Genomic DNA, 115,343 nt, shown 5'->3' on the forward strand with positions numbered 1-115,343 from the left:
TAATATTGCTGCAGCCAGAGATCATGGGGAATTTTTATCCATTGAGGATTTCCAGCAGAAATCGAAAGCAAGTAAGACGGCAGTGGAGTTACTCACGCAAATGGGTTGCTTCCGCGGACTACCTGAAAGTAACCAACTATCTCTCTTTTAGCTATTTGAAGAGGGTAGATTTAATTTCCATCCCTCACTTTTCAGATTACCTGAGTAAAAGTCTAGTCAAGTGACTATACTTGTCACTAGTGACTGTCTATGTTATAATTTTAATGGTAATCATGTTGATAAAACCGTTGTTTAAAGAGTGGGGAAACCCACTCTTTACTCTTTGGTATATAGAAAATTCGCCGATTACCTTCGGCACTAACCTAATTTGGAGGTTATTGTATTTGAGCACAAAGATCAAAACTACCGTGGAAGAAATGATTAAGCCTTATCTGGAAGAGCACGCTTTTGAGCTCGTGGATGTAGAATACGTAAAGGAAGGCAATAACTATTTCCTGCGTATTTACGTGGATAAAGAAGGCGGCATCGATTTGGATGATTGTGGACAGATCAGTGAATTTGTAAGCACTGAGCTCGATAAGAATGATCCAATTCCTGACGCTTATTTTCTGGAAGTTTCATCTCCCGGTGCGGAACGCCCCCTGAAGAAATCTGCTGACGTCGTCAAAGCGGTAGGGAAAAACGTATATGTGACTACATATGAGCCGATTGACGGACTGAAGGAATTTGAAGGTGAGTTGTTATCTTTTGAAAATGAGGAAATGGTAATAGCTTCTGGTAAAAAGAAGAAGCATACCGTTCCTTATTCAAAAGTGGCGAGTGCACGATTGGCTATTGTTTTATAGTGTTTAACTACACTCTATTATGAATTAAATTCATTCCGCGTGTAACGGCAAGGTTCTCTTCCTAAGTGAAGAGAATTTCGTCGTTTTACGCTATGGATGAGATGTTTGAAAGGGGGATTTACATTCATGAGTATGGATTTTATTGAAGCAATGAATGAATTAGAAAGAGATAAGGGGATCAGCAAGGACGTTTTGTTTGAAGCGATTGAAGCTGCTCTCATTTCTAGCTACAAACGCAATTTTAATGCTGCACAAAATGTTCGTGTTGATATGAACCGTAATTCCGGTGTTATAAGAGTATATGCCCGGAAAATGGTGGTGGAAGAGGTCCTCGATCCGCGAACTGAAATTTCTTTGACTGCTGCACGTGAGATTAATCCGCACTTCCAGCTCGAAGATATTGCAGAGATTGAAGTAACGCCAAGAGACTTCGGTCGTATTGCTGCTCAAACAGCAAAACAAGTGGTTACCCAGCGTATTCGCGAAGCAGAACGCGGCCTGATTTATAACAAGTTTGTAGACAAAGAAGAAGACATTGTAACTGGAGTGGTTCAACGTCAAGATCTTCGCAACATTTATATCGACCTTGGCAAAGTGGAAGCTGTTCTGCCTCTTACAGAGCTTATGCCAAATGAAAAGTTTGTGCATGGTGAGCGTATTAAAGCGTATATCACGAAAGTGGAGAACACAACAAAGGGTCCTCAAATTATTCTTTCCCGTACGCATCCAGGATTGCTAAAACGCTTATTTGAACTAGAAGTTCCCGAGATTTTCGATGGTGTTGTTGAAATTCGCTCGGTAGCTCGTGAAGCGGGATTCCGTTCCAAAATTGCGGTGCATTCTCGCAACGAAGAAGTAGATCCCGTTGGTTCCTGTGTTGGACCAAGAGGAATACGCGTGCAGACCATTGTGGGTGAACTGCGCGGTGAGAAAATTGATATCGTGAAATATTCCGATGTTGTAGAGGAATACGTTGCCAATGCACTAAGTCCTTCCAAGGTACTCGAGGTACAGGTTTTCGAGAATGAGAAAATGGCTCGGGTTATCGTACCTGACTATCAACTTTCTCTTGCGATCGGTATCAAAGGGCAAAATGCGCGTCTTGCTGCGAAGCTGACAGGTTGGAAAATTGATATCAAGAGTGAAAGCCAGGCCGAACAGGAATACGGAAGAGAGAAAGATTCTTCTGAAGAAATGCATCAGGATTCCATCACCGTTGACTAACGGCGAATGATCGGGGGCCTACAAGATGAAACAACGTAAAGTGCCGCTGCGAAAGTGTGTAGCGTGTCAGGAAATGATGCCAAAGAAACAGCTAATCCGGGTTGTAAGAACTCCCGAAGAAGAAGTGCAGATCGACTTGTCAGGTAAAAAATCAGGCCGCGGAGCTTATCTATGCGGCAAAGAAGCTTGTTTTCGGTTAGCTCAGAAGAACCGTTCCTTGGATCGGGCACTTAAAGCTCAGGTAGTCCCTGGGATATATGAGCAACTAGCACAAGATTTTCTTAGTGCTGAGGATGAATTTCTAGAAGCACAGAAAAGAGTGGACAATGAATAAGGCACTATCTTATATCGGGCTTGCAATGCGAGCAGGCAAGCTTGTTTCTGGTGATGAGATCGTACTCAAAGCCATTCGGTCATCTGAAGCGAAATTGGTTATCGTTGCGGGTAATGCTTCGGAAAATACACGTAAAAAATTTCGCGATAAGTGCAAATCGTACAACGTTCCTCTCGTGATTGGTTTTGATCGAGACTCCCTAGGCAGTGCCATGGGTAAACCTGAACGCATTGTGCTGGCGGTGACGGATCCCGGATTTGTAAGTATGATCTCGAAACAAGCCTTGACAATGTCGGAGGTGGAGTATATTGAGTAAACAGGAAAGCAAAGACAAACTGCGAGTTTATGAATATGCAAAATCAATCAACATGAGTAGCAAGGAAATCATTACCATTCTTAAAAAATTAGAAATTCCCGTGAATAATCATATGAGCGTAATGGAGAACGGATCTGTCGCAAAAGTGGAGCAATTTTTCAATAGCATAAAATCAGATGCTGCTTCCAAACGCGAACAGAATTCGGCTCAGGCGGTTTCAACGTCAGCGGTTAAAGATGATAAGCTTAATCGCTCGAACCCGTCTCTTCAAGGAGGTGCCAATTCGAATTTGAAGAACGAAATCAAAACAAATCAAGAGTCAGGCAATGTACAGAATGCTTCAAGTGACTCTCAACCAAAAAAACAACAGGAAAAGCAGGTAGGTATGAATAATAGACCAAATCAAAACACTAACAACGGAACACAAAGACAAGGCGGGCAAGATTCTCGCAGAACTAATGGCAGCGTAGGTCAATCAAGCAGCGGACAAAGTAATCGTCCAAGCAATGCAGGAAGCAATAGACCAGCTGGCCAAGGCAGCAACGGTAGCAGACCAACTGGACAAGGTAACAGTTCAAGCAGTAATAGACCTTCTAGCCAAGGTAATAATACGAACAGACCTTCTGGCCAAAGCACGAATAGACCGCAACAAGGTAGCACTGCAGGTCGCCCAGCACAATCATCAGGTCAAGGCCGCACGAATAATACTGGCGGTAACACGCAAGGTTCTAACAACAACCGCGGTGGAAACAGTAATCAAAACCGTGGCAACAGCAGCAACCGTCCAGGCGCTGGCCGCCGTTTTGAAGACGGTAACGGCAGAGGTAACTATCGTGGGAACAACCGCGGCGGTAAGAACAACCGTGGACGCAACCAAAACCAACCTCCTCGTGAGAAAATCGACAATACACCGAAGAAAATTATCGTTCGCGGTAATATGACGGTGGGTGACGCAGCAAAACTGCTTCATAAGGATGCTTCTGAAGTTATCAAAAAACTCATCTCGATGGGTGTTATGGCAACCATCAACCAGGAACTTGATCTTGATACCATCTTGCTTCTCGCAGGCGAGTTTGGTGTTGAAGTTGAAGTGAAGATTCCGGTAGAAGATGATCGTTTTGAGACAATGGAAGAAAATGATGATCCAGCAGATCTTCAAGCTCGTCCTCCCGTTGTAACCATTATGGGTCACGTTGACCATGGTAAAACGACGCTTCTTGATACGATTCGTTCTACTAGCGTAACAAGCGGTGAAGCTGGCGGTATTACACAGCATATCGGTGCGTACCAAGTAGAAATCAACAACAAAAAAATCACATTCCTTGATACTCCAGGTCACGAAGCATTTACAGCAATGCGTGCTCGTGGTGCGGAAGTAACGGATATGACGATTATTGTCGTTGCAGCTGATGATGGTGTTATGCCTCAAACCGTTGAAGCAATTAACCATGCTAAAGCAGCGAATCTTCCAATTATCGTAGCAGTTAACAAAATCGATAAACCGGGCGTTGATCCGGATCGTGTGAAACAAGAACTTACGAACTATGAACTTGTTCCAGAAGAATGGGGCGGAGATACCATTTTCGTTAACGTTTCTGCGAAACAAAAAATGGGTATCGAAGAACTTCTTGAAATGATTCTGCTTGTAGCAGAAGTGAATGAATATAAAGCAAATCCTGCCAAACGTGCACGTGGTACAGTAATTGAAGCTGAACTCGATAAAGGCCGTGGACCTGTAATGCGTTTGCTGGTTCAAAATGGTACTTTGAAAGTCGGAGACGCTTTTGTTGCAGGTAACTGTTTCGGTCGTGTCCGTGCAATGGTTAATGACAAAGGCCGCAAGATTAAAGAAGCCGGTCCTTCTACACCAGTTGAAATCACTGGTTTGCAAGAAGTACCTCTTGCAGGCGATCCGTTCATGGTGTTTGAAGATGAGCGTAAAGCTCGTTCCATCGCAGACAAACGTGCGATAACACAACGTGAATCAGATCTAGGTACACAAACTCGAGTTACCCTTGATGATCTGTTCCAGCACATTAAGGATGGCGAGATGAAGGCTCTGAACGTAATTATCAAAGGTGACGTTCAAGGTACCGTTGAGGCGCTTAAAGGCTCCCTCGCTAAGATTGAAGTAGAAGGCGTGCGCGTGAAAATTATTCATAGCGGTGCAGGTGCGATTACCGAATCGGATATCATTCTCGCAGCAGCTTCTAATGCGATCGTCATTGGATTTAACGTTCGTCCTGAAGTTCAGGCGAAATCAACAGCAGATGCTGAAAAAGTCGATGTTCGACTCTACAATGTTATTTACAACGTAATTGAAGAGATTGAACAAGCGATGAAAGGTATGCTTGATCCTGAATTTAAAGAGAAAATTATTGGGCATGCTGAGATTAGAAATACGTTCAAAATCAGCAAAGTGGGAACCATCGCAGGTTGTATGGTAACTTCCGGTAAGATTACTCGTGCATCACAAACTCGTATCATCCGTGATGGCATTGTTATCTTCGAAGGTAAACTTGATACCTTGAAACGCTTTAAGGATGAAGTGAAAGAAGTTGCTCAAGGTTATGAGTGTGGTATCACTATTGAGAACTTCAATGACATTAGAGAAGGCGACGTAATCGAAGCGTTCGTTATGGAAACAGTGGAACGTAAATAGCGTCAACTGCAAGAGAGGTGACATGAGTGGCTAAAATTAGAACTGGACGTGTAAGCGAACAGATAAAGAAAGAGATTAGCATACTGATCCAAACCGAACTTAAAGATCCTAGAATCGGTTTTGTTACAGTGACGGGTGTCGATCTGACTAACGATCTGTCCCAAGCTAAAATATACCTCAGTGTATTCGGAGACGATGAACAGAAAAATAATTCTTTGAAAGCTCTCGATAAAGCAAACGGCTTTTTGCGAAGCGAATTGGGAAAAAGAATTAAGCTTCGTCATGTGCCTGAATTGATATTTAAAATTGATGAATCCATTGAGTACGGTAGTCGTATTGAGAAACTACTTACGGAGATTGATACCAAGGATTCCAAATGAGATGAATAGAGGAGACGGCAATGCAGACCTATGAACAGGCGCTTCAACAAGGGAAGGAATTTCTTTTGGAGCATGATGACTTCCTGATCGTGTCGCATGTACAGCCGGACGGAGACGCAGTCAGCTCCACCGTAATGGTGGGCTGGCTTCTCTCATGTCTGGGGAAGAAATTCACAATGATTAATGAAGGACCCATTCCGCCACGGATGCATTATATGTGGGGAACTTCTCAAATTTTAAACGGAACTGTGAGTGAACCACCGAAAACATATCAACATGTTATCTGTGTAGACTGTGCCGATTACGAACGGGTCGGGCGTGTGAAACATTGGTTCGCGGAAGAGAAACAGATTCTGAACATAGATCATCATCCAACAAATAATGGTTATGGCAAAGTGAATATTATTAAAGATGATGCGGCTGCTACGGCAGAAATTTTATACGATTTAATTGAAGTTATGGGCTTAACATGGGACAAAGATGTGGCTACAGCAGCCTATACGGGGATTCTTACAGATACCGGAGGGTTTCGTTATTCAAACACCAGTCCTAAAATAATGGAAATGGCTTCCGCTCTGTTAAAACACGGAGTTAATGGCCCTGAATTAGCTGAACTTTTACTGGAACAAATGACATTTCCTCAGCTGCAAGTACTTACTAAAGCGCTGGCTACTCTTCAATTAACGGAGGATAGAAAGATAGCTTGGGTCATAGTAACGCCTCAGGATATGGAAGACTGCGGTGCAGCAAATGATGATTTAGAAGGCATCGTTAACTACCCGCGTAATATTCAAGGGGTAGAAGTAGGTATTCTCTTCAAGGTCATCTCTGATGATGTTATAAAAGCTAGCTTCCGATCTAGTGGAAGAATCGATGTTGCGGCTCTTGCTAAAGATTTTGGAGGCGGCGGGCATATTCGCGCTGCCGGTGCTAGAGTGGAAGGTCCATGGATGGAAACAGTAAAACAAGTTGTAGAACGGGTGAAAAAAGAGCTATGAGTGGTTACGAAGGAGTACTTCCTGTACTGAAACCGGCAGGCTTTACCTCCCATGATGTAGTTGCTAAACTCAGAGGTATTCTGAAAATGAAAAGAATTGGGCATACAGGAACACTGGATCCTCAGGTTACAGGAGTCCTGCCTCTTTGCTTAGGAAAAGCTACAAGAGTTGTAGAGTACTTGCAAGAGCTTCCCAAAGAATATCATGCTACGCTTCGGCTTGGGATTGCGACAGATACGGAAGACATGACGGGTGAAGTAACAGCGCAAGTAGATGATGTTCAAGTGACGTATGAACAGGTAGAGGCAGCGCTGCAGCAGTTCAATGGGGTTATCTCTCAGGTTCCTCCTATGTATTCTGCTGTAAAAATTAACGGGAAAAGGCTTTATGAAATTGCCCGTGAAGGAAAGACAGTGGAACGCAAAAGCAGAGAAGTAACCATACATGAACTTGAACTTATACGAATGGAAGATGTGGACGGATTACCTGAAATTTCTTTTCGTGTACTGTGTTCCAAAGGGACTTATATTCGAACTTTATGTGTAGATATTGGAGAGGCGCTAGGATATCCCTCTACAATGGTGAAACTTGAAAGAACGATGTCTGCTGGTATTCCGGCAGGGCGCTGTTTGACGATCGAAGAGATACAGCAATGTGTTGAGAATGACACGTTGTCTAAATATCTAATCCCTACAGATCAATCGATTTGGAATTTCCCTTCCCACACGATTGAGTCGGAACAAGAGCGCTCTGTACTACAAGGTAAAAAAGTGTCTGCATCTTATGTCCAGCCTGCTTTGAAAGAGGAGGGATTGTTCCGCCTTTACTCTAAAGAAGAGCAATTTTTAGGGATTTATCAGTGGGATGCGGAATCAGACACAATTACCCCTAAAAAGGTTTTTTTACCGGAACCTAGTTGAAGTGTAATCAATAACAGATATGGCAACAGGATTATCATGGGAATTGCAGGTGAATTAGATTGAAAACAATAAATTTATCATTTCCTCTGACAGAAGAAGTGCGTAAAGAGATTGCTGTTCCCCAGGTACTTGCGATGGGGCAGTTTGATGGACTGCATTTAGGACATGTAAGTGTAATTGAATCCGCTGTAAAATTATCCAGAGAACAGGGAATACAAGCTGCTGTCTTGACTTTTCATCCTCATCCAAAAGAAGTAATGCGTAAAGGTGATTATCAGGGTTATCTGACGCCGCTTCGTGATAAAGAAGAAATCCTTGAAAAAATGGGTATAGATGTCCTATATGTTATCGAATTCAACGAGTCTTTTTCTAGTCTTCTGCCAGAACAGTTTGTAACTGAGTTTTTGATTCAATCCGAAGTAAAAGTAGCTGTGGTTGGTTTTGACTTTCGGTTTGGTCATAAAGGAGCCGGAGACGAAAACAAACTTCGTGAACTCGGAATGCCTCATATGAACGTGGTGACCATTCCTCCGCTTACGCTGGATGGTAAAAAAGTGAGCAGTACCTCGATTCGTTCTGTCTTACACGAAGGAGATGTAAAGGAAGCTCAGCGTATGCTGGGCAGACGTTATTCTCTAAGAGGGACTGTGATTGACGGTGAAAAACGAGGACGTACGATTGGATTTCCTACAGCAAATGTAGAGCCATCAGAAAGCTATGTTGTACCACGGAAAGGTGTATATGCCGTTTGGGTATTGCATCGTAATCAGAAGTTTCCTGGTGTCATGAACATTGGCGTTAAACCTACTTTCCATAAAGATCGGATTAAACCTTCTTTTGAAGTTCATTTGCTCGATTACAGCGGGGATTTATATGGACAGGAGCTTACTGTGGAGTTGGTGGAGTTTCTACGACCTGAACAACGGTTTCCGTCCATCGACGAACTCATTGCCCAGATTCAGAGAGACTCGGAGACGGCGAAGCAAATTTTAGAGAATCGATCTTAGAATACTTAAATATTGAAGTTTAGATTTACATGAAATAGGCAAGTATGATATACTAAGATACGTTGCTGGAAGGCAACCATAACCTTAGCTTTAGTTGAAGGCTCTCACCGGCCCCGACGAGGCTACAGGCGATTATAATGAAGGAGGTGAACAGGATGGCTTTGACTCAAGAACGTAAACAACAATTGATCGAAGAGCACAAAACTCATGAATCCGATACTGGATCTCCAGAGGTGCAAATTGCTATCCTTACGGAAAACATCAAGAGTTTGACGGATCACTTGCGTACGCACAAGAAAGATCACCATTCCCGTCGCGGGCTTTTGAAAATGGTAGGTCAACGTCGTAAGCTCTTGGCTTACTTGAAAAACAAAGATGTTAGACGTTATAGTGCTTTGATTGAGAAGCTTGGATTGCGCCGTTAATCTTCGTATATCCTAACAACGACAGCCTGGTTGTCCCCGTCTCTCTATTATAGAGGGACGGGCTCGCAGCCGGGTTGTTTTGTAGATTTAGGCTTCTTTTTTTTTGTGGACTGGAATAGTCCCATCTAAAATTTTGCGAATATGTCAATACTAGGTCATACTAGTAAATAAAAAACAATAAATGATGTAAAAAGAAGGAGGGGTTTCATGGAACAACGTGTTGAGATGCAACTTGGCGGCAGAACACTAATTCTAGAAACAGGACGTCTTGCTAAACAAGCAAACGCTGCTGTAACTGTACGCTATGGAGATACCGTTATTTTATGTACCGTAACAGCGTCAACTGAACCTAAAGATTTGGATTTTTTCCCGCTTACGGTTAACTATGAGGAAAGACTATATGCAGTAGGTAAAATTCCGGGTGGATTCATTAAAAGAGAAGGTAGACCGAGCGAGAAAGCAATTCTTGCCAGCCGCCTGACAGATCGACCGATTCGTCCTTTATTCCCAGAAGGTTTCCGTAATGATGTTCAGATCCAAAATATCGTAATGAGCGTAGATCAAGACTGCGAACCAGAAATTGCAGCAATGATCGGTACTTCTGCGGCACTAAGTATTTCAGATGTTCCTTTTAATGGACCTATCGGCGGAGTAGCCGTTGGCCGTGTGAATGGTGAATTTGTAATTAACCCGGATATTGCCGCTCAAGAAGCGAGTGATATCTATGTTGTGGTTGCAGGAACGAAAGATGCGATCATGATGGTAGAAGCAGAAGCGAATGAAGTACCAGAAGAAGTAATGCTCGAAGCGATTATGTTTGGTCATGAAGAGATTAGAAACATCGTTGCTGTAATCGAACAATTGGTACAAGTTGCTGGTAAAGAGAAAATGGCTGTCAAATTGCATGCAGTTAATGCGGACGTTAACGCTGAAGTTCGCGAGTATGCAGCAGCTCGTCTCGTTGAAGCAGTTCGTATTGAAGAAAAGCATGCAAGACAAGATGCGATTGATGTAATTAACGATGAAACGGTTGCTTTCTTTGGTGATAAATACATAGAAACTCCTGAATTGTTAAAAGACGTGAAGGAAGTTCTTCATGACATCGTTAAAGAAGAAGTTCGCAGATTGATCACGCATGATAAAGTGCGTCCAGATGGACGAGCATTGTCTGAAATTCGTCCGATCGATTGTGATACAAATCTCTTGCCGCGTACGCATGGATCTGGCTTGTTTACTCGTGGACAAACTCAGGCGCTCAGCGTATGTACACTAGGAGCACTAGGTGATGTTCAGATTCTAGATGGTATTGATCTGGAAGAAACCAAACGCTTCATGCACCATTACAACTTCCCGCCGTTCAGTGTCGGTGAAGCAAGACCGCTTCGTCCTCCAGGTCGTCGTGAAATCGGTCATGGTGCACTCGGCGAAAAAGCATTGTCTAAAGTAATTCCGTCTGAGACTGAATTCCCTTATACAATCCGTCTTGTTTCTGAAGTTATTGAATCAAACGGTTCCACATCTCAGGCTAGTATCTGTGCTTCTACACTTGCTATGATGGATGCTGGGGTACCAATTAAAGCACCTGTAGCTGGTGTGGCAATGGGTCTGATTAAAGATGGAGATCAGGTATCGATCCTGACTGATATTCAAGGTATGGAAGATCATCTTGGAGATATGGACTTTAAAGTAGCCGGTACTTCTGAAGGGGTTACAGCGATTCAAATGGATATTAAGATCGATGGTATTGATCGTAATATTCTTTCTGAAGCTCTGAGCCAAGCGAAAGAAGGACGTATGCATATTCTTGGTAAAATGATGGAAGCTATCCAAAAACCAAGAGAAACCTTATCTCAATATGCACCTAAAATTCTTACCATGCACATTAACCCGGATAAGATCCGTGATGTTATTGGAGCAGGCGGTAAAATCATTAACAAGATTATTGAAGAAACGGGCGTTAAGATTGATATCGAACAAGATGGCCGTGTGTTCATCTCTTCTGCCGATCAATCCATGAATGATAAAGCTCGTGAAATTATTGAAGGCATCGTTCGTGAAGTGGCTGTAGGTGAAATTTATGTAGGTAAAGTAAAACGTATTGAGAAGTTTGGCTGCTTTGTAGAAGTACTTCCTAATAAAGAAGGACTTGTTCATATCTCCCAGCTTTCTACAGAACGTGTAGCTAAAGTGGAAGACGTGGTCGCTATTGGAGATTCCATTACAGTAAAAGTAACGGAAATCGACCAACAAGGACGCATCAATCTTTCCCGCAAAGCAACTTTGACTGCAGAAACAAAAGCTTAATTCTAATATAGAACTTTCAAAAGAGACAGAAGTTTATTCTGGCTCTTTTTTTCATACATATTCAGCCTCTTGTACACATAAGATGGGACAAACGTGACCGGGGGGCTGAAGCAGTGAAAACAAACTCAAAAAAATGGGCTGCCGTGCTTGTTAGTGCGGCAGCCGTCGTTTTGATCGGACAAGTAACGGATGTAAGCAGTTTTATTACACATCAAAGAGTGGTTCATACAGAAGATGCTTTTGATATGTATGTTGATGCTGCGCCAGAAGATGAACTAAAAAAACAGATTACACACAAAGCAACAGAACTGAAAATAGAACCTATTGATGCGAAGCTAGATCGCGTCTGGAAAGCAATTCCGGGATATAATGGGTTAGAAGTAGATATAGAAGCAACTTATCAAAAAGCGATATCTTCTCCAAAGTCAGAGTCTATCTCCTATGTAATGAAAGAGATCCCGCCCAAAATCTCACTCGAGGACATCGGCCCACATCCGATTTACCGAGGCAACTCGGAGAAAAAGATGGCTTCTTTTATGATCAATGTGGCTTGGGGCAATGAATACCTTACTCCTATGCTCGATACACTCGATAAATATAAAGTAAAAGCGACTTTTTTTCTTGATGGCAGCTGGCTGAGTAAGAATAAAGAGCTTGCCCTGGAGATTAAAAAACGCGGACATGAACTGGAGAACCATGCGTATTCTCATCCTAATATGAGTAAGCTCAGCACAGAACGAGCCATTCTTGAGATTAGCAAGACAAAACAGCTGCTTAAGGAGTCACTTGGTGTAGACAATAAGTGGTTTGCTCCCCCTTCCGGTGACTATGATCAGGAAACAGTGAATCTCGCTGCTGAGCAAGGTCTAAAGACGGTGCTTTGGACGATTGATACGGTAGATTGGAAGAAACCTAGTTCTGAAAGTGTGGTAGCTAAAATCACTAAAGGTACGGAGGCAGGATCTCTTATTTTAATGCATCCAACGGCTGCTTCTGAAGGTGCTCTTGAAGGAATGATCCAAGGAATTACCCAAAAAGGAATCACGCTTGGGACGGTAAGTGAGACGTTGTCGCCCGCTAGACTTCAAACGAAAGTTGAGTAAGGCCATTTTTTTTGGTAGGATTATGATATTTGGTTGTGAACTTAAGTCAAAGCCATTTTAAGATATGATTCTTAAAAGTTAGTTATCAAATTTGGGGAGGCCAGCATGTGAAAAAAATGAAACTGAAAAATGGCCTTAGAGTGGTCATGGAAGAAATTCCAACAAGCCGATCGGTTTCCTTTGGGATATGGGTTAAGAATGGTTCACGTAATGAAGATGATCTGAATAACGGAGTATCTCATTTTATAGAGCATATGCTGTTTAAAGGCACCGATCGTTTTGACGCAAAAGCGATAGCAGAACAATTCGATGCCATTGGCGGTAATGTGAATGCCTTTACCTCAAAAGAATACACTTGTTATTATGCGAAAGTTCTTGATGAACATTTGCCGATTGCGGTAGATGTTTTGTCGGACATGTTCTTTCATTCTAAGTTTGACAGCGAGGAACTCGCGAAAGAGAAGAATGTAATTTTAGAGGAAATCTCGATGTATGAAGATACGCCGGATGATATGGTTCACGATTTAATTTCGCTCGCAGCTTACGGAGATCATCCACTAGCTTATCCGATTCTCGGTACAGAAGAGAAACTAAATGCAATGGATCAGACAACACTTCGTGATTTTATGAAGGAACGTTATACGATTGAAAATACGGTGATCAGTCTTGCTGGGAATATTGATGCTGAGCATATTATGGAACTGCTCGAACAATATTTTGGCTCTTTTGATCTTCATGGAGAAATCCAGGAAGTTTCTGAGCCTGTATTTAAAGGGGAACAATTGTTTCATAAAAAGAAAACAGAGCAAAATCACATATGTTTAGCTTTTCCAGGATGCTCTATTCACGACAACAAGCAGTATGCAATGGCACTCATTAATAATGCGATTGGCGGCGGAATGAGTTCGAGACTGTTCCAGGAAATAAGAGAAAAACGCGGTCTCGCTTATTCTGTCTATTCCTATCATAGCGCACATGCAGATAGCGGCTTGTTTACGATCTATGCAGGAACAGCCCCTAAACAGACAAAAGAGGTAATGGAGCTCACGATTGCACTTCTAAAAGATCTTGCTGTTAATGGTTTGTCTGAAGAGGAACTCCGTAAAGGAAAAGAACAGCTCAAAGGGAGCCTCATCTTGAGTCTTGAAGGTACAGGCAGCCGAATGAACCGTAATGGTAAAAATGAGCTGATGGTAGGGAAACACCAAACCCTTGACCAAATGATTGAAAAAATCGAAAATGTAACAATGGACGACATCAATGTTGTTTTAGACCGGATGTTCGCTGTACCTTATGCACTAGCTATGGTAGGCGCTTCGGATAAAGCAATTGCATCTATGAGGAGGAACGAGTTTGTCAGTATCCGTACAAATTAAAAGATTAGCTGGTAATGAAGATATTTCACTTCCAGCTCAAATGTCTGAACTCGCAGCAGGTTTTGACCTGTATGCCGCTGTGGAGGCTGATAAGACATTAAATCCAGGGGAACGTAGTTTGATTCCTACAGGATTTGCTATGGCTTTACCCGCTGGTTATGAAGCTCAAATTCGCCCAAGAAGCGGCTTAGCTTATAAACACGGAATTACCTGTCTTAATACGCCGGGAACCATTGATGCAGATTATCGCGGTGAAGTGAAGGTGCTGCTTGTGAATTTAGGACAAGAACCTTTCACAATCCGCCGGAATGAACGCATCGCACAAATGGTGATTCAAGTCGTACCTGAGGTTACCTTGACCGAAGTAGAAGAACTATCTGAAACGGTTCGGGGTACCGGCGGTTTTGGTCACACAGGGAAATAAAAGGAAAATTAACGATGAAGCTGCTCTTCCAAAATGGGAGGGCAGCTTTTTTATGCTTATCAATCACCAGGGCTATCTGTTAGGCATAGGATGATATCATACAGCTTTTGAAAGGAGTGACATCCTGATGTTGACCGGAGTTCGGATCGTCGTTTTAGGAGGAGATGCACGTCAGCTTGAGGTCATCCATCGCTGCGTAGAGCTTGATGCATCTGTAAGTATAGTAGGATTTGATACTTTGGAGCATGTTCCTGAAGGAGCTGTCAAAGAAACCTTGTCTGAGCAGCTTCTATCTTCAGCTGACGTTTTAATACTGCCGGTGGTGGGATGTGACGACAGCGGAAACATCCAAGCTAAATATGCTAATGGCGATACAACGTTAACTTTAACTGCAAAACTTGCAGCTGAACTACCAGAACACTGTACGATATTCACAGGTATGGCAAAACCTTATCTAAAAGAAATCTGCAAGCAAAATAAAGTTCGTCTTATTGAACTTCTTGATCGGGATGATGTAGCTATTCATAATTCGATTCCGACAGCAGAAGGCGCAATCATGCTGGCTATTCAGAAAACGGACTTTACGATTCATAACTCGGTCGCGTTCGTACTTGGACTCGGTCGTACTGGTTTTACAATGGCAAAAACACTTCAAGGTTTGGGTGCGGATGTGAGGGTGGCTGTAAGGCGCGAAGAGGACATTGCTAGAGCATCAGTGATGGGCTTAAAGCCCTTCCTGACAAGGGATTTAGAGAAGCATGCAGGGCAAGCTGACTTGATTTTTAATACGATACCGTCTATGATAATCACAGCACAAATCCTGTCCAAAATGAAGTCAAAATCGTTTATTATTGATCTTGCCTCAGCACCTGGTGGAACCGATTTTCGGTATGCAGAGAAGCGCGGTATTCAAGCGATGCTCGCCCCTGGGCTCCCTGGCATTGTTGCTCCCAAAACAGCGGGTGTTATTATTGCCAACTCCATTGTTAAGCTGCTTTTAGGTGAACAAAATGATCGGGGGAATAAGCAATGAATTGGCAGGGAAAAACGGTTGGTTATGCAATAACAGGATCTCATTGTACTTTTGAAGAAGTGATGCCGGTAGTGCAAAGGTTTAAGGATGAAGGGGCAGAAGTTGTACCTATCATATCTCAGACTGTACTCACTACAGATACTCGGTTTGGAACGTCTCAAAGTTGGCAGCAGCAGTTGAAAGATATAACGGGGAATGATATTATTTCTTCGATTGTAGAGGCTGAACCACTCGGACCATCGAAAAGGCTCGACGTACTGGTTATTGCACCTTGCACAGGTAACACGACCAGTAAACTAGCAAATGCAATGACGGATAGTCCCGTTCTAATGGCTGCAAAATCGCAAATGCGGAATCAACGACCTGTTGTTCTTGCGATTTCGACGAATGACGGGCTAGGACTAAACGCAGCGAATATTGCGAAGTTACTTGTAGCGAAGTATATCTATTTCGTTCCGTTCGGCCAGGATAATCCAGAGAATAAACCGAATTCACTTGTCGCTAAAATGCATCTGATTCCCGAAGCAGCTTATGCTGCTCTCGAAGGAAGACAAATGCAACCTATACTTATGTAAAGCGGCAAATGGCATGTAACTTTACGAATGAAAGGTATCGCAAGATGCCTTTTTTCGAGGTGAGTATACTAAGCAATTTTAGGTATATGATCCTTCATATTTTTTTATATTATATTTCTTCTTGAAAAATGAATGATGTAGAACGTAGAACAGATTACTAACAAGCACTGCAAAGTATGCAGTTAATCAAATCATCGCATCTGAACGCTTAAGCAACGCAGAAGGTTTACATTCCATTTGTTCTACATCCTTTATGCTTAGGTCTTCTTGATACACAAATGGAGGAATTCGTGCATGGGCATTTTAGTGCAAAAATTTGGGGGGACTTCTCTTTCAACCCCCGCTGCTAGAGAACGTGTTCTTCAGCATATGAAGCGTGAAATTAAAGCAGGGCATTCACTAGTTGTTGTTGTATCTGCAATGGGACGCAGAGGCGAACCTTATGCAACGGATACCCTTTTAGATTGGATTAGCAGTAACGGAGATGCTCTGCCTGCAAGAGAGAAGGATCTGCTGCTTTCTTGTGGCGAGTTTATCTCTGCAACCACATTAACCAGTTTGGCACATAGTGAAGGAATCACAGCAACCGTTTTAACAGGCGGGCAAGCCGGAATTATTACCGATCATCAATATGGCAATGCCAGAATCATTGAGGTGAAGCCGGATCGGATCTTGGAAGAACTGAAATCTCATCAAGTGGTTATTGTTGCCGGTTTCCAAGGCATTAATGATATAGGTGATATTACTACTTTAGGACGCGGAGGCAGCGACACGTCAGCAACAGCTCTTGGGGCAGCACTCGGAGCGGATATGGTTGATATCTATACCGATGTCGAGGGAGTACTTACGGCAGATCCAAGAATTGTAGAAGATGCGAAGCCTCTTTTATATGTCAGTTATGCAGAGATTAGTAATATGGCCCACCAAGGCGCAAAGGTGATACATCCGCGTGCGGTAGAGATCGCCATGCAGTCACATATTCCGGTGCGTGTTCGCTCTACTTTTGGGGATGGGGAAGGAACGCTTATTACTCACCCAGAAGGAGTTCGAGATATTCAATCTGGCGTTGTAGATCGTCATGTAACCGGTATTGCACATGTAAGTAACGTAACGCAAATCACGGTTGAAGCCGAAGAGAATGTAGGCAAACTACAGCTCCAGGTATTCAAAGCGATGGCAGAGAATGGAATTAGTGTTGATTTTATTAATGTTTCACCATCTGGCGCCGTATATACCGTATTTGATTATGATTCCGAAAAAGCGATCCGTGTCCTTCAAGAACTTGGATTGAAACCGAAAAGTTTATCCGGTTGTGCGAAGGTTTCGGTTATTGGCGGAGGGATTAACGGTGTCCCAGGAATCATGGCCCGTATTGTCGAATCGCTTGAAGAGGTGAATATTGATATTTTGCAGTCAGCCGACTCGAACACAACAATATGGGTATTGGTGAAAAAAGAAGATATGGTAGGCGCAGTTCGCGCTCTTCATACAAAATTTGAGCTCCACTTATAATCTAATTTGTAATAGTTCAAGGAGGATAAAAACGTGGAATTTGGAAGACTAATAACGGCCATGGTCACGCCTTTCAACGAACAAGGCGAGATTCATTGGGAAGAAACCTCCAGGCTCATTGATTATTTAATAGACGTACAAAAATCAGACGCACTGGTCGTATCAGGTACAACAGGAGAATCACCGACTCTTTCAGATCAAGAAAAGGCAGAGTTGTTTTCTTTTGCGGTCAAACATGCTGCTGGAAGAGCCAAGATTATTGCAGGTACAGGCAGCAACAATACACACCATTCCATTACACTCACGCAAGAGGCAGAAAAAGCTGGTGTGGACGGGATTCTCTTGGTGGTTCCTTATTACAATAAGCCAAATCAGGAAGGCATGTTTAGACACTTTGAAGCTATAGCAAAGTCTACTTCTTTACCTGTGATGCTGTATAATGTGCCGGGAAGAACAGGAGCGAGCCTTTCTGTAGAAACTACGCTTCGTCTTGCACAGATTGATAACATTGTTGCTACAAAGGAATGCGCATCTATTGAGCAAGTGACGCTGATTGCTGCGGGTGCTCCTGAAGGGTTTGCTGTCTATTCTGGTGATGATTCATCAACTTTGCCTGCCCTTTCTGTGGGAGCTTACGGCATCGTGAGTGTTGCGAGTCATATCATAGGTTCTTCCATGAAAGAAATGATCGAATCTTACTTGAACGGAGATGTACAAAAGGCAGCTTCCTTGCATCAGAAGTTATTCCCTGTATTTAAGGGGTTATTTGAAGCGCCGCATCCGCTGCCGAATCCTGTAGCTGTTAAATATGCATTAACACGTAAAGGCTATGAGGTGGGTTCCGTGCGTCTTCCGCTCGTTGCACCTACTGAACAAGAAACTAAGTTCATTTCAGAACTGATTGCTAAGATTGACTGACATATTTGATAAAAAATAGAGCATCCTCGAACTCTTCGTTAGAGCTTCGGGGATTTTCTTTATATTTAGAGTTTAATTTCTACGTTGTTTTGCGGAATAAAAACCTATAAGTATAAGTGGAATAAGGTTGTTTTCTGCATTTTATTTTGATTGTTTTTAGAGAAAACGGGAAAACTACACCTTACAAAGCATGCTCGACTTGTTTTTTCGCTTTTTAATCATGTATAATGATGTCAAGTGACTGGGTGCGGTATATTTTTGAAATATGTTTAATTAATGATAAGTGTGCAGGAACTTCGGCTGAGAAGCTGCAAGTTTCTTAAACAATAATAACAAATATTAACTATTATAAGGTACGACGTCCAACTACCATAGGAGGTTCAGATTCATTTGTCTAAGAAAAATAATAACGATAAATTGATGATTTTCGCTTTGGGCGGCGTCGGTGAAATCGGAAAAAACATGTATGTTGTTCAGTACGGTAATGACATTGTAGTCGTTGATGCGGGTCTTAAATTCCCAGAAGAGGATATGCTCGGCATTGATATTGTCATTCCTGATATTTCTTATCTTACCGAAAATCGTGACAAGGTAAGAGGGATCGTTCTGACGCATGGTCATGAAGATCACATCGGCGGTTTGCCTTACGTTCTAAAACACCTTAATGTTCCTGTATATGGAACAAAGCTTACGCTTGGCTTAGTGGAGAACAAATTAAAAGAAGCCAATTTACTTGGCGAAACAAAACGTATTCTGATTAACGAAGATTCCGTAATTGAGCTTGGTAACAGCCTCACGGTTTCATTCTTCGGAACGAATCACAGTATTCCAGACTCTGTCGGCGTATGTATTGAAACACCAGAAGGTGTAGTCGTGCATACCGGAGACTTCAAGTTTGATCACACACCAGTCAATGGTCAATTTGCAGATCTTCAGCGTATGGCTGAAATTGGAAGCAAAGGCGTTTTGGCTCTCTTGTCGGATAGTACGAATGCAGAGAAACCTGGTTTTACTCCTTCTGAGAGAAATGTCGGTATCGTTCTTGAAGATATTTTCCGTAAGGCTAGTCAACGTGTTGTTGTAGCTACTTTTGCTTCTAACGTACACCGTGTGCAACAAGTCATTAATGCAGCTGAAGTGACAGGTCGTAAAGTGGCAGTAATCGGTAGAAGTATGGTGAATGTTGTTAATATTGCTTCCGATCTAGGTTATCTGGACATTCCAGACGGAATGATCATTGAACCAGAAGAAGTAGGCAAAATGGCAGCTGACCGTGTGGTTATTCTATGCACAGGTTCCCAAGGTGAGCCAATGTCAGCACTTACACGTATGGCCCGCTCTACACATCGTAAAGTAGATATTTTACCAGGAGATACCGTTATCATTGCGGCAACCCCTGTTCCAGGGAATGAGAAATACGTAGGACGTACAATTGATGAATTATTCCGCCTGGGTGCTGAAGTTCACTACAGCGGAGCTAACTCCGGCGTTCACGTTTCTGGTCACGGAAGCCAAGAAGAACTTAAACTTATGCTTAACCTTATGAAGCCGAAATACTTTATTCCAATTCATGGTGAGTTCCGGATGCAACGTCGTCATGCTCTGCTTGCAGAAGCGGTTGGCGTAGAACGTGAAAACATCTTTATTACCGATATTGGTGAAGTTGTTGAGATTCAAGGTGGTTCTGCTCGTAAAGCCGGTAAAGTATCTTCCGGTAATGTACTGATTGACGGTCTTGGTGTCGGTGATGTAGGTAACATTGTACTACGCGATCGTAAACTTTTATCACAAGACGGCATTCTGGTTGTAGTTGTAACACTAAGCAAACAGGATGGAAAAATAGTTTCTGGCCCAGACATCATCTCCAGAGGGTTCGTGTATGTTCGTGAATCGGAAGGTCTGCTAGATGAAGCAAACCGAATTGTGACAAGTACCCTTCAGAAGTTAATGAGTGAGAATGTTAATGAATGGGCTTCACTCAAAACGAATGTAAAAGACTCTTTGGGTCGTTTCTTATATGAACAAACGCGTCGCAGACCAATGATTTTGCCAATCATCATGGAAGTGTAATACGTTTTTAACAAACAGATTAAAAAAGATTCATCAAAAGGCACACAGTCGCCTCTTCAACCAACAGGTAATATTGGACGGTTCCCTGTTGGAATGAAGAGGCTTTTTTGTCTAATTTTGAATAGAAACAGATCCTTCTCTGCCATAATAAACAAATATGGAAGTTTAACAATGGCAGAGAAGGGCGTGTTTATTAATGCAAGAATCAAATGATAAAACAAAAGAAACGAACAATGAAACTCCAATAACCCCTCAAGAAGAGATCAAAAATAATCCAGTCGTAAATACCATTCAAGAACTCGGAACAACGTCGGTTCCTGTTCCGTCTGGAGAATCAAATATTTTTTGTATGACGATTATCGGCCAGATCGAAGGCCATCTTATATTACCGCCACAAAATAAAACAACAAAATACGAGCATTTAATTCCGCAACTTGTAGCTGCAGAGCAAAATCCACGCATAGAGGGAATTCTCATCATTCTCAATACAGTGGGAGGAGATGTGGAGGCGGGGCTGGCTATTGCTGAAATGATAGCTTCGATGTCGAAACCTACCGTTACAGTGGTCATTGGGGGAGGACATAGTATAGGTGTTCCCATAGCAGTCAGCAGTAGCTACTCCATTATTGCGGAGAGTGCAACCATGACTATTCATCCCATCCGAATGAATGGACTATTCATTGGTGTACCTCAGACTTTTGAATATATGGAAAAAATGCAGGAAAGAGTCGTTCGTTTTGTAACTTCGCACTCTCGGATTACCGAAGAACAGTTTAAACAGCTAATGTTTAAGACAGGGGAACTTAACCGTGACATTGGAACCGCAGTTGCAGGAGCCGATGCAGTGGAGTATGGACTGATGGACGCGGTGGGCGGCATTGGAGACGCAATTAAAGAACTAAATCGCCGTATTCAAGAAGCGAAAGACACGTCTTTGCCGAAGGGACTGACACAATGACGATGTATACAGTAATGCCTACAGAGCAGCTTTGGGAAGGTATGTGGAAAGAACAGCTGCCGATGATGGAGATGAGTATAGCGGGGCGACTAATTCAAGTGATGCCGAAAGATGAAAAAACAGGAATTATCGTGAGAATGTTAAATGGAGGATTATACGACTATTTAGATCCTGCATACTCTCCTGGTAGAGAAATTCCGCTATATACAGGGAAAATAGAACAAGGATAATATTAAAACAATGCCGAAAAAGAACATATGTGCTGATGTATGTACTTATGGTATAATATTCTTCTGGAGGTGACCTTTTTTGGCCAGAAAGAAGAAAAAGAAAAGAAAATCAACCCTTGGTGGGGTTCTTAAATACGAGATATATGGAATCATTTTGATTACCTTGTCTGTTATTGCCCTCTCTGGTGAGGCCACAGTTGGACGCTCTTTATCCAAAATGTTTGGACTTTTACTGGGTAAGTTTTATTTTGTAATCCCGCTTATCGGGATTTTCTATGGTCTCATGGTAATGATTCATCGGAAGTGGCCGGCAGGCTGGAATCTAAGAAAGAGCGGCTTGGTGTTGCTTGTCCTTGCTTTGACCTTAATGAGTACGATCTCAGCTATGGAACAGAAGCTTGGTCCGATGAATCTGTTAAGTGCATCCGAAGTGATGAATCAGATACATATTGATTTGCAAACCGAACTGCTAAGAGCTGATGAAACGAGTAATGCTTCCATGCTTGGTAGAGATATCAGTGGAGGATACATCGGAGCAGTAGAATACGCTGTATTGTTATGGTTATTTGGCAATATGGGTGCGAACTTAATGATGATTGTTATGTTCTTTATCAGTTTTATGTTGATTACCGGTCTATCTTATGTAGACTTAATGCGAATATTTAAAACTCGTGTCCTTCGTTCAGGACGCGCTCTTGCTACGAAATGGAAATCTTCATCTAAGTCGGGGGCTACTCGCAAAACAGGCACAAAAAATAAGGCGAAACCCAAACCGAAAGTTATTCCATACCATGATGAAGAGGAAGAAGAGGATCAGTATACCGAGGATCTCCCTAGTCGCAAAGCACCTCTATTCTTTCAATTGTTTGGCAATGCGAAGTCAAAGCAGCATGCAGATGATGATTCTGATGTAGATCCGTATCAAGAGGGTGGACAAGAGGTAGTTTACGGAGCGGCCTCCACGGATACAAATCTCCCGTGGGCAGAAGGATATTCGGAGGACAGTAACTCTTTACCGAAAGATGCAGAAGTGAAACCGGGAGGTGCTGCAAGTTCAGCGCCAATTATTCGGGACTTCTTTGAGAATGTACGTAATGAAAATGCGGTGGAGGAAGATGATCTGGATGATGCTTATCCTTCAGAAGAGAACCTTGCTGTATCTTCAAACGCAGTGGAAGAGTCTGGTTCTGATTCAGACGCAGCCGAGTCACCAGGAGTCCTTTCTAAGGTGGATTCCGGAACAGCAGAAGAATTAGAAGAAGGCGCCATTCAGCAGCCGGCTCCACCGCCTAAACCATATAAGCTTCCACCGTTTAAATTGTTGTCTAGACCAAGCAACAGCGGTAAGGGTGGAGATCAGAATGACTACAAGCAAACTGCTCGTAAACTAGAGGCTACGCTGGAGAGCTTTGGTGTTCGTGCTAAAGTACTTGAAGTCGTTCGTGGTCCAGCGGTAACAAGGTATGAAATTCAGCCGGATATCGGTGTTAAGGTCAGCCGAGTCGTCGGTTTAACAGATGATATTGCACTTGCGCTTGCGGCGAAGGATATTCGTATGGAAGCTCCTATTCCAGGTAAATCCGCCATTGGTATTGAAGTGCCGAATGGAGAGGTATCTGTTGTTACTATGCGTGAAGTGATGGAAACAACCGTCTTCCAGGAAGCCGATTCCAAGCTTTCTATCGCATTTGGTCGTGATATCTCAGGGCAAACGATTGTCGGGAACTTGGCAAAAATGCCCCATTTACTTGTTGCCGGTGCTACAGGCTCAGGGAAGTCCGTGTGTATCAACGGAATTATCACGAGCATTCTCTATAAAGCGAAACCCGATGAAGTGAAGTTTCTGATGGTGGATCCCAAGATGGTAGAACTTAATATGTACAACGGGATCCCGCATCTGCTTGCCCCTGTGGTGACTGACCCGAAACGTGCTTCGCTTGCACTTAAGAAAATTGTTGTCGAGATGGAAAAACGGTATGAGCTGTTCTCTAAGTCAGGTACTCGGAACGTAGAAGGGTATAATAATCTGATGAAAGATAATCCAGCTGCCGTCCTTCCTTATATCGTTGTTATTGTCGATGAGCTTGCTGACCTTATGATGGTTGCGGCGAATGACGTGGAAGATGCCATCGCGAGACTTGCTCAGATGGCTCGTGCTGCCGGCATTCATTTAATCATTGCAACTCAAAGACCGTCCGTTGACGTTATTACAGGTGTAATTAAGGCGAACATACCATCTCGGATCGCTTTTGGTGTTTCTTCACAAGTCGACTCCCGTACGATACTCGATATGGGAGGAGCGGAGAAGCTTCTCGGTCGTGGGGACATGCTCTTTATGCCAGTTGGTTCTTCTAAGCCGGTGCGTGTACAAGGTGCGTTTTTGAGCGATCAGGAAGTAGAGAATATTGTGAGCTATGTTCGTGACCAGGCCGAGGCAGAATATGATGAATCGCTTGTACCCGAGATTGATGATACCCAGCAACAAACAGAAGAGATCCAAGATGAGCTGTATGACCAGGCTGTACAGATCATCATAGAAGCCAAGCAGGCATCCGTATCTCTCCTTCAGCGGCGAATGAGGGTAGGTTACACTCGCGCTGCAAGACTTATTGATTCTATGGAGGCTAGAGGTGTTATTGGTCCTTACGAGGGCAGTAAACCGAGAGAAGTTCTTATTTCCATGGAACAATTTCAAGCTAACAAAATCAGTTCATAATACGATTAAGGAGTCCCTTTCCATGCGAAAGGGACTCCTTTTTTATATTCATATTTACAATTTCCACTCTTTAACATGTTTTCTACTATGACGAAACGTGCATAGGAACAATAACTGCTAAACATAATAAATGTAGCCAACAAGAGAACATTAAAGAAAGGTAGATTCTAAACATGCGAAAAATCAATCTTTGGATCCTCGCCGGCGTGATCTTACTATCGGCTTCTTCATATCGTCTGATCCTGATGGCAAATGAAGAAAAGGCAGAACCGAGAATCGAACAGAACGCCGAAGCAGTCCCTACGTTTAGTCAAAACATTGTTACATCTGGTGCCTATGGACAGGATGTATATGAACTTCAAGGCCGGCTTAAGTATCTTGGTTACTACTACGGTAAAATTGACAGCCACTTTGGACCCAAGACTTTAGGTTCCGTCAAGTGGTTTCAATCGGAATTTGGTATCCAAGTGGATGGCGTAGTTGGTCCAAAAACAAAACTTAAACTGTACAACGCCACTAAAGACTGGCGTCCAACCGAGCCAGGACCAGGGCAAGCTACTGGAGGCAACTCTTCTTCGGGTACTACCTCGGGAGGTAACAATGGAAGCAGTGGAAATAACAATATGGGGAGTACCAATTCACTGGGACTTACGGAAAATGAAATTAAAATAATGGCTAATGCCGTTTACGGAGAAGCTCGCGGGGAACCTTTTGAAGGACAAGTGGCTGTAGCAGCTGTCATATTAAACCGTGTTGAATCACCGCAGTTTCCGAATACACCTTCTGGTGTCATTTTTCAGCCAGGTGCGTTTACTGCTGTAGCAGATGGACAAATTTATCTTGAACCGAACGAGCAAGCGCGAAAAGCGGTAATGCAAGCCATAGATGGATGGGATCCATCAGGCGGATGCTTGTACTACTTCAACCCGAAAACAGCTACTTCTAAATGGATATGGTCACGGCCTCAAGTGAAAACGATTGGTCAGCATATATTCTGCATGTAAGTTATAGAATGGAATTACTGCATTTCTGTAACAACAGCTTAATACTTAATAAAGAATGTACGGACAGCAATCGGCGGAATTCCTCCGGTTGCTTCTGTGCTTTTGAATGAGTTAGAATGAAATCATACTAGGAAAATTAATGAAAAAATTATGACGTCGTAAAGGGGTTTTGAAACTTGACTAATACAGGATTCGAACGCGGCAGCAATCAGCATATTCGCATTCATGTGCTGCCTACCAAACGCTTTAAGACGTTTGCCATATCTCTGTATGTGGGCGCGCCGCTTAAAGAAGATACGGTTACGAGTACAGCACTGATTCCATTCGTTCTGCGTAGAGGAACATCATCATATCCAGAGACAATCCAGTTTCGTGAGCAGTTAGAAGAGCTGTATGGAGCAGGATTCGGTTTTGACGTATACAAAAGAGGAGATCATCAAATTATCCAGTTTCGTATGGATACCATTAATGACTCCTTTGTTCAAAGCAGTGATAAACTGCTTGACCGATCCTTTGCTTTTCTTGGTGAAGTGGTTACAAGCCCTGCGAAGGAAAACGGTCATTTCCGCTCTTCCTATGTTCAACAAGAGCGAGATACCGTTCGCAAAAGACTAGAGTCTATTGTAAACGATAAAATTCGTTACGCAGGAGAGCGCTGTATTGAAGAAATGTGTAAAGGGGAACCCTACCGTCTTCATCCGTTAGGAGAACGTAAAGATCTTCCGGGAATTGAACCAGAAGGGCTTTATAGGTCCTATGAACAGTGGCTCCAGAACGCGGGAATGGACCTATACGTAGTAGGAGACACCACACTAGAAGAAGTTGAAAAGCTCGTAGAGAAGTATTTTCATCTGAATCGCAATACTTCATTCGAGTACAAAACGGAAGTGAGCAGTCGTCAGCACCGCGAAGTACAAACCGTTGTTGAGAAGCTGAATGTAAATCAGGGGAAACTGAATATGGGTCTTCGAACATCCATTACATATGGAGACGACCAGTATGCATCTGCCTTAATGTACAATGGTATTTTGGGCGGATATCCTCACTCCAAACTGTTTGTTAACGTGAGGGAGAAACATAGTCTTGCTTACTATGCTTCTTCGAGATATGACGGTCATAAAGGTATTGCAACGATTCAATCAGGAATCGAGATCCCCAATTACGAGCAGGCGGTCGAGATTATAACGAATCAATTATCCGATTTAAAAGAAGGTAAAATCTCTGACCTGGAGATGAACCAAACGAAGGCGATGATTCGTAATTTGCTTAAGGAAATCGGAGATTCTGCATTTGAGATGATCTCTTATGATTTCAACCGTCAGTTGTCAGGTAAAGAACGAACAACGATGGAATTGCTTACGCAAATCGAGTCCTTAACGAAAGAAGATGTTCAGAAGGCGGCGGAAACGTTCCAACTGGATACCATTTATTTCTTGAGAGATCAGAAGGGGGAATGACCGGTGGAGAGCATACGATATGAACATCTACAAGAAACTTTGTATTATGAAGTAATGGACAACGGTCTTTCTGTATACGTGCTACCTAAGCCCGGGTTTGAAAAAACCTATGCTACTTTTGCTACGAAGTTTGGTTCTGTAGACAACCATTTTCGAGTAGAGGGGAAAGAGGAGCAGCAAGTACCCGACGGGATTGCTCATTTTTTGGAACACAAGATGTTTGAAGAGCCTGAAGGCGATATATTTGCTAAGTTTGCATCTCATGGTGCTTCTGCTAATGCATTTACAAGTTTCGATCAGACCGTCTATTTATTTTCAGCTACCGAAAATATTAACGAAAACATCGAGACACTTGTGAATTTCGTGCAAAATCCTTATTTTACAGATCAAAATGTAGAAAAAGAAAAAGGGATTATCGGCCAGGAAATTAATATGTATCAGGATAATCCGGATTGGCGCGTTTATTTTGGATTAATCGAAGCGATGTTCCAGAAACATCCGGTGAGAATTGACATTGCCGGTACGATTGAATCCATCAGTACAATTACGAAAGAAACGCTTTATGATTGCTATAATGCATTTTATCATCCGAGCAATATGCTTCTCTTTGTAGTGGGTGGAGTTGACCCTGGGGAAGTCATGGAACTCATTCGTAACAATCAGGCCCAAAAGAATTATGAGAAGCAAGGAAAAATAGATCGTCTATTTGAAGAGGAACCTCTTGAAGTAGGTCAGAAACGCCGGGAAGTAAAACTTGCGGTTTCTTTACCCAAATGTTTATTTGGATTTAAGGAACTAAGTAAAGGTCTCAGCGGTGAGGAATTGGTGCGAGAGGATTTAACCACACGATTGATGCTTGATTTATTGTTTGGTTCAAGTACTGAACTGTACCAGAAACTTTATGACGAAGATTTGATATCAGATGGTTTTGGGCATGAGTATAACAGTTCAGCTCAGTATAGCTTTTCCGCTGTGGGCGGAGATACAAAAGATCCTGATCTTTTGTTAGCACGTGTACGTACAGAAGTGGAAGCGATGAAGCAAAAAGGTTTTGACCAAAATCACTTTGAGCGGACTCGCAAGAAAAAAATGGGTGGATATTTGCGTATGCTTAATTCCCCAGAGAGTATTGCACATGAATTTACTCGTTATCAATTCCGCGGCGGGGATTTATTCCGTGTACTGCCCATTTATGAATCCATTACACTCGAAGATGTAAATCGTCGTCTTAGAGAACATATTAATTGGGATCAGCTGGCAGTATCTTTGGTGGTGAGTCCTTAACATGGAGAGAGAAGCCGGATCCTTTATGAAGCCTATACTCGATACAACGGTTCTGGTTACAGGAGCAAGCAGGGGGATTGGAGCAGCCATAGCTAAGCGTTTTGCGTCTGTTGGAATGAATGTAGTTATTCATTATATGAGTTCTCATGAAGCAGCCAACGAAGTCGCAAGGCAGTGTATGGATTTTGGCGGTAGAATTATGACCGTCAGTGCGGATTTAACCAGCAAAGAACAAATCGAGCGTATGGCTCAAAAATTAAAAGATTATGACATGATTCCTGATGTTCTGGTAAATAATGCTGGGATTTCTCATTATGGTCTTCTGTCTGATGTCTCGGAAGAAGAATGGGACCATGTCATGGCGGTTAATCTGAAAGGTACTTTCCTGTGCACGCAAATGTTTATGCCGGGTATGGTCTCTCAGCGGTATGGCCGGATCATTAACGTCTCATCGATCTGGGGAATATCAGGGGCTTCTTGTGAGGCTCTTTATTCAGCGACTAAGGGAGGAATCAATGCCTTCACGAAAGCGCTGGCCAAAGAACTGGCTCCCTCTGGTGTGACGGTGAATGCAGTGGCCCCAGGTGCCGTGGATACAGATATGATGAGTTCCTTCGACGAAGAGGAAAAGAGAACGCTCGAACAAGAAATTCCTGCAGGGAGATTAGCTAAACCAGATGAAATTTCTTCATTGGTATATTTTTTAGCACTCCCTGAGTCTGGTTATATTAATGGACAGATTATATCGCCGAATGGCGGCTGGCTGACCTAGAACACAGTAAATTAATTCCTGTATAAGGAGTACGTACCTTGCTCATATTAACTACTGCTCACTTTAAATCTCATGAGTAATGCTAAGGAGGATTTAATGATGTCAACAGTAGTCAGTAATTTTGATGCATGGAAAAAATTTCTGGGTGATCGTGTAGCGCAGGCCGAAAAACTCGGTATTAGCGAAGATGTCATTAATAAACTTGCTTACGAAATCGGTGATTTTCTTGATGAAAAAGTCGATCCGGCAAACCCATCCAACCGTGCATTAAAAGAACTATGGGACGTGGGTAATGAGGAAGAGCGTCGTACAATTGCTAAGCTCATGGTCAAATTGGCTAAGAAAAACGCATAGTGGCGCACGGAAGAGCTCCCGAAAGGGAGCTTTTCTGTAATTGTTACATCCTTGGTTCTTGTAATTCATTTTTATTTTATATATCATTAGTAAGACCCATGTTTGATGGATTCAGATCCAAACATTTTCTGCTCGGGGAATGACTGATTATGTCGAATATTGAGGAATAAGCTTCAGAGGTGTTAATATGGAGTACAAACAATGGTATATGGAGTACAAAATACATAAGAACAGACCTGGACTCCTTGGTGATATTGCTTCCATGCTTGGAATGCTTGAAGTAAACATTTTGACTATTAATGGTGTTGAAGGAAAGACAAGAGGGATGCTGATCGAGTCAGATGATGATGAGAAGATCCAACTCTTAGGTCAAATGCTGAAAAAAGTGAATAACATTACGGTAACAGCTCTTCGTGCGCCAAGACTTGTGGATATACTCGCGGTCAGACATGGCCGATATATTGATCGGGATTCAGATGATCGTAAAACTTTTCGTTTTACAAGGGATGAACTTGGGTTACTTGTTGATTTTTTGGGTGAAGTATTTAAGAAGGAAGGAAATCAGGTTATTGGTTTGCGGGGAATGCCGCGTGTAGGAAAAACGGAATCCATTATTGCCGGAAGTGTATGTGCGATGAAACGATGGACGTTTGTATCGTCTACCCTATTGCGCCAAACCATACGCAGTCAAATGTCTGAGGACGAAATGAACCCAAATAATGTCTTTATTGTCGACGGGATTGTGAGTACAATTCGTTCTAACGAGAAACACTATAATTTGCTGCAAGAGATCATGAGCATGCCGAGTACGAAAGTAATTGAGCATCCTGACATTTTCGTGCAAGAATCTGAGTATGACTATAATGATTTCGATATTATCATTGAACTTCGAAGCACTCCAGACGAAGAGATTATATATGATACGTTTACTGCAAATTATACCGATGATCTGTAAAGGTACAGCGATAATTTAAAGAAATGTGTTTTTTATAAATGAAATACATCTTGGATAAGACAAAAAAAGAGGAGGAATTCGCATGTCTGAACTGGGTCAGCAGTTGAAAGAGGCCCGGCTGCAAAAAGGACTAAGCCTTGATGATGTTCAAGAAATGACAAAGATTAGAAAAAGGTATCTTGAAGCAATCGAATCCGGAGATTATAAAGTTCTCCCTGGCAGCTTTTATGTGCGGGCGTTTATTAAAACCTATGCGGAAACGGTAGGATTGAATCCTGATGAGCTGCTCGAAGGACATAAGAAGGATGTTCCAGATTCAGAACAAGAAGCTACAATGGAACCGGTTATTACGAAGCGTTCCAGCCGTCCGGCTTCGGAGCGTAATAACAAATGGTTGACTACTGTATTACCTTGGACTTTTTTGGCTCTCATTCTAGTTCTAATTTACGTTTATGCAAGTGATAAGGATAAGAATCAAGCTGAGATTCCAAGTAATCCTGATACGGAACAACAGGTAAACCCACCTGTAAATGAAACGCCAACACCATCCGAAGACGAAGGGGTTGCGGGCGAGGATACAGAGGAGCCAGGTACCGATGTAGGCGGTGGAGATCAGCAAGATCCAAGCGATGGAGAAGATACTCCGGCTGAAGAAGAGCCTGCCGAAGATCCAACTGAACAGCCAGTGACGATTACGCAGAGCGGTACAGCAGGTAATATTACGATCTTTGACGTTGCTGGCGGTAGTGAAGGTGAACCGGTGAAGGTTGTAATTAAAGCTTCAGGTCTTAGCTGGATGGAAGTATATGCAGGTGAGAACTCTAGTGGTGAGAAATTGTTCAGAGATAACACGGCAGAGGGACAAACCTACAGTTTTGATCTTGGTCCAGAAGGAATGTACATTAAATCTGGCTACGCTCCCGCTACGGAAATTACCGTTAATGGTGAAGTGGTTACCGATGGAAAGACGACGAATCGAATTCGTTTAGAGCGTGTGGAAGGATCAAGTTCTGATCAGAGCAATACGGCAGGCGAAGATGAATCTTCAGATTCTGGCGAGTAATTGCCTACTCTAACATGTACAGCGAAATGTCGCTGTACATGTTTTTTCGAGTAAGGTTATCTGACAAGATTTTGATAGAGATTCGATTTATGGACCCTATTCTAATATAATGTTACATAGGGCATCATGACTAATGAAAGGAAGTGGATCATATGAGTGAAAGTTCATTTGATATTGTATCCAAATTAGATTTGGCGGAACTAACGAACGCCGTAACCCAAGCAGAGAAAGAAATTGGGAGCCGTTACGATTTTAAAGGTAGTAAGAGCAGTCTTAAAATAGAGAAAGATGCGCTTATTATCGTTTCAGATGATGAATATAAACTGAATGCAGTCATTGACGTTTTACAATCAAAAATGGTTAAAAGAGGTCTCCCGCTAAAAAATCTTGACTATGGTAAAGTTGAGCCTGCTTCGATGGGTACCGTGCGTCAGCGTCTTGGTTTTAAACAAGGAATTGATCAAGATAATGCTAAAAAAATTAATGTTCTGATTCGTGACTCGAAGCTAAAAGTAAAAAGTCAAATCCAAGGCGATCAAATCAGGGTCTCTGGAAAAAGTCGGGATGATCTTCAAGCGATTATACAGTTGCTGCGCTCAAGTGATTTACCTCTTGATCTTCAGTTTACAAACATGAAATAAAACAAGATATGAAATCATGAGTAAATCTCTATATGTTTTCATGCTCGGATATATGTAAGGAGTAGAAATTCATAAATAGAGATGCTCAGGATTCATTACATATCTCATGAATGACAAATAGACATAGGGGGGATTTGCTATCACTGCAGATCTCCAAGTACGATCTAAAGGGGAGGGCGTCTTTCTTGAATTTACCCAACCGAATCACACTAGCAAGAATTTTCATGATTCCGGTCATGATGATCTTTTTGCTAGTTGATTTTGATTTTTATCCATCTCCAATCCAGTTTGGTGATTATTCTCTTCCTTATAACCAGCTCATTGCTGTGATTATTTTTATCGTAGCTGCGAGTACTGATGGAATTGACGGATACATTGCGCGAAAACACAATCTGGTTACCAATCTCGGTAAACTACTTGATCCGCTTGCAGATAAACTTTTAATTACAGCTGTGCTTGTTTCCTTAGTTGAAATGGGCAGTGTACCATCATGGATGGCTGTTGTTATCATCAGTCGTGAATTTGCGGTAACAGGATTACGTCAGGTAGCGCTGCTGGATGGTTCCGTTGTAGCTGCCAGCTCTTGGGGCAAGGTGAAGACGGTAACTCAAATTATCGCAATTTCCCTTTTATTATTGAATAATTTCCCATTTGCTTTTATATCCATCCCTATGGATGTTATTTTCATCTGGCTGGCAACCATCGTGACTCTGTACTCTGGAATCGACTATTTTGTTAAGAACAAACATCTTCTTCGCCAAAACTAAGCGTAAACCTAAGCGTAATTGTTTAATATAATTTTATAATTCAACGCAAAAGAGCAATAGGTAAATCCTATTGCTCTTTTGGGGACTAGAAACATAAGCTGGGAGACTGGAGGAGTTAACATGAAAGCAGAGATTATCGCAGTAGGTACAGAACTTTTACTCGGTCAAATCGTGAATACGAATGCTCAGTTCCTATCGAAGGAGCTTGCTGCTATTGGTGTTGATGTATATTTTCAGACGGTTGTCGGGGATAATGCCAGCCGGATGAGACAAGCGATAGAAACGGCGCGGAGCCGTGCAGATATTGTTGTTTTTTCAGGCGGAATCGGTCCGACTCAAGATGATATTACAAAGGATGTTTTAGCCGATCTCCTGGGACTAAATCTTCTGATGGATCAGCGTTCCCTGGATCAAATTGAAAAAATGTTCACTAGACGCGGTACAGTGATGACGGAAAATAATAAACGTCAAGCTACTATTATAGAAGGAGCAAGTCCGTTGCTTAACGAAACGGGACTAGCACTTGGGAATGCGATCAGTCATGAAGGAACCCATTATATTATTCTTCCTGGTCCTCCGAAAGAGCTTAAGCCCATGTTTACAAACCAGGTATTGCCTTGGTTGTATCAGCATGTTTTAGCTGGCGAAATGCCGATATATTCAAAAATGCTTAAGTTCGCCGGTATTGGTGAATCTATGCTTGAGGACAAGCTGAAAGATTTGATTACGAGTCAAACGGATCCTACGATTGCCCCTTATGCAAGTGAAGGAGAAGTTACCGTACGAATCTCAACGAAGGCTCCAAGTGAAAGAGAAGCCATGGTGAAGTTAAATGAGCTTGAGCTTCTTATTCAGCAGCGGTTACCTGAGCATATGTATGCAAGCCATGATATTCCGATAGAACATGTTATCGTTGAAATGATGGCAGATCGCGAACAGACGCTGGCAGCAGCTGAAAGCTGCACAGGGGGGCTGCTGATGGCCCTTCTAACTTCTATTCCAGGGAGCGGAACCATGCTTCGAGGCGGATTTGTATGCTACTCGAATGAAATGAAAGAGAAGCTTCTGAATGTACCGCATCATTATCTTGAAGGTGAAGATGCACCTGGGGCCGTGAGTCCTGAAGTAGCGAAAGTACTCGCAGAACAAGCTCAGATGATTGCAGATTCAGACTACGGACTATCCATTACGGGTGTAGCAGGTCCGGGATATTCAGAGCGAAAAGAAGTAGGTCTTGTATACATTGGTATAGCTGAACGAGACAAGGAGACAGAAGTTCATGAATTAAAACTGAGCGGTAATCGGGAGACGATTCGAATTCGTTCTGCTAAAACCATTTTATATCGTTTGTGGCGCCGACTGGTTGAGAACGAAAAACTGAACTAGATAAATAGTTACAAAGCAGATGAAGAAAAAAGTACTATAAGTGAATCAATTTCATAATACCTTTAGTTGTTTTTATCAAGATTGTATATAGATCGAAATGGTTTTATTTGTCTATATATAGTTACAAGTTCATCATTATTAATGAGTTATGAAATTGATTCAAGTTATATATGTTTGACGCTTTTGATTTGAACCAGTATACTACAAGTAATCGGAAGAACCGGGCGCAAATCAGATTTGCACAGGTTCTTCCTTTTTTTATGCTCAGAGGATCAGCGGGCCCCTGGTCTCTCGAAAAAAAACGAATGTATGTTCTCAAAAAATGCTTGGCAAACGAGACCAAAGAGAGTATCATAGAGTTATAAACATAGAAGGATGTGAGTTTATTGTCAGATCGTCGTGCAGCGTTAGATATGGCGCTACGTCAAATAGAGAAACAATTCGGTAAAGGTTCAATTATGAAACTGGGTGAATCAACTCACATGCAAGTAGAAATTGTACCCAGTGGATCGATTGCTTTAGATATTGCACTAGGAACCGGCGGATTTCCAAGAGGTCGGATTATTGAAATATATGGACCAGAATCATCAGGTAAAACAACTGTTGCACTCCATGCTATTGCTGAAGTTCAAAAGGCAGGCGGACAAGCTGCATTTATTGATGCAGAGCATGCGCTTGACCCGCAATATGCAAGCAAACTGGGTGTAAATATCGATGAATTACTTCTTTCTCAACCAGATACAGGGGAGCAAGGTCTTGAAATTGCTGAAGCTCTTGTAAGAAGTGGTGCTGTTGATATTGTGGTTATTGACTCTGTTGCTGCACTTGTGCCTAAGGCAGAGATTGAAGGAGATATGGGAGATTCTCACGTAGGTCTTCAAGCTCGTCTGATGTCTCAAGCGCTTCGTAAGCTGTCTGGTGCAATCAGTAAGTCCAAAACGATTGCAATCTTTATTAACCAGCTTCGTGAAAAAGTTGGGGTTATGTTCGGTAATCCAGAGACAACACCAGGTGGACGCGCACTGAAGTTCTATTCCACAGTTCGTCTTGATGTCCGCCGGATTGAAAGCATTAAAATGGGTAACGACGTTGTCGGAAACCGTACAAGAGTTAAAGTTGTCAAAAATAAAGTTGCTCCTCCGTTTAAACAAGCGGAAGTCGACATTATGTATGGTGAAGGGATTTCCAAGGAAGGAAGTCTTATTGATATCGGTACTGAACATGGGATTGTTGATAAGAGTGGCGCTTGGTACTCTTACAGCGGTGAACGTTTAGGTCAAGGCCGTGAAAATGCAAAACAGTTCTTGAAAGAAAATCCTGTGATCGCTCAAACGATTGAACAAAAGATTCGTGAAGCAAGCAATTTGACGACTGTGGTTGAAGCTCCTTCTGAAGCAGATAAAGCGAAAGAAGCGAAAGAAGAACAGGAATTGTTTGAGGTCGAATAAAAAGATTCGCTAAATGTGAGAACAAGGTACCTGTAAAGGACATGTTTTTCCTGGCAGAATAGATGTTACTATAACGTTACCCTTATACAACTGTATGAACTGTCAGGAACGCTTTATAGTGTAAGAGTAAGAAACCGCGGCTTATTTTGGCTGCGGTTTTTTTATATGTAATAGGTCCGAAACAAAGTAGATAATAGAACAAGGTATCAAGAAAGGCGTGGTAAAGTGAAAGAATACGATGAGTTCGATCGTAATGAAGAAGAACAAAAAGGGATTAGTCATTTTCCTGAACAAATGCTTGAAATTACTCGGGTAGAAAAGATGAAAGGACGCGATTCCAGGTATACCATCTATTTTGGGCAATATGAGTTATCCGTTCTTGAAGATGTAATGATTAAATATCGTATGACCAAAGGTAACACTTTTCATAAAAATGAGCTGGAAGAGATCGTAGTTGCGGATGAAAAACAGCGTGCTTATGTACAGGGACTGCGTTTTCTCGGACGCAAAGCAAGAACTCGTCATGAGATATCAAAAAAATTAAAAGAAAAAGAGTTTACACTACCTATCATAGAAGAAATATTAACAAGACTGGAGCAAGAGGGACTCATTGACGATTCGTTATATGCTAAAGAGTGGACTAGACAGCGTATTTCAAATCATCGCAAGGGAAAACTGTGGGTAGGTCAAGAGCTGCGTCAAAAAGGCATTGCCAAAGAAGACATTACGGAAGCGCTTGGCGAAATCAGTGTAGAAGAAGAGTGGAACAGCGCACTTATGGTTGGACGAAAAAAATGGAATCAGATCAAAGGTGATCTCACGGAAAAGAAACGAAAAACGTACCCCTTTCTTATGAGAAGAGGCTACTCAGGAGAAGTGACACGAAAGGTAATGGCACAGCTTGTACTCGAGAGTTCTGAGGAGGAACAGGAGTTTGAAGAGGATTTTAGGTAAAATGTGGTGTCCTGGATCCCGAAAATGTTCATTCTCTTGACAATATCTTAATACGAATACTAAAATGTAACTGAGCCTATGCAACAAAAAAAGTATTTTTTCCTTCCAAAAAAGTACATTTGATGCAGAGTCTTGTATAAAGGCAGTAGTGTAAGTCCGCCATGTCCTGCGGCGGTAGAGTGTACATGCCCTGGCGTGTACAAAAAAAGAAACAGTGAATTTCACTGTATGGATTTTTTTGTAAATGTGTAGTCTTGAAATGCAAACAAAAACATGAATATCCCAAGGAGAAATCCCTTGGAGGAATCAACGGGGAGGTGAACAGAATGAGTGCTATCGCCTGGTTAATTCTCGTTGTTGCCGCTTTAGTTTTTGGGATTATTGGGTTCCTTGCCGGATATTTTATTCGCAAATCTTTAGCTGAAGCTAAAATTTCCAGTGCTGAAGAAGCTGCAGTCCAAATCGTAGAAAATGCGAGAAAAGATGCAGAGGCATTGAAGAAAGAAACGGTACTTGAAGCAAAAGATGAAGTTCATCGTGTTCGTACCGAAGCTGAAAAAGACATTCGTGAACGTCGAAATGAAATTCAACGACAAGAAAGACGATTGTTGCAAAAGGAAGAATCGCTGGATAAAAAAATGGATTCCTTGGAACGCAAAGAAGAACAAGTGGCCAACAAAGAGAAGCGAATTGATGAGACACAGCAACAAATTGAAACAATCTACAAGAGTCAGGTAACGGAGCTTGAAAGAATCTCCAATCTGACGATGGAAGATGCTCGGAGCATCATTCTGTCCAATGTAGAGCAAGAAGTTCGTCATGAAACGGCTCAAATGATTAAAGATATCGAGCAACAAGCGAAAGAAGAGGCGGATAAGAAATCCCGCGAGATTATTACACTGGCTATCCAGCGTTGTGCAGCTGATCATGTTGCCGAGACTACCGTATCGGTCGTGACACTGCCTAACGAAGAGATGAAAGGACGTATTATCGGTCGTGAAGGCCGTAATATTCGTGCACTTGAAACCCTTACAGGGATTGATCTCATTATTGATGATACTCCGGAAGCAGTTATTCTCTCTGGCTTTGACCCAATTCGTCGCGAGATTGCAAGAACCGCCTTGGAAAAATTAGTGGCGGATGGACGAATCCATCCTGCACGGATTGAAGAGATGGTTGAAAAATCGCGTAAAGAAGTGGATGAACGTATTCGCGAATACGGTGAACAAGCTACCTTTGAGGTAGGAGTTCATGGTTTACATCCAGATTTAATCAAAATTCTCGGACGACTTAAATTCCGTACAAGCTATGGACAAAACGTGTTGAAGCATTCGATGGAAGTTGCTTACCTGACAGGGCTGATGGCTGGAGAACTTGGCGAAGATATCGTACTTGCCAAAAGAGCTGGCCTGCTGCATGACATTGGTAAAGCACTCGATCACGAAGTGGAAGGTTCACACGTGGAAATCGGCGTGGAATTAGCGAAAAAATATAAAGAGCATCCTGTTGTTATTAATAGTATTGCATCCCATCATGGTGATGAAGAAGCTACTTCTGTTATTGCAATGTTGGTTGGAGCAGCTGATGCATTATCTGCTGCAAGACCGGGTGCACGTCGTGAGACACTAGAGACTTACATTAAACGCTTGGAAAAACTAGAAGCAATCTCCGAATCATTTGATGGAGTTGAAAAATCGTACGCGATTCAAGCAGGTCGTGAAATTCGCGTTATGGTACAACCGGATAAGATCGATGATGCTGAAGCGTTCCGCTTAGCACGCGATATTTCGAAAATGATTGAGAACGAATTAGATTATCCAGGACATATTAAAGTAACGGTCCTCAGAGAAACACGTGCAGTGGAATACGCTAAATAAGAATGAAACGAAGAAAAGTGGCCGAGCTTCGGCCACTTTTCTCATTCATAGATGATTAATTTTTCCGTATATAGGTTAAAAGGAGGCAATACACATTAAAGTTTTATTTATTGGAGACATCGTTGGTAGCGTTGGTCGGAAAGCATTGAAGGAAAACCTTCCATTACTCAAAACAAAATATAATCCTCATATCATCATAGCGAATGGTGAGAACTCAGCATCGGGCCGAGGCATAACTCAGTCCATTGCCAGACAATTCTTCGACTGGGGTGTCCATGGAATTACGATGGGCAATCATACTTGGGACAATCGAGATATTTTTGAATTTATTGATGATGAACCTCGCTTGATTCGTCCAGCTAATTTTCCAGAAGACTCCACACCAGGTAAAGGCCATGCTGTAATCAAAGCTAATGGTAAAGAACTGGCTATTGTTAATTTACAAGGTCGTACCTTTTTACCGGCGCTAGATGATCCTTTCCGTAAAGCGGATGAACTGGTGGACGAGCTGAAGAAGAAACATAAATGTATTCTGGTAGATTTTCATGCGGAGGCAACATCCGAGAAAATTGCGATGGCATATTATTTGGATGGCAGAGCTTCGGTCGTTGTAGGTACACATACACATGTGCAAACTAATGATGAGCGAATATTAGAGGAAGGTACCGCTGCGATTACGGATGTTGGGATGGTAGGACCAAAAGATGGAATTTTGGGTATGGAACGGGAAGCTGTACTTCATAAATTTCTAACTAGTTTGCCAGTACGTTTTAATGTGGACGAAGGAAAATGGCATTTCCACGCGGTACTCATTGATATCGATGAGAACACGGGTAGAGCAACAAAGATTGAAAAAATCCGGTTAGTTGAAGATGAATGGAGAATGGAATAAAGGATTTTACAGATCTCTTTCAGTCAGGCCTCTGCACCTGATAAAAAGAAGGAATCTTTTCCATTCTCGCGAATAACATTTATTAGAGTCTGTTCATTCAGAAGATCAAGCTAAAACAACCGGGCGGACTATTGCATGAGCTAAAGAGGCCGAGAGATTCAGTTAAGTTACTGCATTTATCACATGTTGGACCATGTCGTGGAAACAATCCATCATCCTATTCCCAGGGGAGGTACTTACCATGGAAGTATTAAAAGTTTCAGCCAAGTCCAATCCGAATTCAGTCGCAGGTGCATTAGCAGGTGTTCTTAGAGAACGCGGAAATGCTGAATTGCAAGCGATTGGTGCAGGAGCTCTTAATCAAGCAGTAAAAGCAGTAGCCATTGCCCGGGGATTTGTGGCACCGAGCGGAGTTGATCTCATTTGTATCCCTGCCTTTACGGATATCGTAATCGACGGGGAAGACCGGACAGCAATTAAACTGATTGTAGAACCCAGATAAATAAGCAGTAGTCTTAGCCTGTTTGCACTTGGTAGTGCAAATGGGCTTTTTTGCGTAAGAATAAAGACATGATAAGTTTCATAGCAGTAATGCTAAGAAGGTGAAGGGGGTTACTCCTATGAAGTTACATATTCCTGCTATTGATATGCACTGCGATGTACTGTATAAAATGCAGTTTGAACCGAGTCTTGATTTCCTAAACGATTCTGAACTCGATGTTACGATGAGTAGGTTATTAGAGGGAAAGGTGGCGCTTCAAACATTTGCGATCTATCTATCCGAGCGACTGGGTACGCCGCGATTTGAACATGTCTATAGGCAGATAGAGATATATGAGAGGCTAATGGAACAAAAAAGCAGTGAGCTGGGTTTACGGCCTTTACGATGGAAACAAGATGCACAGGATCTCCGAAATCTTATTAACCAAGATGAATGGCAGAATAGGAATCAGATATGGAGTTTGTTATCGCTTGAAGGTGTGGATGGCCTCGAAGGCAATCTATCTTATCTTGATCTCATTTATGATAAGGGTGTGCGGTTTATTGGTGTCACATGGAATTATGCGAACTGGGCTGCAGATGGGATTTTGGAAGAAAGAAATGGAGGATTCACGAATAAGGGAAGAATGTTCATTAAGAAATGTAATGATATAGGACTGATCATAGATGTATCTCATTTATCAGAGGCTGGGTTTTGGGAACTCACCGATATGACGGAACGGCCAATTATCGCTTCCCATTCTAATGCAAGAACGATTTGTCCGAACCCTCGTAACCTTACAGATAATCAGATTCGTGCGATCATTGCGCTGAATGGACGAATCGGGATGACCTTTGTTCCTTGGTTTGTGAAAAAGGAAGAAAAAGTAACAAAAGCAGATCTCTTAAAACATATCGATCATGTTTGTTCTTTGGGAGGGGCAGACCATATCATGTTTGGATCGGACTTCGATGGTATCCATCAGTGGATAGAAGGTCTTGAACATCCTGGTAAGTATCCTGATCTTGTAGAACTATTGCTGAAACACTACTCCGAAACGTTAGTCAGACAGTTTATGTATGATAATGTGCTTTCATTTCTATGTGAAAATTTAATGGAGAAACCTTAATTTATAGACTAAAAAGAACGGAAAGTGAAGGATGCCTTTTCAATTCGGTCTTAATGTGGGTATAATATAGGACGGACCAAATATATAGACAGAGAATTAAGGAGTGTTATTTGAAATGACTAAAACAGTACCAGTAGGTGTGTCTGCACGTCACATCCATCTAACCCAAGAACATGTGGAAGCTTTGTTCGGAGCTGGATATCAATTGACTGAATTTAAACCGTTGTCCCAACCTGGACAATTTGCAGCGAACGAAACCGTTGCTGTTATTGGACCAAAAGGCCAATTTGATAAAGTGAGAATTTTGGGACCGGCACGTCCGGCAAGCCAATTGGAAATTTCTCGTACCGATTCTTTTGCAATTGGAGTAAAAGCGCCAGTTCGTGAATCCGGATCTATTGAAGGTACTCCTGGTGTTACTCTAAAAGGACCAGCAGGCGAAGTAACTTTGGAAGAAGGCGTGATTGTAGCTGCAAGACACATTCATTTCCATACTTCTGATGCAGAAAAATGGGGCATTAAAGATAAAGATATGCTAAAAGTTCGCCTTGGTGGAGAACGTGGTCTTGTTCTGGAAAATGTCATTGCACGAGTATCTGAATCCTTTGCTCTTGATATGCATATCGATACAGACGAAGCAAATGCAGCTGGTGCTAAAACCGGTGATGTAGCTGAAATTATTGGCTAAGCATCCGTCCTTATAAGTACGAATTAAGCAAGGGTTGTTCCGAGTGGATTTTTTAATCCAGAGGGGACAACCCTTTTTTTGTATTTTTTATGATGGGGAAGTACGGTAGATATGGATTGTGAATCATGATATAATTTGGTGTAATGCCTTTTTGAGTTGGATATTGATGATCGATAATGGATAGGAAATACGAAATAGATTTAGCGTAAGGAGTGACCGATCTACCATGACGAAAGATGCAAAGGATTACTCCAAGTATTTTGATTTTTCGGATGCAAAAGTTCTCTCTGAGGATGAGTTCGGTAAGAAGATCCGAATTCGTGGACGTGAAATCAATATTATATCGGAGCCTAATCAGAAACGCGAGAAACAACGGGGGAAAGAGAATATTGAGGTATTGTATGATAATGCAATTCCTGAGGAACTGAAAGCGATCGGTAAAGGTAAACATTATCTGGTATATACTTATGGATGCCAGATGAATGAACATGATTCAGAGACGATTAAAGGAATGCTGGAAGAGATGGGGTATCAGCCGACCGAAGATCGTAAGGAAGCGGATATTATTCTTTTAAACACTTGTGCCATCCGTGAAAATGCCGAAGACAAGGTATTCGGAGAATTAGGTCATCTGAAACATTTGAAGACCGAGAAACCGGATTTGTTACTTGGTGTATGTGGATGTATGTCACAAGAAGAAAATGTAGTAAACCGTATCCTGCAGAAGCATGGCTTTGTCGATATGATTTTTGGAACACATAATATTCATAGACTGCCTTATCTAATCAAAGAAGCATACTTTAGCAAGGAAATGGTCGTTGAAGTGTGGTCCAAAGAAGGCGATATTATTGAAAATATGCCTAAGAAACGCCAAGGTTTACGCGCATGGGTCAACATTATGTACGGATGCGACAAGTTCTGTACTTACTGCATTGTTCCATTCACGCGCGGTAAAGAGCGCAGCCGCCGGCCTGAAGATGTGATTGCGGAAGTCCGTGACCTAGCACGCCAAGGTTTTAAAGAGATTACCCTGCTAGGGCAAAACGTGAATGCGTATGGTAAAGACTTTACGGATATAAAGTATGGTTTCGGTGATCTCATGGACGAGATTCGCAAGATTGATATTCCAAGAGTGCGTTTCACTACTTCGCATCCGCGTGATTTTGACGATCATCTGATTGAAGTACTTGCCAAAGGCGGAAACCTGGTGGAACATATTCACCTTCCGGTGCAATCGGGAAGTACGGAAGTGCTGAAAAAAATGAGCCGTAAGTATACTCGTGAACGCTATCTGGAACTTGCACACAAAATTAAACAAACCATCCCTGGTGCTGTCCTGACTACGGACATCATTGTTGGTTTCCCTGGGGAGACAGATGAACAGTTTGAAGATACGCTGTCACTCGTTCGGGAAGTGGGATTTGACTTTGCATATACCTATATTTATTCACCTCGTGAAGGAACGCCGGCTGCCGTAATGGAAGACAACGTTCCGATGGAAGTGAAGAAAGAACGTCTTCAACGATTGAACAAAGCGGTTCAAGAATACAGCTTTGAAGCACACGAGCGAATGAAAGGACAAGTTGTCGAAGTTCTTGTAGAAGGAGAAAGCAAGAATAATGACGAAGTACTGTCTGGTCGAACTCGCGGAAACAAACTTGTTCATTTCGAAGGACCAAAAGAATTAATCGGTACTTTTGTACAAGTGAAAATTACAGATGCTAAATCGTGGTATATCAAGGGTGAATGGCTCCCTTTACCACAAGCGGCGAATAACTAATATACAACTAGAGATACATTGCATTATGAGCCAACCTAACAGAATGGAGCGATCATTATGGAAAGCGATCAACAGAAAGTCAATCAATATGGTATGCCTTCATTTCGAACGCGGGATCTCATTATACGCGATGATATTATGAATAAGGCCAAAGAGCTCGCTGATTTAATTGGTACGAGCGAAGAAGTTCAACATTTCAAACAAGCTGAGGCTAAAATTCAAGAACATGAGCGAATACAAGGACTCATCCAAAAGATGAAAAAGAAACAGAAAGAAATTGTAGCTTTTGAGTCATTTCAAAATAAAGAAATGGTTGCTAAGATTGAAGCTGAGATCGAGCAACTGCAGGATGAGATTGATGGTATTCCGCTAGTCACTGAATTTCAACAAAGCCAGAGTGATATAAACTATTTATTACAGCTTGTGATGTCAGTCATCCACGATACGGTCTCCGAGAAAGTAAACGTGGAGACAGGAACGGATGCACCTCCATCACGATGTGATTAATACAGTAGAGGGTGCGGAAAAGTTTCCGTGCTCTTTTTCTGTATAATTAATGTTAATGACAAGAGTAGAGCATAGAATACAGGGTATTCTAAAGCACGAACAGCATGAGGGGAGTTACACAATGAAGATAATCGAACAGATGGTTCAAGATGCTGATGACCGCTTTTGGGGACTATTAGGCTGCAAATTGATCCAAGCTACAGAAAACAAAGTTACGGTTTCTATGATTGCGGAGAAAAAACATACGAATTCTATGGGAATCATTCATGGAGGAGTCTTATCATCCCTAATGGATCAAACCATGGGTATGGTAGCGGTAGCGAGCAAACAAAGTGATAACTGTGTTACTACAAATCTAAACGTTCATTATTTAGCACCGATGCATGAAGGGGAACTTTTGGTAACCGCTGAAGTGATTCATGAAGCGGGAAGAAGTTTAACAACAAGAGCAGAAGTAAAAAACGCAGATGGCGTGTTGGGCTGCATGGCTACAGCTTCCTTCCGTTTAGTTATACCTAAAAATAAGTAGTAGGCAGGATTAGCTTACCTTCATATGGATATGGTTGACAAACAAGATAATGATGTCATAATGAAAATATCAAAATGAAATCATAGCGGTGATAATAGATGAACGAAGAAATCAACCATTTTGCAGAAGACAATGATCCGGATCGTATGCTTCCCAAAAAGAAGTATCGGACACCTGATGGTGTACCTGCTGATATTGTCATGTTTACATTAACGAAGCGTGAGCGTAAGACGGTTACCAAGACTCTTCCTATTAGAGAGCTGAAGGTGATGCTGATTAAACGTAAATCTTGGCCGTTTGCTGGAAAATGGGCACTGCCAGGCGGATTCTGTCAAGAGAATGAATCTATTTACGATGCAGCAAAACGTGAACTCATGGAAGAGACCGGTGTAGATGGCGGACATCTAGAGTATCTTGGGGTATATAGTCAACCAGGAAGAGATCCGCGCGGTTGGATTATCTCTCATGCATTTTTTGCTCTCGTGGAAGAGTGGATGCTTGAACATAGGCAAGCAACAGATGACGCCGAAGAAGTAGGGCTATTTACCATCGAAGAAGCACTGCAAAAGTTGGAACTTGGCTTCGATCATCGAACGATCATAGAAGATGCCTATAGAAGGATACAAGAGCAGATGCTGCAAACAACCATTGCAAGGCAATTTTTGCCTGGGCATTTTACGTTAAGTGAGTTATATCAGGTTATTCAGAGTGTTGTTCCTGATTTTGAGGAACCAAACTTCATTCGCAAAATTACTTCAACGAGAAGCCGCAAGGGAATTATTGAAGAAGTGAGAGATGAAGAGGGGAACCCGCTTAGCTCTAATCAGTATTCTCAGCGTCCTGCTCAGCTCTACCGGTTTACTGACTTGAGGCCAAGACTATCCATTTATACGTAAAGAATAGAGAATAGGAGTGAAAAGGATGAAAGCTTTGATCGTCATTGACTACACAAAAGATTTTGTGGATGGTAATTTACCCGTAGGGGAACCCGCAATCGCTATTGAGGAAAGGGTCGTGGACATTACAAAAGAGTTTATAAATCAGCAGGATTATGTTGTAATGGCCGTTGATTTGCATGATGAGAAAGATGACTTTCATCCTGAAACTTCGTTATTTCCACCCCATAATATTCGAAATACGGTGGGGAGAGAACTATACGGCAGACTCGGCACATTGTACGAGCACAATAAAGAATCCATTTATTTTATGGATAAAACACGATATAGTGCCTTTGCGGGCACGGATCTTGAGATGAAACTGCGTGAACGCGGAATTACCGAGGTTCATTTGATTGGCGTATGCACCGATATATGCGTACTCCATACTGCAGTTGATGCATACAACAAAGGTTTTTCCATCACAGTATATGAGGATGCAACTGCAAGCTTTAATGCAGAAGGTCATGTGTGGGCACTAGGACATTTTAAGAATAGTCTGGGTGCAACCGTGACGAAGCATACCGAGTAAATCATACCAATGAAATTGTTTGTGGCTTCACAAGAGGCCTGAGAGGATGAGACAGATGCAAACCACAAGCCTGGCATTACATACGGATAAATATCAAATTAATATGATGTATGCGCATTGGGTGAATGGAACTCACAAACGCAAAGCCGTATTTGAGGCTTATTTCCGCAAGTTGCCTTTTAAAAATGGTTACGCCGTTTTTGCAGGACTTGAACGGATCGTACATTATATTAGTAACCTCAAGTTCACAATGGAGGACATTACGTATTTATCCAGCCAGGAGGAAAATTATGATCCGGCATTTCTTGAAGAATTGCTGCAGTTTACTTTCCAAGGCACGATTTACGCAATGAAAGAAGGAGCACTCGTATTTCCGGATGAGCCGCTAGTCCGCGTCGAAGGAAATATTATGGAAGCCCAGCTTGTTGAGACTGCGATCTTAAACTTTATGAACTATCAAACACTGATCGCTACCAAAGCTTCTCGAATTAAACAAGTTGCCGGCAACAATACATTACTAGAGTTTGGGACAAGAAGAGCACAAGAAGCGGATGCGGCAATATGGGGAGCACGTGCTGCTTATGTAGCAGGTTTTGATGCGACGTCGAACATGCTTGCTGGAGAGCAGTTTGGTATTCCAACAGCAGGTACGCATGCACATTCTTGGGTACAAAGTTTTGAAAGTGAGCAGGAGGCATTTGATGCCTATGCAAAAGTAATGCCAGACCAGGTCACACTCCTCGTCGATACGTTTGATACCCTTGGAAGCGGTGTGCCTCATGCCATTGAGACAGCTAAGAAACTGGAAGCCCAAGGTAAGAAAATGAATGCGATTCGGCTCGATAGCGGTGACCTTGCTTACCTATCTATTCAGGCAAGAAAAATGCTTGATGAAGCCGGTTTTCCATATGTTAAAATTGTAGCTTCTAATGATCTGGACGAACACACCATCTTCAATCTAAAAGCTCAAGGGGCACAGATTGATACTTGGGGCGTGGGTACTCAGCTCATTACAGCAGCAGATCAGCCTTCACTTGGCGGCGTCTATAAGTTAGTAGAACGTGAAGTAGGAGAGGGCATGCAGCCGACAATCAAAATTTCTGCAAATCCCGAGAAGGTAACAACTCCCGGTAAAAAAGAAGTGTACCGGCTTGTAGACCCTAAAACGAACAAAGCCATCGCTGATTATATCTGCTATCCTGACGATGAACAGCCTAAGCAGAAAGAACCATTGCAATTATTTAATCCCGTACATCCTTACATGAAAAAGACGATTAAAAATTACGATGTGGTTACTATGCTTGAGCCTATATTTGTCGAAGGAAAGAAAGTGTACGAACTTCCTACGCTAGAACAAATTCGCGAGTATCATCGGGAGCAGATTAATATGTTCTGGCCAGAATACTTGCGTAAGTTAAATCCGGAAATCTACCGGGTAAACATTAGCCCAGCTGCATGGAATTTAAAACAAAAAATGATTTCGGACTATATTCATTCCTAAATGAATTCATAAGTGATTCAATTTCAATGAGTTGTGAAGTTGATTCATGTGAAGATAATTATTAAAAAGGTCGCCCTAAAGGCGGCCTTTTTCGATTATAGTACACTCATTGATTTTTACCCGGGAAATAATTGCTTCATTTCTCTAAAAATTATTTCTCGGGAAAGCGCACCAGTTGGCATTTCCCGCCAAAATACTACGGACTTAGTCATATAGAAGTAGAATGGGGTCCATGCGTTTCTCACCTTATATATAGGGTAATTTTAATAAATACAGTTGTTATATAACTCATGGAAAATAGTAGTAAGTTATGTAACAATGGTGCAGGTAAAGGATACAAGAATAGATAAAGAGGAGAGATGGAGAAATGGGCGAAGTAAACAAACAGACGTTTCAAGCATATATGGTTCGTAAGGATGACAATGGGTTTCGGGCAGGGCTGGAACCCATCACATTAGCTGACTTGCCTGACGCAGATGTTACGATTAAGGTAGAGTACTCCAGTGTCAATTATAAAGATGGACTGGCTAGCATAGAAGAAGGAAAAGTTGTTCGTGGATATCCTGTTATTCCGGGGATCGATCTCGCAGGGACCGTTACTCAGTCATCAGACGATAGATTCAAAAAAGGAGATAAGGTACTCGCCACAGGTTATGAACTGGGTGTAAAACACTTTGGCGGTTATAGTCCTTATGCGAAAGTACCTGGAGATTGGCTGGTACCTCTTCCTGAGGGTTTAACAACGAAAGAAGCGATGGCGATTGGCACAGCAGGATTTACGGCTGCGATGTCAGTAGAGAGTCTCCTGCGGACAGGTATAAACCAAAATTCCGGTCCAGTTCTTGTAGCTGGTGCGAGCGGGGGTGTTGGAAGTATGGCGATTTCCATTCTGTCAGCCCTTGGCTTTGAAGTAACCGCAAGTACAGGGAAGAAAGAACAGGAAGAGGAACTACTTCAGAAGCTCGGAGCAACGCAGGTAATAACGCGAGAAGAAGCTTATGAGAAGGGAAAAGGTCCTCTATCTGCCGAACGTTATGCAGGGGTAGTCGATCCTGTAGGAGGCAAAATGCTGCAGAGTGTGCTTGGATCTGTGAAATACGGGGGAGGCGTGGCTCTCTCTGGTATGACAGGCGGTTATCAGTTTGAATCCAGTGTCATTCCATTTATTTTACGCGGGGTACAGCTCATCGGTATTGATTCTGTATATTGTCCGGCTGAAAGACGTGCTCAGCTTTGGAAACATCTCGGTAAAGAGTGGAAACCCAAATCGGCGCTGCAACTGGGCGTAAATGAAATTTCGCTGGAAGAACTGCCAGCCACGTTAAGTCGCATTTTGGATGGTAAAGCGGTAGGACGTACCGTTGTGAAGTTGTCGTAGAATAAGAAGACTACCAAGGTACTTTTAAAAAGAGCTTTACGAATGAGCTAAGCTCGCTTCTACTTTCATTAAACAAACAAGGCAACGGATGCTAGCGACAGTTGCCTTGTTTTTGTATTTCAATTAGTTAATTGCTTTTATATTTCAATTAGTTAACTATTTTTATATATCTCTCGCATAACATGACGTAATTCTGGAGCAATAATTCGGGTAATAGCGAGCTTGACTGCACCCCTCGATCCTGGCATTGAAAATACAGCTTTCGAACCGATTGTACCCGCAACTGCTCTGCTTAGAATAGCAGCTGTGCCGATATCCTCAGTAAAACTAAGGTATCGGAATATTTCCCCGAATCCGGGAAGTTCCTTGTCGAGCAAAGAGTGTACTGCTTCGTACGTATTGTCACGTGGTGAAATTCCCGTTCCCCCAGTTAATAAAATAGCCTCGATATCATCTCTCATTACCGCTTGATGAATCACGGACTGTATAGTAGCCGTCTCATCAGGGATAATGATATAATCGACAACAGCGTAGCCGTTTGTAAGGAGAAGTTCCTGCATGAGCTGTCCGCCAGTATCTGTATCTAAGGTACGTGTATCCGATACCGTAATGACCATACAGTTTACACTAGGCGGTGCCTTCTGTTTGTGCTCTTCGACAGAATTCATAAAGATCAATCCTCCAAATTCAAGATATGAATCTACTTTAGACGATTACTTCACGAGACGCAAACGAAGTGGATATTTGTCAGATAGTAGTAAGACAGACGAAGCAGCTACTTAATGAATAACAGAATCATGTACTCTTTGAGTAAAATGAAATGCACCAGTTGGGAAGGAAGTAGGAATGAAGATGACACCCGAGCAAACTACGGACAATAAGACAATACCTGTATATATTTTATCTGGGTTTTTAGGAAGCGGAAAAACAACATTACTAGTGAAGCTGCTTGCGTATTGGAAAAGTAAAGGAATGACTCCTGCTGTTGTAATGAATGAGCTGGGGGAGGTTAACCTTGACGGTGAAATCATTGGAAAAGATGTAAGCATGGCTGAAATACTTGGAGGATGTATTTGTTGTTCTGTACGAGGTGACCTTGCTCCGCAGCTCGTGGAATTGGTACAGAGTTCATCTCCCGATGTGATTGTGATCGAAGCAACGGGAGCCGCAAATCCAGTGGAAATTTTAGATGGGATTGCGGATACGTCCTTATATGTGAAACTTCAGATCAGGGAATTAATCTCTGTTGTAGACAGTATTCACTTACTAGATACGTACAGGAAGCAGAAGGGAAAAACGTTCCGATTGATGCAAGAGCAAATTCGTGCTGCTTCTCAATTGCTGCTGAACAAAATTGATCTTGTGACGGAAGAGGAACGTCAGGAGCTGGTAGAATGTATACGCAGATGGAATCCGCATGCTGAGATTCATCTGACGAACTACTGTGCCACTCCGCCTACAGCGATCTTAAGAGAGAATGAACTTCCGGGCGTGTCTGCCGATCACCGTTCTGAATCCGCACAAGAGGAGAGTCATAACAGCTCAGAATCTAGTCACACTCATTCACATGATCATGTAATGGCCTATACTCATTATTTCTCAAAACCCATTAATAGTGTACAGTTCGAGTCATGGCTAAAGCAGTTGCCAAGAGATATCTACCGTGCAAAAGGAATTGTTACTTTTTCGGATACCAACAGCCGGTTTTTGTTCCAGTTCGCTTATCGTGAAACAGATTTCACGAAGCTCCGAAGCAGCGATCGTTTAGAAGATGTAGGTGTTTTTATCGGAGAACATTTCTCAAAAACAGAGATAGAGCAGTCATTACGGCAGCTAGAACATGATAATAGTCGGGATTCTTCGATTTAGTATTCTCGTAAAAGAAAAGCCCGCAGCGAAACTGACTTTGTCAGTCGGACTGCGGGCATGTTTTTCATTATAAAGTTCAGAGTTAATTAAACATCAAGTGGAACAACACAGCGACTGCAGATATACAAACAGTACAGATACCAAGGAAAATGAGTGTTGGTTTATAAATCTTTTTTGTTTCTTTACCCTTAATCCCAGCAGTCGATGTACCTAGAATAATATTGGCTGGGGCAACGACGTTACCTACCGCACCCCCTGCGGATTGAGAAGCAATAACTTGTTCCAGTTTTAACCCATCCATGGATTCCACGACAGAAGCATGCAGTGGTGAAAATAGAACATTTGCGGATGTACTGGAAGAAGTAATATATGCACCTGCTACACCAATCATGCTGGCAAGCGCAGCATATACGACAGGTGATGAGACAGCAGCAATCCCAAGAGCAAGCACATTCGTCTGACCTGAATGTTCCATCGTCTGCGCCACCGTAAGAAATGCAATAATAGCCATGGATGCACCTAATGCTTCGGATGCTGTCCCTTTTCCGATTACTTGTAAGGGGTTCTTTCCTTCGCTAGTCAAGGATTTATAATGGCCTTTTGTTTTGTACCAGAAGTAGCCAAAAATACTTGAAATGAATAAATAAAGTCCTGGGTGGGTGAATGGTGCGATAGGGGAGTAAGCGCTTTCCGACTCCGTTGTGTAATCAAACCCAGTCGACACTTCTGGAAATGCAAAACCAAATTCCACAGATTCGAGAAACTTTAATATAAAAGGAACTCCGAGCATGGCGATCGAGAGACCTGTCAGTACATAATAAGGCATGAATGCAGTATGAAGCGGCATCTTAACCTCTGAATCATCTTCATCTGGACTCTCGAAAATTGAACTGGCATTTTCAAGTTCTTCGTTCCGTTCTTTGTAACGTGTAAAGCGTGAGAATACAATGACTGCACCTAAAGATAATGTTGCGGGAACAAAGGCGCTGATTGTAGGATTCACCTGGAGCAAGGCTAATTGTCCTCCTCCTTGAATCAGGGATACAACGAAGACAAAGGGCCACACTGCGCGAATTCCCTTCCACTTGGCGAATAAATAACAAATCATAAATCCACCTAGCAGATTTGGTATCCATAGTAAAATCCCATGATAGAGTAATGATTCCGTTTGATTCTCGATGTCAACAACATTGAGTGTCGCCATCCATCCAACTGCCAGGGTACCGAACATTTTGCCCCAGGCATGTCCGATTAAAGCGATAACAATAGCCATATAGGGTTTGACTCCAAGCCCAATAAGTAGTGGAGTCACAATCGCAATAGGGGCGCCAAAGCCGGCAATTCCTTGCAATATGGAGGAAAATATCCATCCGAATGCCAGGACGAGGAACAGGTAGTTTTGACTATACTTTTCAATTCCTTTGCGAATCGCCTTGAAAGCACCAGCTTTATCTGCCACTTGATAAATGAGCAGTGCTGGCCATACGACGAGTAAAATAAAGAACGCATCCCATACTCCCTTGCCTATACCAACGAGAGCAGTATCCCACGGAACGTTAAAGAAAATAAAAGCAATACCTAACGACAGGGCTAGAGCGATACCACCGGATACGGCGCCAGACCAGCTAAACCACACCATCATAACAAGAAGTGCGATTAGCGGTAACAGTGATAACGTCCAGTACGATAATGTAATAGGAAGTTGATGATCCAACGATAGTCCTCCTTTTTTTAAGATAGACAAATCTTGTTACCAGCTTAGGGCAATGCCGTCGCCTCGGGGATCAGCCCCCGCTGAAAGACTGCCTTTGTTCTTATTGATTACAATACCTTGAGCGTGTCCCATTTCTTCAGCCCATTCCGGAGCTAGCTGCACATCGTGTCCTTTTGTCTTTAATACCTCGAAAACGGCTGACGTCGCACGCGACTCTAATTTGAAGGATTCGGTATTTTCTCCCCAGGTTCTCCCGTATAACCATCGTGGTGCTTCAATCGCTTGCTGAATGTCATATCCATAATCAATAACACGGGTAACAAGCGAAGCTTGGGTCTGAGGTTGTCCTTCTCCGCCCATTGATCCATACAACATAAAGAGATCTCCGTCCTTTAATGCCATAGCCGGAATAATCGTATGAAAAGTATGCTTTTCTGGTTCAAGAGAGTTAGGGTGGTCTTCATCGAGTGAAAAGAATGAACCTCTATTTTGGAGTAAAATACCTGTGCCTTCTGGAATAAACATCGACCCGAATTCATGGAATATGCTCTCAATTAGAGAGACCCCGTTACCTTCACTGTCCACTACAGCCATGTATACAGTATCTCTATTCATAACTAAGTCCCAGTGGTCTTCTTTATCCGCAGCTGTCTCTTTGCTTATCTGTTCACTCGTTTCCTTTACATGCTGCTTGCTTAGTAAATCTTCAAGCGGAATATCTATCGTTCGGGGGTCTGTTACATAACGATCTCGAAATGTAAAAGCCAGCTTTGCCACTTCTGCCATAAGGTGATAGTATTCCGGTGTCTGATCTCCGATCTCATTCATATCATATTCTTCAAGATAGTTGAGCATCATGAGTGCTGCCATACCTTGTGTATTTGGCTGTGTTTGATGTACTTCATAACCGCGGTACATTGTAGATATAGATTCTTCCCATTGTGCTTGGTGAGAAGAGAAATCATCCTTGCACAACATTCCCCGCGCCTTCTTCACGCCATCACATATCGCATCAGCCAGTTCCCCTTTGTAGAAGACACTTGCTCCTTGCTTCGACAGTAGTCGCAGCGAATGTCCAAGATCTGTTTGCTTTAAGATTTCGCCCGGCGCAAGGGGTTTGTCATCAGGTAAAAAAATACGTGCAGCTTCTTTATGCTCTGAAAGTTCATCTTGAAACCGCTCAATAAATCGGCTGAGCTTTAGTGAAACAGGAAATCCTTGCTCCGCATAATAAATTGCTGATTCAAACAGGGACTCCCAAGGGAGTTTACCATATTCATCATGCATTGTTTTCCAACTATTTACTGCACCGGGGACAGTGATCGCTGACAGTACACCGCGGCTTGGAATCTTTTTATGCCCTCTCTCGTTGTAAAACTCCCGAGTTGCCAGCTTCGATGCAGAACCGCTTCCATTAAGTGCTCGTATTTCCTTCTTCTTGTTGTCCCACAGTAAAGAGAACAGATCTCCACCAAGACCCGCCATATGCGGATAAACTACACAAAGTGTTAGATTCATTGCAATTGCCGCATCAACTGCATGTCCACCTCGTCGAAGGATATCATAGCCCGCGATGGTTGCTAAATAATGCGGGGATGTCACTGCTCCGCGAGTTCCCGTAGCAGGTGGTCTACCTGTTATCATCGAAGCATGAGAACCACCTTTTTCATAATGGAATGTCATTCAATCTCACCCTTTCTGTGAATAGTAGGTGTTTCAATACTGGGTCCTTTGACATAAACAGGGACTTTCGACATATTACCCCACATAAAGAGAGGTAATCATAAAATACATGGTCAATTTTGTGAATTCACTATGAAGAGGCAACAAAGAGGCTTAGTAAGTGCATAGTAAGATAAGTAAGGCTACAATCTCAGGAGATGCTCAGAGGCTTTAATTAAGTGGGAGTAGAAATTTACAGCATAAGAAGACATTATCTCATAAATGGTCGAATTTTCGCGGTTGCTATTGCATATTGATTAGCGTATCCGTTCTTCGGGTAATAGAAGAACAAATAGCGAATACACGGAGGTATATCATAATGACATTGACAAACTTAGAGATCGAAAAGCAAACCAAAATTGCAGCATGTATTGAAGCAATGAATGCGTGTAATAAATGCTATGTATCCAGCTTAAAAGAATATGATCTAGCTTCCCTATGTGAAAGCATGAAATATAATAAAGAAGCAGCCGAAATCTGCAGTTTTGCAGCAGCAGCCCTTAGCCGTGGAACGGTATTTGAACAAGAAATTTTGGCTCTTGTCGTAAAAGCTTGTGAACAATGTGCAAATGAAAGTGAGAAATTTGAACATACTCATTGCCAAAGTAGTGCAGAAGCTTGCCGCCGCTGTGCAGAGATCTGCTCAACAATGAGCATGGCTGTATGATGGGTTGTTTTCCTGTATATGAGCGAGGAAGAGAAGCAGCAGAAGAAGGAGTTTAATCCTTGTTCTGCTTTTTTTGTGAGATTCTATAGAATATCCCTATCTATTTACATTTAATACTATAAACTTGTCTCTAACATAAGCTTAAAGGTGCAGGAAACTCAGAAAGGAGTTCGCTATCGTGTGGAAAGGAAACTTTGTTGAAACGAGCAGGGGGCGATTTGAGTATTTTATATGTGGAGAAGGAGAACCATTAGCAATTACACATTTCTATATGGCTTTCGATGATCGCGGAAATTTGTTTGCGAGTCCATTTACTGAACGATATAAGGTGCATTTAATTAATGTAAGGGGAGCGGGGAATTCCGCCAAAGTTGAACACGATAGTCAATTAAGCTTGAAAGAAATGGTTAAAGATTTTGAAGCGATTAGAGAAGCGTTAGGATTTGAAAAATGGGCTTTCGCAGGTCATTCAACGGGAGGAATGCTTGCACTACAATATGCCATTGAAGCACCCCATTCGCTAATGAAAGTAATTGCTGGATGTACCGCTGCAAGTAACGAATATGCTAGCCATCCAAGAAGCATGTACTGTTCGAAAAACGAGAATTTTCAGCGGATTATTGAAATTATGGAGTTACTTAATAACCCAAATACTTTACAAGAAGAACGTAAAAAATTGAACTACGAATGGGCTTTAATGTCGTATCATTCCGAGGAAAAACTAAAGCAAGCATTAACACTTCCAAATAGTGGACGAACCATGGGGAGAAGTCTTGATTATTTTAGAAAAGTAGAAGTTAAAAACTTTGACCATCGTGAACAATTAAAAAAGGTACATATTCCGGTCTACGTGTTTGCAGGAAAATTTGATGCACAATGTCCGGTCGAATATGGTATTGAAATAGCAACATTAATACCTGATGCCAAATTTACGATTTTTAATAAATCAAATCATAATCCGTTCATAGAGGAAGAAGAAGCATTCAAAGATTTCGTGAAATTTAGCCAAAAATAATCCCTCGAAAAGGTTGCGCTTTGCAGAAACTAAATATATAATATTACAAAATTATACAATCGATGATCAAGAGAGTAATCCAGGACACCGTATTGTTAGCGAACCGGGTTGGTGGAAGCCGGTATGCAGGATCTGGTATGAAACGCACTTGGGAGATGGTATGCCGAAATCGAAGTAGGCGTATCCGGTCATGTGGACGTTACCCGCATATAAGGGGAATAGATACTCCTTATTCGTTATGTTTTTTGCAGAAGCGAATGGTTGATCTATTCACATAGAGTGGTACCGCGGGAATAATAGCTCTCGTCTCTGATAAACAGAGATGAGGGCTTTTTTTGATATCCAATTTTAAAGGAGTGTAGTAAGGATGTTAACAAAAAAGATAGCTGGGATTTTAGATTTACATGTTGATATGACTGCACAAGAGATAGAAGCTATGTTAGAACAGCCGCCCCATCCTGAAATGGGGGATGTTGCCTTTCCATGTTTTTTGCTGGCTAAATCTCTAAAAAAATCACCTGTTATTATAGCAGCTGAACTAGCAGCTTCTATTCAAGAAACCGGGATAACCGCAATGGCAGCGGGTCCGTATGTTAATTTCTTTTTTCAGCGGAGTACTGCTGCCGAGGCTATATTCGCTCAGTTAAGTCATCCGGACTTTGGGAAGCTTTCTATAGGAGAAGGGAAAAAAGTAGTCATTGATATGTCTTCTCCCAACATAGCTAAACCTTTTGGAGTAGGCCATCTTCGTTCAACAGTGATTGGTGCCGCTCTATATCGAATGTACGAAATCGCAGGATACAGCGTAGAAAATGTAAATCACCTTGGAGACTGGGGAACCCAATTTGGTAAACAAATCGCGGCTTATAAAAGATGGGGGGATGACGAGAAACTGGCCAAAGAGCCCATAAGAGAATCACTTAACCTATATGTGAAGTTTCACGATGAAGAAGAGCATGATCAGACGCTCAGCCAAGAAGCAAGAGAATGGTTTCGCAAATTAGAACAAGGTGATGAGGAAGCCACTAGGTTGTGGAATTATTTTGTCAAGATCAGTATGCAGGAATTTGAACGGATGTATAAGCGTCTTGGTGTAGACTTTGACCATGTTCTTGGCGAAAGCTTCTATATTGATAAAACGGCAGGAATTGTGACAAAGCTCCAGGAGTCGGGTCTTCTTATCGAAAGCGATGAAGCGCTCGTTGTCCCGCTGGAAGAGGAAGGATTGCCGCCATGTCTTATTATTAAGCAGGATGGTACGACGATTTACCCTACAAGAGATCTCGCAACCGCTTTTTATCGCCGTGAAGTAATGGGCGCAGATGAAATTCTTTATGTAGTCGGTGCGGAGCAAAAGCTTCATTTTCAGCAGGTCATCGCAGTTCTTCGCAAGTTGGGCGAGCCTTGGGCGGAAGACTTCATCCATGTTCCGTTTGGTTTAATGAAATTTGAAGGGCGCAAAATGTCCACGAGACGGGGGAAAGTCGTTTTTCTGGAGGAGGTTCTTGATGAAGCTGTTCAGCGGGCACGTGAAATTATCAATTCAAAAAACCCGAATCTGCCAAATGCAGAAGAGGTAGCGGAGCAAGTAGGTATAGGAGCGATTGTATTTGGAGATCTCAAAAATCATCGGTTAAATGAAGTTAATTTCTCACTCAAAGAGGCGCTTAGTTTTGAAGGAGAAACAGGCCCGTATGTGCAATATACGTATGCGAGGATTCAAAGCCTGCTTACAAAAGCACAGGGAATCGTTCCAGGGGGCAATACAAGGTCCTCTATATCGTTAGATAAAATATCAATAAGTGATGCTGCTTGGAATTTGTTAAAGCATCTCTCCAGATACCCGGAGTATCTTGAAAAAGCAGTCTGTTTAAAAGAACCTTCCATACTCGCGAGGTATGTTATTGATACGGCTCAATTATTCAATCGTTTATATCATCATGAACGTTTTCTGGACGGTGAACCGCAAGAGCTGGAGTATAAACTTTATCTAGCACAAGTGTCAGGTGAACGGATTCATCAGATCCTCACCTTGCTTGGAGTGAAAACACCGGAACGTATGTAAGTTATTATCGTTCAGGGAGGGAGGAGAGTTCATGTTCATTGAATTAGATCGAGTATCAAAGAGGTATGGAGAGAAAGTGGTGATCTCGGATGTTTCTCTGCAAATTAATCAGGGAGAGTGTCTTGTGCTGATCGGTGATAATGGGTCAGGCAAAACGACCCTCCTTCGATTACTTGCGGAGTTAATCTACCCAACGGAAGGAAAAGTGCTAAGGAAAATAACCGGAGGCACTAAAAAGACATTACTAAGAAGAACAGGATATGCGATTGATCGTTTACCCGTAACTAATTTTACAGCAGAAGATTATTTACTTGCCATGGGCTTAATACAAGGTCTCAGTAAGAAGGAAATTCTGTATCACACGGGCATGTGGTTTGAATTATTTGGACTTATGGAGGATAAAAATGAGCAGATTGCCTCTTATTCAAAGGGGATGAGACAGAAGGTAAATATCATGCAAAGCTTGTTAGGGGATCCAGAACTTTTGCTGCTCGATGAGCCTTTGTCTGGCTTAGATCGGAACTCTCAGCGGAATCTGATTCAATTACTATCAGAGTACAAGAAAACAAAGATGACCCTAGTATGTGCGAGTCATGAACATTTAATTGTAAGCGAACTTGCAGATCGCGTAGTAGAAATGCAAAGAGGAAAGTTGATACGATTGCTGCAACCAGAAGAAATAGTGACCATAGATACCACCCTAGTTCGAGTTACCAATCTTTCCGAAGCAGAAGCAAAAGTCCTTTCTACCGCTGAAGGCATCATTGAACTTAGTACACAGTCAAAAAAAGAAGCTGAACCCGAAATAACGATTATCATGCACTCTAGCCATAGCGATATTATACTAGCACATATCCTAGCAAAAGGCGGATCGATACAATCCGTGATCAGAGAAGAAAAATAAACGGTTTTGAAAGGAGGGATAAAGTTGATCTTATCTAATATAACGTATCTTCTACGTACCTATCTGAGATCAAATGCTTATTTTGTACCTTGTATTCTATACGTCTTCATTACGATGTTATTGTATTCCTATAAGCCAAATCCGATTACTGATAGTTACAGTATAACGGCAATATTTCTATTTTTCATATCTTGCTGGGTAGGAAGAAGTTTATATCATGCAGAAAGCCCGGATCAGCGGGCCGTTACACTTACCCATTCTCCACATAGGTGGAAATACTATTTATCCGAATGGTTATCTGCTATCGCAGTGACCTTCATTTTAGCAGCGATCGCAATCCTTTATCCGGTTATTACGATGATGTTTCAAGGCTATCCAAATGTGAATGAATGGGTTACAGCGATTAGCGGGCATTTCACGCTCGGGATTTTAGGATCGTCTTTAGCACTGCTAACCCAGCGAAGTATGATTCCTCAATTGAATTATGGATTAAATCTCCTTATTTTATGGTCCATTACAGGCATATTGCATACACAATTGATAGCAATCCTGCCTGATTCCGTCCAATTTATCAGCTGGGTTTTACCTCCGGTATTACCACTTATTCAACAAATGCTCACACCTGAATCGATTTGGCCTATGTTAGGTTTGGTGATTTATTCAATTGTATACGCTTTTATCTTAGGTTCATGTTATGTTTATCTATCTTCCAAAAAAAGAGATGTCATGTTATAACGCTTACATCTTTTTTTGTTCACATATGTAAACGCTGTCTTTACGAAATTATTATTTTTTAATAAAAAAACGTTATTTTGTGTTACGATTACTTACATTATCATTGATTTTTATCAAATATCGTTAATTACATATATAGTTTCCTCTCCAAGAAGGTTTTACAATAAAAGCAAGAGGAGGGGGAACAATGTCACAGATCTCTACGGACATTAGAGTGGCGGAGCGCAAAAAACCAAGAGGTCTAGCGGTTCGGTTATGGAAACAATGGGAACTCCAGCTTATGGTGATCCCGGCGTTGATTATTGTATTCATATTTAGCTATATTCCGATGTATGGTGTGCTGATGGCCTTTCAGGATTACAGTATTTTTGATGGGTTTTGGGCTAGCCCTTGGGTAGGATTTAAACATTTTGAAATGTTCTTTAATGCACCTGAATTCTGGACCATTATGAGAAATACGCTCGTCATAAGTGCGTTAAAGTTAATCATTGGTTTTCCTGCCCCCATTATCCTAGCGCTGATGTTGAATGAAGTTAAACAGATGGCGTTTAAACGAGTAATTCAGACGATAAGTTATTTACCGCATTTTCTGTCTTGGGTTATTGTTGCAGGATTCGCAATGTCGATTCTCTCAACGGATAATGGTAGCTTAAATATTTTGTTGCAGTCCCTGCATGTAATTGATGAACCTATCGGATTTCTTGGGACAGCTGATTATTTCTGGACAATTCTTGTAAGTACCAATGTATGGAAAGAAATTGGATTTAACTCGATTGTATACTTAGCGGCGATCGCAGGAATTAACCCAAGTCTATATGAAGCGGCGGAGATGGACGGTGCAAGCCGACTAAAACAAATTTCGTTTATTACGATACCTTCCATTATGCCCGTGATTATTATCTTCTTTATCCTTGCGATTGGTAACTTATTAAATGCAGGTTTCGAAGACATCTTGCTGCTTGGATCAAACCCGGTTCTCCGAGATGTTTCCGATGTTATTGACACCTATGTTTACCGAATTGGTATAGAGAATCAGCGTTTTTCTTACGCTACAGCTGCTGGACTTTTTAAAGCGGTGATCAGTGTAACTCTCCTTACGGTAGCTAACTATATCGCACGCAGATCGGGGAACAGCTTATGGTAGGATTAATCGCGCAACAAGGAGATATGTCACAAGGGGGGGCATCTAGATGAAACACCGAAGTTTGAATGATCGATTGATGATGTTTATCATCTACACTCTTCTTATTTTACTAGGGTTCTCTACATTCTATCCTTTCTGGAATGCGCTGGTGGTTTCTTTTAATGAAGGGATGGATACGGCTCTCGGAGGTATAACCTTTTGGCCCCGGGAGTGGACACTCGAGAACTACAGCATTGTATTCCAAGACAGCCGGATATTAAATGGATTTTACATATCGATCATGAGAACACTAATCGGCACTTTATTTTCCGTTCTATTTACAGCGATGCTTGCGTTTGCGATGTCCAAACAGGACCTAATCGGCAGGAAATATTATATGGTCTTCTTTATCGTAACGATGTACTTCAGCGGTGGTTTGATTCCTTCATTTTTAGTAACACGCAGTCTTGGACTGATGGATTCTTTCTGGGTGTTCATTATCCCGACGTTGATCAGTGTATGGAATATGATTATTTTCAGAACCTTCTTTCGTGGATTACCGGATGGGTTGCTTGAGTCAGCGCAAATTGATGGATGCGGTCATTTCAGAACTTTTTTCCGCATCGTCCTTCCACTTTCAGGTCCGGTCATCGCGACGTTGTCATTATTCACGGCAATCTTCCACTGGAATGAATGGTTCTTACCGAGTATTTATATTAACAATGAGAAGTTATTGCCTATTCAATCCATGCTTCAACAGATACTGAATTCCAACATCATGAGTGAACAGATGTCGCAGCTTGACTCTGCTGCACAAGCCCGTATGTCTCGTATGCGAAACGTGACCACAAAGTCGCTTTCTATGGCAACGATGATGGTTGCTACACTACCGATCATTGCCGTCTATCCTTTTGTACAAAAGTATTTTGTGAAGGGTGTACTGGTTGGATCGCTAAAAGAATAGGTGTTTAAAGTCATTTGACTTTGGACCATAGATGGTTGTACCAGACATATTAAGGGGAGGGTTTACAAAGATGTGGAAAAAAAGAAACAAGGGAACTAGTACCTTGCTAGTTGCACTGCTTGCATCAGCCATCGGGATTGCAGGTTGTTCGAGTGGTAATGGGGGAACAGCTGCTACACCGGAAGCAGAACCTACTCCGCCAAAAGAAAACGTAGAAGCAACTTCTTTTGAGCTGGGGAAAGAAGATCTGAATTTTACTTTCTACGGTCATTATGATTGGTACACCATGCCGCAGTGGGGCGGCGACGAAGCAAGTAAATGGATCAAAGACAATAAAAAAGTGAATGTATCTGCAATTAATTCCGGGGGAAATGCGGCTCAAAAGCTAAACACGATGATTGCTGCTTCTGAACTCCCTGATGTGATCTGGATGGACCGTAATGCGGATGTGGAGCGTCTGCGTGAAGCGGGAGCGCTTGTCCCATTTGATGATTATCTTGATAAATATCCCAACCTGAAAAAGTGGGCTGGTGAAGAAACGTTAAATATGCTTCGTTCTAGTGACGGCAAATTATATCAATTCCCGAATTGGTATACTTCGCAGCCAAATGGTAATGCGGGATACTTAGTTAACAAGAAGATGTACACGGAGCTTGGTGAGCCAGCACTTGAAACAACAGAAGACTTGTATAACTACCTTGTACAAGTTAAAGCAAAATATCCGAATGTTGTTCCATTTGAACCGGATCTTGCGGTAGACGGCCAAGGGCTAGATGTTCTTTACGGTTCCTTTGGCGAAGATCATCCTCCTGTATTTGTGAAGGAAAGAGGAGTACCAAAAGATAATCAGCTGACTTCTATTTTCCTTGATCCTGTATTTAGAGAATCAACGCAATATGCAAGCAAATTGTTCCGTGAAAAATTAATGGCACAAGATGCACTTACTCAAACAAAAGACCAAATCAAGGAAAAAGTATATACAGGGCGCGTTGCGGTAGCGGCAGGTGCAAGTCCGACAGAGTATGGTGCTGTGGGTGATATTGAGCTGAAGAAGAAAGATCCAAATGATGGTTACTTCATGATTTGGCCTGTGCACAAAGAAGGACTCGACAAAAACAAAATCTGGGCGGGTACGTATAACAGTCTTGGTTGGAACGTAAGTGTCATTACGAAAAGTGCTAAAGATCCAGAAAAAATCTTTGCTTTCCTTGACTGGTACACATCTCCTGAAGGTCAACGTGTCATTATGTGGGGACCGGAAGGGAAATACTGGGATGGAACAGATGAAGATGGGGCTCCGAAATTTACGGATGCTTATGTAACAGATATTGAAGGACGTAACAAAATGATGGATGCTACAGTTAACCTTCAGTGGAATGGGAATACCGTTTTTGTTGATAATGCAAAAATGAAGTTTGAACAATCCCTTCCAGCAGATCAGCAAAACTGGGAGACAAAATATCAATCCGAAGTTACTTGGAAAACACAGTTCGATGCGACAGAATATATCAACCTTACGGCGATGCCTGAGTCCGAAGAAGGAATTATTCAGCAGCAATTGAATGAAATTTTCACAGAAGCAAGAGCCAAAGCGCTTTATGCAAAAAGTGATGAGGAAGTATTATCTATCCTAGATAAAGCCCATGAAAAAGCAGTAGGTATCGGATATGATAAGTTACTTGCTTTTAAAACAAAAAAATGGCAAGAAAATATCGCTAAAATTGCTGGGAAATAATTCAATTTAATACTCGCTCATTTCATTTAGTGAAGTATAATAATGGTAAACGCGCACCGCTCTTTTTTAGAACGGTGCAATGCGTTTATCATTTATTCGTTGTGAATTCTCTACAGGGGGGAATGACACTATGTATCAGGTACTCATTGCAGACGACGAGATTTTAGATTTGGAAGGGATGTGTCAATTTATCCCTTGGGCAGAATTGGGGCTTGAAGTTAGTGGAGCCGTGAATAATGGATTCGAAGCCTTGCAAGTGATGGAAACAAAACATGTCGATATTTTAGTTACGGATGTACATATGCCTGGGATGACTGGAATGGAGCTGGCTCGTAAAGCTCTTCAATTGCGACCAGATTTAAAATTAATATTTGTAAGCGGATACCAAGACTTCGCTTATGTTAAGGAAGCCTTGTCCTTACAAGCCTATAGTTATGTGCTGAAGCCTATGGATGATCACGAATTGATTGCCGTTCTTCAAAAAATAACGAATGAATTGAATGAAAAACTTCTGCGTGAAGAAATGGACTTGGTATTTAGTCAGGCAGCGATCAAATCGATCGAGTATCACCTAATTGGAACACGCGTAGCTCATAAAAATGAACAATATGCAGACATATACCGTATTACATCGGATGCGAAAGCGCTTATTTTTGATAAACCACTGGATTGCTTGGTCTCCTGTCTGCTTGCTTGTGACCGAGTTATGGTACAGGAAGAACTTAAAGAGATGCTTGGAGTAGCTCGTGGCGAAAACATCAAATCTCAACTACATTTTATCGTGCTGTATTTACTTATACGTATCGATCATTATGTCAGTACTCAATTGAATTACCCCATAGGTTTTATTCCTCTTAGCGAACTTGAAGTAGAGAAGATCAAAAACCATCAAACCAAAAGTGAACTTATCTCTTGGTTGACAGATCATTTATTGAATCTATTCGACATGGAGAATCACCCGAGGTTCAAGCAAAAGAAACATGCCAAGGTGATCGGGCGGGTTATCCATTATATAGAAGAACATTTACATCTGAATGTGACTCTCCGCGAGGTCGCTGACGAGCTATGCTTTTCTCCTAATTACTTAGGAGCGATCTTCAAGGAAGAGACGGGGAAAAGTTATAATGAGTATATTATTGCCCTGCGTATGGAGAAAGCCCGGGACTTATTGCAAGATCCAAAAATTAAAGTGTATGAGGTAGCTGATCGCGTCGGATACCGATATATGCCGTATTTCAGCAGACAATTCAAAGAAAAATATGGTATGACTCCTATTGAATATCGTAGAAAAGCATAAGAAAGAATGAGGCTGGCTCCATGTATAAACGGATGAATCAGAGTGCGAAATTTTTACCTTTTGGCTGGAAATTATTTATTTCTTATCTCGTCTTCATTATCCTCCCGGTCGTGATCTTGGGATATACCGCTAACTCCATTCTGGTCGATTCCATGCGGACACAAACCATTACCAATCTACAGGGAACACTTGCTCAGATGAGGGATAATGTCAGCTATAAATTAAGGGATACCGAAAGAATATCAGATATGCTTTACTACGATGAGGCGCTTGCACTGAGTCTTAGGAGTTCAGAAGAAGGCTGGATCAGTTACGAGACAACATCAACGACTCTTCTTCCGAAATTTAGGCAAGCGGTTGAATCAACGAATCAAAAATTATGGTTGTCTATTTATCTGCGGGATCCGAACTTACCCGAAGTATATTATGATGCAGGACCCGTAGATTTACTAAAGGTGAAAGGTAAATATTTTGATGTATATCATATTAATCGGATTCAATTTGAGGATTGGTATCGAAGTTTCCCGCCTGAAAAGTATGGAAAGACAATGAAATGGTCTCAGGTGGATGATGACGAACAGTTTGAACGAATCTCTTTACTTCGGCGGTTGGTGAATACACTAGATCCTCTTGATTTGAAAGAAATTGGTTTTATTCGCGGCAGTATCTATCTATCTGAATTGTTTGAAAGTATGGATTATAATAAAATCGGTCCGGGAAGTATGATTGAAGTTGTCGATCAGAATGGCCAAAAAATGTACGCTTCCAGTGATCTGAATGCAGAAGATCATCCTGTCAAGCGTAATGAGAGTGCTTCAAGTGAATTGATTATCCATGAGGAGATACCCGAGCTTGACTGGACAATTACTGCCTATGTACCTCAAGGGATTTTGGAAAAAGGGGTACAGAGAGTTACACAGATTACACTCTTCATCTGCATCTTGTTTATAGTATTGATTAGTGCGGTAGCCAGCTATTTCTCTAGATATATCTCGAAAAGATTTAGTAAGCTGATCTCCGTACTTGTTATGTTTCAGCAGGGGGATTACCATAAACGGATTCATTATAAAGGAACAGATGAATTCACATTAATTGCAGATGCGCTTAATAAAATGGGGGAGCAAACGGAGCATTTAATTGAAGAAGTATATGAAACGAATCTGAAAAAGAAGCAGGCTGAACTCGAGTCGCTTCAAGCTCAGATCAATCCCCATTTTTTATATAACACGCTCTCTTCGATCAGCCGGCTAGCGAAGTTCGGAAGAGTTGAGCAGCAGCATGAAATGATTATGAATTTAGCTAAATTTTATCGTTTAACCTTAAATGACGGTCAGACCATTATTTCAATTTATAAAGAACTGGAACAGGTACAGGCTTATCTGGATATTCAGAAGGTAAAATACGGTGATCGTATGGAGGTGGATTTTGATATTGATCCTGATATATTGCGGTATGAGACAATCAAGCTGATTTTACAGCCTTTTATTGAGAATGCACTAGAGCATGCTTGGTGTGGAGATCGAATTTATATCCGGGTCACGGGTGAACAGCTCGAGGACAAGATCGTATTTCAGATCATTGATGATGGAGTTGGTATGAAGCCTCCGCATGCACAATCTTTGCTTGAAAAAGATAGAATTAAACAAAAAGGGTATGGAATATGTAATGTTCATGAACGGATTCAGTTGTCTTTTGGTGAAGAGTACGGGGTAACTATTTATAGTCAGCTGGGTATGGGAACAAATATCACCATCATCACTCCGGTGCAGAAAAAGAGCGGGATCTCACCAAAGAAATCAGATTTTGGTTGATTTTACCACAACATTCCTAGTAACATAGGCATAAGAAAGTATAAAGGAGAGACATCTTATGCATGAGCATCGGCTGCTGGATAGTGAACATTCGAAGGAATTGTTCTCTTATTACGGTTTGGCGGTATACTACTCACAAGCCCTAGAACAACAACTCGTCAATTTGCTGGTGCTAATGAAGCTGACGCAAGGAAAGATTAGCCCGGAAGAGGAACTTACGAACTTATATTATAAGAAATTAGGAAGTTCATTAGGTCAACTGGTTCATGAAATACAGCATAATTTTGATTTCTCAGAAGAGGAAAGTATCCTTTTAAATAATATATGGAAAAAACGAAATTATATCGTGCATGATTATTTTAAGGAACGAATATTAGAAACCTTCACTCCCGAAGGTCGCTCTCAGATGATTGATGAGCTTATTGAATTCAAAGACCAAGCGCAGAAGCTGGAGTATAAACTACTGCATTACACCCAAGTTCTGATTAATCAGCTTGAACTCGAAGAGGAGACGGATCAAGAGTTAACCGATGAGGAATGGGAAGACGACGATTTGGCTGATGGAGATGGAAATTCAAAATAATAGCAAAAACCCTCTTGCAAAATTGTGATTGCTCAGGAAGCAAACCGATTTTGCAAGAGGGTTTTTTATATGAGTTCGTGCATGGTTATGGTTTAATGCGGGGAAGATGTCTGCGCTAGAGCTGGATGATTCACTTGATCTGTAACAGTGGAATTAGCCAGTAGATTCCCTTGTTGCAGCTGATACATCTGATAGTATCGTCCGCCAAGAGCCATTAGCTCATCATGATTTCCTCGCTCCGCAATCTGCCCTTGGTGAAGAACTAATATCTGATCGCTACTGCGAATCGTAGAGAGACGATGGGCTATGATAAAAGTCGTTCTCCCCTTTTTCAAAACTTCCAGCGCACTTTGGATGATAGCTTCTGTTTCTGTATCGATATTTGCCGTCGCTTCATCCAGGATCAGGATGGCAGGATCATAAGCCAGTGCTCTTGCAAAAGAAATCAGTTGACGCTGCCCAGCGGATAAGGTACTTCCTTTCTCTACGACGGGTTCGTCAAAACCTTGCGGAAGATGAGAGAGTAACTGTTCAGCACCCACATCCCGAAGGGCTTTCTCAATAGTATCTCGAGAAATTTTATTATCATTTAAGCTGACATTAGAAGCAATGGTACCCGTAAAAAGATAAGGATCTTGTAGTACGATTCCCATATGTTCTCTAATCCATTGTTTAGGAATATCTTTGACATCCTGACCGTCAATCGTAATCGTGCCTTTTTGCGGATCATAAAAACGAAATAAAAGATTAATAATTGAACTTTTTCCTGATCCGGTATGACCAACTAGCGCAACCGTTTCACCTTGCTTCGCTTCAAATGATATGTTTTTGAGCACATAATCTCTGTTATAAGCGAAAGAAACGTCTTTAAATTCCACATTACCACGATATCTTGGCATAGATCCGTCCGTTACTTGTTCGCCGGTCTCATCCATGAGTTCAAAGACACGACCCGCAGACACCATCGAAGAATCCAGGTTAGCCAGCTGATTAACCATTCCTGTAACCGGCTGAAATAAACGGCTTAGTACGTCAACGAATGCGTAAAGTACACCAAGAGAGATGAGGCTTGATCCGTCTATTGAACCTGCACCAAAGTAGAGAAGAACAATGGCGAATGCGAGGTTACGAAGTACGTTTACCAGGTTATGAGTGGTGAATGCGTTTAGATTAAGCATTTTGTTCTGATGATTCATGTAATCTTCGTTTAACGCTTCGAACTCCTCATATGTTTTCTTCTGACGCCGGAATATACGAATAATGGACATCCCTTGAATAGATTCATTAATCATGGCATTAATTTCACTAAGCCTCGAACGAATAATTGTATTGTATTTGGTTGCAATTTTGCGATATAGGACCATCCACAGCACGAGTAGAGGGACAACAAACAAGGAAATGAGTCCTAGCTTTACATCTAAAATGAAGAGAGCAATATAAACCCCGATCATGGTGATGATTCCGGAGAAAAAATTAGAAAGCACAGCGACAAACAAATCTTTTACTGCTTCTGTATCATTCGTAATTCGAGAAACGACCTTCCCTGCTGGTAAATTATCAAAATAATGAACAGGAAGTCTTTGAATATGAGCGTATACATCCGTACGGAGCCTCTGAATGACTTTATTTGCTGAAGATTGCAGCCAGTACGTTTTTCCAAAATCCATAATGATTGCGATCACTAGAAACATAAAATAGAGTCCGACTAGCTTATAAATTCCTGGAAGCTCTGGCTTGTAGAAAGCGAACAGCTCATCTACAGATAAAGGAGTTGCTTGATAAGACGCGCTCTGTTCTCCACGTGTTACGGTGAGGACTCCATTATCATAAGAAGAATTCCCGCTTTCTATGGTGACGGGTTCATTTACGAGATAAAAAGAGCGTCCACTTTGCAAGATACGAATTTCTTCACCTTGTGTTTCTCCTTCATGAAATCGATCATTACGTTTATAATGCTTTCCGTGATAGGGAACAGCATCTTGACCTGGCTCTGACTCAAAGTAAGGTTGTTCGATAGAGAGAACGTGATTATCAATCATATTTTTTGCAATAAACGGAGCAGTGAGATCTGCTGCAACCCCGATCGATAACATAATAAGTGCAGCAATGAAGGTACCTTTCGATTTTAGTGCATAGGCAAATAGTCTCTTAGTTACGTTTTTTGTATAATTCATATGGAAGACACCTCCTTAAAGAGTGAGATTGGATTCGACTTGTTGACGTACGTATTGTTCTTTATACCAACCCTCTTGGTTTAGGAGTTGTTCGTGCGTACCTTGTTCTACGATTTTCCCTTGTTCAAGAACAATGATATGGTCCGCATGTTCTACGGCAGATAAACGATGGGTAGAGATAAGCGTCGTTTTGCCGGATCTCTGTTTTCGAATATTGGTTATGATTTTTGCTTCTGTACGTGCATCCACCGCTGATAAGGCATCATCGAGAATAAGAATGTCGGGATCTGAGATGAATGCCCTTGCGAGAGATACCCGCTGTTTTTGGCCTCCTGATAAAGCAATTCCTTTTTCACCAACGAGCGTTTCTAGACCATCGGAGAGCGTACCCAAATCTCCGTCAAACGCCGCGGTGCGAATCGCCTCCATGATCATTTCTTCATTAGCGTTAGGTTTACCAAACTGGATGTTTTCTCGCACTGTTTTCGAGAACAAAATCTGTTCTTGAGGGACATATCCGATCCAGCTGTGAAGTTGGTCTTTAGAAATGTCATTCATCTTGGTATCGTTAATTAGAAGATCTCCAGAACCAGAAGGATACTCATGAAGAAGTTGTTTCAGTAAAGTGGATTTCCCGCTTCCTGTTCTTCCAACCACACCAAGCGTCTGGCCTTGATGAATATCAAGGTTAATGTTGGTCAGATTGGGGACAGTAGAGGTTGGATAACGGAAGTTCAGGCCTTTCATTTGAATACGTTCAGGTGTATTTACATGTACCGGATTATTAGGATCTTGCACATCGGGGGCCACATGCAATGTTTCGTTAACACGGTCAAGGGAGGCATTACCTCGCTGCATGACATTGATCAGCTCCCCGATGGCAAACATCGGCCAGATCATCATTCCAAGATACATGTTAAAAGACACAAGTTCTCCAAGTGTAATTTCGTTTCGAAAAACAAGGTAGATTCCGAAGCCAAGACCGATAATATAACTGAGTCCAACGAATAGTCGTATGGTAGGTTCAAATAAAGCATCCATTTTAGCAACAGCTAAATTTTTCTGATATACATCATCCGTAATCTCATTAAATCGTTCTTCATCATGTCGTTCTTGTACATAGGCCCGAATAACACGTACACCTGCTACAGATTCAAGGACTTGGTCATTCATATTTCCAAAAGCATCTTGAGCAAGAGAGTAGCGCTCATGCACTTTTTTTCCATAGATCATCATGGCTATGGCTATAAAAGGAAGCGGCAGGGTAGCTGCGAGCGTGAGTTTCCAGCTGATCAGGAATCCCATTGCGAACAGTACTGTCGTCAAGTATGCCGTTGAGTCTGTTAAGGTGAGCATTCCAAATCCTGCGGTTTGAGCAACAGAGCGTAAATCGTTAGTAGCTCTTGCCATCAGATCGCCTGTGCGATTTCGTTCAAAAAATGGCGGGGTCATGCGAAGCAAGTGGCCCATGAACCTTGATCTAAGTAATTTTTCAACGAGGTTTGCTCCTCCAAATAGCTTGTGCATCCAAACATATGTAATAAAGTAGATGGCCAGAATAATACCAAGAATAAGTAAAATATACCGGGTGAGTGCGGGCCAGGTGATGGAACCGGTGACAATCTCATCGATAGCATGCCCGATCAGCCTTGGTGGAAGCAGTTCAGCGATGCCAACTAGAATTAGCAGCATCAAACCAACGATATATCGCTTTTGCTCCTGTTTAAAATACCAGCTTAAATTTTTCAGTACTGCGAACAAGGGAATCCCATCCTTTCTAAAATGAATTTCAATTTCGTTCAGCTGTTTTGTGATACGATTCAGGGTCCTAGCGCAATCTTACAAACCACAAAAAAGGCATACCGTTCGCTAAACGGTATGCCTTCCTATATTCAGGTTCATACGCAGCAAATGTCACATGCGTGAGCAGAAGTCGCTAATGATTGGATGTGAAAAACAGGTGTAAAGTCATTAGATACATTTATCACTGATCAGAATCAATTCCAATCGTATTGATGGGCTGCTCCGTATTCAGTTGTCTGGTTGTAAATAAATCATCCATAATTCTAAACATCGGAATCACCCTTTCTCAAATTGGTAATTAATTCTAGCTAAGGAATCGTCTGAAAAAAATATTACCACCTGACAAATTATATGTCAAACAATTTCAAATAAATTACATATGTTGGGTGTTTCAAAAATTGTTCTCTATTTTATACTTCATTCATGCGGCTTAAGTATGACTTGAAGGGAATCAATATGATAATATAAAAACAAACGATGAGGAGTTGACATAACGATGAGCATACACGTAACGGAAGCAGCGGCAGAATGGTACAAGAAAGAGCTTGGAATATCAGATGGCGAAGCCATTCGATTTTTTGCTCGGTACAGCTCTGGCGGAGGTCTTCATCCGGGCTTCTCACTCGGCATAGCTGTAGAACAACCAGAAGAACCGATTGAACGCACAGAGGTTTCAGGCATCACTTTCTTTATGGAAGAGCAAGACTACTGGTATTTGAAGGGTCACCGTTTGGATGTAACCTATGTGGAAGCAGAAGATGATATCTTGTACAGATACGAAACAGAATAAACAAGTTGAAGTCACTTAATTGCTTGTAGCTTATAGACAAGGAGGGAGGTCCTCGTGAATTCCAAAAAAGGAGATCTTGGGCAATTTGTAATGAAAAGATCCTTAATTGCAGTAAAAGCTGCAGTGGTCGTTTTGAACAAACAGGGTAAAATTTTGCTTCAACAGCGTGCTGACGATGGATTATGGTGCATACCTCTTGGCAACATGAAGCCTGGCGAGATATTAGAAGAGACTGCGCTACGTGAGTTATGGGAAGAAACAGGACTTAGAGCGGAGGGTATGAAGCTCGAATCACTGCTGTCTGGTCCTGAACTGAAGCGAACGTTTGCTACTGGAGACGAAGAGTATGATCTGATTGCAGTCTATTCTGCTCAAGGCCTGCTCTCTTCGGAACTAGATTACGGGGCAGTCAAAGAAGAAGGACCCTTGCGCTTTTTTGCAAAAGAGGAAACTCCAGAGCTTTGTCCAGTTACAAGTATGATGCTTTCTCGACTATAAGTACACAAAAATAGCCTCTCCTGTATCAGCAGGGGAGGCTGTTTTTATGCTGTATACCAATAAAAAAAGTCATGATTCCGTAAAGTCGTTATTTTCGACAGCATATTCAAAATCATCAATATCATAAATTTGAACAGGAACCTTTGCTTCAAGGATTCGTGAAATCCATTCGACTTGATCTGTCAGAAGCGGGGTCTTAAAACGCTGAGAGGTAAGAAGCAATTCTGTCTCGATTGGATCAAATAACTCACCTAACACTGCGGTATCGAGTGCGTTCACGATACGTATTGAAACCAGATCACTGAGCAGTATTGGTGAGCTTAGCGCCCAAGGGATCTGAAGGGCTCTCCGTATTTTTTTCTGATTGAGCGGTTCTTCAAAGTATTGAAGCATCTGACTTATTTTTTTCTTTACATGCTGATCCTCGTGTTTTGATTCCATAAGCGGATCGAGGCTCGTTTGTAATTCGTATAATTCCACCACCGTGGTATAAGGTAACAGATATTCAACAGGCGCTGATGGCGCCAGTAACTGACCATATATTGCGATCATCACGGCTTCCGTAACCAGTGTTCGTGGCATTGGGGTAATCCTCCTGCTGCTGCGATGTATTTTTCTTGTTTTTGTCAATTGTTATGAGTATACCATATATCACTTTAGCTATATAGCTTAACAACGGGGAGCATACAAAAGACCATCTCTTTGGATAAAAGAGATGGTCTAATAGTGCAGAATTAGGATTTACCAATCAGTAAGGATAAGATCCCCGCAGCAATGAGCGGACCAACAGGGACGCCTTTAAACAGAGCGACACCAAGAACGGTTCCGATAAGCAGTCCAGCCACGACGGTAGGTTGTCCACTCATCAGGCTGGCGCCGCGTCCACCAAGGTAGGCTACTAGCATACCAATAGCAATGGCAAGAAGTGACTTCCAGTTCAGAAAAGAAGAGCCTAGCGTATCCAGGCTGATCTTCCCACTGGCCAGAGGAGCCATGACGCCAATCGTAAGTATGATAATACCAATGGTCAGACCGTACTTCTCAAGCCACGGAAAAGCTTGCTGCATACCGGTTACCCGGATAAGCAGGAGAACAACCACGGCAATTGTAATGGGGGTATTACTGCTGATAATCCCGAGAGCTGCAAAGGCTAACAGCAAAAGGGAAGTGACATCCATTGTTTTCATCCTTCCTTAACCGCATCGGCAGCTTTGGATTTAATATGTTCCGCGATGAGCTTACCATGCCATCTTCCAGACTCGATAAATACTTCATTGGCATTCCGTCCCGAAGCAATAACGCCCGCTATGTAAATTCCAGGAACACTGCTCTCCATTGTTTCCGGGTTAAAGAGAGGCTTGTCCATATCTTCAGACATGGTAACCCCTATAGAGGTGAGTAACTTGCGATCTGGACGGAAGCCTGTCATGGCGAGTACAAAATCATTGGCAAGCTCGAAAGGAACGCCTTCATTTGGAGTAACCACCACGTGATTTTCATGAATTTCGGTGACTCGTGAAGAAAGATGCAGTTTTATTTTCCCTTTAGCTACCATCCCTTCAAAAATAGGACGCACCCATGGTTTGATATGCTCGGAGATACTGTTTCCACGGTAGACCATGTCAATATCTGCATCGACTCGGGCAAGTTCAAGAGCGGCATCAACGGCTGAATTGCTGCCCCCAATAATCGTAACTTTTGTGCGTGCATAAGGATGAGCTTCCCGGAAATAATGAGTTACTTTATCCATTTCTTCACCCGGAATACCGAGGTAATTAGGATGATCAAAATATCCAGTGGCAACAACCACATGTTGTGCCTCATAGATTGCGGTTTCATCTTTCCGATTCTTCGTTTTAACAAGAAAACCTCCCTCAGCAGAAGGTTCAATGGCATAAGCTTCTTCATACAAAGACATTTCTAAATCATAATGCGAAGCAACTTTACGGTAATAGGCAAGTGCTTCATAACGATAGGGTTTGTCATTAGGCGAACTGAAGGGTACATTCCCAATTTCAAGTAACTCTGCGGTACTGAAGAATTGCATATTTGTTGGATAGAGGTAGATTGACTGAACGACATTGTATTTTTCAATGATGTGTGCGGATAGGCCAAGCTTTTTACATTCAATAGCAGCAGAAAGACCGCAGGGGCCTCCTCCAATAATAATTACATCTTTTTTCATAAAGCAAATTTCCTCCTTTAATCATTATCTCTCCATACTTCATGGATAAACATAGGTATTATTATCCTATCGTATTCATCATTTGATTGCCAGTAAACAGGTGTCAGGAATATGAATTGACAATAAATTGGGATTATACTAACATCTAATTAGATAATTTTCTAAATAGCAAAGGAGGGATATTTAATGCAGCTCGATAAAATTGTGAATTACCACAAGGCACTGGCTGACCCGACAAGAATGCGTATGTTACTGCTCTTATCTCATGGGGAAATGAACGGGCAACAGCTTGCGAAGCGACTTAACTTGTCACAGCCTACCGTTACACATCACGCAGCGAAGTTAAGAGGAGCAGGCCTTATTAAAGAACGGCGAGATAAGAATACAGTATATTTCAGCTTATATCCTTACTTCATTCAGCAGCATGCCGAAGCATCCTTACACTTTATTTTTAAAGGAGAGATTGAAATGGAAGAAATGGATCAGAGCCAGAAGTTAAAGGATTCGGTAATGCGTAATTTTTTCAGTAAAGACGGTAAGCTTAGATCGATTCCTGCCCAGTATAAGAAAAAATTGATTGTGCTTCAGCATATGGTGGAGCAGCTTGATCAAGGAAAAAAATATGAAGAGAAAGAAATTAATGAATTCATTAAGACATATCATGAAGATTTTGCGACTTTGCGTCGGGAATTTATTATGCACCAGTTTATGTACCGGGAAGATGGGGTCTATGAAGTGAATCCGGTTGAAATGTGGACTCGGTGGGACCAAGTAAAATAAAATTTGACACGAAAACATATTTCAGGTAATATGTGGAAAAATGATGAAGGAGGCGATACCTATGAGTAACCATATGATGATTTTGTTAGTTGCTTGTACACATCGTCTCCCAAACGGACCACAGTTTACTAAAGAGTAGTACGTTGTATACGTAATACTTCATTTGTAAACTGCTTCAGCATCCGCAGGGGGAATATCCTGTGGATGCTTTTTTTATTGCTATATTACAATGATAGAGGGGAACGGCTATTTATGTTCTCTTTGTCATGGATTATAGAAATGAAAAGAATGCAGAACCGCAGGATGTTATTTCCTGCGGTTTTTTGTGTCTGTTTGGGGAGGTGGAAAATGACGTAAGAACGAAAAAAGTGAAAATGGAGGGTTATCTTTGAATAAGAACCGATTAGAACAGTGGGGCTGGGCAGAAGAGTGGAACAAGAAGTGGATAAAAACGATTGAATTGATGAGCGCGGAAGAAGAAGCAATTACCGCAACTTATGAACCGGCACGTATCATTGCGGATTATGGTCAGAAGTTTGGTGTTATTACAGCGGAAGGAAGCCGGTTTGCATCTCTTACCGGTAAATTTAGACAAAGGCAAGAGGCAGGTGGAATGAAACCCGGTGTCGGCGATTTTATTGTGATTACTTCTCATGGAGCACAAGATGATGTGAAGGTGCATGCGGTTTTGGAACGAAGCAGTATCATTGCTAGACAGGCTGCTGGAAATGAGACAAAAGAACAAATTATTGCTACGAATGTGAACACCTTATTCATCGTGTGTGCACTAAATAAAGACTACAATGTAAGACGGTTAGAAAGATACCTAATTCTAGCCTGGAACAGCGGGGCAAATCCCGTTATTGTGCTTAGTAAAAGTGATTTAAATGATGCTGTAGCATTTAGGCTTGCAGAGACAGAAGAAATTGCGCCCGGCGTCCCCGTGATTGCGGTATCTGCAAAACTTGGCATAGGTAAAGATCTTCTTGATCAATATGCCTGTCATGGACAGACGGTAGCGCTTATCGGATCATCTGGTTCTGGTAAATCTACGATTATTAATTGGCTTACAGGTCAGGAGGAACAAATCACACAAGAGGTGCGTGAAGATGACAGCAGAGGAAGACACACGACAACGCATCGCGAATTATTCCTATTACCGGATGGCGGAGTTATCATCGATACACCTGGTATGAGGGAATTGTCGATCTGGGATGATGGTGACGGGATAGCACGCACATTTGATGATATAGAACAATGGGCCAAACATTGCTATTTCGATGACTGTCAGCATGGGAGAGAAAAAGGCTGTGCTGTAAGAGAAGCAATAGAAACAGGAACGGTGGATGCAAGTCGGTTAACGAATTATCACAAAATGCAGCGTGAGATTGCTTATCAACAGCGGAAAGAAGCGGAAGCTGCTAAAAGGAATAGTAAATTCACAAAAAATGCTCCACGGCGTAAAAAAAGAGGTGAGTGGCGCACTGAAGTAGAAGAGGATTTAGGAGCCTCAAAATAAAGAGATGCATACGATAGGGCAGGAGGAGTTGCACATGCCAAATTATCGTATCATTGTGGACCAAAGTGATCATATGCTTTATCTGCTAGATAATGATGTTGTTGTGAAGGGGTATCCAGTAGCAATTGGAGCGATGGTTACACAAACGCCCGTAGGTGATTTTACAATTGTGAATAGACAAGCGAATCCTGGCGGCCCATTTGGGGCATATTGGCTTGGTTTATCGAAAGCACATTATGGTATTCATGGGACCAATAACCCCTCATCAATTGGTCATAATGTATCTCATGGATGCATCCGCATGTATAACGAAGATGTGCTTGATCTTGCTAGTAAGGTAACGGTGGGCACTAGAGTTACGATTCGTCCTTGATGTTTTCTTAATCAGTTGCTAACGCGTAAGTGGTTATTCTGTGCTCAGTGTTACTGTTGTGCGTGGGGAAACGGTCCTTCCGTGCTCATGCTCCACTTGTTTTGTCTGGACGTAGGTAGACTCGGAGAAGTAAGGGTCCAGCCAAAGCCAAAAGTCGCAATGATCTCGGAATGATCTTATTCCCTGGAGTCACGTTGTAGGGTAGGGTGAAACAGGGCAAAGCTTCCTCCTCACGGTAGGGGAGGGGTAATGGACATCGCTGTTTTCTGGGGTAAACAGCGAGTCATAGAAGAAAGAGGAGAGGCAGGCTAGTAAAATGCACCCTAATAAGATGACTTTTTTCAAAGTGTCTATCTTATAGGGTACATTTTATAGTAATAGCTGCCTTTTATTTGTTATGTGAATAAGAAGATAGTGGGTAAATGGCAATGGAGTTAAGGACAGATAACTTGTGCTCAGTGTTACTGTTGTGTTTGGGGAAACGGTCCTTCCGTGCTCATGCTCCGCTTGTTTTGTCTGGACGTAAGTAGACTCGAAGAAGTAAGGGTCCAGCCAAAGCCAAAAGTCGCTATGATCTCGGAATGATCTTATTCCCTGAAGTAACGTTGTAGAGTGAAGCAGCGCAAAGCTTCCTCTCCACGAGAGGGAGGGGTAAAGGACGTCGCTGTTTCCCTAGGGTAAACAGCGAGTCATAGGAGAAAGGGGAGGCAGGCTAGTAAATAGCTGCCTTTTATTTGTTATGTGAATAAGAAGATAGTGGGTAAATGGCAATGGAGCTAAGGACAGATAACCCGTGCTTAGCGTTACTGATAGTAGTGTTGGGAAACGGTCCTTCTGTGCTCATGCTCCGCTTGTTTTGTCTGGACGTAAGTAGATTCGAAGAAGTAAGGGGCCAGCCAAAGCCAAAAGTCGCTATGATCTCGGAATGCATACACAATTAAAGTACAAATACGGAAATCTACTTATGCATTTAGAACGCTTTTCGTTGGTAAATGACCGTTGTAATGCTCCATGAAACCGCGTAAAGGAGCACGATCACACTTGCCACTCCCATATACAAAGCTGGGGTAGATAAGCTGACGATAAAGTCGGTAATCATTGGTAATTGTTCAGCTAAAAACCTTACAAAAGGCGGCGCCGCGCCTGTTAAGACAATAAATGTAATGAGAACAACTGGTGTGATACTGCCTCTGAATATATAAAATAAAGGGAATGTTAGCGCCACAAAAGCTAAGAATAAGCTACTACCAATTGCAACATCAGTAATCGTAAAAGGCTTATCTAAGATAAATAAAGCTATACTTGTAACTCCAATGGATAAGCTCATATAAACAATCGCACCTAGATAGCGGGATGCAATAATTTGCTTACGTGTATACGGCAAAGAATTTAGCAAAATATTCGTCTCTGCTTTCTCATCGTAGGCATATGCGTTAAAGGGGATAAAGATACTTGCAACTAGAAAAATTAACGCTGGATCTGAGTTCATTACGATAAAAAATAAGATAAAAGGCATAAAAACGAATAACTGTCTTTTCTGTAGGATGGCATCACGTCTAATTAAATTAAACATAGCTTTTACTTCCTTTCATGTAATACATGATGTCTTCCAAAGATGCTCTTTCTATGACAACCGAATCCCCAAATATGTTTTTCACTGCTTTAATGTTATCCGTTAATGCCTCAAATCCAGTTGGGGCAGAATGCACATGGACAAAGGCTTTTTCCGTGTCTCGATCTAACAAATCCATGCCGCCTTTCACAAGCGCATAATTTTCAGCAATATCAATAATGGATTTATTAAATACCAATTCTCCGTTATGTATAAACGTAATATAATCTGCGATACGATCTAAATCTGTGGTAATATGCGTTGAAAAGAAAAGAGTACGACTACTATCTATCATTATTTCTTGTAAAAGATCCAGCAGTTCTCGTCTGAAAATAGGGTCTAAGCCTGCTGTTGGTTCGTCCATTATGATTAGCTCTGCATGATGGGACAGAGCAATCGCCAATGATGCCTTCATTTGCATCCCCTTGGAAAAAGTCTTTATCGCTTTATTAAGTGGTAAATTGAATTGCTCTACATATTGATAAAACAAGGTATCATCCCAGTTTTTATAAGCAGGACCAACAATGCGCTTGATATCTTTTAAGTTCAGCCCTTCAAAAAACACATTGCCATCGTATACAAATCCAATGCGCTCCTTGATGGCCTTCTCATGTGCCTTGTAGTCTAACCCAAAAATCTTAACTTCCCCATCATCTGGTTTTAATAAATTCATGATCATTTTGATCGTTGTCGACTTACCGGCACCATTTGCGCCGATAAAGCCCGTTACAAAGCCTTGTTTCACCTGCAAATTCATATTTTTAACGGAAAAACCTTTAAAATTTTTCGAGACATTTGTTAATTCAACGGTATTTTCCACACATTTCACTCCTCATATAAAATCTTCAATAATTGTTGTAATTCATCTAGAGATAGTCCAATTTCTTTACTATTCATGATGACTGCACTCAGCTGATCCTCGATCGCCGTAAGCTTGCGTTCTCGAATAACTTCTAAATTTTGTTCAGCGACAAAAGAACCTTTGCCGACAATGGAATATATAAAGCCTGCCTTTTCCAATTCCTCGTAGGCGCGTTTTGTTGTGATCACACTAATGTGTAAATCCTTTGCGAGTTGGCGCATCGAAGGTAACGCAGCCCCATCCTTTAAATCACCTGATAAAATAGACGATTTAATTTGATTCATGATTTGTTCATAAATCGGCTCTTTCGAACTATTAGCAAGAATTATTTGCATGTTAATCCCTCTTCTTTGTTTTTACAGAACTGCTTTTTCTAACTTTAGATAATCCATATACACTAATGAATATTACAAATAATAAAAATACGATTATATTCGTTGTTGGATCGTTAATTTTTGGTATCGCATCCTGAAACGCCTTTAAAAGAACGACTAATACGACAAAAATAACGCCTTTAATAGAGACATGTTTCATTATTCCTTTCCTCCTCAATGTTTGCTGGAAAGCGAAATATGTATCCGCCTTTCTAAATATTGTATATATACGGTAGTTGCATTATATTCAATTATATATCCTCATGCAACTCTTTTTATACATATATTCCCTTTTAAAAGTAGTGCAGAGAATTGTGGTTTTATATGTGTTGGGAGACGTTCCTTCCGTGCTCAGCGTTACTGTAGTAGTGTCGGGAAACGGTCCTTCCGTGCTCATGCTCCACTTGTTTTGTCTGGACGTAAGTAGACTCGAAGAAGTAACGGTCCAGCCAAAGCCAAAAGTCGCAATGATCTCGGAATGATCTTATTCCCTGGAGTCACGTTGTCGGGAAGCGTAGGAAAACGGGGATATCGTGCTCAGCGTAACTGTAGTGTGACGGGAAACGTTCCTTCCGTGCTCATGCTCCGCTTGTTTTGTCTGGACGTAAGTAGACTCGAAGAAGTAAGGGTCCAGCCAAAGCCAAAAGTCGCAATGATCTCGGAATGATCTTGTTCCCTAGAGTCACGTTGTAGGATGAAGCAGCGCAAAGCTTCCTCTCCACGTGAGGGAGGGGTTAAGGACGTCGCTGTTTCCCTGGGGTAAACAGCGAGTCGTAGAAGAAAGAGGGGAGGCAGGCTAGTAAATAGCTGCCTTTTATTTGTTATTGGCAATGAAGCTACTTTTAGAATCTAAAGTAATTGAATGCCCTGAGCAAAGGTCTTGGTTCACTTTCCCTTTTTTAATTGTCCTTTATTTGCTGGCTTGTATTCTAACTTTATAAGAGTGAAAATAGTAGAGTTTGAGAGGAGGGGGAAAAATAAAGAGGATTATGTGACGGTCCTGACTTCTTTTATGGATGGGATTAAACAAGAGGTGCAGCAAGAAGCAGGAATGACTGCCGAAAAAGGCATAGTCAATGGAAAAGAGATTCTTTACTTGAAGTACGAAGGAGACAACCCCCATCAAGTGATCAAATGGATCGATGAAACGTCAGGGGCTTATTATCATATACATGACACGAAGAAAAGTAAGCTCAGTAAGCAAGATTTCTTGAAAATCGCGGAGAAATTCGTACATTAATTCGTTTTGGTTACATAAATACCCATTAAGATCAGGAAGGAAAGAAGAAGATGAGAATCCGCTCAGCTATACAATCAGATGCTGTTCAAATTGCTGAAGTTCATGTGAACAGTTGGAGAACAACGTATAAAGGAATCGTTCCAGATTCGTATCTAGATAACTTATCTGTTGCAAAACGCACTTTACTATGGGAAAAGCAGCTAGATGGAGGAAACGAAGGGAGTAAAATATTTGTTGCTGAAAACGAGGCTGGTCAGATTGTAGGCTTTGTGAGTGGAGGACTCAATCGACTGGAAAGTATGCCTTTTGATAGTGAAATCTATGCTATCTATTTGCTCGAAGAATATCAAAGACAGGGCATCGGAGAACTACTCATGTCTTCAATCACAAGTTTTCTAACAGATCAAGGGTATAAATCCACCTATTTGTGGGCTCTAGAGGACAATCGCTATCGGTCTTTCTATGAAAAACTTGGAGGAGTCCTTACAGGCCGCGAAGAGATAGAGATCGGCAGTGTAAAACTCGGGGAAATTGCTTTTGGATGGGATCATCTGGATCGTTTAACAACACAGAAATAAAAATAAAGCAAAACGTAGAGTAATTGTTTCAACTATGTAAATATATGGGTAATTCTGATGTACTGGAACATCACGTATCTTGCAGTCACTTGGGATATACCAAATGAAGAAGGAGGCTGTCACGTATGTCCAACTCCATAGACCGTTTTATAATAAGGAAATTAAATAGCTGCGAAGAAGAACATACGAAAGAGCATCTTTTAGAGCTGTTTATGATTCGAATTGAGATGGCAGAACAAATGGAGGAGCTGATGAGTCGGCGTAAATCAGTATTTGCATATCATTATGTATGTTAATGAAAAGGTGCTGCCTGAGGACTTCTAATCGGAGAGGTCCTCTTTTCTTTGGGCAACTCTCTACAGAGAAAAGCACCACCCCTTAATAAAGGGATAGTGCGAGTGTGTCATTCTCACTGATGCTGTGCAAAATAGCCTCACTACCAATAATCTCGATACTAATCAGCGTATTTAAACATTTCTGTAATGCACGTTTACCGTGGTTAATCTTTGTTTCTAAAGCACTGCTAAGAAGTTTTAATGTCTTTTGAACAGGTTGTTTGTTTTCTGTGTTAAAGTAAACCGGGATTTTTTTGTCTTGAAAAAAGATTAATGTTCTCATTGAAATCACCTCAACTAGATTACTAGAGTTATTTCATATTGCTAATACTATATTCCGTTGCTTAAAATTACCTTAAAATAAGCTTATGTAAACATAAAGAACACCAATGTTTGCAAAGTGTTCACAATTTGGTTGTGAGCAACTAATGATTTCCATTGTAGAACATTTAAAAAACATGTCGATAAATGTTCTTTTTAAAAATAAAAATTGGAAATAAGTAAGTCAATAGTAATAGATTCCCGTGTTGAAACTAGGTATTTAGCTTTAAAAATGAAATCATAACATTGCAATTAAGTATCTTCTGTAAGAAAATATGATAGATTATAGGATGAGCTTAGTCGTAAATACAGGTGAAATATGATTTAGGACGATGGACATAGTCAAAAAGGGTGTGAATGGAATGATTCTCACAGTGGTACAAGGCAGACAGGGGACAGAGTGGCTTGACTTAGAAGTTCCGGATGAAAGCACCATTCAATATGTGAAATCAGTGCTGGCTGTTCGAATTTTTAATGAGCCTCCACAAGATCATGTTCAATATATAGTAGAAGCTAAATTTCCAGGTTCCCATTGGTTTGTGTTGCCGGATACGAAGCTGCTGTCTGAAACCGGGCTTCGAGAAGGAAGTTATGTTCGATTACAAAAAACGTTCTCTACAACAGATAAAGAGGCACCCGTTATTGGCAAACGTCTTTTATTTCAAACAGGATCTCATACATAGCCAAGAGGAGGAACTTTGATGAATATTATGTACCAGCGTTCCCCCCGTATGAAAGAAGTGCTCAAAAAAGAAACCGTGGAGATTTTACGTCCTCCGGTTGAACCGAATAAACCGACCTTTTCTCTCATTTCTATTATTATACCGATCGTAATGACCGCCGTTACGGTTAGTTTGTATTTCTATTTAAGTAAGTCAGGGAAACTCAGTAACAGCAGTTATATGACAATTCAGATGGTTATGATGTCGATGATGCTGATGACCTATACGATTCCATTTTTCGTATATTTAGGTAATAAGAAGGACTATAAGCGAAAGATTGAAGAGCGAGATCAGATGTATAGATCTGAACTTCAGAAACATCGGGATGAGCTTACACGGGAAGCCGAGCTTCAGGTACAGATAATGCATGAAATTCATGGTGACCCTGAAGTTTGCAGTCAAATCGTAAAGAACAAGCACAGTTCCCTATGGGAACGGTCTCCAGAAGATGATGATTTCTTACAAGTACGTGCAGGAACCGGAGAGGTTCCGTTTCGTATTTCTGTAGTACCGCCTAGACAAGACGGATATGAGAAAGAACCGCTGATTGAGGCAGCACATGAACTGGCAGAGGATTTTCGTATGGTAAAAGACGCATCCATTGTTCTTCCTATCTATGAATCAAAAGTGGTAGGAATTGTCGGCGATCGAGAAGATGTCTTGTCTATGCTTCGGGTAATTGTTACGCAGCTGACCACAAGACACTCTCCTGATGAAATGAAGCTTGCTGCTTTTTATGAAGACAAAGAGGCAGATGAATGGGAATGGATGCGCTGGTTTCCTCATTTTTGGGATGATGAACGTGATCAGAGGTATATGGCTGACAGGCACAGCGGAGTGCACCAGTTAGCCGACCATCTATATACGTTACTTCATCGCCGTAAAATGACTCGAAAAGAAAGAGGAAAGAAAAGTCCGGATCTTCCTTGCTACGTGGTGTTGTTGTCAGAAAGAGACATCATTGAAGAGGAACCTTTACTTCCCCTCATTCTAGAAGATGCTGAGGCGGTCACTACATGTACTATCATTCTTGCCTCACGTAAAGAATATCTGCCTATGCATTGTCAGCTTGTGGTTGAAGCAAGAAAAAAAGAAGGAAGTTATTCCAAAAAAACGGAGCAGGCAGACGTCATTCATGGATCATTTGTTCCTGATCGAATGACTAGAGAAGAAGCAGAGATTAGTGCAAGGCACTTAGCGCCGCTTCGATTAAAACGTTCATCGGCCTCTGATATTCCGCCGCTGCTTCCACTTTTTGATATGCTGGAAGTTTCGAGAGTCGAGCAGCTAAATGTGGAATCCAGATGGGCTGGAAATCGTCATCCGAATACTCTGCCTGTTCCTATGGGAGTGCGCGCAGGCGGAAAACGCGTATATATTAATTTACATGATAAAATAGAGAGACAAGGCCATGGTCCTCATGGACTTATCGCAGGAACAACAGGTTCAGGGAAGAGTGAGGTTATTCAATCGATTGTAGCTTCGCTTGCTTCTGAGTTCCATCCGCATGATCTGGCATTTATGCTAATTGACTATAAAGGCGGAGGAATGTCTAACACATTCAATAACTTGCCTCATGTGGTAGGTACAATTACGAATCTTGATCAATCATTAATGGAAAGAGCTAAAATTTCACTGCGAGCAGAGCTTGTTAGAAGACAAAAGCTTCTGAGTGGCGCAGGGAATTTACAACATATTGATGAGTATTATAAATGGCTTGACTCACACCATGCAGAGCCCCTGCCGCATCTCGTCATTATTATTGATGAATTTGCTCAGCTGAAGAGAGAACAGCCTGAATTTATGGATGAACTAATCAGTATTGCTGCGATCGGCAGAACCTTGGGCGTCCATCTAATCCTAGCTACTCAGAAACCAGCAGGTGTCGTCGATGATAAAATATGGAGTAACTCAAGGTTCCGCATTTGTCTGCGAGTACAAAGTGAAGGCGATAGCCGGGATATGATAAAAATACCGAATGCAGCCTGGATTACAAAGCCCGGACGCGGCTATTTTCAGGTCGGTAGTGATGAAGTATTTGAGGAAATGCAGTTTGCTTGGAGCGGAGCACCTTACACATCCAGTGAGGAAGACAGTGCTTCGTCCCTTCCGCTGATGGAAGTAAGGCTAAATGGCAAAAGGGAACCTTTGCTGACGGGAGAACGTGTAACGATGATGAAATCAGAGGGTTCTTCTAAACAGCTCCAGGTATTTATAGATTACATTGCAGAAATTGCTGAAAAGCAGGGAATTAAAAGGTTACAGGGGCCTTGGCTTCCCCCTTTGCCTGAACTGATCGAACTTCAAGAGATTACATCTCAAGGATCTATGACCTTGGATCAGGCACACGAAGGAATGTCATGGGAGCCGGTTGTAGGGTTACTGGATGATCTGCCAAATCAAAAACAGGTACCGCTGCGAATTTCACTTCATTCTGGACATTATGCAATTTACGGTATGCCGGGCCTCGGGAAAACAACATTTGTTCAAACTCTCCTGATGTCACTTGCCGAAGATAACGACAGTCCATGGCACGGATATGTCATTGACATGGGCCGCATGATGAGAGAGTTCAAAAACTTACCTCAGATCGGCGGTGTAATGACTGCAGAGGATGATGATCGGATTAAACGTTTATTCCGTTACTTGTCCAAAGTATTTATGCAAAGAAGAGAGATGATCGCAGATGCTGGTGTCAAAACCATCTCTGCTTTCCGTAGAGGAACGGGGCAAAGAATCCCGCAAGTTCTTGTTGTTATCGATGGATATTTATCTTTCCGCAACTCTTATCCTGATGAGAATGAACAACTTGAGATTCTGCTAAGAGAAGGAGCAAGCCTAGGTATTACATTTGTAATTACTGCGAATCGGATCACAGACATTTTTGAAAAAGTAAGAAGCAATATTTCGAATGCGATTTCTTTTGAAATGGCAGATCCAAGTGATTATTACTATGCAGTGGGAAGACCTTCACGGGTGCCGGTTGGTTATCCGCCAGGCAGAGCACTAGTTAAAGGACAAACCCCGCCGTTAGAATTTCAAGTAGCTCTTCCTGTTAGAGGAAGAGAGGAATCAGAGCGGGCAGAACAGCTTAAATTGCGTATTCAAAAAATCAATAATCAGTATTTGGGGCCGGAGGTTCCACAAATTGAACCGCTGCCTGAGGTAGTAACGCTCTCGGAGCTTCTTACTGAAGAAGATAGACTGCAAGAGGAAACGGCTATTTATAAAGTCCCTGTGGGACTTATGACAGACGATCTTTCCTTGTTTCATATCAGCCTTAGAGAAGGACCGCACTTTATGGTGGCAAGTCCCATGGAAGGCGGTAAATCCAGCTTTTTAATGACTTGGATGTTATCTCTTGCCTATCATCATTCGCCTGAACAGTTAAATATGTATACAATTGATACAAGGTATGGAGAGCACGGACTAGGTCAACTAAAGGATCTGCCGCATGTTTATAAACACGCGGCAAGGGAAGAGGAACTTGCTCCTCTCATTCAAGAGGTATATGAGAGAGTGATGAAACTATCTTCTGATACTTGTGGACCTGAGATCGTCTTGTTCATTGATGATGCGGATACTTTAGCAAAACAGATGAATGATTTTACAATGAAAGATCAGCTTGGTGTGATTGTAAGACAGGGAAGAGACAGAGGTGTACATGTCGTACTGGCAGGTGTGGCTTCTGACTTTCCGACCTTTGGAGCGGATTGGGTAACGGATGTGAAAGCATCGCAGAGTGGATTATTATTTGGTACGCTTGACCCTAATGATTTATCCTCCTTCCGTATACCTTATTCCGAATCGAGTGCGGCATCGAATGGTCTAAAAGTCCTTCCGCCGGGCCAAGGGTACTATGTCAAGCGAAGGTTTTCTAGGATTAAAGCTGCTCTGCCATGGAATAACACCAAAGAATGTGCTGAATGGATTAAAAAAATTCGTGACCGATGGCATGTTGTAGTTTGAAGGGAGGTGGCTCATAATGTTGACGGTTCATCATTCCAAACAGAAGGTCGTAACATTGGAACAAACAGAACTGTTTTTTCTGGCCGGAATCTTAGGGTCTGACCGATTGCTTGGCATTGAAGATCCTTTTCTTGGCTATTTAACAGATGATATTGCTAAGGAATGGAATAAAGCAAAAGAGGCATTGTTGCAAAAAGGTTACTTGATTCAAGATGAAGGATCCAGTGAGATCACGATGACACCGACCGTGTTCTCAAGAGTTGCCATTGCAGGATTATCCTCGAGAGCATTCCGTTTTCAATATGAAGATAAAGGTAGTAGTTATGAAGGGTACCTGCATTGCACAAATGAGCGCGTAGTGGAAGTGACCAGGGCACATGAAGAGCAGGTAACCTACCAATTATCCGATCTTGGTAACGTAGAACAGGCATGTGAAGCTGTTGTCGATAAAATAAAATGGAGTCAAGAGAAAATAAGTGAAAATATTCCTGCATTAATGTTTTCAAAGAAAAAGTTTTATGAGAATATAAAGCAATACCAGGAATTGGACTCTTTGAGTCAAGCTCTTGCAGAAGATTGTCATGACAGGCAAGGAGCTCACGCACTTGCTGAAACGATTATAGAAAAGCAGACAGAAGGGGAATTTCAGCTGCTTGTCTGGAACGGACAGGAGTGGGAATCTCAATCTGCTGCGTTTATATCCGGTACTTCCGTTAATTGGTTGTTACGCATGAGTACGATGGGAAAAGGGGATTGGCTCATTGCTTCTCCGGCAACGAAAGAGCAGTTTAAGGAAATGCTTTTCGATTGGCTGAATCAGCCTCTAGATCAAGAAGAAAGGTGATGCATTATGCGCATTCGTGTGGAACCGAATGTGCTTCGAACGCTTAGCAGTCAATTGAAGCTCGCGGCGGAGCAAATTCAGCAAACTATTGTTGTTTTGGAGAGAGCTCTCAGTACTATCGAGGGAGATACAGCTGTACATGAAGGCATCGTTTATGAATGGATGAGATCAAAGCAGCTGGCTTCATTTATCGAAACAGAACTTGAGAGATTTAGCTCCGAGTTGTCGCGGAAGGCAGAAGATTTTACTCGTGCAGACGAAGATTATCATACCGTTTTATCTTATATTGATTATTCTAACGTCTCACCAATGCGCATGCTGCAATCTCAACAGATTACTTCTTTAAGAAATAACGAGCTGACATCTTTTGCGGTATCTAATCCGAAATCAGCTTTAATGGCAATTCATCAATCGGGTAGTTCTGATGATGGAAATGGGATCGGCGTGCTCCTCCAAGCTTCTGAAACAAATCCAAGAGGTTGGATTTTTAAGGACCCAGCTATAGGAGAAAAGGTGGGTTAATCGAATCTACCAAACTTTTATTAGCTGCGATTAGCTTCCCATTTGTGTAAATATAGAATTAGAAGCCGAGCTAATAAGTAAGAAAAACCTTTACCAACTCTTTGTTTGCGGAAGTTTCATTCTTACTAAATTGGGTTTATTTACAATTAGGACCAATGACTTTAGACAGGTCTAAAGTCATTTTGGTACAATTTTTTCAGGAATTAACTAAATTTTGAAGAATAATAAGGAGGAATATCATTCTATGTCAGGTCGCATTCTCATTTCCCCGGAGCAAGTGGATCAAGTAGCGAATCAATTTAAACAAAGCGGTGAGCAAAGTCAACAGATCGTTTCTAGTTTGACTCAATCCATTAATGGTATGGAAGGTCAATGGGAAGGGATGACAAAACAACGCTTCTTCACTGAGTTCCAGGAAGCAAGCAAACAAATGCAAAGCTTTGTTCAAACCTTGAATAGCATCAGTACAGAACTTACCGCGATTGCTCAGAAATTCCGTTCCGTTGACCAATCTCGCTAATCAATTATCGCAAGATTCTAATTATACTTACATGAGTTATGAAATGGATTCATTATATTTGATAATAGCTTTATCAACCTGGAAACCGGGAGTTAACATAACTTCCGGTTTTCTTGCATCGACAACGAAAAGAGAGGGATGTTCATGTCTTTTCAACCCAATCCGGGGGATCAGCTCCATATTAATGGAGTTACTTACCAGGTGGGACAACATCCGGCTGCCCCTGGCATAGCATATGCACAGACGGGAAGGCAAGGTACCGTATATAAGTTGATTCCTGCCGGCGGTAACGAATATGAATCTAAAGCCTTAAAAGTGTTTTTCCCTAAGTTCCGTGTCCCCGCTATGGTCTATCAATCTGAACAGATGGAAAAGTATAGCGAAGTGTCAGGCTTGCAGGTCTGCAATCGTGACGTGCTCACTCCTGAAAGAAACGGAAAATTAATTAGTGAGCATGGGGATCTACTATACTCAGTGCTTATGCCATGGATCGGCGGGATTACCTGGTTCGATATCATATGTGACAAAAAACGTTTGACTCCAAGTGAAAGTCTGACACTTGCGGCCTCTTTTGCCGGGATCGGATCTGCTATGGAGCAAAGAGGGATTGCACACTGTGATCTATCAGCCCCCAATGTACTTATTCCGTTTTTTTCCGAAGATGAACAGCCTGAAGGCTCTGCAGCTGTGGAACTCGTTGATGTGGAACAGATTTATAGTCCAAAAATGGACAGACCCGATGCTTTATTAGCAGGTTCAGCTGGATATGCTGCCCATCGTATCGTAAACAGCGGTTTATGGAGCAGTTATGCAGATCGTTTTGCTGGAGCCGTAATTCTTGCTGAAATGCTTGGTTACTGTGATAAAGATATCGTGGATCTAACATATGGTGAAAGTTATTTTGATCAGCGCGAACTTCAAACGGGCTGTGAGAGATACATGAAACTTATGCACTTTTTAGAAACAAGATATGGTCACAAAATTTCGGAATTATTCAGCAGAGCATGGAATAGTCAAGATTTAAGCAGCTGTCCTACTTTTGGAGAATGGTTAATTGCCCTTTCCAATGTTGAACTTCAGCCCGAAGAAGAGAAGGGAGAAGTTTATGCGGATACAGTTGATGAAGGATTAACAGGAAATACAGACTACACAGACTACACTAAACCTTTGGAAGCTGAACCAGCCATTCATACGATAGATCAGCAAGAGTTGACTATTCCGCCTAAGCTTTCAGCAGAATCTAGTGCTCAGAATGAGAAACTGACTAGTAAAGTTTGGACATCCGAAGAAATACAATATGAGATTCAAAAAGCAAGAGACTTAGAGAAAAGCGGAGAGGTTATACCTGCTATAGATGCTTATCGTTCTGCTCTTTCCAAAACAGAATCTGGCAGCGCGTTATCCGTTGAGATTCGTGCTGCGATCCAGCAGCTTGAAGCCGATCATCTCAAAAAAGATGAAGGCGATACTATAAAAGTTTCTCCATTCTGGCTGCGCAATAAAAAGTTAACGATTGCGGCAGCAATTGTCGTGATAGTCTCAGCGATCGCTATTCCAGGGGTGCACACCCTCGCGGAACGTGCAGAGACAAAACATGCCCTTGCTTTGCAAGAGGCTGAGCAGATAAAGAAACAAGAGGAAGCCCAGCAGGCTGCCGAAGCTGCCAAGCTTGCGGAAGAGAAGAAGAAACAAGAGGCTGCGGCACTTGCTCAAAAGAAAGCAGATGAAGAAGCTGCTAAAAAAGCAGCACAGGAGAAAGCGGCATTACAAGCGAAGTACGATAAGCAAGCAAAATATGAAGCTTATCTTGCTAAGGTAGAAGCCAAGAAAGAAGCTGCAAAAAAGGCGGAATTACAAGCAAAATACGATAAACAAGTTAAGTATGAAAAATATTTGGCAGATAAACAAGCGCTTCAACAGAAACAAGCGGAAGAACAAAAACAAAAGGAAGCGGCTGCAAAATTAGCAGCTCAAAAGGCAGCAGAGAAAAAAGCGGCTGAAAAAAAAGCTGCTCAGAAAAAAGCAGAAGAAGCAGCAGCCTTGAAGAAAAAGCGTGCCCAAAATGTAGTGCAGCTCATCGCTTCTTATAATCTGGCTTACAATGCTCAGAAAGGCAAAAAAATCGAAAATGCGAGAACGTATGCCAGAGATTTTATGGAGCGCTATGAGAAAGATGCCAGTTACTATAACGGAGTCGGAAAAATATCTCAACGGGTAAAACATATCAAGAAATTTATCAGTAATCGAAGTTATCGTTTACCCAATATTTGATCCATCCTCATTTTATTATTTCTAAATTATTTAGAGGTGAAGGAACAAAAATGAATTATACAATACAAGCCTCACAGCGTACGCCCGCACTAATCATTTATTTAATTGATATTAGTGCTTCCATGAATATGATGATGGATAATCGTAGACGGATGGACATTGTGTATGATGCTTTATCACTCGCCATACGCCAAATGGTTTTTCGCTCTACGAAAGGGAATAGACTGACTCCAAGATATCGAATTGCCATCCTGGCTTACAGTGATGATGTATATGATTTACTTGGCGGCGTGAAAGGAATTGACGAGATTGCAGCCATTGGCTCACTCCCAGACCTGACGCCGATGCGGTTTTCAGATTCAGCCAAAGCTTTTCTACAAGCGGAGAAAATATTGCAAAGCGAGCTGCCTCATATGCAAGATTGTCCTGCACCGCTTATCTGCCATATGACAGATGGGGTTGCAACAGGGGATGATCCTGAGCCTATTGCAAAACGAATTATGGATATGAGTGTGCCAGATGGAAATGTTTTAATTGAAAATATATTTATTTCCGATCATCTTCTAGATGTGCCTGTTACAGAGCCAAGAAGATGGGGCGGTATTCTAAGAGATACCGAGTTGAAGGATGAACATGGGGAGAAGTTGCGCAACATGTCATCCGTTCTTCCGGAAAGTTATCGGGAAATGTTGATGGAAGCGGACTACTTATTATCCCCTGGTTCGTTAATGATGCTGCCTGGCTCATGCGCAGAACTGGTCTCGATTGGATTCCAAATGTCTGCAGCTACACCGGTAAGGTAAGGAGGAGAACGGTTTGAAGTCTTTGCGAACGTCGGTACCAGACCGTGGGAAGCCGCTCTTCTCTGAGGAATCTTTCCATTATGTAAGTTCACAACATACGAACCAGCCGTTATCCACGTATAAAGGACGATGGTTCTGTCGTTATGGTTACGGTTTGTCCTTTGAGTCAGCATCTTATGGTGATAAAGGACAGGATTTTGCAGCGGTTCATATTCAGGGAGATGTATGCACTTTTGTACTCTGTGATGGGGTGTCCATGAGTTATCATGGAGATTTTGCTGCCAGGTATCTTGGAGAAGCGTTATGCGCATGGATGAACGAAACCAAAGACTGGTCTTCTTCCTTGTTGTATCAATTTCTGATGAGTCTTACCATTCCCGCTTCGAGGGAGCTTAGCAACTACGCAGGAAGTCAGAATGCAAATATTCCTATGATGCTGCAGGAAGTGCTTGAAACGAAGAAAAAATTAGGAAGTCAGTCCATGTATATCTGCGGAAAAATAAAGCTGGGCTCCGGTAAAAAAGGAAGCCGTTTGCAGCTTGCTTGGCAAGGTGACTCTAGAATTCGGCTTTTTCGCAGCGGGAAAGAGATGGATCTTTCTTTTGACAAAACGAGAAGGACATCAGAGCGGTGGTCAACAGTAGAAGGACCCATCGGAGGAAGTCCTCACGTGTATGAAGAGACATTTCCACTTGGCGAAGATTTCGTACTTCGTTTATACACAGATGGTATGGGAGAACTTGATCCGATTGGAATTCATTTACCCGATGAGGAAATTCAAGTGTTGATGGATGCTCCGCATACAGGTGGACTTGAAGATGACGCTGCTTTTATCGAATTGAACTGGAAATCATAACTATTTGTTAAAAATTCACTCCTTTGGGTAGGCTGTCTAAGAGAATTTCTATATATCTCTGGATCAGAGACTTCAAAGGAGTGATTTTATATGTCATCATCTTCGGAAAATGGATTACGTTTTTCAGGGAAAACAGCGATTGTTACGGGGGCAGGCTCTGGTATCGGCAAAGCAGCGGCGTTAAAGCTAGCGAAAGAAGGGGCTAACATTGCTTTATTTGATCTGATCGATGAACGTACGGAAGAAACGAAAAAATCGATTGAACAGATGAAGTTGGGTCAAGTGGTCTCTTATGATGTAGATATATCTGATCCAAATCGTGTGGAGAAATCAGTAAATGATACGATCGATACGTTTGGTGGAATTGATATTGTGTTTGCGAATGCCGGTATTAATGGTGTTGTCGCTCCTATTGAAGACATTGATATTCAGGATTGGCATAACACCATCAACACAAACTTAGGAGGCACATTTTTTACGGTGAAATATGTACTGCCTCATATGAAAAAAAGAAATGGCGGAAGTATTATCATTACCAGCTCCATTAATGGGAATTACACATTTTCGAATATAGGAATGTCAGCGTATAGTACCTCAAAGGCAGGTCAAGTTGCTTTTGCCAAAATGGCTGCGCTTGAACTCGCCAAATTTAAAATTCGGGTGAATGTGATATGCCCGGGTGCGATTACGACGCATATTGATCAGAGTACAGACACATCGGAAGAGCTTAATGAAGTTTCGATCAAGATGGAATTTCCTGATGGAAGACAGCCGCTCTCTCATGGACCGGGAACACCCGATCAAGTTGCGGAACTGGTGGCTTTTTTAGCTTCCGATGCTGCGCAGCATATTACAGGGGCACAAATTGTAATTGATGGAGCGGAGTCTCTTCTCAGCTAATGCAGCATATCGCGTAGAATGGGATATGTTATTTGTCCAAAAATCATATAGCTCAACCGTTTCCCTTGCGGGAGGCGGTTTTTTTCGCTATTTTATATACATTACACTAAGCTACACGTTTGTTTATTGCTGGAACAGCGAGGGATTTATCAGAATCCTGCTTTAGCTATGTATGAGTCTAAGATTCGTGCAAAGCTGGAAGATTAACAATCATGGAGACATGGAGAAAAGAGATTTAAAATGCGAAAAACGATATGGAATCAAGATCACAACCTTCCGATTCATCAAGTCATTCCCGACATCAAAAGCACGCTTATGCAAAAAACTTCGGCTGTTCTTGTTGCTGAACCCGGGGCTGGGAAAACAACCGTCGTTCCTCTAGCTTTATTAGAAGAAGAATGGATGATTCACAAAAAGATAATCATGCTTGAACCTCGAAGACTGGCTGCTAGGAATGCCGCAATGAGAATGGCAAAAAGTATAGGTGAACCTGTTGGGAAAACAGTAGGCTATCGGGTTCGGATGGACAGTAAGGTAAGCAGTGATACTCGAATCGAAGTGGTAACCGAAGGAATCTTAACGCGAATGCTGCAACATGATCAGGCACTCGAAGAGGTGGGGCTTCTTATTTTTGATGAGTTCCATGAACGCAATTTACATGGTGACTTGGCTTTGGCACTCGCACTGGAGTGTCAATCTGTACTCAGGGAAGATTTACGGATCCTAGTCATGTCCGCGACGCTTGAAGCTGAACCTGTAACTTCTCTGCTCGGTGATGCTGCGCTGATTACTTGTAAGGGAAGAACCTTTCCAGTAGAAACGAAGTATATGCCAAAGCTTCATAATATGGATATGGAGGCGCATATGGCACAGGTTATTCCCCTTGCCTTACGTCAGCAAGAAGGGCATGTCCTGGCTTTTCTACCTGGGGCAAAAGAAATTCACCGCGTGATGAGAATGCTAGAAGGACAGAATTTAGATCCAAATATAAAGGTGTATCCGCTTTATGGTGCTTTATCGCAGCAAGAACAGGACCGTGCAATCTTAACTCCAGGTACAGGAGAGCGAAAAGTGATTCTTGCTACCACTATCGCGGAATCCAGTTTAACCATTGAAGGGATTGGAGCGGTAGTAGACAGCGGCTTAAGAAAAGATTCTGTCTTTTCTTCACGTTCCGGTATGAGCCGATTAGTGACGATTCCGATCTCCAAAGCTTCCGCGGACCAGCGAAAGGGCCGGGCAGGAAGAACAGCAGAGGGGATATGCTACCGCTTATGGAGTGCATCAGAGCAGGATGCCAAACCAGAAAAGAACCGACCCGAGATTCTCACTGCGGATCTTGCTCCTGTAGCGCTTGAACTTGCGGTGTGGGGCGTGCAGAACCCGGACGATTTACGCTGGCTTGATGTGCCGCCTGCGGGCGCTTATGAGGCAGCAACTGCGCTGCTGCAGCAGCTGGGCTGCCTGGATGACCGCGGCCATGCAACGAGCCGCGGCAAACAAATAGCGGGGATGGGGACACATCCCCGCATTGGACACATGCTGCTGCAAGCTGCGAAGCTAGGACTGGCCAGGGATGCCAGTCTGCTGGGCGCGCTATTGCAGCAAGGATCATCCCGCCTGCTGGTCCCGAGGGCGGGATGGGATCTTCGTCCGCAGCTAGAACATCTGCGGACAACCTCTGCTGCCGGCTTTGCCTCGGCAGCCTCCCAAGATGAGGCCTCGCTGCGCAGCCTCATCCAAGAGAGCCGCCAGCTGTACAGAGAGGTAGAGACACTCCAGACAGAAGGCGAGTCTCTACCTCCGCAGGAAAGCTGCGGCTTACTGCTTGCCTTTGCCTATCCGGAACGGATCGGGCAAAGAAGAGAAGATGGCCGCTATTTCCTTGCAAGCGGCCGGGGTGTGCGGGCCTCTTCTGCGATGAGCGGTCTCACTGCTCCTTATATCGTTGTTGCAGAAGCTGATGACCAAGGAGCGGATGGACTTATTCGAACATGCGCTCCGCTTGCGCTTGCAGATATCTACACTTATTTAAAAGAACTCATTTCAACCCAAGAAAAAGTGTTCTGGGATAAAAACACACGCAGTGTGCGATCCTTGAAATGGCAGAAACGTGGAGAGATTATCCTGAAAGAAATGGCTTATCCGAGTCCGCCTGAAGAAGATATTTTACAAGCATTATTAACAGGAATAAGAGAAGAAGGATTGTCTGTCTTTTCTATGAATAAAACCACTCATCAGTTAGTGGAACGGATGCAATTTTTGCATAGCGTAAATCCTGCTTGGCCGGATCTTTCGGGTTCCGCTCTGCTTGAATACCTACTTAATCATATCCCGCCTTACTTGGCAGGGGTGCGCTCCGCAGCTGGATTACAGCAGATATCCATTACATCCGTACTCTTAGACAGCTTATCCTGGGAAGAACGACAGACACTTGAGAAGGAAGCTCCTACCCATTACACCGTACCCAGCGGCTCTAAGATTCCTATCAGATATGATGGACAAGGGGCTCCATATATTGCTGTCAGACTGCAGGAAATGTTTGGACTTACAGAAAGCCCGCGACTGGGAGAAGGGCGTGTTCCCCTAACGCTTCATTTACTATCCCCTGCGCAAAGACCTGTACAAGTTACTTCGGATCTGAACAGTTTTTGGCGAGAAGGTTATTACGAGGTGAAGAAGGATCTGAAAGGGCGTTATCCTAAACATTACTGGCCGGAAGATCCACTACAGGCAGTAGCGACAAACCGTGTTAAACCGAAAGGAAAATAGCCTGGGTAACCCCACAAGAAGCACTTTATATTTGGCGTTTATTGTTTCGACCTTGTAAAGAAGGGTAATTAACAAGCACAGATTACTTTTTGATGAGGAGGAAATGATAATGGCTAACAAAACTAAAAAAGTTGTAGGGGTATTTCAGACCGAACAAGAAGCTGCACGGGCAATTGAACAGTTACAAGACCGAGGATATCACAACAGTGAAATTTCGGTGATTACACGAAGTAAAGACGATATGAGAGCAATCGAATCGGAGACGGGTACGAAAGCTCCGGAAGGCGTGGCAGCGGGTGCAGCTACGGGCGGTGTGCTTGGTGGTCTAGCTGGATTGTTTGCAGGAATTGGTGCCCTCGCGATTCCAGGAATTGGGCCGATTTTGGCAGCAGGGCCGATAGCAGCTACTCTAACCGGTGCAGCAGTGGGTGCTGGTGCAGGCGGGTTAGTTGGCGGATTAGTGGGTCTTGGTATTCCAGAAGATGAAGCTGAGGAATATGAAAGAAATGTAGACGAAGGGCATATCCTCGTACTCGTAGATCAAAAAGGTACAGATCGTGAAATCCACGGGATTTTCCGAGATAATCGGTCGCTAAATGCAGATCGTTACCGTGATTATGAGGAAGAAAATAATCTTCCAGGTCCTGATCGTGTTGCAAGAGACCGGGTGGAAGAGGAAGCAATCAAAACCAATATGGATCGCACCATTCGATAACAAATAAGTAATCTCATCATAAAGCAGTAATATGAACCTCTCAAGCCTTCTGGCTAGGGAGGTTTTATCTGTTATATCGTCAATGCTAGATTTCGTGTATGATTGATTCTTAACAACGAAATAAAATAATAAATGTATGAATTCATGGAGGATATGTGTCAAGTAAACCAAGAATAACAGCGATCGAAACGTTACGGGGAATGTCTTTCCTCGCCGTAGTTCTACAGCACTCTATCGCTCATTATGCATATGTACCTGGAGTTACCTATACAGATGGTGTAATGATGTCTGTGCTTCTTATGTTATCAAAATTTGCAGTGCCTGCTTTTCTCTTTATTACGGGCATGGTGCTCTTCTACAATTATGAAGACCGATTTACAAGCGGTACTTTTATAAAACGAAGAATCACCGATATCTTTCTTCCCTATTTGATATGGTCCCTGATTTATATTCTTTTCTATGCGTGGCAGACAGCCGGACTGGCTGGTTTTAGTTCATTGGATCTGGGGGGAATCCTCACGAAGCTGCTGACGGGAAAAAGCAGTTATCACTTGTGGTATATCATTATGATTATGCAGCTCTATTTACTGTTTCCGATCATCCGCCAAGGTGTATTGCTGCTAAGAAATAAATATAGGGAAACGGTCTTACTTACCTTTTTGCTGATGATGGGTGTTATTTATTTTATTCTCATGTTTTATCGTGGAAAGATTGGAGTCATAGCCGAAGTTGCTGATATCCCATTCATCACTCCGTGGCTCACGATATATGCAGATCGAAATGTCTTGTATTTTTTCTTTTACTTTTTGCTTGGCGCTGCTGCGGGATTATATCCGAAATGGTGGCAGTCTATTGTATGGAAATCGAGAATGATAATGGTTCCTCTCTTTATGTTGTTCACGGCTTACTATGTCTACGATCTTTCTCGTCAATTTCTTACCCCGGATGGACTGCATATTCAATTTAATCGAGTCTCTTTATTGAGACCGGACATGGCATTATATCTTGTGATCTCCTTATTTGTTGTTTATTTCATAGCGATGAGACTGCCTGAAGGAAAATGTTCTCGCCTATTTGCTACTATAGGAAATTTGTCATTTGGTGCTTACCTTATGCATGCGCTGATGCTAATCGGTACATATAAGATAGAAGCCGTCCTATATCCAAACTGGAATGTACCGTGGAAAATGCTATTTACCTGGTTGATCGCTTCTTTATTATCCCTTGGTGCAACACGGTTAATCGCTTATTTAAAGATTGGAAAGTGGGCTGTGGGCATTCATATCCCAACAAGGAAAAATAACAGATGATGAAAAATTCATAATAGTTATGAAAAGATCCTGAGTGCTCGCGTATATACGAGTACCCAGGATTTTTTAGTATATTGACGTGACGATATCTAGATGATGAGAAGCAAATTCCCGAAAGGTCATTGGATTTTTGTTGTCATACTGTCCAGTAGCATGAATTTCTCCCCATTTGAGAACCAGACTGTATAAGAAATGGATAGAAAGACGGGATGAGATATCATTAGGAGAACTAGGAAGACCCGCGTTTTGAAGATAAGAAGAGAGAAAGAAACCAGCTCTTTTTTGCTGCCCTTTCCATAGCAGTTGATTGGTGAACTTAACGACGTCTGCGAGTGGATCACCAAAATAAGCGGTCGTAAAATCAATAATACCACTCACTTCCCATTCGCCGGCATTTTGCTGAATCAAGATATTTTCTGACTTGTAATCTCCCATAACAAACGAATACATCTCTATATCACAGAAGGAGGGCTCTGCTGCACTTATTTTTTCGTGAACCCAGTCCATATCTGCATCTTCAATAGGGGAGTATTTTTTGGCGTCTTCGAGCCAGTATAAGATTTGCTCCTTAGAAAAGGAGTAGAGACCCTGATGGAAGGGGCGTAGATCTTCGGTTTCTGGATCATATTCACCAGCTTCTTTTGTTCTCCAGGTGTGAAGTTCAAGAAGCGCAGCAGCAAGCTTAGATAGGATCACTTGATCTTCTTCTTCAGACAGAGCAAGTTTATCCAGATCATGATAATGAACCCCAGGCAGAAGAGGCATGATTACATACGAATAGCCGAAAAGGTCCTCCGCTGAGTCGATAATGTAAGGCACTGGAACGGGAGCTTTGGTATGTATTTTAAGCTGCTGAATCATAAACTGTTCTTCTTTCCATTGTCCTGGGTAAAGAGGATTTCCCTTAAATACATAATCTCCTGTTGAGGTATGAATAAATAGAGTTTGCTTCATCACTCCGTGCTCTGTCGGCTTGTAGGAGTGTAAAGTACCGAGTGCCCAGCGAGATAACATCTCTTGAATGGTATGCTGCTGAACGTTCGTAATTCGCGGAGCAGAAAAATAAATGCGGGTCGTCAGAATAACCACTCCTTTTATTTGATTTCCTTATTTTACAATAAATGATATAGAAATAGAGAGATTAAAAAAGAAATTTAAATATACTTACTATAAAAATACAAATAATTCAATATTTTCAATATATGAAAAATTCACAAAAGAAGTTCAAAACAGCTCCCCAGCTACTCTTCATATAAAACTTCATAAAATTGCCTCATATTCACTATGTTATATTTCCTGTCACAAAATGCATGTACGGAAAAATAGAAGGATGTCAAGACATAAAAAGAGGTTTATAATGGAACAAAGATGGTTATTTGATTGTAATGAGAGGAGGACATCAGTTGGCTTTTATGATATCCCAGCGTGCATTTATTAAACTTTATTTAATTACCATGGTCGAGCAGCACAGAGGTTACGGCTATGAAATGCTGGAAGCCATGAAGGATGAATTCAAAGGGTTTGGTTATGTTCCCCCTCAGAGTGAAGTTTATCGAGCCTTACATGAATTGGTTCAGGAAGGTGTGTTTTATCGAACCAAGCGATTAAAGGGAAACGACCCTCGCGTCGATTTCCAAGAGATCGTATTATATCACTTTACGGATGATGGAGAAGAAAAAGCCTCTTTATATAAAAAGCAGGTAAAGGTCGATTTGGACAGGTGTCTTGGGATGCTTAATAAAGCAGAGCGAGATAACTTTTAGGACTCGCGGGAAAGCGGTTCATCTGTAACAGAAAGGGAGAATAGCGATGAGTGAGCTGATCAGATGGGGAATTTTAAGTACGGCGAAGATTGGCATAAATGCAGTGATACCTGCTTTACAGCAATCGGAACGGGGTCAGGTCGTAGCTATTGCCAGCCGGGATGAGAGCCGGGCAGCAGAAATTGCGGCAGAATTAAATATTCCAAAAGCATATGGAAGCTATGATGCACTGCTTGCAGATGAAGAGATTGATGCTGTGTATATTCCAGTGCCGAATCATCTGCATATGGAGTGGACGATTCGAGCAGCGCAAGCGGGTAAACACGTATTATGTGAGAAGCCTGCAGCACTGAACGAAGAACAGGTTACTCAAATGATTGATGCGTGTAAGACAGCAAATGTCGTTTTTGCAGAAGCTTTCATGTATCGATATCATCCTAAACACCAACGCGTGAAAGAGATCATCGAGAGTGGAGAAATTGGAGAGGTTCGCGCCATTCATGCCAATTTCACCTATAATAATTGTGATGATAAAGAAAATGTTCGTTTTAAAAACGACATGGGCGGGGGTTCTCTTTACGATGTTGGCGTCTATCCTATTTCAGCAGCGCGTATGTTCCTTGAGGAAGAACCAGAGGCAGTTACCGTACACGCTTTATTCTCCCCAGAACATGATGATGTTGATATGATGGCATCGGGACTTGTTGAATTTCCGAACAAAGTCGCACTGACGTTTGATTGTGGGATGTGGGCTTGTGCGAGAGCAGAATTTGAAATACTCGGGACAAAAGGAAGAATTGAACTTCCAAAAGTATTCGGCTGGGAGAACAGCGATATTCCTCCGCAGATTATTATTCATACCGATCATGTCACTCGGGAAGAACGAGTTTCTGTGTCGAATTCTTTTGTACTTCAAGCAGAGGCCTTTGCAGATGCTGTTCTTGACGGCAAACCGCTCCCTTTTGGACCGGAAGATGCAGTTCATAATATAAGGGTCATTGAAGCCTGCCTAGCGTCTGCTCGTAAAAGGGAACGAGTCACCTTGCCAGCAATGGTCCCTGTTTTTTAACACTCTTCTGTTCTAGTATTGTTCCATAAAATGATAGATATCTATAGAAAACGCCTCCGATAGGATGTATATCCATAAGGGGCGTTTTTGGTAGTTTTGACCCGTGCATCCGTACACTCTATAATAGTCATCAATCCTTATTAAAGGTGGGATCATTCATGGATGTAAAAGTTTTGTCTACTACGGAAGAGATTAAGATCTATTCGGATCCTTATCGTTTGAGGATTTTACATGTATTTCGCCGGTTTGGTAAGCCGGCTACGGTGAAGGAAATTGCTGATGAACTTGGAGAACTTCCTGCTAAAGTACATTATCATGTTAAGAAATTAGAGAAAATTGGTCTGTTAACTTTGGTAAATACAAAAGAAATTAACGGGATTATTGCAAAATATTATGCCGTTTTTTCTGGAGAAATAGAGATCGGACAGAAACATACAGAAAATGCAGAAATACAAGAAGTAGTTAAGGGAGAAAATGTTCAGCACCTGAATGAGTTATTTGACCGTCATAAAATCAACTATGTAGAGCGGACATCCGAGGATGCTTCCTCTGTACAGTTGTTTAATCGTACGCTGTATATGACAGAGGAAGAAGCAAAAGTCTTACAGCAAGAAATAATTCGATTATGTGAACCTTATTTCAGTAAACGGAAAGAAAAAGAGAAAGAGAAGGCGAGCTATGATCTCTTTGCTAGTTTTGTCCGTAATCCTCATTAATAACAGTGAAGAAGAACCTTTCCAGAGATGGAAAGGTTCTTCTCACATGGTGGTCAAGGATTACATATCATCATAATTTGTAACGTCTCTTTTTGTTGAAGTAGCCGGTGAATCGGAGTTACCGAAGTCTTCTACTGTTTCCCATGCATTCGCATTATCAAATTTACCGGCATTACGCTGGCTGATTTCTCCTGCACCCCGTGGAGGAGGGGTCATGACTTGTTCCTCTACAGGCCGTGTATCGTTAAGATCTCCTTCCTGCACTTTGGCCGCATCCTCTACACAAAGTGTTGTATACGGTAGTGCTTCAAGTCTTTCAAAGGGGATGGGTTTACCGCATATTTCACATTTGCCGTATGAGCCTGCTTCTATTTGATCAAGAGCATGATTAATTTGATCGAGTTCATTGCTTTGGTGCTCATCTACAGCTAGATCACGTGCGCGTTCAAAGGTTTCTGTACCTAAGTCGGCAGGATGATTATCAACAGCAGATAATTCTCCTATAGATTCCCTAAGAGAGTCGGGTTCGTCCTCAGAGCTCTCTCGGTTAATATCAAAATGATTCTGAATGGATTCTTTCTCTTCAAGAAGTCGTTCTTGTAATGTTTTTAATTCTGTTTTTGTAAGTGCTGCTGTCATGATTAACGTCTCCCTTCAAGATTTCGATTGTGTCATCTAATTACCCTGTTTTACGGAATTACAACCAAGTCTATGAATGTCGGCTATTTCACCTATGATATTTGGATAAGAAGTAAATTTATGGCGCATAAAGCCAGGTTTTATACGGAATCGTTTTCTTAATCGCGTAAATTATGATATAAAATAGAAGGAACCTTTGTCTGAAGAGGGAAGGGGTTTCCTTAGGAAAGATGTAATGGGGGTCGTTATGATGGATGAACATATGAAGCGTCGTTTAGATAAGCAAAAACAATTATTTAAACAGCTCGGCATTCAACTGGATGCTCTATCAATCCATGAAAAGCAATTTAATTATAAACTCAGAGGTTATGATCCAGATGAGGTGGATGAATTTTTGGACCTTGTTATTAAGGATTATGAACGTTTCTATGCCCATATTTCGGATTTGATGGATAAATGGCAAGAGCAGCAGTATACGATTCGAAGTATGAAAAATGCTCCAAAACCGGAAGCAGATCCAAATCTGATTGATCGTAAACAACTCGAAGAAGTAGTGAAGCAGCTCGAATACAGCATTCGTCAATTAAAAGGAAAAATGCCTCGGCCGGAAGCGAGAGATCCATATCTTGACTAAGTAAGTCATAGTAACCATTCATTTTTAATGAAGGAGACACGAATATGATCAAAATAACTGTTCTATCCGATACACATATGCCAAGAATGTCCAAGGCACTGCCAGCTCCGCTGCTTCATGATATTCAAGATTCTGACCTTATCTTTCATGCGGGTGACTGGAGTGACATGTCAGTCTATGAAGAACTCTCATCTATGGGTAAGGTACATGGGGTGACAGGGAATACGGACCTTATTATGTTAAGGGGCATTCTACCTGAGCAAACGATTGTAGAAGCAGGAGGAAAGCGTTTTGGGCTCGTACATGGACATCTTGGAAAAGGGAATACCGAAGCGAATGCGCTAGCTGCATTCAGTGGAGAAGAGGTAGATTGTATTATTTTTGGACATTCTCATATCCCTTTATTAAAACAGCATGGTAACTGTATATTGTTTAATCCAGGTTCACCGACAGACAAACGAAGACAACAGCAATATTCACATGGCGTGATCACGATCGATGGCGACATTCATGCAGAACATGTTTTTTATGATCATAAGTCTTAAAACGTACTTTTTTATAAAATTTTCTAAATAACGCAAACCCCCTATTCGCAGGACTAGAGGGGTTTGCGTTATTTTATTTGCATGAGAGTGTTCACCTTCCTCTATTCGTTATCTGAGGTTCTTCTGTTGGGGAGGTAACGTATCTGCGCCATTAAAGTGATGCTACGATAGTACATGAATACGCTTTTATTTGAGAGGAGGGCTCAAAATGAAGTTATCCGTATTTACCGTAGCAACCCCGGATATGATGCCAAAGGAACTGGTAAAGGCTGCATCTGTTGCCGGAATCGAAGGCATTGAATGGAGATACAAAGGAATTCCAGATGAGGTACGGGCGGAAACACCTTCCTTTTGGGGAAGAAATCTCGCGTCGATTGATCCAGCTGGAACGAACGATAACATTCTGGATATACGAAACTTAACAGCGCAAGCAGGACTGACCTCTATTGCACTCGTACCTTATTTATCGGTATCAGATCTTTCTTCTACTGAGCAGGCATTTGAAGCGGCACGTGTTTTAGGAGCTTCTATGATGAGAGTAGGTGTTCCTTCTTATAACAGAACGGAAAACTATCATGAATTGTATAAACGGGCGGATGCTTACTTGTCCGAAGTTCAGGAAATGTCCCGAACCTATGGTGTAAAGGCCCTTGTCGAAACACACCATGGAACCATTGCCCCGAGTGCTTCGCTCGCTTATCGTCTGGTGTCCCGTTTTGATCCCGATCATGTGGGTGTTTTATATGATCCGGGAAACATGGTACATGAAGGATTTGAGAATTACAGAATGGGTCTCGAGATGCTTGGTCCTTATCTTGCACATGTCCATGTCAAAAATGCGGTTTGGAATAAGAAAGAAGGAATAAGTGGCACTACTGATTCCGTGGAGTTGGAGTATGAGTGTAACTGGTCGCCATTACTTGGTGGAATAGTGCCGTGGAGTCAGGTGCTCCGAGACTTGGTATCTGTAGATTACAAAGGGTATTTAGGGATCGAGGATTTTAGTCAAAGTCTTTCTTCAGAGGAAATGCTAAAAAATTTCAGTCATCAAATGAAAGCGCTTCTTGGCGAGATACGGGCGGAGGTATAGTTATGGAATTCGTAAGGGTTGGCGTTATAGGGATCGGTAATATGGGCTCTTCACATGCATTGACGCTGGTGAAAGGTCAGATAGAAGGAGCCGTTCTAAGTGCTGTATGTGATGCCAGAGATTCAGCCAGGGTATGGGCGGAACAAACACTGCCAGAAGGTATCAAATTCTATAATGAACCTTCCGAGATGCTGCAATCGGGTATGATCGATGCTGTTATCGTGGCAACACCACATTATCACCATGCGGAGCAGGCAATCGCAGCATTCGATAGCAAGATTCATGTACTTATTGAGAAACCAGCGGGTGTATATACCAAGCAAGTGCGTGAGATGAATGAAGCAGCAGCAAGAAGCGGAAAAGTATTTTCCATCATGTATAATCAGCGTACGAATCCGCTGTATATCAAACTGAAAGAATTGATCTCATCTGGTGAACTGGGAGAGATTAGACGAACGAACTGGATCATTACGAACTGGTACCGCTCGCAGTGTTATTACAATTCAGGAGGCTGGCGTGCTACCTGGGCTGGTGAAGGCGGCGGGGTGCTGATTAACCAAGATCCTCATCAACTGGATTTATGGCAGTGGGCAACCGGTATGATGCCGAAGCGAATTCGTGCATTTTGTTCTTTTGGTAAATACCGTGATATAGAAGTGGAAGATGACGTAACGGCTTATGTAGAGTACGAAAACGGAGCTACCGGTGTATTTGTTACGACCACTGGAGATGCTCCGGGTACGAATCGTTTTGAGATCACAGGCGACCGCGGGAAGATTGTAATCGAAGATGGAGAGATGACATTCTGGCAGCTTAGTGAACCGGAGAGCGAATTTAACAAACGAAACACGGATGCTTTTGGCAAACCTGAATATATAAAAAAGAAAATCCCTACTCCGGGGATCGAGACAGGACATCCTGGTATTATTCAGAATTTTATCGATGCTATTCTAGAACAGAAACCGCTGATCGCTCCAGGAGAAGAAGGGATTAATGGGCTTACCTTATCGAATGCAATGTATTTGTCTACTTGGACTGATGATTGGGTGGAACTTCCTATCGATGAAGAGTTATTTTATGAGCAGCTGCAAGACCGAATCCGCAATTCTAAGGTTAGCAAATCCGAAGGATACGAACAGACACAACCCGTTGATCTGAAAGGTACCTTCTAATTTGATGAAGTGATCTACCTAAAAACCATTTAGCTGATACACGAGTAAATGTCCAAAGAAGAATAGGAGGATTCTCATGAGTGCAAGGGATGGAATGATATACTCCCCTCGGAGTGCAGCGCAGAAGGCGGTATGTGGTCCTGGAGAATTTATATTTGCCGCAGCAGCTTTGGATCATGGACATATTTACGGTATGTGCGGGAGTTTAATTACGGCGGGGGCAGAACTTAGATGGGTGTACGACAAAGACCCTGAGAAAATAAAATCATTCATTCAGCGGTATCCCGGAGTCAAAGCTGCTAGATCGCTGGAAGAAATATTGCAAGATTCCGATGTGAAGATGGTGGCGGCAGCGGCCATCCCTTCAGAACGGAGCGATCTTGGGCTTGCTGTAATGGATGCAGGGAAAGATTATTTCACCGACAAAACACCGTTTACCACACTGGATCAGCTGGAAGCTGCTCGTAGAAAGACAAAAGAAACAGGCCAAAAATATATGGTCTACTATAGTGAACGTCTTCATGTAGAAAGCGCGGTATATGCAGGGCAGCTTATTGACCAGGGCGCGATTGGACGCGTTATTCAGGTCATGGGGACAGGACCTCACAGGCTCAATGCAGCTAGTCGTCCAGATTGGTTTTTTCGTAAATCGCAATATGGAGGCATTCTTTGTGACATTGGCAGCCATCAGGTGGAGCAGTTTCTTAGTTTTTCCTCCTGTCAGGACGCAAAAGTGATGTACAGCCGGGCTGTTAATCTACATCATCCTGCATATCCGGAGCTTGAAGACTTTGGAGAAGCTTCACTCGTTGGCAATAACGGAGCTTCCGGTTATTTTCGAGTGGACTGGTTCACGCCAGATGGTCTGTCTACCTGGGGAGATGGGAGAACGACAATTCTCGGTACAGACGGATATATTGAACTAAGAAAGTATACGGATATTGCGAGGGAACAAGAAGGCGATCAAGTATATCTTGTGAATCACGAGGGAGAATATCGCTTCGGAGTAAAAGGAAAGGTAGGGTATCCTTTCTTTGGTCAATTGATACTCGATTGCTTACATCGGACGGAGAACGCGATGACACAAGATCATGCTTTTAAAGCAGCTGAATTATGTCTGATTGCTCAGCAGCAAGCAGAGCAGCTTACCTTGGCTAAATAATTGTAAGATCGCAGGACAATGACTATAACAGCGGCAGACCGCATCATGTTACAATGGAGCCTAAGAATAGGGTAACGATTAAAGGAGTGACCTTACGATTGGCTTACACATTGCAGATGAAGGAGCCGCTTAATTTTAATTACCTAAATTGTGAACCCTTACATATCGAGGCGGGAGATGGATTTCATTCGCACCCTTACTATGAAATTTATTATTTTCACACGGGTAAATGCAACTATATTATTGGGGATCGAATTCATGTACTTGAACCAGGGGATTTGATTCTTATGCATGGAATGACGTTGCATCAGGCACACCCCGAAACTGTTGTACCGTATGTCCGTACTACGCTTCATTTTTATCCTTCCGTAATTGAAGAATATGCACAGCCCGAGAAAGCAAAAAGGCTCCTTGAACCTTTTGAAAGACTAAACAACGAAGTGATTCATCTCTCTAAAGCACAGCAAATGGAAGTGGAGTTGATCTTCACTCAGATGAATGAGTTATTTCTGAACCACGAGGGGCAAGATTGGACCTATGATCGTTTTGTATTTAAGTTATGCGATTTTCTTGTGATGACTGCACATTTCTCTGAAACGGCGATGAAGCATCGAAGGATTTTATCAGATAAAGAGGAACATCTGCAGCGGATCATTACCTATCTCGAAGTACATTATATGGAAGAAATGAATCTTTCCGATATTTCGAGTGCACTTCATTTATCTAAACCTTATATGGCTGCCCTGTTTAAAGATTTAACCGGTACAACGATCATCAAGTATTTATATCAAAGACGGATTAACCAAGCCAAACTGTTATTTCGCCTTCAGCCTGATCTCAGTGTAACGGAAGTCAGTCGCAAAGCAGGTTTCAAACAGATCTCTCACTTTAGCCGTACATTTAAGCAAGCGGCGGGCTGCACACCTGAAGCTTATCGAACCAGCCAGGTATCCCGTTTACGTTAACTAATTCCTTTATTCTAACTCACGATCTTTTATACGATGATGACAGTCACGATTTGCCTTTCTTTCACGATAAGGAGTAAAGTGTTACTTGAAAGTGAATAAAGGATGTGAATAAAATCGTGAATGAAATGAACAATGAAATCAAGAATAAAATGATGAATGAAAAAGGAATCGAAACATTCATTGTAAGTTCTAGTCAAGCTGATACGGAATCGAAAATAAAACTATCCGCCTTGCTGGAACGATTGCAGGATGGTGCTGACCGGCATTTACAGCAGCTTGGGATTACGATTTCTGAAATGCTGCGTGACGGTTTTGGATGGATGCTGATGACTATGGATCTGACAATTACACAGCACCCTGTACTTGAGGAAAAGATGGAACTGACCACGTGGTCTAAGGGTTACCGGGGAGTTGTCTGGTTAAGAGATTACGAATTAATAGGAGCTTCAGGAGCGGCAGGATATGCTCGTTCGGCCTGGACGCTTGTGGATATTAACAAACGAAAAATTATGCGTCCAACTGCTTTTCCATATGAGATTCCGATCGTAGAAGGAGAGGTTTCAGAGGGACCTCCCGATAAGGTAGCTGTTCCACAAGAGTTGGAAATGAAAAAAGCTTATGAATTCATTGCTACATATAGTCTTATGGACAGTAATGGCCATGTAAATAATGCCAAGTATGCAGATCTCTGTTACGATGCTTTAGAAGCAGATGAAGTTCGGAATCTGCGTATGAATCGATTTCGGATTACCTATCACCGAGAAGTGAAACTTGGTGAACAGGGGATAATCGAACGTTCCGATCTCATAGGTAAATCCATCTGGTTCAAAGGTATAAACGAAGAAGGAAAGATCATTTTTGAAGCAGAAATCCAGTTTGAAGTTTAAATATGAGAACACTGCGGAGTTACATTCTGTAGTGTTTTTTTATCTTGAAATAACCCTCATGTTTGAAATTTACTAGTTTATGGTAATGAATAACAAGTATAACGGAAAGGGAGGGATTCGTAATGAGTCAAGTTCCAGATCGTAATCAACCAGACAAGAACATAGATCCTGAACATAAAAAACAGAGTAACCACAACACAATGGACCACCCAGAACAGTATAAAACGGAGAAAGAAAGTCTATTTGATCGCTTTGAGGATGAACTAAATGTTGATCCTATTCCCATGGAAGATCTTAATTTAGAACAGCAGGAAGAAAAAGATAAGGAAGCGACAAAAAGCAATTCTTCGACAGAAGAAAAGTACCGTGCTGATTACCGAAAGTAAAGTCCATCTTAAATCGTTTTAAAAGTAGGTTTGTAGAGATCATGCAGAACATGGTCTCTTTTTTGTTGTTCGTACACCTACGTTTAAAATAAACCAAAATGTTTAAGGATAATGGAGATGATCTTTTGGATAAATAGATAGAACGAGAAAGAAGGTAGGGATAGGATGATACAAGATTGCATTATTGTAGGTGGAGGAATTGCTGGACTTCAAGCGGCTATACAGCTAGGGCGTTACGCGGAGCATAAGGTGCTCGTTATTGATTACGGAGAAGGCAGATCAAGTTTATGCCGAAGCTATCATAATATATTAGGTTTTCCGGACGGAATATCAGGAGAAGAACTTCGGAAGAGAGGAAGACATCAAGCGGAATCCTATGGAATAGAGTTCATTCATGATCGTGTCGTTAAGGCACACAAAGAAGAGGGGGGTTTCACATTAACAGGAGAAAACGGCACAGAATATAAAGCGAAAACACTACTGCTTGCAACCGGATTAACGGATCGTCATCCTGAACTTCCAGGTCTGAAAAATACGCTTGGCATGTCCGTCTATGTGTGCCCAGATTGCGATGGATATGAGATTAAGAATAAAAAAACAATCATAATGGGTTCGGGAACAGCGGGTGCGGGTATGGCTCGTATTCTCTCCAGCAAAACTCCCGATTTGACATACATTAATCATGAGCAGGCGGATATCCCAAGTGAAATTCTTCAAAAACTAAAAGATAAAAAGATTGAGTATATAGAAGAGCCGATTGAAAAAATAGAAGAACAAGAAGATGGGATGATTTCCACTGTTATTTTAATAAATGGGAGAAGAATAGAAGCGGAACGCGGATTTATTGCTTTTAGAAATAACAAAGTTCATTCTGAGCTTGCTGAGCAACTTGGAGCAGAAGTAGCTGACAATAAACATGTAGCAGCTGATGGAAGATCCCGTATGTCCACAGTGGAGAATTTATGGATTGCTGGAGATCTTGGCATTCATTCAGAACAAGCCGCAGTTGCCATGGGTGACGGAGTCTTGTGTGGAATCTGGATCAACAAAACCCTCCATCATATGAAAAAATAAAACGATCCCCCTCAAATAGGAACATCACGTCCTATAGAGGGGTATTTTTTTGATGTTTTTTAATGATGTACCATCAAAAACAGCGTCAGATGTAGTTAGTCATCATTTTGATACATACATATAAAGTAACGTCTATTTAGGAAGTGATCATATGCCGTTTATTGGCGGGATTATTTTAGTCATCATTTTAGCTTTTGTAGTGTGGATGCTGTTAACTCCAGTCTTTACTAAAGTTGGAGAGAAAGTGACGAAGAAATATAAACAATTTACGAAAGAGGAGAGTGCGAATGAAGAATCTAAAGACGTTTAAAATTGGCGGAATCGTGATCGGAGCTGTAATCATTATTGCTTTAATAGTGGTTAGTTTATTTGTAACACGTATCCCAAACGGTTATGTTGGCGTCGTTTATTCACCAAATGGGGGAGTAAAGGATAATACGCTAAGCCAAGGTTGGAAACTGGTAGGGGCATTCGACAAGGTTACTAAATATCCAATTCGTATTCAAACGGTAGAATACAAGGATATTCAGATTGCAACTTCCGATGGTAAAAGTATCACCATTGATTTTGCTTACAACTATCAAGTAGAACCAGATAAGGTATCATCCATTTTTAATAAATTTGGCCCGATTAGTATCGAAGAAATTGAAGACACCTATTTGAAAACAAGATTTCGTGATGCCGCACGTAAAGGAATTTCTAAGTTTACTGTAATTGATGTATACGGAGAGAAATCATCGGATGCAGCAATCGATGTACAACAACGTTTCTCTGATGACGTGGCAGGACTTGGTTTCATTGTTTCCAATGTAACGGTTGGGGTGCCGCAGCCAGATGCCAAAACACAAGAAGCTATTGATAAACGAGTAGAAGCTTCTCAAGAACTTGAACGTAAGACTACGGAGCTTGAGATTGCTAAGAAAGAAGCAGATAGAAAAAGAGTGGAAGCACAGGGTAATGCTGATAAATTGTTAATTGAAGCAGAAGGCCAAGCCAAGGCAAATGAAGTGCTGCTGCAATCATTAACGGATGAATTAGTACAATATGAAACCGTGAAGAAATGGGATGGCGTATTACCGTATGTAAGTGGATCTAACACACCCGTGATCCAGCTGCCTACTCAGAAGGCGGAAACAAGTAAATAGCAATAGGGGGAGGAAACTCCCCTAATACTTTATGCAATACCCTAAGTTCATCACGCAAGATGTATTCCATTTCATTGTGGTTTTCAGAGAACAAGCTGCAGTTGCCATGGGTGACAGAGTCTAATGTGGAATCTGGATCAACAAAACCCTTCGTAAAATAAAAAAATAAAGGAAGTTGTGATTTTCCATAGCTTTTTCTGTTTCAAGGATGGAGACAAGGTTAATAAAAAGTAAGACAAGTTATGGAAAAAAGTAGAATGTGAAATTGGAGTGATATCTGATGTCAGAACAAACACATATGATTAATAAAGATAAAGAAATGAAGCTTGACCAGGTAGAGAACGTGATAGAGCGAATGGATGCCGAGCAGAAAGAAGATATTTTGGAAAGCTTTGATGCGTTCAAACAATATCTTAATAAACGCGTCTCACTCGGTGAATCTCTTGGTCTAAATGAAGAACAGTTGTCAAAAGTAGCCCAAAAAGTAGCGGATATTTTAGCAGCGAAGGAAGAACCGCGTAATCGGGAAGAAAAATTGCTTCAGGAACTTTGGAATGTTGCCGATCCAGAGGAGAAAGATACGCTGGCAAGCATACTTGTGCGGTTTGTTAAAAATTAATCTGGATCATTTGTAGGCGGGTCCCTTAGGGGACCCAAAAAACATTAAAATGAAAATTTATTATATTTTTAATAACAACTTTGAAACTCTTTCATCATTTACAACGTTTATAATATATCTAGAGCTGAAAAGTGCACAGAAATGAAAATTCACCCTGTTTTTGATGGATGTACAGTTTATTCGACTCTAGGAACTAGTCAGATGATTTTCATTAGGGGAATCATGCTGAACATGAGGAGAGATGCAAGATGAAAAAAACAATACTGGCAATAAGTTTATTAAGCGTGATTTTTATGGGTTCCTTTACATATGGAAATTTGAATTATGAGGCATCGACGGTCTTAGCAAAACCAAAGAATCCCGAGATTCAGACGGAAAATAAAGATATAACGGATACGACCAAAGAAACCATTTATATAACAAATATCAATAACATAGAAGGACAACTTGAAATTCAGGCAGATGATATCGAGTGGTTCGAAGGTAAGGCTGCGGATGAGGCTCTTGTCAAAAACGAACCGAATGCTGGCATCGACTATGCGCCAGATGGTTATTACATCGTTAATGACGAACCTTCGACTTACGAGCTAAAAGTTGCTCCTGATGCGGAAGTATTGGTGCAAATTTACGACCGTACAGGTCAACCAGAAGATATTGATATCAACTGGAACGAAAAAATCAGTCTTGAAAAATTCATCGCTCTCTACAATCAGAAAGATAACTTAGATATGAGCCAATTCCCTTATCATGTTACCGTTCAAGATGGAGAAGTGATTCAAATCGTTCAGCAGTATATTCCTTAAGTTATAACGTAAGGTTTATTATAAAAGAATAACGAAAAGCCCCTTCCTACTAGGTAAGGGGCTTTTCGTTACAGACTGCAGGCAAACTAGTCAGCTGAATGGGTAGCATTACTTTTCAAAAACACTACTAGCACTCAGCCTTTAAATCCTGATCTTGAGGCACCGGATAATCATTGGGGATATTAATGGTGTAAACAGTTTTACACACATTAAATGAGGTTTATAGGAGGGAATTATGAAGAATTTTATAAGTTTAACATTTAGCGTATTTTTGTGCCTTGCTTTGATAGCATGTTCAGGTGAGAATAATAATGCTCAAACTCCAGATGCACCAACAACTTCAGAAACATCAGAAACTACTAGCCAAGTAGATTATGGTCTAATGGACCTAGCTAATATTTATGAAGATTTAGGTGGAATAGTAGAAGATTCAGCACTGATCGTTGAAGTAGAAATTCCCGGTACAACAGAGGAAATAACTTACGGTGGTGCCGATTTTGTATTATCTGATGCAACAGTAGTTGATGTGATTTCAGGAGATACATCATATAGCAATGAAGAGATCGAGTTGTTTGAAGTGAAATCTTTTGATATTAATCGAACCTTAGAAGATGGGAATCGTTTTATATTGTTTCTAGAAAAATATGAAGGACCAGTCTATGAGGAGGAAGCTTTTGTAATTATAGGAGCTTATCAAGGGAAGTTTAATATTGATGAAAACAATAATGTCGAATATAAAGCATCTGAATATAATGGAATCACTATTTTTCAATCCGAAATAACTCCAGTCTCTGTTGAACAATTCAAGCAAGAAATAAAAGATATAGTTAAGGAGCAACAAAAAAATTGAAGTTTTTAAAACGAAATTGATGAATTAATAGCCGTCTTTTAACGGCGAAAAGCCCCTTCCTACTAGGTAAGGGGCTTTTCGTCATTAAGGAGACGGATAAACATTGTTATGGAAGATAATTATGGTGTCTCTGTCTCTGTAGTAGTATTTACTGCGCCGTTCTGTGCGGGTCCTCCGAATTCTTCATGAACTTGTATAGATATTGCATTCTGAGTTCCCTCTTCAAGAGTAATATTCACAATGTCGTCAGCTTCTAGTTCGGTTGAAGGCATAGTAGTAGAGTCTGTAATCGTAATTTCCATTGTTTCATCCGTAAAAAGATTGTCCATACTTGGCGGTGCAGCTCCATCCGCTGGCATTGCAGGGACTGTTCCTTCAGGAGCTTCTCCTTGTTTTGGTGGAGTGGTTCCTGTTCCCGAGCCAGCAGCAGGCACTTCACCTTGCGGAGCCTCACCTTGCGGAGCCTCACCTTGCGGAGCCTCACCTTGCGGAGCCTCACCTTGCGGAGCCTCACCTTGCGGAGCCTCGCCTTGTGGAGCCTCGCCTTGTGGAGCTTCACCTGCTGGAGGTTTCCCTCCATTCCCTTCTCCAGGCTGGGTAGAAGAAGTATAGATGGTTAGTGTACTGCCTTCGATCGATTTAACTTTACCCAGTAACAGGGTGCCCTGTGTTTCTGAGCCGTTTGCATTTGCAGAAGTGGAAGTATCCGTTTCTGTTACTGCGGATGGATTCGACTGTGCATCGTCTGTAGTTGATCCGCAGCCTGATAACAAGGTGAGAAGTAACGCACTCACTAGGCTCAAAGACGCAAGGGTTGAGCTTTTTTTTCGTTTCATAATCGAATTCTCCTTCAATGTATGTGGTTTTTAAGATTTCATTAGTCTATTTTACGGTGTTCATATGAACTGAACATGTACGGAAATGCAAACTCAGCTGAAAAATCCATGAATCAATAATGAAGTTATAGAGGACGTAGAACGATTACCTACTGCATATAATGCCTAGTGAGATCGCGAGATAAAAGAGGTGTAAATATGTATGATTGTATTATTATCGGGGGAGGACCCGCAGGACTGAGTGCAGCGTTAGTCCTTGGACGATCCATGCGGGAAGTCCTCCTATTTGATCATGGAAAACCAAGACATGCACCTGCCCGTCATTCTCATGGTTTTATAACCAGGGATGGAGTTACACCATCTGAGTTCAGAAGACTAGCTCATATGGATCTAAGTGCGTACCCTACCATACAAAAGAAAGAGGAAGAAGTAGTAGATGTCCGCCATCATCATCGCGGAGGATTTGAAGTGCTGTCTTCCACTGGAACG

115 protein-coding genes and 1 other annotated feature (2 of these 116 running past the window's edge) are annotated in these 115,343 nt (G+C 41.9%); of the genes, 99 read left to right on the top strand and 16 right to left on the bottom strand.

What is annotated here, in order from left to right; all coding sequences use genetic code 11:
- The 47 genes from KJS58_RS11155 to KJS58_RS11385 form a co-directional block, all read left to right on the top strand.
- A protein-coding gene (locus tag KJS58_RS11155) for a PolC-type DNA polymerase III (protein ID WP_283771266.1) crosses the window boundary here: on the top strand, positions 1-151 show its end. 4,166 nt of this gene lie to the left of the window's left edge; 151 of the gene's 4,317 nt are visible here — the last part of the coding sequence; the start codon falls outside the window, past its left edge; the stop codon is at positions 149-151.
- Positions 152-383: 232 nt separating this feature from the next.
- On the top strand, positions 384-845 hold the full coding sequence (rimP, locus tag KJS58_RS11160; RefSeq protein ID WP_213532587.1) for a ribosome maturation factor RimP: 462 nt from the start codon (positions 384-386) through the stop codon (positions 843-845).
- A gap of 126 nt (positions 846-971) precedes the next feature.
- Positions 972-2,069, top strand: coding sequence for a transcription termination factor NusA (nusA, locus tag KJS58_RS11165; RefSeq protein ID WP_213532588.1), 1,098 nt, complete (start codon positions 972-974; stop codon positions 2,067-2,069).
- Between the two features lie 25 nt (positions 2,070-2,094).
- Positions 2,095-2,403, top strand: coding sequence for an RNase P modulator RnpM (gene rnpM, locus KJS58_RS11170; RefSeq protein WP_213532589.1), 309 nt, complete (start codon positions 2,095-2,097; stop codon positions 2,401-2,403).
- On the top strand, positions 2,396-2,719 hold the full coding sequence (locus KJS58_RS11175; RefSeq protein ID WP_191798454.1) for a L7Ae/L30e/S12e/Gadd45 family ribosomal protein: 324 nt from the start codon (positions 2,396-2,398) through the stop codon (positions 2,717-2,719). The genes rnpM and KJS58_RS11175 overlap by 8 nt, the downstream gene beginning before the upstream one ends.
- Positions 2,712-5,381, top strand: coding sequence for a translation initiation factor IF-2 (gene infB, locus KJS58_RS11180; RefSeq protein WP_213532590.1), 2,670 nt, complete (start codon positions 2,712-2,714; stop codon positions 5,379-5,381). Before KJS58_RS11175 ends, infB begins: the two co-directional genes overlap by 8 nt.
- Before the next feature lie 26 nt (positions 5,382-5,407).
- The gene (gene rbfA, locus KJS58_RS11185; protein ID WP_213532591.1) at positions 5,408-5,761 is read left to right on the top strand and encodes a 30S ribosome-binding factor RbfA; all 354 of its coding nucleotides are present in this window, start codon (positions 5,408-5,410) and stop codon (positions 5,759-5,761) included.
- Between the two features lie 20 nt (positions 5,762-5,781).
- On the top strand, positions 5,782-6,759 hold the full coding sequence (locus KJS58_RS11190; RefSeq protein ID WP_213532592.1) for a DHH family phosphoesterase: 978 nt from the start codon (positions 5,782-5,784) through the stop codon (positions 6,757-6,759).
- A complete protein-coding gene (truB, locus tag KJS58_RS11195) occupies positions 6,756-7,679 on the top strand; it encodes a tRNA pseudouridine(55) synthase TruB (RefSeq protein ID WP_213532593.1) in 924 nt (307 codons plus the stop codon). The genes KJS58_RS11190 and truB overlap by 4 nt, the downstream gene beginning before the upstream one ends.
- A 59-nt stretch (positions 7,680-7,738) precedes the next feature.
- Positions 7,739-8,686, top strand: coding sequence for a bifunctional riboflavin kinase/FAD synthetase (locus tag KJS58_RS11200; protein ID WP_213532594.1), 948 nt, complete (start codon positions 7,739-7,741; stop codon positions 8,684-8,686).
- 155 nt (positions 8,687-8,841) lie between these two features.
- Positions 8,842-9,111, top strand: a complete 270-nt coding sequence (gene rpsO / locus KJS58_RS11205; RefSeq protein ID WP_213532595.1) for a 30S ribosomal protein S15 — start codon at positions 8,842-8,844, stop codon at positions 9,109-9,111.
- 207 nt (positions 9,112-9,318) lie between these two features.
- Positions 9,319-11,415, top strand: coding sequence for a polyribonucleotide nucleotidyltransferase (gene pnp, locus KJS58_RS11210; protein ID WP_213532596.1), 2,097 nt, complete (start codon positions 9,319-9,321; stop codon positions 11,413-11,415).
- Positions 11,416-11,528: 113 nt separating this feature from the next.
- Positions 11,529-12,518: a polysaccharide deacetylase family protein gene (locus KJS58_RS11215; protein WP_213532597.1), complete on the top strand. Its 990-nt coding sequence runs from the start codon at positions 11,529-11,531 to the stop codon at positions 12,516-12,518.
- Positions 12,519-12,634: 116 nt separating this feature from the next.
- Positions 12,635-13,894 carry a M16 family metallopeptidase gene (locus KJS58_RS11220; protein WP_374705806.1) on the top strand — a complete coding sequence of 420 codons (1,260 nt, stop codon included), beginning with the start codon at positions 12,635-12,637 and terminating at the stop codon, positions 13,892-13,894.
- Complete coding sequence (dut, locus tag KJS58_RS11225) at positions 13,872-14,318, top strand: dUTP diphosphatase (protein WP_213532599.1); 447 nt, start codon at positions 13,872-13,874, stop codon at positions 14,316-14,318. The genes KJS58_RS11220 and dut overlap by 23 nt, the downstream gene beginning before the upstream one ends.
- A gap of 127 nt (positions 14,319-14,445) precedes the next feature.
- Positions 14,446-15,351, top strand: coding sequence for a dipicolinate synthase subunit DpsA (gene dpsA, locus KJS58_RS11230; protein WP_213532600.1), 906 nt, complete (start codon positions 14,446-14,448; stop codon positions 15,349-15,351).
- Entirely contained in the window at positions 15,348-15,926 is a 579-nt protein-coding gene (locus KJS58_RS11235; RefSeq protein ID WP_213532601.1) for a dipicolinate synthase subunit B, read from the top strand. The genes dpsA and KJS58_RS11235 overlap by 4 nt, the downstream gene beginning before the upstream one ends.
- Positions 15,927-16,220: 294 nt before the next feature.
- Positions 16,221-17,438, top strand: a complete 1,218-nt coding sequence (dapG, locus tag KJS58_RS11240) for an aspartate kinase (RefSeq protein WP_213532602.1) — start codon at positions 16,221-16,223, stop codon at positions 17,436-17,438.
- A 33-nt stretch (positions 17,439-17,471) separates the two neighbouring features.
- Entirely contained in the window at positions 17,472-18,356 is an 885-nt protein-coding gene (gene dapA / locus KJS58_RS11245) for a 4-hydroxy-tetrahydrodipicolinate synthase (RefSeq protein ID WP_213532603.1), read from the top strand.
- Positions 18,357-18,746: 390 nt separating this feature from the next.
- Positions 18,747-20,426 (top strand): ribonuclease J, encoded by a 1,680-nt coding sequence (locus tag KJS58_RS11250; RefSeq protein WP_213532604.1) that lies wholly within the window; start codon positions 18,747-18,749, stop codon positions 20,424-20,426.
- 196 nt (positions 20,427-20,622) lie between these two features.
- Positions 20,623-21,384 carry a ClpP family protease gene (locus KJS58_RS11255; RefSeq protein WP_213532605.1) on the top strand — a complete coding sequence of 254 codons (762 nt, stop codon included), beginning with the start codon at positions 20,623-20,625 and terminating at the stop codon, positions 21,382-21,384.
- Positions 21,381-21,614: a YlzJ-like family protein gene (locus tag KJS58_RS11260; protein ID WP_213532606.1), complete on the top strand. Its 234-nt coding sequence runs from the start codon at positions 21,381-21,383 to the stop codon at positions 21,612-21,614. The genes KJS58_RS11255 and KJS58_RS11260 overlap by 4 nt, the downstream gene beginning before the upstream one ends.
- Before the next feature lie 79 nt (positions 21,615-21,693).
- The gene (locus tag KJS58_RS11265) at positions 21,694-24,330 is read left to right on the top strand and encodes an FtsK/SpoIIIE family DNA translocase (protein ID WP_249717192.1); all 2,637 of its coding nucleotides are present in this window, start codon (positions 21,694-21,696) and stop codon (positions 24,328-24,330) included.
- Between the two features lie 173 nt (positions 24,331-24,503).
- Entirely contained in the window at positions 24,504-25,334 is an 831-nt protein-coding gene (gene sleB / locus KJS58_RS11270) for a spore cortex-lytic enzyme (RefSeq protein WP_213532607.1), read from the top strand.
- A gap of 176 nt (positions 25,335-25,510) precedes the next feature.
- A complete protein-coding gene (yfmF, locus tag KJS58_RS11275) occupies positions 25,511-26,791 on the top strand; it encodes an EF-P 5-aminopentanol modification-associated protein YfmF (RefSeq protein ID WP_213532608.1) in 1,281 nt (426 codons plus the stop codon).
- 3 nt (positions 26,792-26,794) lie between these two features.
- The gene (yfmH, locus tag KJS58_RS11280; protein ID WP_213532609.1) at positions 26,795-28,075 is read left to right on the top strand and encodes an EF-P 5-aminopentanol modification-associated protein YfmH; all 1,281 of its coding nucleotides are present in this window, start codon (positions 26,795-26,797) and stop codon (positions 28,073-28,075) included.
- A gap of 1 nt (position 28,076) precedes the next feature.
- Positions 28,077-28,847 (top strand): elongation factor P 5-aminopentanone reductase, encoded by a 771-nt coding sequence (gene ymfI, locus KJS58_RS11285; protein WP_213532610.1) that lies wholly within the window; start codon positions 28,077-28,079, stop codon positions 28,845-28,847.
- A 99-nt stretch (positions 28,848-28,946) separates the two neighbouring features.
- Positions 28,947-29,201 carry a DUF3243 domain-containing protein gene (locus KJS58_RS11290; protein WP_213532611.1) on the top strand — a complete coding sequence of 85 codons (255 nt, stop codon included), beginning with the start codon at positions 28,947-28,949 and terminating at the stop codon, positions 29,199-29,201.
- A gap of 187 nt (positions 29,202-29,388) precedes the next feature.
- Positions 29,389-30,156 carry a DUF3388 domain-containing protein gene (locus KJS58_RS11295; RefSeq protein WP_213532612.1) on the top strand — a complete coding sequence of 256 codons (768 nt, stop codon included), beginning with the start codon at positions 29,389-29,391 and terminating at the stop codon, positions 30,154-30,156.
- Positions 30,157-30,238: 82 nt separating this feature from the next.
- Positions 30,239-31,219 carry a helix-turn-helix domain-containing protein gene (locus KJS58_RS11300; protein WP_213532613.1) on the top strand — a complete coding sequence of 327 codons (981 nt, stop codon included), beginning with the start codon at positions 30,239-30,241 and terminating at the stop codon, positions 31,217-31,219.
- A gap of 152 nt (positions 31,220-31,371) precedes the next feature.
- Positions 31,372-31,860 carry a YajQ family cyclic di-GMP-binding protein gene (locus KJS58_RS11305; protein WP_213532614.1) on the top strand — a complete coding sequence of 163 codons (489 nt, stop codon included), beginning with the start codon at positions 31,372-31,374 and terminating at the stop codon, positions 31,858-31,860.
- A gap of 185 nt (positions 31,861-32,045) precedes the next feature.
- The gene (gene pgsA / locus KJS58_RS11310) at positions 32,046-32,627 is read left to right on the top strand and encodes a CDP-diacylglycerol--glycerol-3-phosphate 3-phosphatidyltransferase (protein WP_213532615.1); all 582 of its coding nucleotides are present in this window, start codon (positions 32,046-32,048) and stop codon (positions 32,625-32,627) included.
- 120 nt (positions 32,628-32,747) lie between these two features.
- A complete protein-coding gene (locus KJS58_RS11315; RefSeq protein ID WP_213532616.1) occupies positions 32,748-34,013 on the top strand; it encodes a competence/damage-inducible protein A in 1,266 nt (421 codons plus the stop codon).
- 386 nt (positions 34,014-34,399) lie between these two features.
- On the top strand, positions 34,400-35,461 hold the full coding sequence (recA, locus tag KJS58_RS11320; protein ID WP_213532724.1) for a recombinase RecA: 1,062 nt from the start codon (positions 34,400-34,402) through the stop codon (positions 35,459-35,461).
- A 225-nt stretch (positions 35,462-35,686) separates the two neighbouring features.
- On the top strand, positions 35,687-36,415 hold the full coding sequence (locus KJS58_RS11325; RefSeq protein ID WP_249717195.1) for a regulatory protein RecX: 729 nt from the start codon (positions 35,687-35,689) through the stop codon (positions 36,413-36,415).
- 326 nt (positions 36,416-36,741) lie between these two features.
- On the top strand, positions 36,742-38,292 hold the full coding sequence (gene rny, locus KJS58_RS11330; RefSeq protein ID WP_213532617.1) for a ribonuclease Y: 1,551 nt from the start codon (positions 36,742-36,744) through the stop codon (positions 38,290-38,292).
- Positions 38,293-38,386: 94 nt separating this feature from the next.
- Complete coding sequence (locus KJS58_RS11335) at positions 38,387-39,184, top strand: TIGR00282 family metallophosphoesterase (protein WP_213532726.1); 798 nt, start codon at positions 38,387-38,389, stop codon at positions 39,182-39,184.
- Positions 39,185-39,425: 241 nt separating this feature from the next.
- Entirely contained in the window at positions 39,426-39,686 is a 261-nt protein-coding gene (locus tag KJS58_RS11340; RefSeq protein WP_213532618.1) for a stage V sporulation protein S, read from the top strand.
- 118 nt (positions 39,687-39,804) lie between these two features.
- Positions 39,805-40,794, top strand: a complete 990-nt coding sequence (locus KJS58_RS11345; protein WP_213532619.1) for a dipeptidase — start codon at positions 39,805-39,807, stop codon at positions 40,792-40,794.
- Positions 40,795-40,909: 115 nt separating this feature from the next.
- Positions 40,910-41,482 (top strand): phosphate propanoyltransferase, encoded by a 573-nt coding sequence (gene pduL / locus KJS58_RS11350; RefSeq protein ID WP_213532620.1) that lies wholly within the window; start codon positions 40,910-40,912, stop codon positions 41,480-41,482.
- Between the two features lie 226 nt (positions 41,483-41,708).
- Positions 41,709-43,262 carry a tRNA (N6-isopentenyl adenosine(37)-C2)-methylthiotransferase MiaB gene (miaB, locus tag KJS58_RS11355; RefSeq protein ID WP_213532621.1) on the top strand — a complete coding sequence of 518 codons (1,554 nt, stop codon included), beginning with the start codon at positions 41,709-41,711 and terminating at the stop codon, positions 43,260-43,262.
- A gap of 57 nt (positions 43,263-43,319) precedes the next feature.
- A complete protein-coding gene (locus tag KJS58_RS11360; protein WP_213532622.1) occupies positions 43,320-43,769 on the top strand; it encodes a YlbF/YmcA family competence regulator in 450 nt (149 codons plus the stop codon).
- A 121-nt stretch (positions 43,770-43,890) separates the two neighbouring features.
- Positions 43,891-44,298 carry a PaaI family thioesterase gene (locus KJS58_RS11365; protein WP_213532623.1) on the top strand — a complete coding sequence of 136 codons (408 nt, stop codon included), beginning with the start codon at positions 43,891-43,893 and terminating at the stop codon, positions 44,296-44,298.
- Positions 44,299-44,396: 98 nt separating this feature from the next.
- The gene (locus KJS58_RS11370; RefSeq protein ID WP_213532624.1) at positions 44,397-45,194 is read left to right on the top strand and encodes an NUDIX domain-containing protein; all 798 of its coding nucleotides are present in this window, start codon (positions 44,397-44,399) and stop codon (positions 45,192-45,194) included.
- Between the two features lie 25 nt (positions 45,195-45,219).
- The gene (locus KJS58_RS11375; RefSeq protein WP_213532625.1) at positions 45,220-45,765 is read left to right on the top strand and encodes a cysteine hydrolase family protein; all 546 of its coding nucleotides are present in this window, start codon (positions 45,220-45,222) and stop codon (positions 45,763-45,765) included.
- A 55-nt stretch (positions 45,766-45,820) separates the two neighbouring features.
- The gene (locus KJS58_RS11380; protein WP_213532727.1) at positions 45,821-47,266 is read left to right on the top strand and encodes a nicotinate phosphoribosyltransferase; all 1,446 of its coding nucleotides are present in this window, start codon (positions 45,821-45,823) and stop codon (positions 47,264-47,266) included.
- A 367-nt stretch (positions 47,267-47,633) separates the two neighbouring features.
- Positions 47,634-48,644, top strand: a complete 1,011-nt coding sequence (locus tag KJS58_RS11385) for an acrylyl-CoA reductase family protein (protein ID WP_213532626.1) — start codon at positions 47,634-47,636, stop codon at positions 48,642-48,644.
- A gap of 152 nt (positions 48,645-48,796) precedes the next feature.
- On the opposite strand, the gene KJS58_RS11390 is transcribed toward KJS58_RS11385, so the two are convergent.
- Positions 48,797-49,318 carry a MogA/MoaB family molybdenum cofactor biosynthesis protein gene (locus KJS58_RS11390; RefSeq protein ID WP_213532728.1) on the bottom strand — a complete coding sequence of 174 codons (522 nt, stop codon included), beginning with the start codon at positions 49,316-49,318 and terminating at the stop codon, positions 48,797-48,799.
- A gap of 172 nt (positions 49,319-49,490) precedes the next feature.
- Here KJS58_RS11390 and KJS58_RS11395 point away from each other — a divergent pair, with 172 nt between their 5' ends.
- The gene (locus KJS58_RS11395) at positions 49,491-50,513 is read left to right on the top strand and encodes a CobW family GTP-binding protein (RefSeq protein WP_249717197.1); all 1,023 of its coding nucleotides are present in this window, start codon (positions 49,491-49,493) and stop codon (positions 50,511-50,513) included.
- An 82-nt stretch (positions 50,514-50,595) separates the two neighbouring features.
- On the opposite strand, the gene KJS58_RS11400 is transcribed toward KJS58_RS11395, so the two are convergent.
- Both KJS58_RS11400 and ggt read right to left on the bottom strand, forming a co-directional pair.
- Positions 50,596-52,227, bottom strand: a complete 1,632-nt coding sequence (locus KJS58_RS11400) for an L-lactate permease (RefSeq protein WP_213532627.1) — start codon at positions 52,225-52,227, stop codon at positions 50,596-50,598.
- 36 nt (positions 52,228-52,263) lie between these two features.
- Entirely contained in the window at positions 52,264-53,910 is a 1,647-nt protein-coding gene (gene ggt, locus KJS58_RS11405; protein ID WP_213532628.1) for a gamma-glutamyltransferase, read from the bottom strand.
- Between the two features lie 358 nt (positions 53,911-54,268).
- Here ggt and KJS58_RS11410 point away from each other — a divergent pair, with 358 nt between their 5' ends.
- The 11 genes from KJS58_RS11410 (at position 54,269) to KJS58_RS11460 (ending at position 66,848) form a co-directional block, all read left to right on the top strand.
- Complete coding sequence (locus KJS58_RS11410) at positions 54,269-54,616, top strand: four-helix bundle copper-binding protein (protein ID WP_213532629.1); 348 nt, start codon at positions 54,269-54,271, stop codon at positions 54,614-54,616.
- A 178-nt stretch (positions 54,617-54,794) separates the two neighbouring features.
- A complete protein-coding gene (locus KJS58_RS11415) occupies positions 54,795-55,631 on the top strand; it encodes an alpha/beta fold hydrolase (protein WP_213532630.1) in 837 nt (278 codons plus the stop codon).
- Positions 55,632-55,684: 53 nt separating this feature from the next.
- Positions 55,685-55,945: a binding site (T-box leader), on the top strand.
- Positions 55,946-55,998: 53 nt separating this feature from the next.
- Positions 55,999-57,696, top strand: coding sequence for an arginine--tRNA ligase (argS, locus tag KJS58_RS11420; protein ID WP_213532631.1), 1,698 nt, complete (start codon positions 55,999-56,001; stop codon positions 57,694-57,696).
- A 31-nt stretch (positions 57,697-57,727) separates the two neighbouring features.
- Positions 57,728-58,600, top strand: a complete 873-nt coding sequence (locus KJS58_RS11425) for an ATP-binding cassette domain-containing protein (RefSeq protein WP_213532632.1) — start codon at positions 57,728-57,730, stop codon at positions 58,598-58,600.
- A gap of 24 nt (positions 58,601-58,624) precedes the next feature.
- Positions 58,625-59,335, top strand: a complete 711-nt coding sequence (locus tag KJS58_RS11430) for a hypothetical protein (RefSeq protein ID WP_213532633.1) — start codon at positions 58,625-58,627, stop codon at positions 59,333-59,335.
- Between the two features lie 187 nt (positions 59,336-59,522).
- A complete protein-coding gene (locus tag KJS58_RS11435) occupies positions 59,523-60,479 on the top strand; it encodes an ABC transporter permease (protein ID WP_213532634.1) in 957 nt (318 codons plus the stop codon).
- Between the two features lie 46 nt (positions 60,480-60,525).
- Entirely contained in the window at positions 60,526-61,422 is an 897-nt protein-coding gene (locus tag KJS58_RS11440; RefSeq protein ID WP_213532635.1) for a carbohydrate ABC transporter permease, read from the top strand.
- A 70-nt stretch (positions 61,423-61,492) separates the two neighbouring features.
- Entirely contained in the window at positions 61,493-63,157 is a 1,665-nt protein-coding gene (locus KJS58_RS11445; protein WP_213532636.1) for an extracellular solute-binding protein, read from the top strand.
- 130 nt (positions 63,158-63,287) lie between these two features.
- Complete coding sequence (locus KJS58_RS11450) at positions 63,288-64,454, top strand: response regulator transcription factor (RefSeq protein ID WP_213532637.1); 1,167 nt, start codon at positions 63,288-63,290, stop codon at positions 64,452-64,454.
- 20 nt (positions 64,455-64,474) lie between these two features.
- On the top strand, positions 64,475-66,265 hold the full coding sequence (locus tag KJS58_RS11455; RefSeq protein WP_249717198.1) for a sensor histidine kinase: 1,791 nt from the start codon (positions 64,475-64,477) through the stop codon (positions 66,263-66,265).
- A gap of 58 nt (positions 66,266-66,323) precedes the next feature.
- Positions 66,324-66,848 (top strand): hypothetical protein, encoded by a 525-nt coding sequence (locus KJS58_RS11460; RefSeq protein WP_249717200.1) that lies wholly within the window; start codon positions 66,324-66,326, stop codon positions 66,846-66,848.
- Between the two features lie 92 nt (positions 66,849-66,940).
- Here KJS58_RS11460 and KJS58_RS11465 read toward each other — a convergent pair whose 3' ends face one another.
- Both KJS58_RS11465 and KJS58_RS11470 read right to left on the bottom strand, forming a co-directional pair.
- Positions 66,941-69,022, bottom strand: coding sequence for an ABC transporter ATP-binding protein (locus KJS58_RS11465; protein ID WP_213532638.1), 2,082 nt, complete (start codon positions 69,020-69,022; stop codon positions 66,941-66,943).
- Positions 69,023-69,037: 15 nt separating this feature from the next.
- Complete coding sequence (locus KJS58_RS11470; RefSeq protein WP_213532639.1) at positions 69,038-70,783, bottom strand: ABC transporter ATP-binding protein; 1,746 nt, start codon at positions 70,781-70,783, stop codon at positions 69,038-69,040.
- A 538-nt stretch (positions 70,784-71,321) separates the two neighbouring features.
- Here KJS58_RS11470 and KJS58_RS11475 point away from each other — a divergent pair.
- Entirely contained in the window at positions 71,322-71,615 is a 294-nt protein-coding gene (locus KJS58_RS11475) for a HesB/YadR/YfhF family protein (protein WP_213532640.1), read from the top strand.
- Positions 71,616-71,669: 54 nt separating this feature from the next.
- The gene (locus tag KJS58_RS11480; RefSeq protein ID WP_213532641.1) at positions 71,670-72,113 is read left to right on the top strand and encodes an NUDIX domain-containing protein; all 444 of its coding nucleotides are present in this window, start codon (positions 71,670-71,672) and stop codon (positions 72,111-72,113) included.
- 69 nt (positions 72,114-72,182) lie between these two features.
- Here the strand turns inward: KJS58_RS11480 and KJS58_RS11485 are convergent, their stop codons facing one another.
- The 3 genes from KJS58_RS11485 to KJS58_RS11495 all read right to left on the bottom strand — a co-directional run bounded on the left by KJS58_RS11485 (position 72,183) and on the right by KJS58_RS11495 (position 74,298).
- Entirely contained in the window at positions 72,183-72,695 is a 513-nt protein-coding gene (locus KJS58_RS11485) for an ADP-heptose synthase (protein ID WP_213532642.1), read from the bottom strand.
- A gap of 152 nt (positions 72,696-72,847) precedes the next feature.
- The gene (locus tag KJS58_RS11490) at positions 72,848-73,291 is read right to left on the bottom strand and encodes a DUF441 domain-containing protein (protein WP_213532731.1); all 444 of its coding nucleotides are present in this window, start codon (positions 73,289-73,291) and stop codon (positions 72,848-72,850) included.
- 5 nt (positions 73,292-73,296) lie between these two features.
- Positions 73,297-74,298, bottom strand: coding sequence for a YpdA family putative bacillithiol disulfide reductase (locus KJS58_RS11495; RefSeq protein WP_213532643.1), 1,002 nt, complete (start codon positions 74,296-74,298; stop codon positions 73,297-73,299).
- Positions 74,299-74,484: 186 nt separating this feature from the next.
- Between KJS58_RS11495 and KJS58_RS11500 the strand changes: the two genes are divergently transcribed.
- From KJS58_RS11500 to KJS58_RS11510, 3 genes are all read left to right on the top strand, one after another.
- A complete protein-coding gene (locus tag KJS58_RS11500; RefSeq protein WP_213532644.1) occupies positions 74,485-75,078 on the top strand; it encodes a DUF2087 domain-containing protein in 594 nt (197 codons plus the stop codon).
- Between the two features lie 388 nt (positions 75,079-75,466).
- Entirely contained in the window at positions 75,467-76,597 is a 1,131-nt protein-coding gene (gene rsgA / locus KJS58_RS11505; RefSeq protein ID WP_249717202.1) for a ribosome small subunit-dependent GTPase A, read from the top strand.
- 34 nt (positions 76,598-76,631) lie between these two features.
- The gene (locus tag KJS58_RS11510) at positions 76,632-76,970 is read left to right on the top strand and encodes a L,D-transpeptidase (RefSeq protein ID WP_213532645.1); all 339 of its coding nucleotides are present in this window, start codon (positions 76,632-76,634) and stop codon (positions 76,968-76,970) included.
- A gap of 970 nt (positions 76,971-77,940) precedes the next feature.
- Here the strand turns inward: KJS58_RS11510 and KJS58_RS11515 are convergent.
- The 4 genes from KJS58_RS11515 to KJS58_RS11530 are packed head-to-tail and all read right to left on the bottom strand — an operon-like array spanning position 77,941 to position 79,978.
- Positions 77,941-78,543, bottom strand: a complete 603-nt coding sequence (locus tag KJS58_RS11515; protein ID WP_213532646.1) for an ABC-2 transporter permease — start codon at positions 78,541-78,543, stop codon at positions 77,941-77,943.
- On the bottom strand, positions 78,536-79,402 hold the full coding sequence (locus KJS58_RS11520) for an ABC transporter ATP-binding protein (protein ID WP_213532647.1): 867 nt from the start codon (positions 79,400-79,402) through the stop codon (positions 78,536-78,538). Before KJS58_RS11520 ends, KJS58_RS11515 begins: the two co-directional genes overlap by 8 nt.
- A gap of 5 nt (positions 79,403-79,407) precedes the next feature.
- Positions 79,408-79,779, bottom strand: a complete 372-nt coding sequence (locus KJS58_RS11525) for a GntR family transcriptional regulator (protein WP_213532648.1) — start codon at positions 79,777-79,779, stop codon at positions 79,408-79,410.
- Between the two features lies 1 nt (position 79,780).
- Positions 79,781-79,978, bottom strand: coding sequence for a hypothetical protein (locus tag KJS58_RS11530; RefSeq protein ID WP_213532649.1), 198 nt, complete (start codon positions 79,976-79,978; stop codon positions 79,781-79,783).
- A 142-nt stretch (positions 79,979-80,120) separates the two neighbouring features.
- Between KJS58_RS11530 and KJS58_RS11535 the strand changes: the two genes are divergently transcribed.
- The 5 genes from KJS58_RS11535 to KJS58_RS11555 all read left to right on the top strand — a co-directional run bounded on the left by KJS58_RS11535 (position 80,121) and on the right by KJS58_RS11555 (position 81,932).
- Positions 80,121-80,300, top strand: coding sequence for a hypothetical protein (locus KJS58_RS11535; protein ID WP_213532650.1), 180 nt, complete (start codon positions 80,121-80,123; stop codon positions 80,298-80,300).
- Complete coding sequence (locus tag KJS58_RS11540) at positions 80,297-80,485, top strand: hypothetical protein (RefSeq protein WP_213532651.1); 189 nt, start codon at positions 80,297-80,299, stop codon at positions 80,483-80,485. Before KJS58_RS11535 ends, KJS58_RS11540 begins: the two co-directional genes overlap by 4 nt.
- 324 nt (positions 80,486-80,809) lie before the next feature.
- Positions 80,810-81,058, top strand: coding sequence for a DUF4367 domain-containing protein (locus KJS58_RS11545; protein ID WP_213532652.1), 249 nt, complete (start codon positions 80,810-80,812; stop codon positions 81,056-81,058).
- A gap of 50 nt (positions 81,059-81,108) precedes the next feature.
- Positions 81,109-81,636, top strand: coding sequence for a GNAT family N-acetyltransferase (locus KJS58_RS11550; protein ID WP_213532653.1), 528 nt, complete (start codon positions 81,109-81,111; stop codon positions 81,634-81,636).
- Positions 81,637-81,761: 125 nt separating this feature from the next.
- The gene (locus KJS58_RS11555) at positions 81,762-81,932 is read left to right on the top strand and encodes a hypothetical protein (protein ID WP_213532654.1); all 171 of its coding nucleotides are present in this window, start codon (positions 81,762-81,764) and stop codon (positions 81,930-81,932) included.
- Between the two features lie 82 nt (positions 81,933-82,014).
- Here KJS58_RS11555 and KJS58_RS11560 read toward each other — a convergent pair whose 3' ends face one another.
- Positions 82,015-82,254, bottom strand: coding sequence for a hypothetical protein (locus tag KJS58_RS11560; RefSeq protein ID WP_191798524.1), 240 nt, complete (start codon positions 82,252-82,254; stop codon positions 82,015-82,017).
- A 370-nt stretch (positions 82,255-82,624) separates the two neighbouring features.
- Between KJS58_RS11560 and KJS58_RS11565 the strand changes: the two genes are divergently transcribed.
- The 12 genes from KJS58_RS11565 (at position 82,625) to KJS58_RS11620 (ending at position 98,496) form a co-directional block, all read left to right on the top strand.
- Positions 82,625-82,975, top strand: coding sequence for a hypothetical protein (locus tag KJS58_RS11565; RefSeq protein WP_374705804.1), 351 nt, complete (start codon positions 82,625-82,627; stop codon positions 82,973-82,975).
- Between the two features lie 18 nt (positions 82,976-82,993).
- Positions 82,994-86,983 (top strand): type VII secretion protein EssC, encoded by a 3,990-nt coding sequence (gene essC / locus KJS58_RS11570; protein WP_213532655.1) that lies wholly within the window; start codon positions 82,994-82,996, stop codon positions 86,981-86,983.
- Positions 86,984-86,999: 16 nt separating this feature from the next.
- Positions 87,000-87,827 carry a hypothetical protein gene (locus KJS58_RS11575; protein ID WP_213532656.1) on the top strand — a complete coding sequence of 276 codons (828 nt, stop codon included), beginning with the start codon at positions 87,000-87,002 and terminating at the stop codon, positions 87,825-87,827.
- A 6-nt stretch (positions 87,828-87,833) separates the two neighbouring features.
- Positions 87,834-88,349: a WXG100 family type VII secretion target gene (locus KJS58_RS11580; protein WP_213532657.1), complete on the top strand. Its 516-nt coding sequence runs from the start codon at positions 87,834-87,836 to the stop codon at positions 88,347-88,349.
- Positions 88,350-88,593: 244 nt separating this feature from the next.
- Positions 88,594-88,869 carry a WXG100 family type VII secretion target gene (locus KJS58_RS11585; RefSeq protein ID WP_191798528.1) on the top strand — a complete coding sequence of 92 codons (276 nt, stop codon included), beginning with the start codon at positions 88,594-88,596 and terminating at the stop codon, positions 88,867-88,869.
- A 144-nt stretch (positions 88,870-89,013) separates the two neighbouring features.
- Positions 89,014-91,140, top strand: coding sequence for a serine/threonine-protein kinase (locus KJS58_RS11590; RefSeq protein ID WP_213532658.1), 2,127 nt, complete (start codon positions 89,014-89,016; stop codon positions 91,138-91,140).
- A gap of 50 nt (positions 91,141-91,190) precedes the next feature.
- The gene (locus KJS58_RS11595) at positions 91,191-91,943 is read left to right on the top strand and encodes a vWA domain-containing protein (protein WP_213532659.1); all 753 of its coding nucleotides are present in this window, start codon (positions 91,191-91,193) and stop codon (positions 91,941-91,943) included.
- A gap of 13 nt (positions 91,944-91,956) precedes the next feature.
- Positions 91,957-92,799, top strand: a complete 843-nt coding sequence (locus KJS58_RS11600; protein WP_213532660.1) for a hypothetical protein — start codon at positions 91,957-91,959, stop codon at positions 92,797-92,799.
- A 90-nt stretch (positions 92,800-92,889) separates the two neighbouring features.
- A complete protein-coding gene (locus KJS58_RS11605) occupies positions 92,890-93,699 on the top strand; it encodes an SDR family oxidoreductase (RefSeq protein ID WP_213532661.1) in 810 nt (269 codons plus the stop codon).
- Positions 93,700-93,939: 240 nt separating this feature from the next.
- Positions 93,940-96,471, top strand: a complete 2,532-nt coding sequence (gene hrpB, locus KJS58_RS11610; RefSeq protein ID WP_213532662.1) for an ATP-dependent helicase HrpB — start codon at positions 93,940-93,942, stop codon at positions 96,469-96,471.
- A gap of 109 nt (positions 96,472-96,580) precedes the next feature.
- The gene (locus tag KJS58_RS11615) at positions 96,581-97,186 is read left to right on the top strand and encodes a general stress protein (protein WP_213532663.1); all 606 of its coding nucleotides are present in this window, start codon (positions 96,581-96,583) and stop codon (positions 97,184-97,186) included.
- A 155-nt stretch (positions 97,187-97,341) separates the two neighbouring features.
- The gene (locus tag KJS58_RS11620) at positions 97,342-98,496 is read left to right on the top strand and encodes an acyltransferase (RefSeq protein WP_213532664.1); all 1,155 of its coding nucleotides are present in this window, start codon (positions 97,342-97,344) and stop codon (positions 98,494-98,496) included.
- A 66-nt stretch (positions 98,497-98,562) separates the two neighbouring features.
- Here KJS58_RS11620 and KJS58_RS11625 read toward each other — a convergent pair whose 3' ends face one another.
- Entirely contained in the window at positions 98,563-99,585 is a 1,023-nt protein-coding gene (locus tag KJS58_RS11625) for a phosphotransferase family protein (RefSeq protein ID WP_213532665.1), read from the bottom strand.
- 314 nt (positions 99,586-99,899) lie between these two features.
- Here KJS58_RS11625 and KJS58_RS11630 point away from each other — a divergent pair, with 314 nt between their 5' ends.
- From KJS58_RS11630 to KJS58_RS11640, 3 genes are all read left to right on the top strand, one after another.
- The gene (locus tag KJS58_RS11630) at positions 99,900-100,259 is read left to right on the top strand and encodes a replication termination protein (RefSeq protein ID WP_213532666.1); all 360 of its coding nucleotides are present in this window, start codon (positions 99,900-99,902) and stop codon (positions 100,257-100,259) included.
- Between the two features lie 46 nt (positions 100,260-100,305).
- Positions 100,306-101,328, top strand: a complete 1,023-nt coding sequence (locus KJS58_RS11635) for a Gfo/Idh/MocA family protein (RefSeq protein WP_213532667.1) — start codon at positions 100,306-100,308, stop codon at positions 101,326-101,328.
- Between the two features lie 158 nt (positions 101,329-101,486).
- Positions 101,487-102,044, top strand: a complete 558-nt coding sequence (locus KJS58_RS11640) for an ArsR/SmtB family transcription factor (RefSeq protein WP_213532668.1) — start codon at positions 101,487-101,489, stop codon at positions 102,042-102,044.
- A gap of 60 nt (positions 102,045-102,104) precedes the next feature.
- Here KJS58_RS11640 and KJS58_RS11645 read toward each other — a convergent pair whose 3' ends face one another.
- Positions 102,105-102,683, bottom strand: coding sequence for a TraR/DksA C4-type zinc finger protein (locus KJS58_RS11645; RefSeq protein ID WP_213532669.1), 579 nt, complete (start codon positions 102,681-102,683; stop codon positions 102,105-102,107).
- Positions 102,684-102,933: 250 nt separating this feature from the next.
- Between KJS58_RS11645 and KJS58_RS11650 the strand changes: the two genes are divergently transcribed.
- The 14 genes from KJS58_RS11650 (at position 102,934) to KJS58_RS11715 (ending at position 114,018) form a co-directional block, all read left to right on the top strand.
- On the top strand, positions 102,934-103,317 hold the full coding sequence (locus tag KJS58_RS11650; protein WP_213532670.1) for a DivIVA domain-containing protein: 384 nt from the start codon (positions 102,934-102,936) through the stop codon (positions 103,315-103,317).
- Positions 103,318-103,364: 47 nt separating this feature from the next.
- A complete protein-coding gene (locus KJS58_RS11655) occupies positions 103,365-103,862 on the top strand; it encodes a metallophosphoesterase family protein (RefSeq protein ID WP_213532733.1) in 498 nt (165 codons plus the stop codon).
- Positions 103,863-104,070: 208 nt separating this feature from the next.
- Complete coding sequence (locus KJS58_RS11660) at positions 104,071-104,952, top strand: sugar phosphate isomerase/epimerase family protein (protein ID WP_213532671.1); 882 nt, start codon at positions 104,071-104,073, stop codon at positions 104,950-104,952.
- 2 nt (positions 104,953-104,954) lie between these two features.
- A complete protein-coding gene (locus tag KJS58_RS11665) occupies positions 104,955-106,124 on the top strand; it encodes a Gfo/Idh/MocA family protein (protein ID WP_213532672.1) in 1,170 nt (389 codons plus the stop codon).
- Between the two features lie 76 nt (positions 106,125-106,200).
- Positions 106,201-107,286: a Gfo/Idh/MocA family protein gene (locus tag KJS58_RS11670; RefSeq protein ID WP_213532673.1), complete on the top strand. Its 1,086-nt coding sequence runs from the start codon at positions 106,201-106,203 to the stop codon at positions 107,284-107,286.
- Positions 107,287-107,384: 98 nt separating this feature from the next.
- Positions 107,385-108,251, top strand: a complete 867-nt coding sequence (locus tag KJS58_RS11675; RefSeq protein WP_213532674.1) for an AraC family transcriptional regulator — start codon at positions 107,385-107,387, stop codon at positions 108,249-108,251.
- Between the two features lie 128 nt (positions 108,252-108,379).
- The gene (locus tag KJS58_RS11680) at positions 108,380-109,141 is read left to right on the top strand and encodes an acyl-[acyl-carrier-protein] thioesterase (RefSeq protein WP_249717221.1); all 762 of its coding nucleotides are present in this window, start codon (positions 108,380-108,382) and stop codon (positions 109,139-109,141) included.
- Between the two features lie 122 nt (positions 109,142-109,263).
- Positions 109,264-109,527, top strand: coding sequence for a hypothetical protein (locus KJS58_RS11685; protein WP_374705805.1), 264 nt, complete (start codon positions 109,264-109,266; stop codon positions 109,525-109,527).
- A 165-nt stretch (positions 109,528-109,692) separates the two neighbouring features.
- Complete coding sequence (locus KJS58_RS11690; RefSeq protein WP_213532676.1) at positions 109,693-110,601, top strand: NAD(P)/FAD-dependent oxidoreductase; 909 nt, start codon at positions 109,693-109,695, stop codon at positions 110,599-110,601.
- A gap of 151 nt (positions 110,602-110,752) precedes the next feature.
- Positions 110,753-110,911 carry a hypothetical protein gene (locus KJS58_RS11695; RefSeq protein WP_213532677.1) on the top strand — a complete coding sequence of 53 codons (159 nt, stop codon included), beginning with the start codon at positions 110,753-110,755 and terminating at the stop codon, positions 110,909-110,911.
- Entirely contained in the window at positions 110,889-111,746 is an 858-nt protein-coding gene (locus KJS58_RS11700; protein ID WP_213532678.1) for a prohibitin family protein, read from the top strand. Before KJS58_RS11695 ends, KJS58_RS11700 begins: the two co-directional genes overlap by 23 nt.
- A 280-nt stretch (positions 111,747-112,026) precedes the next feature.
- Positions 112,027-112,365: a DUF3243 domain-containing protein gene (locus KJS58_RS11705; protein WP_213532679.1), complete on the top strand. Its 339-nt coding sequence runs from the start codon at positions 112,027-112,029 to the stop codon at positions 112,363-112,365.
- 248 nt (positions 112,366-112,613) lie between these two features.
- Positions 112,614-113,168 carry a hypothetical protein gene (locus tag KJS58_RS11710; RefSeq protein ID WP_213532680.1) on the top strand — a complete coding sequence of 185 codons (555 nt, stop codon included), beginning with the start codon at positions 112,614-112,616 and terminating at the stop codon, positions 113,166-113,168.
- A gap of 235 nt (positions 113,169-113,403) precedes the next feature.
- The gene (locus KJS58_RS11715; RefSeq protein ID WP_213532681.1) at positions 113,404-114,018 is read left to right on the top strand and encodes a hypothetical protein; all 615 of its coding nucleotides are present in this window, start codon (positions 113,404-113,406) and stop codon (positions 114,016-114,018) included.
- A gap of 119 nt (positions 114,019-114,137) precedes the next feature.
- Here KJS58_RS11715 and KJS58_RS25850 read toward each other — a convergent pair whose 3' ends face one another.
- Positions 114,138-114,854, bottom strand: a complete 717-nt coding sequence (locus tag KJS58_RS25850; RefSeq protein ID WP_249717204.1) for a hypothetical protein — start codon at positions 114,852-114,854, stop codon at positions 114,138-114,140.
- A gap of 198 nt (positions 114,855-115,052) precedes the next feature.
- Between KJS58_RS25850 and KJS58_RS11735 the strand changes: the two genes are divergently transcribed.
- Positions 115,053-115,343, top strand: partial view of an NAD(P)/FAD-dependent oxidoreductase gene (locus KJS58_RS11735; protein ID WP_213532685.1) — the 5' portion only. It continues 609 nt past the right edge of the window; 291 of the gene's 900 nt are visible here — the first part of the coding sequence; it begins with the start codon at positions 115,053-115,055; the stop codon falls past the right edge of the window.

It is taken from the genome of Paenibacillus sp. J45TS6, assembly GCF_018403285.1.
GTDB lineage: Bacteria > Bacillota > Bacilli > Paenibacillales > Paenibacillaceae > Paenibacillus.

Excerpts from the sequence above, each read along its gene's own strand:
- KJS58_RS11440 (WP_213532635.1), top strand. The coding sequence starts at position 60,526 with ATGAAACACCGAAGTTTGAATGATCGATTGATGATGTTTATCATCTAC.
- KJS58_RS11260 (WP_213532606.1), top strand. The coding sequence starts at position 21,381 with ATGACGATGTATACAGTAATGCCTACAGAGCAGCTTTGGGAAGGTATG.
- KJS58_RS11670 (WP_213532673.1), top strand. The coding sequence starts at position 106,201 with ATGAGTGCAAGGGATGGAATGATATACTCCCCTCGGAGTGCAGCGCAG.
- KJS58_RS11540 (WP_213532651.1), top strand. The coding sequence starts at position 80,297 with ATGATCTTATTCCCTGGAGTCACGTTGTCGGGAAGCGTAGGAAAACGG.
- KJS58_RS11340 (WP_213532618.1), top strand. The coding sequence starts at position 39,426 with ATGGAAGTATTAAAAGTTTCAGCCAAGTCCAATCCGAATTCAGTCGCA.
- KJS58_RS11525 (WP_213532648.1), bottom strand. The coding sequence starts at position 79,779 with ATGCAAATAATTCTTGCTAATAGTTCGAAAGAGCCGATTTATGAACAA.
- KJS58_RS11665 (WP_213532672.1), top strand. The coding sequence starts at position 104,955 with ATGGAATTCGTAAGGGTTGGCGTTATAGGGATCGGTAATATGGGCTCT.
- KJS58_RS11490 (WP_213532731.1), bottom strand. The coding sequence starts at position 73,291 with ATGGATGTCACTTCCCTTTTGCTGTTAGCCTTTGCAGCTCTCGGGATT.
- KJS58_RS11605 (WP_213532661.1), top strand. The coding sequence starts at position 92,890 with ATGTCATCATCTTCGGAAAATGGATTACGTTTTTCAGGGAAAACAGCG.
- KJS58_RS11595 (WP_213532659.1), top strand. The coding sequence starts at position 91,191 with ATGAATTATACAATACAAGCCTCACAGCGTACGCCCGCACTAATCATT.
- KJS58_RS11305 (WP_213532614.1), top strand. The coding sequence starts at position 31,372 with ATGAGTGAAAGTTCATTTGATATTGTATCCAAATTAGATTTGGCGGAA.
- KJS58_RS11455 (WP_249717198.1), top strand. The coding sequence starts at position 64,475 with ATGTATAAACGGATGAATCAGAGTGCGAAATTTTTACCTTTTGGCTGG.
- KJS58_RS11700 (WP_213532678.1), top strand. The coding sequence starts at position 110,889 with ATGAAGAATCTAAAGACGTTTAAAATTGGCGGAATCGTGATCGGAGCT.
- sleB (WP_213532607.1), top strand. The coding sequence starts at position 24,504 with ATGCGAAAAATCAATCTTTGGATCCTCGCCGGCGTGATCTTACTATCG.
- KJS58_RS11690 (WP_213532676.1), top strand. The coding sequence starts at position 109,693 with ATGATACAAGATTGCATTATTGTAGGTGGAGGAATTGCTGGACTTCAA.
- KJS58_RS11375 (WP_213532625.1), top strand. The coding sequence starts at position 45,220 with ATGAAAGCTTTGATCGTCATTGACTACACAAAAGATTTTGTGGATGGT.
- KJS58_RS11680 (WP_249717221.1), top strand. The coding sequence starts at position 108,380 with ATGAACAATGAAATCAAGAATAAAATGATGAATGAAAAAGGAATCGAA.
- KJS58_RS11380 (WP_213532727.1), top strand. The coding sequence starts at position 45,821 with ATGCAAACCACAAGCCTGGCATTACATACGGATAAATATCAAATTAAT.
- pduL (WP_213532620.1), top strand. The coding sequence starts at position 40,910 with ATGACTAAAACAGTACCAGTAGGTGTGTCTGCACGTCACATCCATCTA.
- KJS58_RS11575 (WP_213532656.1), top strand. The coding sequence starts at position 87,000 with ATGTTGACGGTTCATCATTCCAAACAGAAGGTCGTAACATTGGAACAA.
- KJS58_RS11710 (WP_213532680.1), top strand. The coding sequence starts at position 112,614 with ATGAAAAAAACAATACTGGCAATAAGTTTATTAAGCGTGATTTTTATG.
- KJS58_RS25850 (WP_249717204.1), bottom strand. The coding sequence starts at position 114,854 with ATGAAACGAAAAAAAAGCTCAACCCTTGCGTCTTTGAGCCTAGTGAGT.
- KJS58_RS11590 (WP_213532658.1), top strand. The coding sequence starts at position 89,014 with ATGTCTTTTCAACCCAATCCGGGGGATCAGCTCCATATTAATGGAGTT.
- dapG (WP_213532602.1), top strand. The coding sequence starts at position 16,221 with ATGGGCATTTTAGTGCAAAAATTTGGGGGGACTTCTCTTTCAACCCCC.
- essC (WP_213532655.1), top strand. The coding sequence starts at position 82,994 with ATGAATATTATGTACCAGCGTTCCCCCCGTATGAAAGAAGTGCTCAAA.
- KJS58_RS11560 (WP_191798524.1), bottom strand. The coding sequence starts at position 82,254 with ATGAGAACATTAATCTTTTTTCAAGACAAAAAAATCCCGGTTTACTTT.
- KJS58_RS11495 (WP_213532643.1), bottom strand. The coding sequence starts at position 74,298 with ATGAAAAAAGATGTAATTATTATTGGAGGAGGCCCCTGCGGTCTTTCT.
- KJS58_RS11255 (WP_213532605.1), top strand. The coding sequence starts at position 20,623 with ATGCAAGAATCAAATGATAAAACAAAAGAAACGAACAATGAAACTCCA.
- KJS58_RS11425 (WP_213532632.1), top strand. The coding sequence starts at position 57,728 with ATGTTCATTGAATTAGATCGAGTATCAAAGAGGTATGGAGAGAAAGTG.
- nusA (WP_213532588.1), top strand. The coding sequence starts at position 972 with ATGAGTATGGATTTTATTGAAGCAATGAATGAATTAGAAAGAGATAAG.
- KJS58_RS11345 (WP_213532619.1), top strand. The coding sequence starts at position 39,805 with ATGAAGTTACATATTCCTGCTATTGATATGCACTGCGATGTACTGTAT.
- KJS58_RS11290 (WP_213532611.1), top strand. The coding sequence starts at position 28,947 with ATGTCAACAGTAGTCAGTAATTTTGATGCATGGAAAAAATTTCTGGGT.
- KJS58_RS11555 (WP_213532654.1), top strand. The coding sequence starts at position 81,762 with ATGTCCAACTCCATAGACCGTTTTATAATAAGGAAATTAAATAGCTGC.
- KJS58_RS11410 (WP_213532629.1), top strand. The coding sequence starts at position 54,269 with ATGACATTGACAAACTTAGAGATCGAAAAGCAAACCAAAATTGCAGCA.
- KJS58_RS11640 (WP_213532668.1), top strand. The coding sequence starts at position 101,487 with ATGGATGTAAAAGTTTTGTCTACTACGGAAGAGATTAAGATCTATTCG.
- KJS58_RS11715 (WP_213532681.1), top strand. The coding sequence starts at position 113,404 with ATGAAGAATTTTATAAGTTTAACATTTAGCGTATTTTTGTGCCTTGCT.
- KJS58_RS11395 (WP_249717197.1), top strand. The coding sequence starts at position 49,491 with ATGAAGATGACACCCGAGCAAACTACGGACAATAAGACAATACCTGTA.
- KJS58_RS11220 (WP_374705806.1), top strand. The coding sequence starts at position 12,635 with ATGAAACTGAAAAATGGCCTTAGAGTGGTCATGGAAGAAATTCCAACA.
- KJS58_RS11685 (WP_374705805.1), top strand. The coding sequence starts at position 109,264 with ATGAGTCAAGTTCCAGATCGTAATCAACCAGACAAGAACATAGATCCT.
- rny (WP_213532617.1), top strand. The coding sequence starts at position 36,742 with ATGAGTGCTATCGCCTGGTTAATTCTCGTTGTTGCCGCTTTAGTTTTT.
- KJS58_RS11460 (WP_249717200.1), top strand. The coding sequence starts at position 66,324 with ATGCATGAGCATCGGCTGCTGGATAGTGAACATTCGAAGGAATTGTTC.
- KJS58_RS11515 (WP_213532646.1), bottom strand. The coding sequence starts at position 78,543 with ATGTTTAATTTAATTAGACGTGATGCCATCCTACAGAAAAGACAGTTA.
- KJS58_RS11175 (WP_191798454.1), top strand. The coding sequence starts at position 2,396 with ATGAATAAGGCACTATCTTATATCGGGCTTGCAATGCGAGCAGGCAAG.
- KJS58_RS11485 (WP_213532642.1), bottom strand. The coding sequence starts at position 72,695 with ATGCCACGAACACTGGTTACGGAAGCCGTGATGATCGCAATATATGGT.
- pnp (WP_213532596.1), top strand. The coding sequence starts at position 9,319 with ATGGAACAACGTGTTGAGATGCAACTTGGCGGCAGAACACTAATTCTA.
- KJS58_RS11645 (WP_213532669.1), bottom strand. The coding sequence starts at position 102,683 with ATGACAGCAGCACTTACAAAAACAGAATTAAAAACATTACAAGAACGA.
- ggt (WP_213532628.1), bottom strand. The coding sequence starts at position 53,910 with ATGACATTCCATTATGAAAAAGGTGGTTCTCATGCTTCGATGATAACA.
- KJS58_RS11190 (WP_213532592.1), top strand. The coding sequence starts at position 5,782 with ATGCAGACCTATGAACAGGCGCTTCAACAAGGGAAGGAATTTCTTTTG.
- KJS58_RS11635 (WP_213532667.1), top strand. The coding sequence starts at position 100,306 with ATGAGTGAGCTGATCAGATGGGGAATTTTAAGTACGGCGAAGATTGGC.
- KJS58_RS11550 (WP_213532653.1), top strand. The coding sequence starts at position 81,109 with ATGAGAATCCGCTCAGCTATACAATCAGATGCTGTTCAAATTGCTGAA.
- KJS58_RS11695 (WP_213532677.1), top strand. The coding sequence starts at position 110,753 with ATGCCGTTTATTGGCGGGATTATTTTAGTCATCATTTTAGCTTTTGTA.
- miaB (WP_213532621.1), top strand. The coding sequence starts at position 41,709 with ATGACGAAAGATGCAAAGGATTACTCCAAGTATTTTGATTTTTCGGAT.
- ymfI (WP_213532610.1), top strand. The coding sequence starts at position 28,077 with ATGGAGAGAGAAGCCGGATCCTTTATGAAGCCTATACTCGATACAACG.
- KJS58_RS11450 (WP_213532637.1), top strand. The coding sequence starts at position 63,288 with ATGTATCAGGTACTCATTGCAGACGACGAGATTTTAGATTTGGAAGGG.
- KJS58_RS11650 (WP_213532670.1), top strand. The coding sequence starts at position 102,934 with ATGGATGAACATATGAAGCGTCGTTTAGATAAGCAAAAACAATTATTT.
- KJS58_RS11500 (WP_213532644.1), top strand. The coding sequence starts at position 74,485 with ATGCAGCTCGATAAAATTGTGAATTACCACAAGGCACTGGCTGACCCG.
- hrpB (WP_213532662.1), top strand. The coding sequence starts at position 93,940 with ATGCGAAAAACGATATGGAATCAAGATCACAACCTTCCGATTCATCAA.
- truB (WP_213532593.1), top strand. The coding sequence starts at position 6,756 with ATGAGTGGTTACGAAGGAGTACTTCCTGTACTGAAACCGGCAGGCTTT.
- KJS58_RS11360 (WP_213532622.1), top strand. The coding sequence starts at position 43,320 with ATGGAAAGCGATCAACAGAAAGTCAATCAATATGGTATGCCTTCATTT.
- KJS58_RS11370 (WP_213532624.1), top strand. The coding sequence starts at position 44,397 with ATGAACGAAGAAATCAACCATTTTGCAGAAGACAATGATCCGGATCGT.
- KJS58_RS11705 (WP_213532679.1), top strand. The coding sequence starts at position 112,027 with ATGTCAGAACAAACACATATGATTAATAAAGATAAAGAAATGAAGCTT.
- KJS58_RS11385 (WP_213532626.1), top strand. The coding sequence starts at position 47,634 with ATGGGCGAAGTAAACAAACAGACGTTTCAAGCATATATGGTTCGTAAG.
- KJS58_RS11465 (WP_213532638.1), bottom strand. The coding sequence starts at position 69,022 with ATGAATTATACAAAAAACGTAACTAAGAGACTATTTGCCTATGCACTA.
- KJS58_RS11580 (WP_213532657.1), top strand. The coding sequence starts at position 87,834 with ATGCGCATTCGTGTGGAACCGAATGTGCTTCGAACGCTTAGCAGTCAA.
- KJS58_RS11615 (WP_213532663.1), top strand. The coding sequence starts at position 96,581 with ATGGCTAACAAAACTAAAAAAGTTGTAGGGGTATTTCAGACCGAACAA.
- KJS58_RS11435 (WP_213532634.1), top strand. The coding sequence starts at position 59,523 with ATGTCACAGATCTCTACGGACATTAGAGTGGCGGAGCGCAAAAAACCA.
- KJS58_RS11530 (WP_213532649.1), bottom strand. The coding sequence starts at position 79,978 with ATGAAACATGTCTCTATTAAAGGCGTTATTTTTGTCGTATTAGTCGTT.
- KJS58_RS11445 (WP_213532636.1), top strand. The coding sequence starts at position 61,493 with ATGTGGAAAAAAAGAAACAAGGGAACTAGTACCTTGCTAGTTGCACTG.
- KJS58_RS11585 (WP_191798528.1), top strand. The coding sequence starts at position 88,594 with ATGTCAGGTCGCATTCTCATTTCCCCGGAGCAAGTGGATCAAGTAGCG.
- KJS58_RS11510 (WP_213532645.1), top strand. The coding sequence starts at position 76,632 with ATGCCAAATTATCGTATCATTGTGGACCAAAGTGATCATATGCTTTAT.
- KJS58_RS11565 (WP_374705804.1), top strand. The coding sequence starts at position 82,625 with ATGGACATAGTCAAAAAGGGTGTGAATGGAATGATTCTCACAGTGGTA.
- KJS58_RS11475 (WP_213532640.1), top strand. The coding sequence starts at position 71,322 with ATGAGCATACACGTAACGGAAGCAGCGGCAGAATGGTACAAGAAAGAG.
- dpsA (WP_213532600.1), top strand. The coding sequence starts at position 14,446 with ATGTTGACCGGAGTTCGGATCGTCGTTTTAGGAGGAGATGCACGTCAG.
- argS (WP_213532631.1), top strand. The coding sequence starts at position 55,999 with ATGTTAACAAAAAAGATAGCTGGGATTTTAGATTTACATGTTGATATG.
- KJS58_RS11295 (WP_213532612.1), top strand. The coding sequence starts at position 29,389 with ATGGAGTACAAACAATGGTATATGGAGTACAAAATACATAAGAACAGA.
- KJS58_RS11365 (WP_213532623.1), top strand. The coding sequence starts at position 43,891 with ATGAAGATAATCGAACAGATGGTTCAAGATGCTGATGACCGCTTTTGG.
- rnpM (WP_213532589.1), top strand. The coding sequence starts at position 2,095 with ATGAAACAACGTAAAGTGCCGCTGCGAAAGTGTGTAGCGTGTCAGGAA.
- KJS58_RS11315 (WP_213532616.1), top strand. The coding sequence starts at position 32,748 with ATGAAAGCAGAGATTATCGCAGTAGGTACAGAACTTTTACTCGGTCAA.
- KJS58_RS11300 (WP_213532613.1), top strand. The coding sequence starts at position 30,239 with ATGTCTGAACTGGGTCAGCAGTTGAAAGAGGCCCGGCTGCAAAAAGGA.
- KJS58_RS11660 (WP_213532671.1), top strand. The coding sequence starts at position 104,071 with ATGAAGTTATCCGTATTTACCGTAGCAACCCCGGATATGATGCCAAAG.
- rpsO (WP_213532595.1), top strand. The coding sequence starts at position 8,842 with ATGGCTTTGACTCAAGAACGTAAACAACAATTGATCGAAGAGCACAAA.
- KJS58_RS11235 (WP_213532601.1), top strand. The coding sequence starts at position 15,348 with ATGAATTGGCAGGGAAAAACGGTTGGTTATGCAATAACAGGATCTCAT.